This is a genomic window from Janthinobacterium sp. GW822-FHT07H10 (genome assembly GCF_058798675.1).
Map to the genome: position 1 here is coordinate 384668 of NZ_JBXAKS010000001.1, position 115343 is coordinate 500010.

The 115343-nt window shown below is 64.7% G+C and carries 89 protein-coding genes and 2 pseudogenes (1 of these 91 cut by a window edge); 54 read left to right on the forward strand and 37 right to left on the reverse strand.

Annotated elements, in window-relative coordinates; all coding sequences use genetic code 11:
- The 4 genes and pseudogenes from AC1RDJ_RS01785 to AC1RDJ_RS01800 all read right to left on the reverse strand — a co-directional run.
- A pseudogene (locus AC1RDJ_RS01785) lies at nucleotides 1–502 on the reverse strand (hypothetical protein); the annotation flags it as partial.
- On the reverse strand, nucleotides 489–2186 hold the full coding sequence (locus tag AC1RDJ_RS01790; RefSeq protein ID WP_289884766.1) for a GspE/PulE family protein: 1698 nt from the start codon (nucleotides 2184–2186) through the stop codon (nucleotides 489–491). The pseudogene AC1RDJ_RS01785 and the gene AC1RDJ_RS01790, both read right to left, overlap by 14 nt.
- A 24-nt stretch (nucleotides 2187–2210) precedes the next feature.
- Nucleotides 2211–3404 (reverse strand): type II secretion system F family protein, encoded by a 1194-nt coding sequence (locus AC1RDJ_RS01795; RefSeq protein ID WP_071321955.1) that lies wholly within the window; start codon nucleotides 3402–3404, stop codon nucleotides 2211–2213.
- 248 nt (nucleotides 3405–3652) lie between these two features.
- On the reverse strand, nucleotides 3653–6187 hold the full coding sequence (locus tag AC1RDJ_RS01800; protein ID WP_493026334.1) for a M4 family metallopeptidase: 2535 nt from the start codon (nucleotides 6185–6187) through the stop codon (nucleotides 3653–3655).
- A gap of 687 nt (nucleotides 6188–6874) precedes the next feature.
- On the opposite strand from AC1RDJ_RS01800, the gene AC1RDJ_RS01805 reads away from it, so the two are divergent.
- Nucleotides 6875–7510 (forward strand): hypothetical protein, encoded by a 636-nt coding sequence (locus AC1RDJ_RS01805; protein ID WP_232251032.1) that lies wholly within the window; start codon nucleotides 6875–6877, stop codon nucleotides 7508–7510.
- Between the two features lie 52 nt (nucleotides 7511–7562).
- Here the strand turns inward: AC1RDJ_RS01805 and argH are convergent, their stop codons facing one another.
- Nucleotides 7563–8960 (reverse strand): argininosuccinate lyase, encoded by a 1398-nt coding sequence (gene argH / locus AC1RDJ_RS01810; protein WP_071321958.1) that lies wholly within the window; start codon nucleotides 8958–8960, stop codon nucleotides 7563–7565.
- Between the two features lie 265 nt (nucleotides 8961–9225).
- Here argH and AC1RDJ_RS01815 point away from each other — a divergent pair, with 265 nt between their 5' ends.
- Nucleotides 9226–9426 carry a hypothetical protein gene (locus AC1RDJ_RS01815; protein WP_493026335.1) on the forward strand — a complete coding sequence of 67 codons (201 nt, stop codon included), beginning with the start codon at nucleotides 9226–9228 and terminating at the stop codon, nucleotides 9424–9426.
- A 256-nt stretch (nucleotides 9427–9682) separates the two neighbouring features.
- Here AC1RDJ_RS01815 and AC1RDJ_RS01820 read toward each other — a convergent pair whose 3' ends face one another.
- Genes AC1RDJ_RS01820 through AC1RDJ_RS01830 form a run of 3 tightly spaced genes read right to left on the reverse strand, consistent with a single transcriptional unit; the run spans nucleotide 9683 to nucleotide 12902 of the window.
- Nucleotides 9683–11230 carry a M56 family metallopeptidase gene (locus AC1RDJ_RS01820; protein ID WP_493026336.1) on the reverse strand — a complete coding sequence of 516 codons (1548 nt, stop codon included), beginning with the start codon at nucleotides 11228–11230 and terminating at the stop codon, nucleotides 9683–9685.
- Entirely contained in the window at nucleotides 11230–11646 is a 417-nt protein-coding gene (locus AC1RDJ_RS01825) for a BlaI/MecI/CopY family transcriptional regulator (protein ID WP_289884770.1), read from the reverse strand. Before AC1RDJ_RS01825 ends, AC1RDJ_RS01820 begins: the two co-directional genes overlap by 1 nt.
- The gene (locus AC1RDJ_RS01830) at nucleotides 11643–12902 is read right to left on the reverse strand and encodes an alpha/beta fold hydrolase (RefSeq protein WP_493026337.1); all 1260 of its coding nucleotides are present in this window, start codon (nucleotides 12900–12902) and stop codon (nucleotides 11643–11645) included. Before AC1RDJ_RS01830 ends, AC1RDJ_RS01825 begins: the two co-directional genes overlap by 4 nt.
- Nucleotides 12903–13157: 255 nt before the next feature.
- On the opposite strand from AC1RDJ_RS01830, the gene AC1RDJ_RS01835 reads away from it, so the two are divergent.
- Nucleotides 13158–13358, forward strand: coding sequence for a hypothetical protein (locus AC1RDJ_RS01835; protein ID WP_071321962.1), 201 nt, complete (start codon nucleotides 13158–13160; stop codon nucleotides 13356–13358).
- A 170-nt stretch (nucleotides 13359–13528) separates the two neighbouring features.
- Complete coding sequence (locus AC1RDJ_RS01840) at nucleotides 13529–13954, forward strand: GNAT family N-acetyltransferase (protein ID WP_071321963.1); 426 nt, start codon at nucleotides 13529–13531, stop codon at nucleotides 13952–13954.
- Between the two features lie 45 nt (nucleotides 13955–13999).
- Here AC1RDJ_RS01840 and AC1RDJ_RS01845 read toward each other — a convergent pair whose 3' ends face one another.
- Both AC1RDJ_RS01845 and AC1RDJ_RS01850 read right to left on the reverse strand, forming a co-directional pair.
- Nucleotides 14000–15391 (reverse strand): YfcC family protein, encoded by a 1392-nt coding sequence (locus tag AC1RDJ_RS01845; protein WP_493026338.1) that lies wholly within the window; start codon nucleotides 15389–15391, stop codon nucleotides 14000–14002.
- A 14-nt stretch (nucleotides 15392–15405) separates the two neighbouring features.
- Nucleotides 15406–16542 carry a succinylglutamate desuccinylase/aspartoacylase family protein gene (locus tag AC1RDJ_RS01850; protein ID WP_493026339.1) on the reverse strand — a complete coding sequence of 379 codons (1137 nt, stop codon included), beginning with the start codon at nucleotides 16540–16542 and terminating at the stop codon, nucleotides 15406–15408.
- Between the two features lie 235 nt (nucleotides 16543–16777).
- Between AC1RDJ_RS01850 and AC1RDJ_RS01855 the strand changes: the two genes are divergently transcribed.
- From AC1RDJ_RS01855 to AC1RDJ_RS01865, 3 genes are all read left to right on the forward strand, one after another.
- Entirely contained in the window at nucleotides 16778–17788 is a 1011-nt protein-coding gene (locus tag AC1RDJ_RS01855) for a MurR/RpiR family transcriptional regulator (RefSeq protein ID WP_493026340.1), read from the forward strand.
- A gap of 38 nt (nucleotides 17789–17826) precedes the next feature.
- The gene (locus AC1RDJ_RS01860) at nucleotides 17827–20622 is read left to right on the forward strand and encodes a TonB-dependent receptor (protein ID WP_493026341.1); all 2796 of its coding nucleotides are present in this window, start codon (nucleotides 17827–17829) and stop codon (nucleotides 20620–20622) included.
- Between the two features lie 154 nt (nucleotides 20623–20776).
- Nucleotides 20777–22030, forward strand: coding sequence for a cyanophycinase (locus tag AC1RDJ_RS01865; protein WP_071321967.1), 1254 nt, complete (start codon nucleotides 20777–20779; stop codon nucleotides 22028–22030).
- On the opposite strand, the gene AC1RDJ_RS01870 is transcribed toward AC1RDJ_RS01865, so the two are convergent.
- Nucleotides 22021–23235 (reverse strand): DUF418 domain-containing protein, encoded by a 1215-nt coding sequence (locus AC1RDJ_RS01870; protein ID WP_493026342.1) that lies wholly within the window; start codon nucleotides 23233–23235, stop codon nucleotides 22021–22023. The genes AC1RDJ_RS01865 and AC1RDJ_RS01870 overlap by 10 nt on opposite strands.
- An 8-nt stretch (nucleotides 23236–23243) precedes the next feature.
- Nucleotides 23244–23846, reverse strand: a complete 603-nt coding sequence (locus AC1RDJ_RS01875; protein WP_493026343.1) for a TetR/AcrR family transcriptional regulator — start codon at nucleotides 23844–23846, stop codon at nucleotides 23244–23246.
- 215 nt (nucleotides 23847–24061) lie between these two features.
- On the opposite strand from AC1RDJ_RS01875, the gene AC1RDJ_RS01880 reads away from it, so the two are divergent.
- The 13 genes from AC1RDJ_RS01880 (at nucleotide 24062) to AC1RDJ_RS01940 (ending at nucleotide 42523) form a co-directional block, all read left to right on the forward strand.
- A complete protein-coding gene (locus AC1RDJ_RS01880; protein ID WP_493026344.1) occupies nucleotides 24062–25498 on the forward strand; it encodes an IgA Peptidase M64 in 1437 nt (478 codons plus the stop codon).
- Nucleotides 25499–26121: 623 nt separating this feature from the next.
- Nucleotides 26122–26907 (forward strand): enoyl-ACP reductase FabI, encoded by a 786-nt coding sequence (gene fabI / locus AC1RDJ_RS01885; protein ID WP_493026559.1) that lies wholly within the window; start codon nucleotides 26122–26124, stop codon nucleotides 26905–26907.
- A gap of 10 nt (nucleotides 26908–26917) precedes the next feature.
- On the forward strand, nucleotides 26918–28351 hold the full coding sequence (locus AC1RDJ_RS01890) for an efflux transporter outer membrane subunit (protein WP_493026345.1): 1434 nt from the start codon (nucleotides 26918–26920) through the stop codon (nucleotides 28349–28351).
- Between the two features lie 17 nt (nucleotides 28352–28368).
- Nucleotides 28369–29442, forward strand: coding sequence for an HlyD family secretion protein (locus AC1RDJ_RS01895; protein WP_071321970.1), 1074 nt, complete (start codon nucleotides 28369–28371; stop codon nucleotides 29440–29442).
- 2 nt (nucleotides 29443–29444) lie between these two features.
- Nucleotides 29445–32189 (forward strand): ribosome-associated ATPase/putative transporter RbbA, encoded by a 2745-nt coding sequence (gene rbbA, locus AC1RDJ_RS01900; protein WP_493026346.1) that lies wholly within the window; start codon nucleotides 29445–29447, stop codon nucleotides 32187–32189.
- A gap of 1 nt (nucleotide 32190) precedes the next feature.
- Complete coding sequence (locus AC1RDJ_RS01905) at nucleotides 32191–33315, forward strand: ABC transporter permease (RefSeq protein WP_493026347.1); 1125 nt, start codon at nucleotides 32191–32193, stop codon at nucleotides 33313–33315.
- Between the two features lie 47 nt (nucleotides 33316–33362).
- Nucleotides 33363–35657, forward strand: coding sequence for a DUF3141 domain-containing protein (locus AC1RDJ_RS01910; protein ID WP_493026348.1), 2295 nt, complete (start codon nucleotides 33363–33365; stop codon nucleotides 35655–35657).
- Nucleotides 35658–35666: 9 nt separating this feature from the next.
- Nucleotides 35667–37082 carry a bifunctional enoyl-CoA hydratase/phosphate acetyltransferase gene (locus AC1RDJ_RS01915; RefSeq protein ID WP_493026349.1) on the forward strand — a complete coding sequence of 472 codons (1416 nt, stop codon included), beginning with the start codon at nucleotides 35667–35669 and terminating at the stop codon, nucleotides 37080–37082.
- Nucleotides 37079–38296 carry an acetate/propionate family kinase gene (locus tag AC1RDJ_RS01920; RefSeq protein ID WP_493026350.1) on the forward strand — a complete coding sequence of 406 codons (1218 nt, stop codon included), beginning with the start codon at nucleotides 37079–37081 and terminating at the stop codon, nucleotides 38294–38296. Before AC1RDJ_RS01915 ends, AC1RDJ_RS01920 begins: the two co-directional genes overlap by 4 nt.
- 220 nt (nucleotides 38297–38516) lie before the next feature.
- Nucleotides 38517–38993, forward strand: coding sequence for a hypothetical protein (locus tag AC1RDJ_RS01925; protein WP_289884785.1), 477 nt, complete (start codon nucleotides 38517–38519; stop codon nucleotides 38991–38993).
- A 154-nt stretch (nucleotides 38994–39147) separates the two neighbouring features.
- Nucleotides 39148–41484, forward strand: coding sequence for a DUF8189 domain-containing protein (locus AC1RDJ_RS01930; protein WP_493026351.1), 2337 nt, complete (start codon nucleotides 39148–39150; stop codon nucleotides 41482–41484).
- 57 nt (nucleotides 41485–41541) lie between these two features.
- Entirely contained in the window at nucleotides 41542–41883 is a 342-nt protein-coding gene (locus AC1RDJ_RS01935; protein WP_493026352.1) for a hypothetical protein, read from the forward strand.
- A 259-nt stretch (nucleotides 41884–42142) separates the two neighbouring features.
- Complete coding sequence (locus AC1RDJ_RS01940; RefSeq protein ID WP_289884788.1) at nucleotides 42143–42523, forward strand: hypothetical protein; 381 nt, start codon at nucleotides 42143–42145, stop codon at nucleotides 42521–42523.
- A gap of 348 nt (nucleotides 42524–42871) precedes the next feature.
- Here AC1RDJ_RS01940 and parC read toward each other — a convergent pair whose 3' ends face one another.
- Genes parC through AC1RDJ_RS01960 form a run of 4 tightly spaced genes read right to left on the reverse strand, consistent with a single transcriptional unit; the run spans nucleotide 42872 to nucleotide 50833 of the window.
- On the reverse strand, nucleotides 42872–45226 hold the full coding sequence (parC, locus tag AC1RDJ_RS01945) for a DNA topoisomerase IV subunit A (RefSeq protein ID WP_071321977.1): 2355 nt from the start codon (nucleotides 45224–45226) through the stop codon (nucleotides 42872–42874).
- A 48-nt stretch (nucleotides 45227–45274) separates the two neighbouring features.
- On the reverse strand, nucleotides 45275–47113 hold the full coding sequence (locus tag AC1RDJ_RS01950) for a hypothetical protein (RefSeq protein WP_493026353.1): 1839 nt from the start codon (nucleotides 47111–47113) through the stop codon (nucleotides 45275–45277).
- Nucleotides 47114–47125: 12 nt separating this feature from the next.
- On the reverse strand, nucleotides 47126–48835 hold the full coding sequence (locus AC1RDJ_RS01955; RefSeq protein WP_071321979.1) for a molecular chaperone HscC: 1710 nt from the start codon (nucleotides 48833–48835) through the stop codon (nucleotides 47126–47128).
- Nucleotides 48836–50833, reverse strand: a complete 1998-nt coding sequence (locus AC1RDJ_RS01960) for a DNA topoisomerase IV subunit B (protein ID WP_071321980.1) — start codon at nucleotides 50831–50833, stop codon at nucleotides 48836–48838.
- A gap of 463 nt (nucleotides 50834–51296) precedes the next feature.
- Between AC1RDJ_RS01960 and kdpF the strand changes: the two genes are divergently transcribed.
- From kdpF to AC1RDJ_RS01995, 7 genes are all read left to right on the forward strand, one after another.
- Nucleotides 51297–51386, forward strand: coding sequence for a K(+)-transporting ATPase subunit F (gene kdpF / locus AC1RDJ_RS01965; protein WP_071321981.1), 90 nt, complete (start codon nucleotides 51297–51299; stop codon nucleotides 51384–51386).
- The gene (gene kdpA, locus AC1RDJ_RS01970; protein WP_493026354.1) at nucleotides 51386–53191 is read left to right on the forward strand and encodes a potassium-transporting ATPase subunit KdpA; all 1806 of its coding nucleotides are present in this window, start codon (nucleotides 51386–51388) and stop codon (nucleotides 53189–53191) included. Before kdpF ends, kdpA begins: the two co-directional genes overlap by 1 nt.
- Nucleotides 53192–53200: 9 nt before the next feature.
- Nucleotides 53201–55291 carry a potassium-transporting ATPase subunit KdpB gene (kdpB, locus tag AC1RDJ_RS01975; RefSeq protein WP_071321983.1) on the forward strand — a complete coding sequence of 697 codons (2091 nt, stop codon included), beginning with the start codon at nucleotides 53201–53203 and terminating at the stop codon, nucleotides 55289–55291.
- A gap of 10 nt (nucleotides 55292–55301) precedes the next feature.
- Nucleotides 55302–55877 carry a potassium-transporting ATPase subunit KdpC gene (kdpC, locus tag AC1RDJ_RS01980; protein ID WP_493026355.1) on the forward strand — a complete coding sequence of 192 codons (576 nt, stop codon included), beginning with the start codon at nucleotides 55302–55304 and terminating at the stop codon, nucleotides 55875–55877.
- A gap of 142 nt (nucleotides 55878–56019) precedes the next feature.
- A complete protein-coding gene (locus AC1RDJ_RS01985) occupies nucleotides 56020–58767 on the forward strand; it encodes a DUF4118 domain-containing protein (protein ID WP_493026356.1) in 2748 nt (915 codons plus the stop codon).
- A complete protein-coding gene (gene kdpE, locus AC1RDJ_RS01990) occupies nucleotides 58764–59462 on the forward strand; it encodes a two-component system response regulator KdpE (RefSeq protein ID WP_071321986.1) in 699 nt (232 codons plus the stop codon). The genes AC1RDJ_RS01985 and kdpE overlap by 4 nt, the downstream gene beginning before the upstream one ends.
- Nucleotides 59463–59602: 140 nt before the next feature.
- Nucleotides 59603–60352: a TorF family putative porin gene (locus AC1RDJ_RS01995; protein WP_493026357.1), complete on the forward strand. Its 750-nt coding sequence runs from the start codon at nucleotides 59603–59605 to the stop codon at nucleotides 60350–60352.
- 84 nt (nucleotides 60353–60436) lie between these two features.
- On the opposite strand, the gene AC1RDJ_RS02000 is transcribed toward AC1RDJ_RS01995, so the two are convergent.
- Genes AC1RDJ_RS02000 through AC1RDJ_RS02010 form a run of 3 tightly spaced genes read right to left on the reverse strand, consistent with a single transcriptional unit; the run spans nucleotide 60437 to nucleotide 62278 of the window.
- Nucleotides 60437–60988: a division plane positioning ATPase MipZ gene (locus AC1RDJ_RS02000; RefSeq protein WP_493026358.1), complete on the reverse strand. Its 552-nt coding sequence runs from the start codon at nucleotides 60986–60988 to the stop codon at nucleotides 60437–60439.
- Nucleotides 60966–61997, reverse strand: a complete 1032-nt coding sequence (gene dapA, locus AC1RDJ_RS02005) for a 4-hydroxy-tetrahydrodipicolinate synthase (RefSeq protein ID WP_493026359.1) — start codon at nucleotides 61995–61997, stop codon at nucleotides 60966–60968. Before dapA ends, AC1RDJ_RS02000 begins: the two co-directional genes overlap by 23 nt.
- Nucleotides 61994–62278: a hypothetical protein gene (locus AC1RDJ_RS02010; protein ID WP_232251033.1), complete on the reverse strand. Its 285-nt coding sequence runs from the start codon at nucleotides 62276–62278 to the stop codon at nucleotides 61994–61996. The genes dapA and AC1RDJ_RS02010 overlap by 4 nt, the downstream gene beginning before the upstream one ends.
- Before the next feature lie 242 nt (nucleotides 62279–62520).
- On the opposite strand from AC1RDJ_RS02010, the gene AC1RDJ_RS02015 reads away from it, so the two are divergent.
- Together AC1RDJ_RS02015 and AC1RDJ_RS02020 are read left to right on the forward strand one after the other, a co-directional pair.
- Nucleotides 62521–63513, forward strand: a complete 993-nt coding sequence (locus tag AC1RDJ_RS02015) for a gamma-glutamyl-gamma-aminobutyrate hydrolase family protein (protein WP_071321990.1) — start codon at nucleotides 62521–62523, stop codon at nucleotides 63511–63513.
- Entirely contained in the window at nucleotides 63510–64589 is a 1080-nt protein-coding gene (locus AC1RDJ_RS02020; protein ID WP_493026360.1) for an alginate lyase family protein, read from the forward strand. Before AC1RDJ_RS02015 ends, AC1RDJ_RS02020 begins: the two co-directional genes overlap by 4 nt.
- Nucleotides 64590–64602: 13 nt before the next feature.
- On the opposite strand, the gene AC1RDJ_RS02025 is transcribed toward AC1RDJ_RS02020, so the two are convergent.
- The 8 genes and pseudogenes from AC1RDJ_RS02025 to AC1RDJ_RS02060 form a co-directional block, all read right to left on the reverse strand.
- The gene (locus tag AC1RDJ_RS02025) at nucleotides 64603–67074 is read right to left on the reverse strand and encodes a TonB-dependent siderophore receptor (protein ID WP_493026361.1); all 2472 of its coding nucleotides are present in this window, start codon (nucleotides 67072–67074) and stop codon (nucleotides 64603–64605) included.
- A gap of 95 nt (nucleotides 67075–67169) precedes the next feature.
- Entirely contained in the window at nucleotides 67170–67949 is a 780-nt protein-coding gene (locus AC1RDJ_RS02030) for a FecR family protein (RefSeq protein ID WP_493026560.1), read from the reverse strand.
- 54 nt (nucleotides 67950–68003) lie between these two features.
- Nucleotides 68004–68486 (reverse strand): annotated as a pseudogene (locus AC1RDJ_RS02035) (sigma-70 family RNA polymerase sigma factor); the annotation flags it as partial.
- Between the two features lie 301 nt (nucleotides 68487–68787).
- On the reverse strand, nucleotides 68788–69918 hold the full coding sequence (locus AC1RDJ_RS02040) for a YbdK family carboxylate-amine ligase (protein ID WP_493026362.1): 1131 nt from the start codon (nucleotides 69916–69918) through the stop codon (nucleotides 68788–68790).
- Nucleotides 69919–71106 (reverse strand): cation:proton antiporter, encoded by a 1188-nt coding sequence (locus tag AC1RDJ_RS02045; RefSeq protein ID WP_071326208.1) that lies wholly within the window; start codon nucleotides 71104–71106, stop codon nucleotides 69919–69921. It abuts the gene before it with no gap.
- Between the two features lie 308 nt (nucleotides 71107–71414).
- On the reverse strand, nucleotides 71415–72584 hold the full coding sequence (locus AC1RDJ_RS02050) for a vWA domain-containing protein (protein WP_493026363.1): 1170 nt from the start codon (nucleotides 72582–72584) through the stop codon (nucleotides 71415–71417).
- A complete protein-coding gene (locus tag AC1RDJ_RS02055; protein ID WP_071321992.1) occupies nucleotides 72578–73231 on the reverse strand; it encodes a GNAT family N-acetyltransferase in 654 nt (217 codons plus the stop codon). The genes AC1RDJ_RS02050 and AC1RDJ_RS02055 overlap by 7 nt, the downstream gene beginning before the upstream one ends.
- Before the next feature lie 9 nt (nucleotides 73232–73240).
- The gene (locus AC1RDJ_RS02060; protein WP_071321993.1) at nucleotides 73241–74110 is read right to left on the reverse strand and encodes an AAA family ATPase; all 870 of its coding nucleotides are present in this window, start codon (nucleotides 74108–74110) and stop codon (nucleotides 73241–73243) included.
- A gap of 233 nt (nucleotides 74111–74343) precedes the next feature.
- Here AC1RDJ_RS02060 and AC1RDJ_RS02065 point away from each other — a divergent pair, with 233 nt between their 5' ends.
- Both AC1RDJ_RS02065 and AC1RDJ_RS02070 read left to right on the forward strand, forming a co-directional pair.
- Complete coding sequence (locus AC1RDJ_RS02065; RefSeq protein WP_071321994.1) at nucleotides 74344–74673, forward strand: c-type cytochrome; 330 nt, start codon at nucleotides 74344–74346, stop codon at nucleotides 74671–74673.
- 11 nt (nucleotides 74674–74684) lie between these two features.
- Nucleotides 74685–75026 (forward strand): c-type cytochrome, encoded by a 342-nt coding sequence (locus tag AC1RDJ_RS02070; protein ID WP_071321995.1) that lies wholly within the window; start codon nucleotides 74685–74687, stop codon nucleotides 75024–75026.
- Nucleotides 75027–75040: 14 nt separating this feature from the next.
- Here AC1RDJ_RS02070 and norR read toward each other — a convergent pair whose 3' ends face one another.
- On the reverse strand, nucleotides 75041–76591 hold the full coding sequence (norR, locus tag AC1RDJ_RS02075; protein WP_493026561.1) for a nitric oxide reductase transcriptional regulator NorR: 1551 nt from the start codon (nucleotides 76589–76591) through the stop codon (nucleotides 75041–75043).
- Nucleotides 76592–76741: 150 nt separating this feature from the next.
- Here norR and nirK point away from each other — a divergent pair, with 150 nt between their 5' ends.
- Genes nirK through AC1RDJ_RS02090 form a run of 3 tightly spaced genes read left to right on the forward strand, consistent with a single transcriptional unit; the run spans nucleotide 76742 to nucleotide 81234 of the window.
- Nucleotides 76742–78223, forward strand: a complete 1482-nt coding sequence (nirK, locus tag AC1RDJ_RS02080) for a copper-containing nitrite reductase (RefSeq protein WP_493026364.1) — start codon at nucleotides 76742–76744, stop codon at nucleotides 78221–78223.
- Nucleotides 78224–78249: 26 nt separating this feature from the next.
- Nucleotides 78250–78927, forward strand: a complete 678-nt coding sequence (gene ytfE / locus AC1RDJ_RS02085; protein ID WP_493026365.1) for an iron-sulfur cluster repair protein YtfE — start codon at nucleotides 78250–78252, stop codon at nucleotides 78925–78927.
- A gap of 15 nt (nucleotides 78928–78942) precedes the next feature.
- Nucleotides 78943–81234 carry a nitric-oxide reductase large subunit gene (locus AC1RDJ_RS02090; RefSeq protein ID WP_493026366.1) on the forward strand — a complete coding sequence of 764 codons (2292 nt, stop codon included), beginning with the start codon at nucleotides 78943–78945 and terminating at the stop codon, nucleotides 81232–81234.
- A gap of 6 nt (nucleotides 81235–81240) precedes the next feature.
- On the opposite strand, the gene AC1RDJ_RS02095 is transcribed toward AC1RDJ_RS02090, so the two are convergent.
- The gene (locus AC1RDJ_RS02095; RefSeq protein ID WP_071321999.1) at nucleotides 81241–81663 is read right to left on the reverse strand and encodes a DUF1841 family protein; all 423 of its coding nucleotides are present in this window, start codon (nucleotides 81661–81663) and stop codon (nucleotides 81241–81243) included.
- Between the two features lie 107 nt (nucleotides 81664–81770).
- On the opposite strand from AC1RDJ_RS02095, the gene AC1RDJ_RS02100 reads away from it, so the two are divergent.
- Together AC1RDJ_RS02100 and mqo are read left to right on the forward strand one after the other, a co-directional pair.
- Entirely contained in the window at nucleotides 81771–82352 is a 582-nt protein-coding gene (locus AC1RDJ_RS02100) for a malonic semialdehyde reductase (protein ID WP_289884809.1), read from the forward strand.
- Nucleotides 82353–82801: 449 nt separating this feature from the next.
- Nucleotides 82802–84394, forward strand: a complete 1593-nt coding sequence (gene mqo, locus AC1RDJ_RS02105; RefSeq protein ID WP_232251034.1) for a malate dehydrogenase (quinone) — start codon at nucleotides 82802–82804, stop codon at nucleotides 84392–84394.
- A gap of 102 nt (nucleotides 84395–84496) precedes the next feature.
- On the opposite strand, the gene AC1RDJ_RS02110 is transcribed toward mqo, so the two are convergent.
- Nucleotides 84497–85129 (reverse strand): RNA pyrophosphohydrolase, encoded by a 633-nt coding sequence (locus AC1RDJ_RS02110; RefSeq protein WP_071322002.1) that lies wholly within the window; start codon nucleotides 85127–85129, stop codon nucleotides 84497–84499.
- A 204-nt stretch (nucleotides 85130–85333) separates the two neighbouring features.
- Between AC1RDJ_RS02110 and AC1RDJ_RS02115 the strand changes: the two genes are divergently transcribed.
- Nucleotides 85334–87073 carry a proline--tRNA ligase gene (locus AC1RDJ_RS02115; RefSeq protein ID WP_071322003.1) on the forward strand — a complete coding sequence of 580 codons (1740 nt, stop codon included), beginning with the start codon at nucleotides 85334–85336 and terminating at the stop codon, nucleotides 87071–87073.
- A gap of 20 nt (nucleotides 87074–87093) precedes the next feature.
- Entirely contained in the window at nucleotides 87094–87696 is a 603-nt protein-coding gene (locus AC1RDJ_RS02120) for a lytic transglycosylase domain-containing protein (protein ID WP_232251035.1), read from the forward strand.
- An 80-nt stretch (nucleotides 87697–87776) separates the two neighbouring features.
- Here AC1RDJ_RS02120 and AC1RDJ_RS02125 read toward each other — a convergent pair whose 3' ends face one another.
- Both AC1RDJ_RS02125 and ffh read right to left on the reverse strand, forming a co-directional pair.
- Nucleotides 87777–88172 carry an SWIB/MDM2 domain-containing protein gene (locus AC1RDJ_RS02125; RefSeq protein WP_071653383.1) on the reverse strand — a complete coding sequence of 132 codons (396 nt, stop codon included), beginning with the start codon at nucleotides 88170–88172 and terminating at the stop codon, nucleotides 87777–87779.
- Between the two features lie 430 nt (nucleotides 88173–88602).
- Nucleotides 88603–89970 carry a signal recognition particle protein gene (ffh, locus tag AC1RDJ_RS02130; RefSeq protein WP_034746567.1) on the reverse strand — a complete coding sequence of 456 codons (1368 nt, stop codon included), beginning with the start codon at nucleotides 89968–89970 and terminating at the stop codon, nucleotides 88603–88605.
- Nucleotides 89971–90209: 239 nt separating this feature from the next.
- Between ffh and AC1RDJ_RS02135 the strand changes: the two genes are divergently transcribed.
- The 15 genes from AC1RDJ_RS02135 to AC1RDJ_RS02205 all read left to right on the forward strand — a co-directional run bounded on the left by AC1RDJ_RS02135 (nucleotide 90210) and on the right by AC1RDJ_RS02205 (nucleotide 108727).
- Entirely contained in the window at nucleotides 90210–90719 is a 510-nt protein-coding gene (locus AC1RDJ_RS02135; protein WP_071322005.1) for a sigma-70 family RNA polymerase sigma factor, read from the forward strand.
- On the forward strand, nucleotides 90716–91720 hold the full coding sequence (locus AC1RDJ_RS02140) for a FecR domain-containing protein (protein ID WP_493026367.1): 1005 nt from the start codon (nucleotides 90716–90718) through the stop codon (nucleotides 91718–91720). The genes AC1RDJ_RS02135 and AC1RDJ_RS02140 overlap by 4 nt, the downstream gene beginning before the upstream one ends.
- 112 nt (nucleotides 91721–91832) lie before the next feature.
- The gene (locus tag AC1RDJ_RS02145; protein ID WP_493026368.1) at nucleotides 91833–94019 is read left to right on the forward strand and encodes a TonB-dependent siderophore receptor; all 2187 of its coding nucleotides are present in this window, start codon (nucleotides 91833–91835) and stop codon (nucleotides 94017–94019) included.
- Between the two features lie 116 nt (nucleotides 94020–94135).
- Nucleotides 94136–94417 carry a hypothetical protein gene (locus tag AC1RDJ_RS02150; RefSeq protein WP_083411604.1) on the forward strand — a complete coding sequence of 94 codons (282 nt, stop codon included), beginning with the start codon at nucleotides 94136–94138 and terminating at the stop codon, nucleotides 94415–94417.
- Nucleotides 94414–96117 carry a PepSY-associated TM helix domain-containing protein gene (locus AC1RDJ_RS02155; protein ID WP_493026369.1) on the forward strand — a complete coding sequence of 568 codons (1704 nt, stop codon included), beginning with the start codon at nucleotides 94414–94416 and terminating at the stop codon, nucleotides 96115–96117. Before AC1RDJ_RS02150 ends, AC1RDJ_RS02155 begins: the two co-directional genes overlap by 4 nt.
- Entirely contained in the window at nucleotides 96114–96455 is a 342-nt protein-coding gene (locus AC1RDJ_RS02160) for a DUF3325 domain-containing protein (RefSeq protein ID WP_493026370.1), read from the forward strand. Before AC1RDJ_RS02155 ends, AC1RDJ_RS02160 begins: the two co-directional genes overlap by 4 nt.
- 91 nt (nucleotides 96456–96546) lie before the next feature.
- Entirely contained in the window at nucleotides 96547–97734 is a 1188-nt protein-coding gene (locus tag AC1RDJ_RS02165; protein ID WP_071322009.1) for an efflux RND transporter periplasmic adaptor subunit, read from the forward strand.
- A 5-nt stretch (nucleotides 97735–97739) separates the two neighbouring features.
- Nucleotides 97740–99734 (forward strand): MacB family efflux pump subunit, encoded by a 1995-nt coding sequence (locus AC1RDJ_RS02170; RefSeq protein ID WP_071322010.1) that lies wholly within the window; start codon nucleotides 97740–97742, stop codon nucleotides 99732–99734.
- A gap of 147 nt (nucleotides 99735–99881) precedes the next feature.
- A complete protein-coding gene (locus tag AC1RDJ_RS02175; protein WP_071322011.1) occupies nucleotides 99882–100871 on the forward strand; it encodes an ABC transporter substrate-binding protein in 990 nt (329 codons plus the stop codon).
- 280 nt (nucleotides 100872–101151) lie between these two features.
- Complete coding sequence (locus tag AC1RDJ_RS02180) at nucleotides 101152–101955, forward strand: cytochrome C assembly family protein (RefSeq protein ID WP_071322012.1); 804 nt, start codon at nucleotides 101152–101154, stop codon at nucleotides 101953–101955.
- A complete protein-coding gene (locus AC1RDJ_RS02185; protein WP_071322013.1) occupies nucleotides 101952–102212 on the forward strand; it encodes a PP0621 family protein in 261 nt (86 codons plus the stop codon). Before AC1RDJ_RS02180 ends, AC1RDJ_RS02185 begins: the two co-directional genes overlap by 4 nt.
- Nucleotides 102213–102340: 128 nt before the next feature.
- Entirely contained in the window at nucleotides 102341–103441 is a 1101-nt protein-coding gene (locus AC1RDJ_RS02190) for a sigma 54-interacting transcriptional regulator (protein ID WP_493026371.1), read from the forward strand.
- On the forward strand, nucleotides 103419–104030 hold the full coding sequence (gene ampD / locus AC1RDJ_RS02195) for a 1,6-anhydro-N-acetylmuramyl-L-alanine amidase AmpD (protein WP_071322015.1): 612 nt from the start codon (nucleotides 103419–103421) through the stop codon (nucleotides 104028–104030). Before AC1RDJ_RS02190 ends, ampD begins: the two co-directional genes overlap by 23 nt.
- A gap of 394 nt (nucleotides 104031–104424) precedes the next feature.
- Complete coding sequence (locus tag AC1RDJ_RS02200; protein ID WP_493026372.1) at nucleotides 104425–107376, forward strand: ribonucleoside-diphosphate reductase subunit alpha; 2952 nt, start codon at nucleotides 104425–104427, stop codon at nucleotides 107374–107376.
- 199 nt (nucleotides 107377–107575) lie between these two features.
- A complete protein-coding gene (locus AC1RDJ_RS02205; RefSeq protein ID WP_071322017.1) occupies nucleotides 107576–108727 on the forward strand; it encodes a ribonucleotide-diphosphate reductase subunit beta in 1152 nt (383 codons plus the stop codon).
- A 938-nt stretch (nucleotides 108728–109665) separates the two neighbouring features.
- On the opposite strand, the gene AC1RDJ_RS02210 is transcribed toward AC1RDJ_RS02205, so the two are convergent.
- The gene (locus tag AC1RDJ_RS02210) at nucleotides 109666–110631 is read right to left on the reverse strand and encodes a hypothetical protein (protein ID WP_493026373.1); all 966 of its coding nucleotides are present in this window, start codon (nucleotides 110629–110631) and stop codon (nucleotides 109666–109668) included.
- Nucleotides 110632–110884: 253 nt separating this feature from the next.
- On the opposite strand from AC1RDJ_RS02210, the gene AC1RDJ_RS02215 reads away from it, so the two are divergent.
- Nucleotides 110885–111418, forward strand: coding sequence for a YggT family protein (locus AC1RDJ_RS02215; RefSeq protein ID WP_232251036.1), 534 nt, complete (start codon nucleotides 110885–110887; stop codon nucleotides 111416–111418).
- Nucleotides 111419–111533: 115 nt separating this feature from the next.
- Here the strand turns inward: AC1RDJ_RS02215 and AC1RDJ_RS02220 are convergent, their stop codons facing one another.
- The 4 genes in view from AC1RDJ_RS02220 to accC are tightly spaced (at most 12 nt apart) and all read right to left on the reverse strand, a layout consistent with a single transcriptional unit that may run on beyond the window.
- Nucleotides 111534–112472 carry a carbohydrate kinase family protein gene (locus AC1RDJ_RS02220; protein WP_071322020.1) on the reverse strand — a complete coding sequence of 313 codons (939 nt, stop codon included), beginning with the start codon at nucleotides 112470–112472 and terminating at the stop codon, nucleotides 111534–111536.
- Between the two features lie 12 nt (nucleotides 112473–112484).
- Nucleotides 112485–113783, reverse strand: coding sequence for a DUF3426 domain-containing protein (locus tag AC1RDJ_RS02225; RefSeq protein ID WP_493026374.1), 1299 nt, complete (start codon nucleotides 113781–113783; stop codon nucleotides 112485–112487).
- Between the two features lie 8 nt (nucleotides 113784–113791).
- Complete coding sequence (gene prmA, locus AC1RDJ_RS02230) at nucleotides 113792–114736, reverse strand: 50S ribosomal protein L11 methyltransferase (protein WP_493026375.1); 945 nt, start codon at nucleotides 114734–114736, stop codon at nucleotides 113792–113794.
- On the reverse strand, nucleotides 114733–115343 hold the final stretch of the coding sequence (gene accC, locus AC1RDJ_RS02235) for an acetyl-CoA carboxylase biotin carboxylase subunit (protein ID WP_071322023.1). 805 nt of this gene lie beyond the right edge of the window; the window shows 611 of its 1416 coding nt (coding positions 806–1416); its start codon lies off the right edge, out of view; it ends in the stop codon at nucleotides 114733–114735. Before accC ends, prmA begins: the two co-directional genes overlap by 4 nt.

The window sequence follows — 115343 nt, forward strand, 5'->3', positions numbered from 1 at the left end:
TGCCGCTGGCGGTGCTGCGCCAGGCCGGCCCCACGATCGGTTCGATGGACAGGCAGCGCCGGCCATGCGCGCCGGCCGCGTCCTGCACGCCCTGCAGCAGCGCGGCGTCGATGCCGCAGGCCAGGCGCGGCTTGCCGTAAGGCGCATCGTCGGCCGCCAGGCGCCAGGTGCGCGCGCCGTCGCCATACACGGCGCCGAACTGGCTGTGCAGGAAACGCTGCGCGCTGGCCTGGGCCAGCAGGGCGCCGCTCCACGGCACCACCTGCATGGCGCACCAGCGGCTGGCCAGGCTGACGGCCAGCGGCAATTTTGCCTGGTCCTGTTCCAGCCAGCGGTTCAGGGCCGCCAGCGCCACTTCCCAGCTGGCGTCCGGGTTCACGATCGGCAGCTGGAAGGCGCTGTCCGGCAGCGGGCGGCCGGCCCGCCGCAGCACGCCATGCAGCCCGTGCGGCGCCAGGTGCAGACATACCGTGGCCCGGGTAACGCGTTCAATAAGTGACACGATTGAGCTCCGTCAGAGTGGTTTCGCCGCGCCGTACCAGGTCCATGCCCGCCTCGCGCGCCAGGCGGAAGCCGTTGCGCGCCGCCTCTTCCTTCATCTGGCTCAGAGGCGCGCGGGTGCAGATCATTTCGCGCATGGCGTCGCTGAGCATCAGCACTTCGGCGACGGCCTTGCGGCCCTTGTAGCCGGTGCCGCGGCAGTGGCCGCAGCCCTTGCCGGCCATGAACTGCCAGTCCTGCACGCGCTGGGCATCGAGGCCGCTGGCCTGCAGCAGGGACGTGTCGGCCAGCGTTTCCGCTGTCGCATCGACGGCGCAATGGGCGCAATTGAGGCGCAGCAGGCGCTGCGCCACGATGCCGTTCAGGGCCGCGGCAAAGCTGTAGGCGTCGACTCCCATGTGCAGGAAGCGGCCCACCACGTCGAACACGTTATTCGCGTGCACGGTGGTAAACACCAAGTGGCCCGTGAGCGCCGCCTGCACGGCGATCTGCGCCGTCTCGTCGTCGCGGATCTCGCCGATCATGATCTTGTCGGGGTCGTGGCGCAGGATGGAGCGCAGGCCGCGCGCGAACGTCAGTCCCTTCTTTTCGTTGACGGGGATCTGCAGCACGCGCGGCAGCCGGTACTCGACGGGGTCTTCGATGGTGACGATCTTGTCGCGCCCCGTATTGATTTCCGTGATGGCCGCATACAGGGTGGTGGTCTTGCCGGAACCGGTGGGGCCCGTCACCAGCAGCATGCCGTGCGGCTTGGCGGCCAGGCGGCGGATCTGCTCGATGGCGTCCTCGTTCAGGCCCAGGCTTTCCAGGCGCAGCGCCTGCGCCGCCTCCGTCAGCGCGCGCCGGTCGAGCAGGCGCAGCACGGCGTCCTCGCCAAAGATGTTGGGCATGATGGAGACGCGGAAATCGATCTCCGCCCCTTTCACGCGCACCTTGAAGCGGCCATCCTGCGGGATGCGCCGCTCGGCGATGTCGAGGTCCGCCATCACCTTGATGCGCGAGATGATCTGCTCGGCCATTGCCAGTCCCTGCACCTGGCCCGCCTGCACCAGCACGCCGTCGACGCGGTACTTGATGACCAGGCTGGCCACGTCGCACTCGAGGTGGATGTCGCTGGCCTGGAATTTCAGGGCGTCGTAGATGGTGGAGTTCACCAGTTTCACCACCGGGCTGCTGTCTTCGCTGATGCGGATCAGCGAGATGTCCTCGATGCTCTGGTCGAGGCCCGGCACGTCGTCCCCATGCTGCATTTCCTGCATCGCCTGCTGCACGCTTTCCTGCTGCTGCAGGTAGGCGGCCAGGTCGTCCGGGTGGGCCAGCGCCACCGTGAAGGGCGTGCGCAGGGCAAAGTCGGCCCATTGCAGCAGGTCGTCGGCGAAAGGATTGCCGATGACGAGCACGGGCGATGCGCCGGCGGCGGGCGGCTGCATCAGCACGCAGTCGTGCTGGGCGCAATCCGTGTAGGGCAGCAGCGCGAAGGCGGGCAGGCCAGCCTGCAGCTCGGCCATCGTCCAGGCCGGGTAGCGGAACAGGGCGGCCAGCTGGCGCAGGAAGACTTCGGGCGGCAGGGCCGCCGTTTCTTGCAGCACGGCCATTTGCGGGCGGCCCTGCGCCAGCGCGCTGGCGTGGGCCTGGCGCAGCATGGCCGCATCGAGCACGCTGCGTTCTTCGTCGCGCGCGTTCATGGCAAGCTCCTCATGGTAGACCCGTCACGATAAGCTCCCGGCCAGTTCAAAGATCGGCATGTACATCAGCACCACCACGCCGCCGATCACCACGCCGATGATGGTCATCAGCAGGGGTTCGAGCAGGCGCGAGGCCCAGTCCACCCAGCGGGCGAATTCCTCGTCGTGGAACTTGGCCGAGCGTTCCAGCATGTCGCCCAGGCGGCCCGTGTTTTCGCCCACCTTCAGCAGCGATTGCGCCACCGGCGTGGCCATGCTGGCCTCTTCCAGCGCGGTGGAAAACGGCATGCCTTCCTGCACCGCGCGGCGCGCCTGCGCCAGCTGCTCCTGCTGTGCCGGCAGCAGCATGGGCGCGACCATGGCCAGGGCCTTGTGCAGCGGGATGCCGGCGTGCAGCAGCAGGCTCAGGGCGCGGTAGAAGCGGGCCAGGCGAAATTCGGCGGCCTTGTCCGCCAGCACGGGCAGGCGCAAGAGGCGCAGCACCAGCGCCATGCGCATGGCGCGGTTGGCCACGCCGAACACCACGGCCGCCACGCTGGCGGCGAGCGCCGTGGCGCACAGCAGCGGATGGGCCGCCAGCGTCTGGCCAAAGCCCAGCAGCATCTGCGACATCCAGGGAATCTCGCGGCCCGAGCTTTCATACACGACGCTGAATTTCGGCACCACGTAGCCGAGCAGGAACAGCGTCACCAGGCCGCCGACGACGAGCAGCATGCATGGGTAGATGGCGGCCGAAATGAGCTTCTTGCGGATGGCGTCGAATTGCAGCTGATAGCCGACGAAGCGCGCCAGCGCTTCCGGCAGGTTGCCCGAGCGCTCGGCCGCGTGCACGGTGGCGATGTAAATGTCGGGGAAGATGTCGGGGAAGTCGGCCAGGGTGTCGGAAAAGCTCTTGCCCTGCTGCAGGGTGAGCACGATGGCGCCCAGGGTGGCCCTGGCGGCCGTGCGCGTTTCCTTGTTGTGCAGGGTGGCCATGGCTTCACCCAGGTTCAGGCCCGCTTCGAGCAGGGCCAGCAGCTCCTGGCTGAATTGCAGCAGGGGCAGGCCCTGCTTCCCAGGGCGGACCACGGCGCCTGCGTCTTGCGCGGCGCCGTCGTCCACGGCCAGCACGCGCCAGCCGCCGCGCACGGCCGCGCGGATCGCCTCGGCTTCGCTGGGCGCGTCGATGGCCAGCGCCTGGCTGCCGGCAGGGCCTTGCACCTGGAGGTGGAACTGCATGAGCGGGTCAGGCGAGCATGGCGTTGGACGCGAAAAGGGACAGGCTGGCGGGTGGCAAGGCGCGTGTGATCAAAGTAGGCATCGGTCAGGAACAATCAAAAAGAGTTCAATTCGTCGCGGGTACCGGCAGCAGGCAAGATGCAATTCGCTGCCTCAGGGTAGACTGGAATTGCAAGAAAATCAATCGTGTTCTGCGAATGGTGCGGGCAGGCAGTCCTTCTCGACTGCCTGCCCGCACGCTTAGCCGCTTACTGGGTAACCAGGCTGACCTTGTCGATCACGAACGAGGTTTGCAGCGATGCATCCTCGGTCGCGGCAAACGAGATCTGCACGGTCTGGCCTTTGTAGGCGATCAGGTCGAAGGTGCGGATCTGGTAGCCGGCCGCCTTGTTCACGTTCGAGTACGAGGCCAGGGTGCCCAGCACCGTGCCGGCGCTGTTTTTCACGGTCACCACCAGCTTGTCGTACACGGTATTGCCCGTTTCGGCCGTGTCGATATGCAGCGCGAAGGTCAGGCTGGCCGAGGTGGCTGTGGCAGGAATGGCCACGCTTTGCGTCAGCGATTCGCTGGCCGTCGCGCCATTGCCGCCGAGCCAGGCGTACTTCGTGCCTTCATACGCGGTTTGACCCGTGAAGGTGCCGATGGCGCCCGTGGTGCCGCTCCATCCCGTGGCGCCGGACTCGAAGCCGCCGTTCGTCACGCGCTCGGTGGCGCTGCTCGTGCCGACGGTGAGGGTGGCGTTGTTCGACGTTGCCGTCACGGCAGGCGAGGACGAATCCGTCACCGTGGCCTTGAAGACGGCGCCGTTGTCGGCCGCCACGGTCGTGAAGCTGTAGGCTGGCGACGTGGCGCCGCTGATCACGGCGCCGTTGCGGTACCACTTGTAGGTGTACGGCGCCGTGCCGCCACCCGCACCGACGGCAAACGAAGCGGTGGCGCCCGGCGCGACCGTGATGCTGGCCGGCTGGCTGGTGATGGTCACCGCGCCGCCCGTCGTCGATTCATCGACGTCGGCGCCCACGTTGATGGCTGCGTACGCGCGCTTGACGGCCGTCGCCTCGGCGCTGCCCACGCCATACAGTTCCTCGGCTGCCAGCAGCACCTTGTTGCGCGCGTCGGCATAGTTGGTCGACGAGGTGAACTTGGTGGTCGCGGCCTTGAACCAGATGCGGTAGGCCTTGTCGCTGCCGATACCGGTCATGGCCAGCGGGCTCTTGTTCAGGTAGGAGCTGTAGTAGTCGCTGCTGGCGGTGGAGTTCGAGCCTTGCGACAGGAAGTAGAACATGCGGTTGTTCGGGCCGCTGCTGTAGTGGACGTCCAGGTTCTTGATGGTGCTGCTCCACGCATTCGGGCTGCTGCCATCCTTGCTCGGCTTGTACAGCCAACGCAGCGGCTGGCCATTCTTGGCGATCTCCTTGCCCGTCATCCAATCGTTGCCCGTGTTGGGGATGGTGGTGCCCGTGCCGCCGGCGCGCGCATACGCTTCCACCATTTCACCGGCGATGTCCGAGCTCGATTCGTTCAAGCCGCCCGACTCCTGCGAGTAGATCAGGCCCGAGGTGGCGTCCGTGATGCCGTGGCCCATTTCATGGCCGATCACGTCGATGGAACCGAGGTTGTTGAACGAGCTGCCGCCGTCGCCGATGTACATGCACTTGCAGCTGCTGTCGTAGTAGGCGTTGTCGTAGGCCGTGTTGACGTGGGCGGCGATGTGGGTGGCCGTGTTGTTGCCGTCCAGGCTGGACCAGCCCAGCACATTCTTGTGCGTGTCGTAGGTGTTCATCAGGCCCCACATGGCGTTCACTGCCGCCGTCTGGCCGTTGGCGTTGGTGGTGCTGCCGCCATTGATGTATTGCTGGCCGTCGCCCCAGGTATTGCTGGTGCTGCTGTACACGCTGCCCGAAGTGGTGCCGTGGTTGGCGTTGGTGATGGCCATGCCGCCGAAGCTGCCGCCGGTGCCGCGGCTGGGGTCCTTCATGGTGTAGGTGCTGCCGGTGAGCGTGGTATTGAGCGGCACCTGGCCGTTGTACTGGCTGTTGCCGATGCCGGCCACGGTTTTCAGGGCTTTCCACTGGCGCAGGATGCGGCCATCCTTGGCGCTGACGATGGTGTCGTAGTACACCGGCTTGCTGCCGCTGATCATGCGGGTTTGCACCAGGTAGGCCAGCTCGTAGTGGTCGACCACGTCCTGCACGTCGAGGGCATTGAGCGAGGCTTCCGATTTGTTTTCGGCGCCTGCCACGCGCACCGTTTTCATGACGGGGTAGATCAGCAGCTGTGCATGCGGTGGCACATGGTCGACGGCCGGCACGCCGATGCTTTTCACTGCGGCGGCGATGGCCGTTGCGGCGCTGACGGCGGGCGTGGTGTCGATGTCGGCGGTGGCGCTGCGGGTGACGGAATTGACGCCGCCGCTACCGAGGCCGGAGGCGCGGTCCGAGACCGATTCGCTGACGATGTCGCCGGCGTTATTGCTGACCACCACCGTTTCCGAACCAAACACGGGCAAGCCCTTGTAGGTGTGCTGCACGCGGCTGACGCGCGTGCCGCTGACGCCCGGATGCTGGGCGCCAACGACAAAGCCATGCTCGGTATTGAGGCCGCGGCTGCGCGCCTGTGCCGCCAGTTTGTTGACCAGGCTGGCCGTCTCTTGTGGCGACGCCAGGCTGACAGGGGCGGCCATCAGGGTCGGTGGCAGCGGGGTGGCGGCATGTGCCGTCGTGGTGGCCATCAGCGGCAGGGCGGCGATGGATGCGGCAACTATCGTCAAACGTAAATTCATTTCTGCTCCATGGTATCGGTTAGGAAAATAGTGAATGAGCTGGCCGCGATTGTCTGATGGCCACCCCGGCGTGCCGGACGACGGGCGGGTAGCCTGCCGCTTTTTTCATGGCGTTACCGCCGGGTAGGGCGACACTAAACTTGTCGATATCGCCATGTCAAAATTTTCAAGAAATGGGTCAAGCGGGCTTTTTTTGTTAAGAATTGAACATTTATCGGCGCGCTACTATAGGAAAGTTTGATCTGCCGCAAGCTGTAACTTTTGTTTTGGACTAGTCCCTCAAATGGCGCGTTCTGTTGGCAAAACACTGTTGCATTTTTTAAATGTTGCGATCTACACTAGGTATTCGCGCTGTCCGCTGTCGGGGCAAGGCGTAGATAAAAAAAGCGCACGCGGCAATGACCGCGTTCACATGGCGCAACGGGAAAAAATCGGGAGTTTCACATGACGTCAGTTCTGCCTTCTGCTAGCGGTTTCAGCCATTTCCCCTCTGGAGCGGCGTTGATGCTGCATCCGCCTTCCTAGCCGCCGCCCGCCTCTTTCCCGCAAGGGTACTCAGCGAAACCGGCCACGCCTCCAGGCGCGGCCGCTGGTGCAGTGCAGCCTTTTTTTCAGGAAGGGTTGCCGGCTCCTGGTGCGTGCACCGGAATGCCCGGCACATGAACTATGCTTTCGATAGCGACTAAAGTGGAACAGATCGTGATGGAGTCGGCGTTTCTCAGCGAGGGCCTGGGCCGCGGCTTGCTCAACCTCTCGGAGCTGGCGCGCCAGCTGCAGCCGCAATTGCAGACCGACTTGTGGAAACCGGTAGGCCAGGCCGCCGTGGTGATGGCGCTGCGCCGCCTGGCCGAACGCATGCCGCAGCAGAAAAGCGGCGAGATCGTGCTGGCGCACCGCGCGGGCGAACTGTCCACGCGCAGCGAATTGATGATTTTTACCTACCGTTACTCCGACCAGACGTATGACTGCCAGCGCCAGTTGCTGGCGCTGGCAGCGCCGCAGCGCGGCACCTTCATTACCGTGACGCGCGGCGTCAACGAGGTGATGGTGATCTGCAGCCGCTCGCTGCATGCGCTGGTGGACGAGGTCTTTGGCGGCGAGCAGGAACTGGCGCGCCTCGAGCGCGTGACGGCCGTGACCCTGCATCTGGCCCCCGAGACCTGCTATACGCCAGGCGTGTATCACGCCATCCTCAAGCGCCTGGCCTGGGAGCGCATCAACCTGATCAACATCATTTGCACCTACACCGAGCTGACCTTGCTGCTCGAAGCATCGCAGACGGGCGCCGCCTTCTCCGTCCTGTCGAAAATCGTCGCCCAATAAAAAACGCCCCGCTGCATCGCTGCTGCGGGGCGCTTGCCGGGGAAATCCCCGCTTATTTTTCCAGCTGCGTGCGCACGCGGGCGATCGCGGCGCGCACCTGGCGCGGCGCGGTGCCGCCCACGTGGTCGCGCGCGGCGACGGAGCCTTCCAGGGTCAGCACCTCGAACACGTCTTCGCCGGTCAGCGGAGAAAACGCGCGCAGCTGCTCCAGCGACAGGTCGGCCAGGTCGCAGCCCGCATCGACGCAGGCGCGCACGGCCAGGGCCACCGCTTCATGGGCATCGCGGAAAGGCAAGCCCTTCTTGACCAGGTAGTCGGCCAGGTCGGTCGCCGTGGCGTAGCCTTGCAGGGCGGCCGCGCGCATGGCTTCCGGCTTGACCGTGATGCCGCCGGCCATGTCGGCAAAGATGCGCAGGGTGTCGATGACGGTGTCGACGGTGTCGAACAGCGGTTCCTTGTCTTCCTGGTTGTCCTTGTTATAGGCCAGCGGCTGGCCTTTCATCAGGGTCAGCAGGCCGATCAGGTGGCCGTAGACGCGGCCGGTCTTGCCGCGCGCCAGTTCCGGCACGTCCGGGTTTTTCTTTTGCGGCATGATCGACGAGCCGGTGCAGAAGCGGTCGGCGATGTCGATGAAGCCGATGCGCGGGCTCATCCAGATCACCAGTTCCTCGGCCATGCGCGACACGTGCATCATCAGCACGGCGGAGGCGGCGCAGAATTCGATGGCGAAGTCGCGGTCCGAGACGGCGTCGAGCGAGTTGTGGCAGACGTCGTCAAAGCCCAGCGTCTTGGCCACGCGCAGGCGGTCGATGGGGAAGGTGGTGCCGGCCAGTGCGGCGGCGCCCAGCGGCAGGCGGTTGACGCGCTTGCGGGTGTCGGCCATGCGCTCGGCATCGCGGCCGAACATTTCAACATAGGCCAGCATGTGGTGGCCGAAGGTGATCGGCTGCGCCACCTGCATGTGGGTAAAGCCCGGCATGATGGTGTCGGCATGCTGCTCGGCCAGGTCCGTCAGCGCGCCGCGCAGGGTGGCCAGCAGGGCGGTGATGTCGTCGATGGCGGAACGCACGTACAGGCGGATGTCGGTGGCCACCTGGTCGTTGCGCGAACGGCCCGTGTGCAGGCGCTTGCCCGCATCGCCTACCAGCTCGGTCAGGCGTTTTTCGATATTCAGGTGGACATCTTCCAGGTCCAGCAGCCATTCGAACTGGCCGGCGGCGATTTCCTGCGAAATTTGCGCCATGCCGCGCTGGATTTCAGCGTAGTCGGCCGGGCTGATGATGGCTTGCGCATGCAGCATTTCCGCATGGGCCAGCGAACCTTCGATATCGAACAGCGCCAGGCGCTTGTCAAAAAATACAGAAGCGGTATAGCGCTTGACGAGGTCCGAGACCGGTTCGGAAAACCGGGCCGACCAGGCTTCGCCCTTTTTGGAGAATTGATCAGTCATGAAAGAAGTCCTTTAGTGTAGGGCGATTATAAACAAGGTTGGCCTGCGGTAGGGCTTTTAGGGCCTTTCCCAGCGCGGAAATGGCCTGGAATGGGGCTTGCAAGCCTCAAACGGCGCGCCGGATGCCCGCCATGCGTTCCATCCGGCCTTTTTGTATTCTGTCCCGCAAATTGTGCGTTTGGTCGCAATCCGATGGCGGTTCAGGGACGACAAGCCTACAGTTCAATCATCGCAGGACCCAACCACCGACCCAAAGGAAAACATCATGAACATCGCTAAAAACATGGAAGCCATCTTCGTTGCCATCATCGCCATCGCTGCCGCCACCAGCCTGGCCACCGCCTCGGTGCCGAAGTTCCGCGCCGCGCCAGCACCGCTCGTGGCCAGCGCCGACGCCGCTGCCACCATGTACACCGTCCATGTCAGCGCCAAGCGTTTGAGCGCCGCAGAAAAAGCCGCACTGTAAGCACGGCGATGCCATGCCGGCAGTACGGAAAAGGGCAGTAGCAGCAGTCAATCGTCATACCCCAACATGGGCAAGCGGAACGGGCGGCGCCCCCGGTTCTCTCCAGCCCTGGTGACGGCAGCAATACACAGTAACAGCAGACAGCAGTCACAGTCAGTCACAACGGCGGAACGCAAGCTTCCAGCCAGCCTATTCTTACCAGCTATTCTCATCATGAGCCACCGGCGGCGCGCCGACGGCAGTGGACCGCTACGCCCTAGCGCATTTCGCCCAGGGCCCAGCGCACTTCGCCAGCCACGTCGGGATCCGGATCGTTCAGCTGCCGTTGCAGCATGGGGATGCTCGCGGCAACCTGCAGGTCGCCCAGCGCATGCGCCACGCGGCGGCGGACCACGGCATCCTGGTCGCCGAGCATGGCGATCAGGGGCGACAGCCAGCGCGTCTCCCGCATATCGCCCAGCGCACCGGCCGCCTCGGCGCGCACCGACGCCTCCGGATCTGCCAGCAGTGCCGCCACCGCGGGCGCCGTTTCGGGAAAGCGCATCTCGCCCAGGCCCCACACGGCAAGCCGTCGCACCACGGGGCACGGATCGCGCAAGGCCAGCAGCAGGGGTGGTATCGCGGCGCGCTGGCGGAACGATGGACCATCGGCCGCATGGCGCAGCGCGTAGTCGCCGGCGCGCATCGCGGTGGCCAGCTGGGTGAAGTTGGAATTGTCCAGGGCTTGCAGCAAGGCGATCGGCTCCTGGTTCCTGGCGCTGGAGGCGGGCAGCAGGCTGTCCGGCCACAGCACATGTTCGCCGCGCAGCTGGAGGCTGGCGACCAGGCACACGAACGCCAGGGTGGCCAGCGTTCCGCTCCACCATTGGCGCCCCGTGACGCGGCCGCGCGGGCGATGCGCTTCCAGCAGCGCCGCGATGCGGGCGCCCAGCATGGCGCCGCTGCTGGCGATGCGGTTGGCCAGGCGCCGTGCCGGCATGGCGACGGTTCCCGAAGCGAAGGCCTGGTGCGAGACCGTGAGCAGGGTGTGGGCGTAGTGCGACGGCGTGGCGCCGGTTGCCAGCACGGCGTCGTCGGCTGCGCATTCCGTATCGTGTTCGAGCATGCGCAGCAGCGGATACATCAGCGGCTGCCACCAGTACAGGGCGAGCAGCACGCGCGCCAGCAGCAGCATGGGCCAGTCATGTGCGCGGAGATGCGCGAGTTCGTGGGCCAGCACCGCCTGCGGCGCGGCGCTGGTGGCGCTGTGCCGGTCCAGCACGATTACGGGATGCCGCCAGCCCCAGCTGTATGGCGAGGACGCCGTATCCGACAGCAGCAGGCGCGCGGGGCGACGCAGCCGCAGCGACAGATGCAGGCTGTGCAAGGCCGCTTCCCAGGCCGGCGCTTCGAACCGCTGCGCGGCAGCGGCGGCCTGGCGCAAGCGCCGCAGGTTCAGCGCGAGGCGCAGCAGATGGCACAGCACGCCCAAGGCGTACACGGCCAGCAGCCAGCGTCCCAGCCGGGCGGCACGGTCGGGCATGGACACGGCATCCTCGATGGCGGGCAGTGCGGCGGTCGTCACGCTGGCCGGGATCGCGAGCGGCGGATCGAGCAGGGCCGACACGGCCAGCGGCATGCGCAGCGGCAGTTGCGGCAGCAACAGCCAGAACAGCGGCAGCAACAGCAGCGCCACCAGGCCGCAGCGCGCGGCAAATACGCGGCGCGCCGCCGAGGCGCGATACAGCAGCCGCAGCGCCAGCAGCAACAGCACGACCGTCACGCTATGCTTCAGCAGAAGCTGCGCGAGGTCGGTTCCCGCCATCAGCGGCCTTCCTTGCGTGCCTTCGCGATCATCGCCTCGAGGTCATCGAGCTCTTTCGAACTCAGTTCGCCCGACATGCCGAGCAAGGCCGTTGCGGCGCTGGCCTTGGAATTGTTGAAGAAGGTGCCGACCAGTTTTTTCAGCGCGGACTCGCGCACCTTGGCCTGCGGCGCCACGGCGCTGTACAGATAGCGCTGGCCGTCGACGCGATGCTGGAGTATGCCCTTGGTTTCCAGTCGCGCCAGCATGGCGCGCACCGCCGAATTGCTCAGGTCGGGTTTCAGTTCTTCCTGGAGCTGCGCGGCGGTAGCTTCCTGCAGCCGGTAGACGCACTCGACGACCTGTCGTTCGCGCGGCGCCAGGTCTTCCAGCCCGCGCATCTCGGTAGCCGCAGTGGCTGGCGCATTTTTTTTCATGGTTGTTTCAATGCCTGTTCTGCTTGCGAAAGATGCTGCCGGTAGCCGGCCATCGCCTGTGCGCGCGCGCCGTTGGCCTGCCCCAGTGCGAGCGCCCGTGCGAACTGGCGCCTCGCTGCCTCGGCAAGGCCGCCTGCCAGCAAGGCTTCGCCATGGCTGTCGGCGGCATTGTCGGACTGTGCGTATGTCTGGCTATTGTACGCCAGCACCAGCGTCGCCAAAGGCAGCCGCTTCGCCTTGAGCAGCAGGTCGAAACCGAGCGCATTGATGTCGGCTTCGCTCAATGTGCTGTTGCCGAGCGCTGCCGCGACCCGGCGCGCGGCAGCGTCCTGCTGGTGCTGTTCCAGCAGGGCCGCGCTCTGTTCCAGCTCACCCATCAGTGTTTGCTTTGCCTTCGCCCTGGCCTCGCGCGCCGCGTTTTGCGTGACCAGGGTCAGTACCTGGCCGATGGCGGCGACGACCAGTTCGGGTTCCTGCATCTGGATGCCGTGGCCGCTGTTCGGCGTGAAGACATGCGCGCCGCTTGAAAACTGGCTGAGGAAGGCAGCGTGTCGCTCGCGCTTGATCTTGACGACGCCGGGCGTCTCCTGGAAGAAGTCCGAGCCGGCGCGCGCCTGCACGGAGGTGAGCAGTACCGTCGGCACGTCGGGCAGCGCGGGCATGGCCGGCAGCGTGCCCGCATCGAGCAGCTTCTGGATTGTCTGCAGCTCGCCCTGCCATTTCGGCGGGATGCTCGACGCGAGCAGGCGCCGGTCTTGCTGCAGGCGTACTGGGTCGATGCCTTTGAGTACGCCCTCGAGGCCTTCATCCGCCGGGTCGACGAAGACCAGGCCGGCAACCCGCTGCGGATGGGTGGCCGCGAAGTAGCGGATCAGGAAGGCGCCGTACGAGTGGCCCACGAGGATCAGCGGCCCGTCCACCTTGCGCTGGCTCAGCACTTCAGCCAGTTCGGCCGCGCTCTGTTCCATGCCGAGCGGCTGTGCGCGCGCCGGCGACTTGCCATAGCCTGCGCGCGAGTAGACCAGCACCGCCGCCTTCTTCGCGATGTCCGGCACTACCTTGCGCCACACCGACTGGTCGCTGGCGAAGCCCGCCTCGAAGACGACGGTATAGGGGCCTTCGCCCGCCTGCGCCACCTGCAACTGGTGCTGGCCCACGTTGACCATGCCGTCAAAATCGGCGGCCGCTGCCGTTGCCGTGAAGGCTGCCGCGGACAGCAGGCCGGCCAGTTTCCACTTCCATGCGCACGAAAACATATTGTTCCTTGTCGAGTGTGTTTGCTACAAATGTAGCATGCCACATTTGTAGCACCCCAGCAAGGAATACAGGGTGCGCCATGGGCTACGCGACTGGGCTGGCTGCGTTGCAGGGTGCTGCAACGCTTCATCGCAGCTGTTGGTATTCTGTCCCGCGAATTGCGCGGTTTGTCGCAATCCGGTGGCGATGCAGCGGGTGTTGGCCTAAAGTTCCATCATCGCAGGACACAAACCACTGACCCAAAGGAGCACATCATGAACATCGCTAAAAACATGGAAGCCATCTTCGTTGCCATCGTCGCCATCGCCGCCGCTACCAGCCTGGCCACCGCCGCCGTGCCGAAGTTCCGCGCCGCGCCAGCACCGCTCGTGGCCAGCGCCGACGCCGCTGCCACCATGTACACCGTCCATGTCAGCGCCAAGCGTTTGAGCGCCGCAGAAAAAGCCGCACTGTAAGCACGGCGATGCCATGCCGGCAGTACGGAAAAGGGCGGTAGCAGCAGTCAATCGTCATACCCCAACATGGGCAAGCGGAACGGGCGGCGCCCCCGGTTCTTTCCAGCCCTGGTGACAGCAGCCGCAAAAAGGCCGATGATCGTGTTTTCAACGACAGCAGGGCCAGCGCAATGTCACATCTGAAAATCAGCACCGACAAGGCGGAACTCGACGTTCCGGCCATCCACCATTTTCTCAGCACCCAATCGACATGGGCCATCGGCATCCCGCTGGCTACCGTGCAGCGCGCGATCGACCATTCGCTGTGTTTTGGCGGCACGCTCGACGGCCGCCAGGTGGCGTTTGCCCGCGTGGTCAGCGACTATGCCACGTTTGCCTATCTGGTCGACGTGTATGTACTCGACGACTGTCGTGGCCGCGGCTACAGCAAGCGCTTGATGGAAGCCGTCATGGCGCATCCCGACTTGCAGGGCTTGCGCCGTTTCATGCTGGCCACCGGCACCGCGCATACGCTGTACGCGCGCCATGGCTTCACGGCGCCGCTGCGCCCGGAAACGCTGATGGAGCGCTATGTGCCGGACATCTACCAGCGCTGACTGCCCGTATTGAAGGGCGGGCGCAAGTCGCCGTGGCTGGGGTGTTTACTGCCAGTGCATCAGGCACGGCGGAATCAGCAGCAGCAGGGCCAACACCAGATAGATCAGCTGCAGCGGTATCATCCACTTGGCCCACGTAATCCAGGGGATGCGCGCCAGCGCCAGCACGCCGACGGTGATGCCGGAGGTGGGTATCATCGGCGTGGTGAATTCGCCGAACTGGAACGCCAGGATGGCCGTCTGGCGCGTCACGCCGACCAGGTCGGCCAGCGGCGCCATGATCGGCATGGTCAGCGCGGCCTGGCCGCTGCCCGAATGGATGAAGAAATTGATCACCGACTGCATGAAGAACATTTTCTGCGCGGCGAAGACGGGGCTCGACGAAGCCACCAGCGGCGTGAGCGCATGCAGCATGGTGTCGATGATCTGTGCGTCGCGCGCCAGGATCATGGTGCCGCGCGCCAGCGCGATGACCAGCGCCACGCTCACCATGTCGCGCGCGCCCTGCACGAAAGACGCCACCAGGCTGTCCATGTCGAGCCGGCCGACCAGGCCGACGACGATGGCCATGCCGAGGAACAGGGCGGCGATTTCATCGATGAACCAGTCGTACTTGACGACGCCGACGACCATCGTCAGCAGGGTCGCCATGAAGATCCACAGCACGGCGCGGTGCGTGCGCGTCATGCCGGCAAAGGTGGAAAAGTCCAGCGTATGCTCGCCGCGCTTTTCAATGTCGAGCAGGTAGGTAGGGCTTTTTTCCGGATGGCGCTTGATGCGCGCCGCGTACCACATCAGGAAGACGATGCTGACAAACGTGGCGATGGCCCACACGATCAGGCGGTAGCCGATGCCGGAAAAGATCGGCACGCCGGCGATGCCCTGCGCGATGCCGACATTGAACGGGTTCAGGAAGGCGGCCGAAAAGCCCACTTGCGAACCGATGAAGGGAATCGACACGCCGACGATGGAGTCGTAGCCCAGGGCCAGTGCCAGCGGCACGAAGATCAGGATGAAGGGAATGGCTTCCTCGTTCATGCCGAAGGTGGCGCCGCCGAGGGAAAACATGGTGAAGAAGACGGGAATGAGGGCGGCGCGCACGAAGCGCGAACTGGTGTGCGCCTTGGCGATGGACTTGATCAGCGAATCGAAGGCCTCCGTTTTTTGCAGCACCGAGAAGGCGCCGCCGACGATCAGCACGAATCCGATGATCAGGCCGGCGTCGACGAAGCCCTTGATGGGCGCCATCATCAGGGCGGCAAAGCCCTGCGGCTTGTTGTCGACATAGTGGAAGGTGCCGGGAACGATCAGCTGCTTGCCGTTGACCAGCTGGGTGTCGAATTTCCCGCCCGGTACCAGCCAGGTCGCCAGCGCGATCATGGCCAGGATGCCGCATAGCAGGACAAAGGTATTGGGCAGCTTGAAGTATTTTCTCATGCGGGTTTTCTTTATTATTGGCTGAGCAGGCTGCCGCCGCGGAAGGCGACGGCGCCGGCGACCTTGCCGACATTCATGCCACGCAAGACGTGGCGGTGGGCGCTGCGCGCGAAGAAGACACCGGCGACCGTGCAGCGCAAGGTCGTCGTTTCACCGCTGACGGGATCGATCAGGTCGGCCAGCGCATCGCCGGCGGCCAGCACGTCGCCCATCTCGCGCAGATACACCAGCACGCCGTGATGCGGCGCGAGGATCGGTTCCACGCCGGCCAGCGGCGTCGGCTGGCATTGCGGCGCGGGCAGGTCGTCGCCGGCGCCAGCGATGTCCAGCACACCCTCGATGGCGAGGAAGCGCAGCAGGGCTTGCGCATCGCGCTCGGCCAGGGCATAGCTCACTTCCACTTCGCCGCGCAGTTCGACGGTGGTCGACAGGCAGGCGGCGGGAATCGGATAGCGGCCGCCGAAGTGCGCGTCGAGGTCCCACCACAGGCGGCTGCACGCTTCGTCGAACGGCTCTTCGCCGGCCGCCAGTTCCAGCAGCACGGCACGCGCGCCCAATAGCGCCGACAGGGGCGCGAGTTGCGCCGCCAGCGGCGTGCCCGTATACAGGTGCAGCGCGGCCTCGTTGTCGCAGTGCAGGTCGAGCACGATGTCGGCATCGATGGCCATGCCCAGCAGCGTTTTTTTCAGCACGCCCGCATCCGTGCCAGGCTGCCAGGCGGCGACGGCGACGCGCGCATGCTGGCGTATCAGGGCCACATTGGCATCGGCATCGGGCCCCAGCAGGCCATCGAGCGTGGTTTTCAGCTCATCGGCCACGTGGCGGTAGGCGCGGTTGAAGTTGATGCCGGTGGTCAGGTCGAAGCGGCCGAACGGCGCGCCATGGATGGCTTGCGCCAGGCCGATCGGGTTAGCGGCCGGCACCAGGATCACTTCGCCATGGATCTTGCCGGCCGCTTCCAGCGCCAGCAGTTCGCGGCGCAAGAATTGCGCCACCAGCATGCCCGGCACCTCGTCCGCGTGCAGCGCCGCCTGGATATACACCTTCTTGCCGCTGCGGCTGCCGGCGGCCGGACTGCCGAAGTGAAAGCTGCTCAACTGGCAGGCAACGCTGGCGTGCGGCGTGGAGATCGGATGCTGGTGTACTTGCATGATGATTTCGCCCCAAAACGGGGCGCGGTTGATGGATTTCGGTCGATTATGTAGCATTATTTTCACGAAGTAAATCAATGAAAATCCTTTTACAAAAATTTGTTGAGTTTTCTTTTTGATATGCGTAAAGTGGTTTCAAACGGCGCATCCTGCGCCGCTTTGCCACGCTTTCTCCGTCCATGCGCAGCATGCAGGCTGCCATTGCAGCGCGTAAAAACAACAGGCCGCCAGTGATATGAAACCATCCGCCAGTCCTGCCCGCAACAGCACGCCACGCGCGGCACCGGCCGCCGCCATGTCGTCGCCCGATGCCGCGTTTGCGCAGTCGCCGCTGGGACAGGCCCTGATGCATGTGCTGGCCAGCGGCTCGGTCTCGCAGCGGCAGATCGCCGACTACCTGCTGCGCAACCAGATGCGCGTCACCGCGCTGGGCATTGAGGAGCTGGCCGACAGCTGCCAGGTGTCGACGGCCACCATCAGCCGCTTCGCGCGCGATATCGGCCAGAAGAATTATTCGGCCATGCGCGGCGCCATGGCAGAAACCCTGCAGGCATTGCTGCAACCGGTCGACAAGCTGCGCCATACGATAGAACGGCGCGCGCGCGCCACCTCGCCCGTCACGCAAAGCCTCGAGTATGCGGCCGCGAATATCGCCGCCACCTCGGGCAGCCTGTCGCTGCCGGACATGCACGCCGTGGTGCGCCGCCTAACGCGTGCCAAGGTGGTGTACGTGATGGGCTTTGGCCTGTCGGCCAACCTGGCCGGCATGCTGGTGCAGCATTTGCAGCCGTTCTGCGCGCATGTGGTGGAAGTGGTGGGCATCGGCGGCTCGGAAGTGGCGGCCGGCCACCTGGTCAACCTGACGGCGAGCGACGTGCTGGTGGTCATTTCCTTTCCCCGCTATACGCTCGACTGTATCGGCCTGGCCAGCTTCGCGCGCGACCGCGGCGCGCGCATCGTGGCGCTGACCGACTCGCCCGCGTCGCCCTTGGCAGAACTGGCCGACCATGTGTTGTACGCGCAAAGCACGCATCCCGTGCTGCCCAGCAGCGCCAGCACGGCACTGGCCATGATCGAGGCGCTGGTCGTGGCGCTGATGGTGTCGAACAAGGACAACGTTGAAAAAGCAGCGCGCCTGAGCGAGGTGATCGCCGCCTACCTGTATGGCGGCGAGCATGGCGCGCAAGGCCCCCGGAAAACAGCAGTCAAGCAGCGCAAGGCAGTACCCAAAAAGCAGTCACTATAAAAATCAGGGTTAAACCATCTGGGAGAGTTGAAATGCACATGGAAAAACAACCGGGCAGGCAGGTGCTGCCACGCGAGTCGGTACTGGCGCACGCCGTGCGCCTGGCATTGGGCGCCTTGAGCGTGTCGGCGGCGCTGGGCATGCTGGGCGGCGGCGCGCTGGCGCAGGAACAGGCGGCACCGGCCGAGGCCGCCATGCCCGTGCCGAAGCTGCAGCGCGTGGAGATTACCGGCTCGGCCATCAAGCGGCTGGAATCCGAAACGGCCCTGCCGGTGCAGATCATCACGCGCGCGGAGATCGAAAAAGCGGGCGTGACGACGGCGGCCGAACTGATGGCGCGCGTCTCGGCCAACGTGGGCGGCTTGACGGATGGCGCCAGCATCAATGTGGGCGGCGACCAGCGCGGCTTCAACAGCGCCAACCTGCGCGGCGTGGGCACCTCGTCGACGCTGGTGCTGCTCAACGGCCGGCGCATGGCCAATTTCGCCTCGCCCGGCGACGATGCCGGCGTGGACCTGAACAATATTCCCGCCGCCGCGCTGCAGCGCGTGGAGGTGCTGCTCGACGGCGCCTCGGCCCTGTATGGCACGGACGCCATCGGCGGCGTGATCAACTTCATCACGCGCAAGGATTACCAGGGCGTGGAGCTGAACGCCTACGCCAGCGGCACCGACGAAGGTGGCGCCGGCAAGCGCACGGCCAGCATCACGGCCGGCACGGGCGACCTGGCCACCGATGGCTACAATATCTTTGCCGTCGTCGATCTGCAGCAGACGGACCGCCTGCGCTCCTCGCAGCGCAAGTTCATTCCGAACCTGCAGATTCCGCAGCGCCTCGGGCATTTGCTGTCGAGCTTTACCAGCCCGGCGAATATCCGCCTGTCGAGCGCCCAGCGCACGCATCTGCAGGACAACGGCTTCCTGCTCAATGGCCAGCCCATCACCAACCGCCAGATCAATTTCGCCATCCCGGACTGCGCGCCGCCGGCCAATCTGTACCTGCCGAAAGGCACGGGCGGCGTGGATGGCTGCACCTATGACTACATGGGCGATACGGAGCTGTATCCGAAGACGGACAAGCAGAACCTGCTCACGCGCGGCGTGCTGAAACTGAATAACGATCACCAGCTGTACGCGGAGGTCGCATTGAGCCGTTCGCGCAGCTATTACGTGGGCTCGTCGGCGCGCGTGATCGGCTACCTCGATTACAGCAAGGTGCCGCAGCTGGCCAATGCCGGCTTCGATACGGCCGTCGATGAAGATGGCGAGCCGGTGGGGCGCGAGCTGGAACTGCGCATGCGCCTGAACGAGGCCGGCATGCGCACCAGCCAGCTGACCAGCGAAAGCCAGCGCTACGTGGTGGGCGCGACCGGCACCGTGGGCGGCTGGGACTATGACGTGGGTTTCAACCACAGCGTCAACATCGTCAAGGACCGGGATACGCATGGCTACGTCCTGTATGACCAGCTGCTCGCGGGGATCGCCGATGGCCGCATCAATCCCTTCGGGCCATCGGGCGCGGAAGGCAAGGCGCTGCTCGACAGCATCCAGGTCAACGACGAGGTGCGCCATGCGCGCGGCAGCATGGACGCGCTCGATTTCAAGGCTTCGCGTGCGCTGATGGCCATGGGCGGCGGCGACATGGCGCTGGCCGTGGGCGGCGAAGTGCGACGCGAACGCACGCAGTTCCGTCCATCGGCGCTGCTGATGAGCAACAACATCAACAACGATGATGCGCCCGAGGGCGGCAAGGTCACGAGCGACAGCCGCAATGTACAGGCCGTTTACGGCGAGCTGCTGCTGCCGTTCAGCAAGCAGTGGCAGGCGCAGTTGTCGGGCCGCTACGATCACTATGAGCAGGTGGGCGGCGCTTTGAGTCCGAAGATCGGCCTGACCTACATGCCCAGCAAGCAGGTGCTGATGCGCGCCTCGGCCGGCAAGGGCTTCCGCGCGCCGTCGATGTCGGACTTGCACCGCCCCACCGTGTACAGCAGCACGGCGACCCTGCCTGATCCCGTGTACTGCGCCGCCGAGAACAACGACTATTCCGTCTGCGCCGACAACTGGGATACGCGCCGCTACAGCAACGACAAGCTGAAACCGGAGCGCAGCCGCCAGTTCTCGGCCGGCCTGGTGCTCGAGCCCAGCGAGCACTGGACCTTCAGCTTTGATTACTGGAACATCAAGCGCACGGACCTGATCAGCGAAATCGGCGACGATATCATCCTGGCCAATCTGTCCAAGTACGGCGACCTGGTACACCGCGATGAAGACGGCTTGATCGACTACATCGAACTGCGCAAGGAAAACCGCGGCGCGCAAAAAGCCGCGGGCATCGACATCACTGCCGACCTGCATGGCGTGAAAACGGCATGGGGGCGCTTCGGCGGCCACCTGAGCGGCACCTATGTGCTCGATTCGAAAATCCAGACCAGCCCTGGCGACGTGTTCATCAGCAACCTGAATAAATTTGTCACGGACGGCGTGGTGCAGCGCTGGCGCCATACGATCACGCTGGACTGGGATAGCGGCCCGTACTCGGCCAGCCTGTCGAACACGTATTCGAGCGGCTACGATGACCAGAATTCGGCCATCAATATCGACGACGGCAGCGTGGTCAAGTCGAACCGGGTGAAGGCGTACACGCTGTGGGACATGTCGGGCGCCTATGCGGTCAGCAAGCAGTTCAAGCTGCGCGCGGGCATACAGAATATGTTCAATACCAGTCCGCCATACTCGAACCAGGCGTATTTTTTCCTTTCCGGCTATGACCCCAGCTATTCGGACCCGCGCGGGCGGCGCTTCTATGCCAGCGCCAATTACACCTTCAAATAAGACTGGAAAGCAGGAGATGCCGCAATACCGCTGTCACACGCAGCGGGTAGTATCGTAGTTCGATGGAGTTCGGTAGCAAGCAGCAGAATCGGCAGCAATGGCGCGTGTTTGTATCGGCAAGTGCGCGCCACTTTTCTCGCATTCGAAAGGCACCATGAAATCATCCGCAAGCCTGTATCAAAAACTGTCTGCCGCGCTGCTGTTCGCGCTGGCGTTTTGCAGCATCCATGCCATGGCGGCGCCGGCCGGCAGTGCCATCGGCAGCGCGCCGCAAGGCACCCTCGTCATCATCGGCGGCGGCCTGCGGGCCGATAATGCCGAAGTCTGGCAGCGCATCGTCAAGCTGTCGGGCGGACCCGGCGCGCGCATCGCCGTGCTGGCCTCGGCCGCGATGAACCCGGAAAAATCGGGCGAAAGCATCATCAAGAAACTCAATCAATACGGCGCCGATGCTTTTTTCGTGCCGCTGGCCGTCAAGCTGCCCAATAGCGATTACCGCAAGGCGGCCGAAGACCCGTCCATCGTCACGCAGATCAAGTCGGCCAGCGGCATCTATTTCGCTGGCGGCGACCAGGGCCGCATCACGCAAGCGTTGCTGCGCCAGGACGGCAGCCGCACGGCCGCGCTGGAAGCCATCTGGTCGGTGTACCGCAACGGCGGCGTGATCGCCGGTTCCAGCGCCGGCGCCGCCATCATGAGCACCACCATGTTCTACGATGCCAAGCCGGTGCTCGACATGCTCAAGATGGGCGTCACGGACGGCCGCGAAATCGCGCCTGGCCTGGGCTTCATCGGCAGCGACGTGTTCGTCGACCAGCATTTGCTGGTGCGCGGCCGTTTCGCGCGCATGATTCCCGTGATGCTGAAAAAAGGCTATCACCTGGGCCTGGGCATCGACGAAAACAGCGCCATGGTGGTCGACGCCATGCGCGATGTGGAAGTCATCGGCTACAGCGGCGCCCTGCTGATCGACCTGTCGGGCGCCATCAGCGACCGCGGCGTGAAAAATTTCAACATCAGCAATGCCGCCATCAGCTACCTGGACCGGGGCGACAAATTCAACCTCGTCACGCGCGTGTTTACGCCGTCGCCGGACAAGGCCGATAATAAGCTCGATCCGAACCAGCCCGACATGCGCGAACCCGTGTTTACCAACGATATCCTCGGCAATAACGCCGTGCTCGACCTGATGGGCAACCTCATCGACAACGCCCAGCAGGAGGCCATCGGCATCGCCTTCGGCAACCCGCGCGACCCGTATCCGGACCTGGGCTTCGAATTCAGGTTCAGCAAGACCGTCAACAGCGTCGGCTACAGCTCGACCGAGGCGGAAGCGTATTCGGTGCTGAAGCTGCGCCTCGACATCCGCCCCATCCAGCTGCGCCAGCCACTGTACCGCTACAAATAAGCGGCACCGGCGCGCCGCCAGCGCGGCCATGCCGCGATCGTCAGTGCCCGCAGCAGCCACTCGACGGGACCATACGCATGGCCGCGCAGCCACCAGCGGCTCAGTGGCAGCTGCGCGCAGAAGATGGCGGCGGCCAGCGCCAGTGCCCCCAGCGGCGAGACGCTGCCCATCAGGCGCGCGCCATAGGCGAGGAACAGCCAGGCGCAGATGGCCGATTGCAGCAGGTAGTTCGACAATGCCATGCGGCCCGTATCGGCCAGCAGGGAAAACAGCGTGCCATCGCGCAGCCGGTCGAACAGGGCCAGCGCCAGGGCCACGTAGGCCCCGGTCAGCAGCGGCGCGCTCGCCACGCCCACGGCCAGTCCCGCCAGCTGCCACGCCTGGTCGCCCGCATACACGGACGTCCACGCATAGCAGGCCGCTCCGGGCAGGCCCGCCAGCGCGCCGGCCCACAGCAGGCGGCGGCGCAGCGGCAGGTAGGCGGCCGCATGCAGCAGCATCTCGCGCTTGCCGGCAGCCAGGCCGCACAGGAACATGGCCAGCGCGCACGGTGCCTGCAGCAACAGCAGGACGACCCAGATCTCGCCCAGTTCGCGCACGTGCTGGGCGATGACGGTGGCCGGCGTGTCGCGGTAGGCGGCCAGCGCGGCCGCCGCCTTGCGCGCCATCGCCACGGCATGCTCCACGGTGTCGCCCGGTGGCTGCAGGCCTTGCAGCCAGGCCATCGCGGCCCACAAGCCGGCGCAGCCGATGACGAGGAAGGCGGCCATGATCAGGGCCGGCCGCTCGCCGCAACGGTGCAGGGCCAGCAGCAGCATGCCCAGCACGGCATAGGTGGTCAGTATGTCGCCATGAAACAGGAAGACGGCATGCAGGGCGCCGAGCAGCCACAGGCCCGCCTGGCGGCGCAGCATGCGCGGCGCGAACGGGGCGCCGGCGCGCGCGGCCGCCTGCATCTGCAGGGTGAAGCTGTAGCCGAAGAGGAAGGAAAACAGCAGGTAGAACTTGGTCTCGAACAGCAGCGCGACGAGGAAGTGCGTGGCGCGGTCGACCGCGCCGGCAAAGGCGGGGTCGGTCAGGCCCAGGCCGAACCAGGGCGTGGCGAAGGCGCCGATATTGACGACCAAGATGCCGAACAGGGCGCAGCCGCGCAGGGCGTCGACATCGGCGATGCGCGCGGGGGCCGTGGTCGGTGCGCCAGGCATGGCGGTGCTCATGCCAGGGAAGGGCGCAGGAAGCGCGCCAGCAGCAGGTGCAGGCCGGCGCGCTGCGCCAGCGGTGCGTAATGGGGATCGACGGCGACGCGGTTGAAGATGCCATCGATCAGCGCGGCGATCCAGCCGGCCGTCTGCGCCGGGTCGAGTTCGGCGTCGACCCGGCCTTGCGCGGCCGCGCTTTCCAGCAGCGCCTGCACGCCGGCGCGCAGCACGGCATCGTTGCGCGCCACCCTGGCGGCGATATCGGCGTCGCGCATCGCTTCGGCCGAAATGTCCAGCGCCAGTCCCGCAAATGCCGCGTCGGCGGCCAGCGCCAGCACCAGGTCCATGAAGCCGAGCAGGGCGCCATACGCATCGGCGTCGCCTTGCGCGCCGGCGAAATACGCGGCCGTTTCGCTGCCTTCCTGGTCGACGATGGCGGCGATGATGGCTTGCTTGGTGGGGAAATAATGAAACAGGTTGCCGGGGCTCATGCCGGCCTGCGCGCAGATGGCGGCCGTGCTGGTCTGGTGAAAGCCCTTGCGGGCGAAGCAGTGGCGCGCGGCCGCGAGGATGGCGTCGCGGCGGGCCGCGTGTTTGTCGGGATCGATGGTGCGCATGGTGGCTGGCTATCCTTTTAATTAATCGACTAGTCAGTCTAATATAATGGAGGCCGGTCGCAAGGTCAAGCGGATACGCATGAATGGAGGCTTTGCAGGCCCTGATCCTGTCGCTACAATGTGCCGCAGCGGATTTTCCCGAGCCTTCCGGCATGGCCGCCGTATATTTGGAAAATCGATCCCTTCACCTGTTTTTCTACCGTTTTAGGAATGACATGCAGCAGACCCCGATTCGATCCTTGCTGTGCGCGCTGGCGCTGGCTGCCGGCATGGTCCCTGCCGCGCACGCCGACTTTGCCACGCTGCCGGCCACCATGCGCCTCGACTACCAGCACAGCGGCAATGCGCTGGGCGAACATTATGCGGTCGAGCGCGTGCTGATCGAGCCCTTGCCTTGGGCGGGCAACCTGGCGCGCCCCATCGACGACAGCAACCGTGGCAACAACCTGCTCGAAGTGGTCGATATCAAGTCCGGCAAGGTGCTGTATTCGCGCGGCTTTTCCACCATCTTTGGCGAGTGGGCCAGCACCGACGAGGCGAAGACCACCACGCGCGCCTTCCAGGAATCGGTGCGCTTCCCGCAGCCCGAGCAGCCCGTGCGCGTGCGCATCCTCAAGCGCGACGAGCGCGGCCTGTTTTCCATCGTGTGGAGCACCGATGTCGACCCGGCGGCGCAGGACGTGATCCGCAAGCAGCCGCCGGCGCCGGCCAAGCCGATCCCGATCCGCATCAGCGGCCCGTCGTCGGGCAAGGTCGACCTGCTGATCATGGGCGATGGCTACACGGCCGCCGAGATGGACAAGTTCGAGGCGACGGCGCGCAAGCTGGCCGACCACCTGTTCACGGTGTCGCCGTTCCGCGAGCGGGCCAATGACTTCAACGTGTGGGCCATGGCCGCGCCGACGCAGGAGTCGGGCGTGTCGCGTCCATCGACGGGCGTGCACCACGCCTCGCCGCTGGGCACGCGCTACGATATCTTCGGCAGCGAGCGCTATGTGCTGACCACCGACAACCGCGCCTTGCGCGACCTGGCGCAATACGCGCCGTATGAATTCATCGAAATCCTCGTCAACAACGACACGTATGGCGGCGGCGGCATCTTCGGCCAGTTCAGCACGGCGGCGGCCAATAGCGACTGGGCCAACTATCTGTTCGTGCATGAATTCGGCCACCATTTCGCCGGCCTGGCCGACGAGTACTACACCTCGCCCGTGGCGTATCAGTCGAACGGCGAGCGCCAGGAACCGTGGGAGCCGAACGCCACGGCGCTGCGCGATCCGGCCAGGCTGAAATGGAAAAACCACGTGAAGGCCGGCACGCCGCTGCCGACGCCGTGGCCGAAGGAAGCGTACGACAGCCATGCGCGCGAGTACCAGAAGCAGCGCGCGGCCCTGCGCGCGGCCAACCGCCCGGAAAGCGAAATGAGCGACTTGTTCAAGGCCGACCTGGCGTACACACAGCAGCTGTTCTCGAAGGCGCCGCAGCGCCATGCCGTGGGTGCGTTCGAAGGGGCGAATTACGAATCGTCCGGTTATTACCGCCCGGAGATGCAGTGCATTATGTTCGACCGCAGCGAGACATTCTGTTCCGTATGCCAGGATGGCATCAGCACCATCATCGACCTGTATTCGCGTCCGGCCGCTACACGGTAGCCTGGCAATAAATTAATAATATCAATGCAGTAATCAATGGGGTGCCATGTTGCGTCGCAATAGCATGGCTCCCCATTTGGCTTTTCCTGCAGCATTCCCTCTCTGCAATACCTTTCCTCCACGTATTTCTCCACTAATACCAATTTGAGTTCCGGCAGTAACTTTCATTCTCGCCACTCCAACATAGTTATCAAATAAATACCGCGATTCGATTGCTTACAATTTGTTTCATTTAAATACTATTGATGTAGAATTTGATGTACATCAATGTTGCATCGCCGCAATCGCACTTATAGTTGACCTTGCTCAAAGCCTTATGCATGCGCCCCGGCTCCATCGCAAATCGCGCGTCTAAATGCTGTAGAGTAATTTTCGCCCCGTACCAGTCCACTTCGCATGGCCTGGTGCCGGCCTCGAATTTCAGTGACGGAAGCCAGATACATGAAGATGCAGATCCCCGCGCCTGACGCGTGCAGCACCCTCCATCCCCACACTCCCATCGTGCTGCCGCATGCGCGTGCCGGCGGCGTTACCCTCGCTGCCTGCGCCGCATCGTTCTGCGCGGGCGCCGTGCAGTGCGTGAACGCCGCCACGCCGTGGCCGGCATTGCGTCCGTCCAAGCCATGACGGCCGCCTCGTTGCCGTCCCCGCCATTGCAGGGCAAGCGGGGGCTGGTGGTGGGTATCGCCAATACGCACAGCATCGCCTGGGGCTGCGCCAGCGCCCTGCGCGCGGCCGGCGCCGAACTGGCCGTGACCTGGCTCAATGAGAAGGCGCGCCCGCATGTGGAACCGCTGGCCGTGCAGCTGCAGGCGGCCATCATGGCGCCGCTCGACGTGTCCGTGCCGGGCCAGCTGGAAGCCGTGTTTGCGCAGATCGAACGGCAGTGGGGGCGGATCGATTTCGTCGTCCATTCCATCGCCTACGCGCCGAAGCAGGATTTGCACGGCAGGGTCACGGACAGTTCGGCCGCCGGTTTCGCGCAGGCGATGGATATCTCCTGCCACTCCTTCATGCGCATGGCCAGGCTGGCCGAGCCGCTGATGCCTGCGGGCGGCAGCCTGATGACCATGAGCTACCTGGGCGCCGAGGAAGTCATCGCCGACTACGGCCTGATGGGCCCCGTGAAGGCGGCGCTGGAGTCGTCCGTGCGCTACCTGGCGGCGGAACTGGGTCCGGCCGGCATCCGCGTCAACGCCATTTCGCCGGGTCCCCTGGAGACGCGGGCCGCTTCCGGCATCGCCCATTTCGACCGCCTGATGGCCGACGCCATCGAACGCTCGCCGCTGCGGCGCCTGGCCACCATCGAGGACGTGGGCGCGCTGTGCGCCTTTCTCGCCGGCGACGGCGCGCGCGCCATCACGGGCGGCACCTTGTATGTCGACGGCGGCTACAACATTCTGAATTGACTGGAAGAAGATGATCATGCCTGTTTCCGTTCTCCCCGCGCGCGCCAGGCTGGCCGCTGCACTGGCCACCACGCTGGTCCTGGCCGGCTGCGCCTCGCTGGCGCCGCCGTACGCGCCGCCGCCGCTGCCCGTGGCGGCGCAGTATCCGGAAAACGATGGCGCCGGCGCGCACGCGCCCGACATCGCCTGGCAAGCCTATTTTGCCGACCCGCGCCTGCAGGCGATGATTGCGCAGGCGCTGGCGAATAACCGCGACATCCGCATCGCCGCGCTGCGCGTGGACGAGGCGCGCGCAGCCTATGGCATCCAGCGCGCCGAACAGTTTCCCACCGTGGCGCTGGGCGCTTCCGGCAGCCGCTCTCGCGTGCCGGACGACCTGAGCCTGACGGGCCGCGCCATGACGAGTGCGCAGTACCAGGCGGGCTTGAACGTGAGCGCCTGGGAGCTCGATTTCTGGGGCCGCGTGCGCAGCCTGAAGGACAGCGCGCTGCAAACCCTGCTGGCCAGCGACGAGGCGCGCCGCGCCGTCGGCGTGGCCCTGGTGGCGCAGGTGGCGAACGGCTACCTGGCACTGCGCGAGTTCGATGAACGGGTGGCGCTGGCGCGCGCCACCGTCGACAGCCGCGCCGAATCGCTGCGCATTTTCACGCGCCGCTTCGAGGTGGGGTCGATTTCCAAGCTGGACCTGACGCAGGTGGAAACCCTGCTCAGCCAGGCCCTCTCGCTGTCGGCCCAGCTGGAGCAGGCGCGCGCCGTGCAGGCGCACGCGCTGGCGCAACTGGTGGGCGGACCCGTCGACCTGACGCCGGACACGCGCCGCTTCGACGACGCCAGCGTGCTGCAGCCGCTGCATGCGGGCCTGCCATCGGCCTTGCTGGTGCAGCGCCCCGACCTGGTGGCGGCCGAACACCAGCTGCGCGCCGCGCAGGCGAATATCGGCGCCGCGCGCGCCGCCTTCTTCCCGACGATTTCGCTGACGGCGGCCTACGGCACGGCCAGCGCGGAATTGAGCGGCCTGTTCGACTCGGGCAGCGGCGCCTGGAATGTCGCGCCGCGCCTGGTGCTGCCAATCTTCGACGCGGGGCGCCTGCGCGCCAATATGGACCTGGCCGAAGTGCGCCGCGACGTGGCCGTGGCCAATTATGAAAAGAGCGTGCAGGGCGCCTTCCGCGAAGTGGCAGACGCCCTGTCGAACCGGCGCTGGCTGGCGCTGCAGGTCGATATCGGCAAGACCACGCTGGCCGCGCAGAGCGAACGCGCGCGCCTGGCCAAGCTGCGCTATGACAATGGCGCCGCGCCCTACCTGGAAGTACTCGATGCGCAGCGCGACTTGCTGACGGTCGAGCAGCAACTGGTGCAGACGCGCCGCGCGCTGCTGGCCAGCCAGGTCAGCCTGTATGCCGCCCTGGGCGGCGGCGCGCCCGCCGCCACGTTCACCAATTAAAAGCGATTGCCGATACCATGACTCCACAACTGAAGAAGAAACTCGTTCCCGCGGCGCTCGTCGTGGCCGTCCTCGTGCTGGGCTATGTGGCCTGGCAAAAAATGCGTCCTGCGGGGCCTGGCGAAGGTTTCGTCAGCGGCAATGGCCGCATCGAAGCGACCGAGATCGACGTCGCCACCAAGCTGGCGGGCCGGGTCAAGGAGATCCTCGTGCGCGAGGGCGACTTCGTCAAGGCGGGCCAGCCGCTGGCCAGCATGCAGGTCGATTCGCTGTCGGCCCAGCGCGACGAGGCGCGCGCGCGCCAGCAGCAGGCATCCGACGCCGTGGTCGGCGCGCAGGCGCAGGTGGCCGTGCGCGAAAGCGACAAGGCGGCCGCGCTGGCCATGGTGGCGCAGCGCGAAAGCGAACTCGATGCGGCCAAGCGCCGCCTGGCCCGTTCCGAAACCTTGTCGAAGGAGGGCGCTTCCTCGGTGCAGGAACTCGACGACGACCGCGCCCGCGTGCGCAGCGTGGCGGCGGCCCTGAACGCGGCCAGGGCGCAAGTGACGGCGGCGCAGGCGGCCATCGACGCGGCCAAGGCGCAGGTGGTCGGTTCCCGCTCCGCCGTCGTGGCAGCCGAGGCGACCACGGCGCGCATCGATTCCGACCTGGCCGACGGCCAGCTGACGGCGCCGCGCGACGGCCGCGTGCAATACCTGGTGGCGCAGCAGGGCGAGGTGCTGGCCGGCGGCGGCAAGGTGCTCAACCTGGTCGACCTGTCGGACGTCTACATGACGTTCTTCCTGCCCGAGACGGCCGCCGGCAAGGTGGCCCTGGGCGGCGAAGTGCGCATCATCCTCGATGCGGCGCCCAATTACGTGATTCCGGCGACGATTTCGTTTGTCGCCGCCAGCGCGCAGTTCACGCCGAAGACGGTGGAAACGGCCAGCGAGCGGCAGAAGCTGATGTTCCGCGTGAAGGCGCAGATCAGCCGCGAGCTGCTGCAAAAGCACCTGGCCCTGGTCAAGGTGGGCTTGCCCGGCGTGGCCTGGGTGCGCCTCGACGCGCAGCAGGCCTGGCCCGCTGAACTGACGGCCAAGGTCCCGCAGTGACCATGGACGTGAACCCATTTGTCGTCAGCATCAAGGGCGTCAGCCAGCATTACGGCAAGACGGTGGCGCTCGACGCCATCGACCTGGACGTGCCGGCCGGCCGCATGGTGGGCCTGATCGGTCCCGATGGCGTAGGCAAGTCGAGCCTGCTGTCGCTGGTAGCCGGCGCGCGCGCCGTGCAGCAGGGCAGCGTGATGGCGCTGGGCGGCGACATGCGCGATGCGCGCCACCGCGACGACGTCTGCCCGCGCATCGCCTACATGCCGCAGGGCCTGGGCAAGAATCTGTATCCGACCCTGTCGGTCGAGGAAAACCTGCAGTTTTTCGCGCGCCTGTTCGGCCACGACGCGGCCGAGCGCCGCCGCCGCATCGACCAGCTGACCCGCAGCACGGGCTTGCAGCCCTTCCTGGCGCGCCCGGCGGGCAAGCTGTCGGGCGGCATGAAGCAGAAGCTGGGCCTGTGCTGCGCGCTGATCCACGATCCCGACCTCCTGATTCTCGATGAGCCGACCACCGGCGTCGATCCGCTGGCGCGCGCCCAGTTCTGGGACCTGATCGCGGGCATCCGCGTGCAACGCCCGCAGATGAGCGTGATGGTGGCCACCGCCTACATGGACGAAGCGCAGCGCTTCGACTGGCTGGTGGCCATGGATGACGGCAAGGTGCTCGACACGGGCACGCCGGCCGAGCTGCTGGCGCGCACGCACAGCGACAACCTGGAAGCGGCCTTCATCAAGCTGCTGCCCGAGGCCAAGCGCGCCGGCCACCAGCCCGTGGTCATCACGCCGCTGGACGCTGCCAGCGCGCAGGATGTCGCCATCGAGGCAAAAGACCTGACCATGCGCTTCGGCGATTTCACGGCCGTCGACCATGTGAATTTCCGCATCGGCCGCGGCGAGATTTTCGGTTTCCTCGGTTCGAACGGCTGCGGCAAGTCGACCACCATGAAGATGCTCACTGGCCTGCTGCCGGCCACGGAAGGCCAGGCCTGGCTGTTCGGCAACGAGGTCGATTCCAGCGATATCGACACGCGCCGCAGGGTCGGCTACATGTCGCAGGCGTTCTCGCTGTACAGCGAGCTGACGGTGCGCCAGAACCTGGTGCTGCACGCGCGCCTGTTCCACGTGCCGGAGAAAGACATCCCGGCGCGCATCGACGAGATGGCGCAGCGCTTCGACTTGCGCGAGGTGATGGACGGCTTGCCCGACAGCCTGCCGCTGGGCATACGCCAGCGCCTGTCGCTGGCCGTGGCCATGGTGCACAAGCCGGAAATGCTGATCCTCGACGAGCCCACGTCCGGCGTCGACCCCATCGCGCGCGACAATTTCTGGCGCCTGATGATCGAGCTGGCGCGGCGCGACCACGTCACCATTTTCATTTCCACCCACTTCATGAACGAGGCCGAGCGCTGCGACCGCATTTCGCTGATGCATGCCGGTAAGGTGCTGGTCAGCGACGCGCCGGCCGAACTGGTGCGCAAGAAGGGCGCGCCGTCGCTGGAAGCGGCCTTCATCGCCTACCTGGAAGAAGCGGGCGGCGGCACGGCGCCGGCGGCAAAGGAGAGCGAGGCGCCTGCGCAGGACGCGGCAGTGCAGGCACCGGCGCCGCAGCACCGGCGCAGCCGCTTCAGCCTGGGACGCATGCTCAGCTACATGTGGCGCGAAACGCTGGAATTGCGCCGCGATCCCGTGCGCCTGACGCTGGCGCTGGGCGGCTCGGTGCTGCTGCTGTTCGTCATCGGCTTCGGCATCAGCCTGGACGTCGAAGACCTCAGCTACGCGGTGCTCGACCACGACCAGACGACGCTGAGCCAGAATTACACGAACAACCTGGCCGGCTCGCGCTACTTCATCGAGCGCCCGCCGCTGCGCGACTATGCCGATATCGACAAGCGCATGCGCAGCGGCGAACTGTCGCTGGCCATCGAGATCCCGCCCGGCTTCGCGCGCGACGTGCAGCGCGGCGCGCCGGCCCAGGTGGGCGCGTGGATCGACGGCGCCATGCCGATGCGCGCCGAAACCGTGCAAGGCTACGTGCAGGGCATGCACCAGCTGTGGCTGGCCGACCAGGCGCTGCACCGCTATGGCGTCAAGGTGAGCAATCCGGTCGCCATCGAGACGCGCTTCCGCTACAACCCGGACGTGAAAAGCCTGCCCGCGATGGTGCCGGCCGTGATTCCCTTGCTGCTGCTGATGCTGCCGGCCATGCTGGCGGCGCTGTCCGTCGTGCGCGAGAAGGAACTCGGCTCCATCATCAACCTGTACGTGACGCCCGTCACGCGCCTGGAATTCTTGCTTGGCAAGCAGGTGCCGTACGTGGTGCTGGCCATGTTCAACTTCGTCCTCATGGCCCTGCTGGCGGTCACCGCCTTCGGCGTGCCGATCAAGGGCAGCCTGCCGACCCTGATCGGCGCCACCTTCATCTTCAATATCTGCGCCACCGGCATCGGCCTGTTCGCCTCGACGTTTACGCGCAGCCAGATCGCCGCCCTGTTCGTGACCATGATCGGCACCATGATCCCGGCCATCCAGTTTTCCGGCCTGCTCAATCCCGTCTCGTCGATGGAAGGCGTGGGCAAGGCGATCGGCCTGATGTACCCGGCCACGCACATGCTCAACATCAGCCGCGGCGTGTTCAACAAGGCGCTGGGCTTCGGCGACCTGCACGCCTCGTTCTGGCCCCTGCTCGTCGCCATTCCCGTGATCCTCGGCGTGACGGTGGCGCTGCTGAAGAAACAGGAGAGCTGATTTGCGACACCTTGAAAATATCTACCGCCTGGGCGTGAAGGAAATCTGGAGCCTGATCCGCGACCCGATGATGCTGATCCTGATCCTCTACACGTTTACCCTGGCGATCTACGTGGCCGCCACGGCCAAGCCGGAAACCCTGCACATGGCCTCGATCGCCATCGTCGACGAGGATGGCTCGCCCCTGTCCGGACGCATCGCCTCGGCCTTCTTCCCGCCGCAGTTCACGCCGCCGGCCATGATCAACCAGAGCCAGGTCGATGCGGGGCTGGACGCGGGCCAGTACACATTCGTGCTGACGATCCCGCCCAAGCTGCAGGCGGACGTGCTGGGCGGGCGCCAGGCGGAGCTGCAGCTGAACGTGGACGCCACGCGCATGAGCCAGGCCTTCAGCGGCAGCGGCTATATCCAGCAGATCGTCGCCGGCGAAGTGGCCGAATTCGCCAAGCGCTATCGCGGCGCGACGGTCCCGCCGGTGGAACTGGTGATGCGCGCGCGCTTCAACCCATCGTTGAGCCAGGCCTGGTTCGGTTCGCTGATGGAAATCATCAACCAGGTGACGATGCTGTCGATCATCCTGACGGGTGCGGCCCTGATCCGCGAACGCGAACACGGCACCATCGAGCATTTGCTGGTGATGCCGGTGACGCCGGCCGAAATCATGCTGGGCAAGGTCTGGTCGATGGGCCTCGTGGTGCTGCTGGCCGCCGCCCTGTCGCTGAACCTGGTGGTGCGCGGCATGTTGCACGTGCCCATTGAAGGCTCGATCGCGCTGTTCCTGTGCGGCGCCGCCCTGCACCTGTTCGCCACCACCTCGATGGGGATTTTCCTTGCCACCGTGGCGCGCAGCATGCCGCAGTTCGGCATGCTGCTGATCCTCGTGCTGCTGCCGCTGCAGATGCTCTCGGGCGGCAGCACGCCGCGCGAAAGCATGCCCGAGCTGGTGCAGAACATCATGCTGATCGCGCCCACCACGCACTTCGTCGAATTGAGCCAGGCGATCCTGTACCGGGGGGCCGGCATCGACGTGGTATGGAAACCGTTCCTGGCCCTGCTGGCGATCGGCACGGCCCTGTTTACCTTCGCGCTGGCGCGTTTTCGCAAGACCATCAGCCAGATGGCGTAGGTTCCGCGCCGGAATGTTCCGGCACTCACTGCATGAAAAGGATAGTCATGAAGATCGAATCTGCTCCATTTTTCTCCACCGGCGGCCTGCCCTCGCTGGGCATGCTGGGCGACTATGCGCGCGACTCGTGGCAGCGCATCGTGCTGTACGCGGACGTGATGCGCCGGCGCGGCAACCAGTACCAGGAGCATCTGGCCGAGAAAGTGCCGAACGTGCTCGATTTTCCGGCCGAAGTGGTGATGTCTGGCCTGGAACTGGCGCGTCCCGTCAATTACGGCCTGGCGCGCATCCTCGTCGCCGATGCGCCGGAACCCGATCCCACGAAACGCCCGTTCGTCGTCGTCGATCCGCGCGCCGGGCATGGCCCCGGCATCGGCGGCTTCAAGGCCGAAAGCGAGATCGGCGTGGCCCTGCGCGCCGGCCATCCCTGCTATTTCATCGGCTTCCTGCCCGATCCCGTGCCGGGCCAGACGGTGGAAGACGTGATGCACGCGGAAGCGCAATTCCTCGAAAAGGTCATCGCCCTGCATCCGCACAGCGAGGGCAAGCCTGTCGTCATCGGCAATTGCCAGGCGGGCTGGCAAATCCTCATGACGGCGGCCATGCGCCCGGACCTGTTCGGCCCCATCATCGTGGCCGGCGCGCCCGTGTCGTACTGGGCCGGCTGGCATGGCCGCAACCCGATGCGCTATGCGGGCGGGCTGATGGGCGGCAGCTGGGCCACGGCACTGGCCGGCGACCTCGGTAACGGCCGTTTCGACGGCGCCAGCCTGGTGCAGAATTTCGAGAACCTGAACCCGGCCAATACCCTGTGGAGCAAGCAGTACAACTTGTACGCGAACATCGACACGGAAGCGCCCCGTTACCTGGAATTTGAAAAATACTGGGGCGGCCATGTCTTCCTGAACGACGTCGAGATGCAGTACATCGTCGACAATCTGTTCATCGGCAACCGCCTGGCGACGGCCGAACTGATCACGTCCGACGGCGTGCGCCTGGACTTGCGCAATATCCGTTCGCCCATCGTCGTGTTTTGCTCGAACGGCGACAACATCACGCCGCCGCCGCAGGCGCTGGGCTGGATCACGGACCTGTACCGCGACGACAAGGACGTGCTGATGCACGACCAGACCATCGTGTATGCCGTGCATGACAGCATCGGCCACCTGGGCATCTTCGTGTCGGCCAAGGTGGGGCGCAAGGAGCACCAGAAGTTCGCCAGCAATATCGACCTGATCAACCTCCTGCCGGCCGGCATCTACCAGGCCCTGATCGTCGACAAGACGCCCGACACGCCGAACGCGGATCTGGCCAGCGGCGATTACGTGCTGCAGGTCGAGCGCCGCAGCATCGAGGACGTGCGCGCCATCGTGCAGCCGGACGTGGAAAACGACCGCAAGTTTGCCGCCGCCGCGCGCGTGTCCGAAGTCAACCTGGCCTTGTACCGCACCTTTGCGCAGCCGTGGGTGCGCGCCATGGTGACGCCGCAGACGGCGCGCTTCCTGCAACTCACGCATCCGCTGCGCGTGTCGTACGAGCGCTGGACGGACCACAATCCGCTGGCCGCGCTGGTGGCCAGGGAGGCGGAAAAAGTGCGCGCGAACCGCCAGCCGGTGGCGCCCGACAATCCGCTGCTGGCCATGCAGGAGGCCTTCTCCGGCGCCGTCACGGCGGGCTTGAACAGCTGGCGCGACTGGCGCGACACGCTGCAGGAAACCACCTTCGACCTGGTTTACGGTTCGCCCCTCGTGCAGGCGCTGACGGGACAAGCCATCGGCGATGCCACGCCGCCACGCCCGCATCCTGGCATCTCTCCCGAGCATTGCGAGTACGTGCGCTGCGAAACGCGCAAGATGGACGAGGACATGCAGCAGGGCGCACTGGTGGAGGCGGCCGTGCGCTCGCTGTTCTATATCTACCGCTTCCGCATGATCGCCGACGAGCGCCGCGTCAACCTGGCCCTGAAACTGGTCAAGCCGCAGTACACGCAGGGCGTCAGCATGGAAGAATTCCGCCACATCGTGCGCCAGCAGGCGCGCCTGATGCTGCATGATTTCGACGCCGCCGTCGCCGCCTTGCCGGTGCTGTTGTCGCGTGCCGAACCGGATGCCATCCGCGCGCTGGCCGAATGGCTGCAGCAAGTGCTGCTGGTGCCGGACGCGCCGACGCCGGACGAGGAGGCGAGCCTGCAGCAGATGCTGGCCGTCTTCGACCGCGCCGCACGGGCGCAGGAAACGGTGCAAGAACAGGCGCAGCCGGCGGCCGTGCGAGAATCGCAGCCTGTCCCTGCATCCACGACGAAGCCCAAAGCCAAACCTGCCAAGAACATTACCCCAGCCTAGAAGGCCAAGATGACCACCACCAAAACTGACGACTTGAATATCGTGCGCAACCGCACCTTCGAGCAGATCGCCATCGGCGACACTGCCAGCATCACGCGCACCCTGAGCATGGACGACATCGCCCTGTTCGCGGTGATGTCGGGCGACGACAATCCGCAGCACCTGGACGCCGAATTTGCCGCCTCCAGCCGCTACCAGGGCGTGATCGCGCATGGCATGTGGGGCGCGGCGTTGATTTCGGCCGTGCTGGGCACGCGCCTGCCCGGAGCCGGCACCGTCTACACGGGCCAGACCCTGCGTTTCCTGCAGCCCGTGCGCGTCGGCGATACGCTCGATATCAGCGTCACCGTCACGGCGCTGGAACCGCGCAACCGCCACGTGACCCTGGCCTGCCGCTGCGTCAACCAGCATGGCGCCGTGGTGCTCGATGGCGAAGCGCAGGTGGTCGCGCCGGCCGAACAGATCGAACGGGCGCGCGCCACCCTGCCCGAAGTGCGCCTGCATAACGGCGACGGCACGCGGCGCCTGCTGGAACATGCGCGCACCCTGGGACCGATCAAGGTGGCCGTGATCCACCCTTGCGATGAATTGAGCCTGTCGGGCGCGCTCGACGCGCATGCGGCCGGCCTGATCACGCCCGTGCTGGTGGCGCCGCGCGCGCGCCTGGAAGCCGTGGCGGCACAGGCGGGCCTGAGCCTGGAAGGCATCGCCATCGAAGACGTCGAGCATAGCCATGCGGCTGCCGCGCGCGGCGCCGAACTGGCGGGCAAGGGCGAGGTGGAAGCGCTGATGAAGGGCAGCCTGCACACGGACGAACTGATGTCGGCCGTGCTGTCGGCCAGCGCCGGCCTGGGCACCAAGCGCCGCATCAGCCATTGCTTCCTGATGCAGACGCCGGCCTATCCGCGCCCCTTCATCATCACGGACGCCGCCATCAATATCGCGCCCAACCTGGCGATGAAGGCCGACATCGTGCGCAACGCCATCGACCTGGCGCACGTGATCGGCGTGGCCGAACCGCGCGTGGCCATCCTGGCCGCCGTGGAAACGGTGAATCCGGACATGCCGGCGACCTTGGATGCGGCGGCCCTGTGCAAGATGGCCGACCGCGGGCAGATCACCGGCGCCATCCTCGACGGTCCGCTGGCCTTCGACAACGCCGTCTCGATCGCCGCCGCCACCGTCAAGGGCATCGTTTCCGAGGTGGCGGGCCGCGCCGACATCCTGCTGGTGCCCGACCTCGAGAGCGGCAACATGCTGGCCAAGCAGCTCGAATACATGGGCGACGCGGACAGCGCCGGCATCGTGCTGGGCGCGAAGATTCCCGTCATCCTCACCAGCCGCGCCGACTCGCGCGCCAGCCGCATCGCCTCGTGCGCCATCGCCGTGATGCTGGCCAACCACTACCGGAGCACGCCGCCATGAACACCCCTGTCCAACATGCCGACGGCGCCCTGATCCTGGTGCTCAATTGCGGCTCGTCGAGCATCAAGTTCGCCCTGTTCCAGCAGGCGGACGGCGTGCTGCCGCAGCAGGCTGAATGGAGCGGCAAGGTCGAAGGCATCGGCCGCGAAAGCGCCACCTACCGTGCCGGGGGCCTGCCGGCCGAGTCCCTGCAGCTCGACCCGCAGCAGCCGCACCATGCGGCGCTGGCGCACATCCGCGAAAAAGTCGTCGAGCGCCTGGCCGGGCGTCCGCTGCACGCCGTGGCGCACCGCGTGGTGCATGGCGGCAGCAAGTATTTCGCCCCCGTGCGCATCGATTTCAAGGTGCTGGCGGACCTGAAAAGCTTTGTGCCGCTGGCGCCCTTGCACCAGCCGTTCGCGCTGGAGGCGATCGAGGTGCTGCTCGAGTCGCGTCCCGACATCGCGCAGGTGGCGTGCTTCGACACGGCCTTCCACCACACGGTGCCGCAGGTCGAGCAGATGCTGGCCCTGCCGTACGATGCGTGGGAGCGGGGCTTGCGCCGCTATGGCTTCCACGGCCTGTCGTATGAATACCAGTCGCTGGTGCTGGAGCAGCGTTTCGGTGCTGTCGCGCGGGGCAAGGTCATCGTCGCGCACCTGGGCAGCGGCGCCAGCCTGTGCGCCATGGAGAACTTGCACAGCGTGGCCACCACCATGGGCTTTTCCGCGCTCGATGGTTTGATGATGGGCACGCGCTGCGGCTCGCTCGATCCGGGCGCCGTCATCTACCTGATGGAAATCGAAAAGCTGTCGCTGGAAAAAGTGGCGCATGTGCTGTACCACGAGTCGGGCTTGCTGGGCGTCTCCGGCGTGTCGGCCGACCCGCCCGTGCTGCTGGCGCAGCAGGACCGGCAGGATGCAACGGGCGAGCGCATCCGTGCCGCGCTGGCTTTATATATCCGCCGCATCATGCGCGAGATCGGCGCCCTGACGGCCGTGCTGGGCGGGCTGGACATGCTGGTGTTTACGGCCGGTATCGGCGAGCACAGCGCGGAACTGCGCCAGCGCATCTGCGCCGAGCTGGGGTTTATCGGCCCCGTGCTCGACAGCGGGGCAAATGCGCGCAATGCCAGCCGCATTTCCAGCGAGGACAGCCGCATCGTCGTGGGCGTGGAGCCGGCCAACGAGGAGTGGGTGGCGGCCCGCCATGCGGCGCTGGCCGTCGGCGCGTGAGTGCCTGAGACGCGTGCCCGCGCTCCGCGCAATGGGAAATTTGCCGAATTGCACATATTTCCCATTGAGTGCGATAGCGCACAGTCTGGTTTCGACTTTGTCTTTACTATGAAGTCATGCCATCGAGCTGCTGACAACAACAGCGCGATGCCTGGCAAATTTGGAACATTTTGCCCGCCTTTAGTAAAAATAAATCGAATCCATATTGAAAGGTCACATCATGAACAAATTACTCGCCGCCCTGATCGCTACCCTGTTTGCCACCGCCGCCATCGCTCAGACGGCGCCGGCTACCGAAGCCGTCGTGAAAGCCCAGGCTTCCGCGCAAAAAGACGTCAACAAGGCTGCCGCTTCGGAAGCCAAGGTCGATGCCAAGGCTGACGCCAATGTCGCCAAGGCAGAAATGAAGGCCGACGAAAAGAAAGCCGACGCCCATCACAAGGCCAATAAAACCAAGGCCAAGGCCCACGACAAAGTGGTGCATGCCGACCCGGAAGACAAGCTGAAAGCGGAAGCCAAGGCCGACAAGGCGGCCGCCAAGGCCGATGCAAAAGCGGGTAAGGCTGCCGTGAAAGCCGATGCTAAAGTTGCCAAGGAAAAAGTGGAAGCGAACGCCGACAAGGCTGTCGCCGCCACCAAGACGGAAGAAGCCAAGGCCAAGGCCGACGCTGAAGTCAAGGCCGCCGCCGCCAAGTAATTCCCCATGCAGGTTTTCCTGTAGCAAAAAAGACAGCCCCGGCTGTCTTTTTTTTCGCCTGCCTTTTCCCTGGCGTTGCCATCCTTGACGTGCCTCAAATGCCCGCCCTGTCGCCGTGCCATAGTGAATTGGCAGACAGACCAAGGGAGACATCATGACTACCGCCAAAACGAAAAGAACACCGGCGACCGGTTCCGCTGACGGCATGCCGGCCATGCAGTCCATGCCGGTCGAGGGCGACATGCAGGCCGCCGATGCCGGCGCGGACAGCGGCGATCGCATGCCCGGGCCGCGCCTGGGCGTGTCGTATGCCGACCAGGCGGTCATCCATGCCGCGGCGGCAGCGGATGCGGCAAGCATGCCCGCCGGCGGCATGCAGCAGGCATCGCAGGGCATGGCCGGCGCCAGCTGCATGCATGTGGGCGATGGCGACGGCATGGGCGGTGACCGCGACGGGGCCGGTGGTGGCGCGGGCGGCGGCATGGGGGGCGACGGCGGCGGCGCTGGCGATAGCCAGGGCGGCGGCACGCCGCAGGTGCGCACCTGCGCCACGATGGACGTGCATCGTCGCCTGCTGAGCGAAGATCCCGCCTATGCGCGCGTGCGCGACGATATCGAGAACCTGGCCGGCTTGTACGAAGGCGACCGCAGCATCGCCGCGCGCGCCGGCGTGACGCAGATACCGGTGGTGGTGCACGTGGTGTGGAACACGGCCGCGCAGAATATCTCGGACGCGCAGATTGCCAGCCAGATCGATGTGCTCAACCGCGATTACCGGCGCACGAACAGCGATGTGGGCAGCACTCCGGCGCCATTCCTGCCGCTGACGGCCGACGCGCGCGTGGAATTCGCGCTGGCCACGCGCGATCCGAATGGGGCGGCCACCAGCGGCATCGAGCGGCGCCAGACGACAGTGACGTCCTTCGGCGCCGACGACGCCGTCAAGTCGCAGGCGACGGGCGGCATGAATGCCTGGCCGTCCGATACCTACCTCAATATCTGGGTCTGCCAGCTTGGCGGTGGCTTGCTCGGCTACGCGCAGTTTCCCGGCGGCCCGGCCGCCACCGACGGCGTGGTGGTCTTGCAATCGGCGTTCGGCACCGTCGGCACGGCGGCGCCGCCGTTCCACCTGGGCCGCACGGCCACGCACGAGGTGGGGCATTGGCTGAACCTGAACCATATCTGGGGCGACGACGGCACGGGGTGCTCGGGTACCGACAACGTGGCCGACACGCCCAACCAGGGTGGACCGAATACGGGCCAGCCTTCGTTCCCCCATGTTTCCTGCAGCAATGGGCCGAATGGCGACATGTTCATGAATTACATGGATTATGTCGACGACCCGGCCATGTTCATGTTTACCACGGGCCAGGTGGCGCGCATGCAGGCCTGCCTCGATGGCCCGCGCGCCAGCATCGGCACGGGCGCGGGCGGCGGCGCCACGCCGCGCCAGAGTTCCTCTCCCGTCGTGGCCTGGGGCGCGAACCGCCTCGACGTCTTCGTGCTGGGCACCGACCGCGCGCTATACCACAAGGCCTGGAATGGGGCGGCGTGGGCGCCCTCCGTGAGCGGTTACGAGGGGCAGGGCGGCATTTGCACCAGTGCGCCGCAGGTGGTGTCATGGGCGCCGAACCGGCTCGACGTTTTTGTCACGGGCACCGACAGCGGCCTGTTCCACAAGTGGTGGAATGGCTCGGCATGGGGACCGTCGCTGACGGGCTACGAGGCGATGGGCGGCCTGTGCGTGGGCGATCCGCGCGCCGTGGCCTGGGGCCCGAACCGTCTCGACGTGTTTGTCGTCGGCACGGACCGGGGCCTGTATCACAAATGGTGGAATGGCGCCGCCTGGGGACCGTCGCTGACGGGCTACGAAGCCATGGGCGGCATCTGCCTGGGCCAGCCCGAAGCCGTGGCCTGGGGCCCGAACCGCCTGGACGTGTTCGTCATCGGCACGGACCGCGCCCTGTACCATAAGTGGTGGAACGGCACGGCCTGGGGACCGTCGCTGACCGGCTATGAACGGCTGGGCGGCATCTGCATGTCGTCGCCGAAGGCGGTGGCGTGGGGACCGAACCGCCTCGATGTGTTTGTCACCGGCACCGATGGCGCGTTGTACCATAAGTGGTGGGATGGCACGCAATGGGGGCCATCCATCGATGGCTTCGAACGCCTGGGCGGCATCTGCGTGGGCGAAGTAGAAGCCGTGTCGTGGGCGGCCAACCGCCTGGACCTGTTCGTCATCGGCACGGACAGCGCGCTGTACCACAAGGCGTGGAACGGCAGTGCCTGGAGCCCATCGCTGACGGGCTTTGAAAGCTTGGGCGGCGTGTGCACGTCGCGTCCACGCGCCACGGCCTGGGCGGCCAACCGCCTCGACGTGTTTGTCACGGGCACCAATGGCGCCCTGTTCCACAAGGCCTGGAACGGTTCGGCCTGGTCACCGTCCGTGAGCGGCTATGAAAGCCTGGGCGGCGTGGTATCGTGCTTCTGACGGCGTCCTATGGGCGTCTGGACAGCGATGGTTCGGAAAGGGGGCGGCATGCATGGTATGACGATGGCATTGCCCAGCGGTAGCTGGACGCATTCGTTCGAGGAAGATGCGGGCGGCATCGAAGTGTACCGGCCCACGGCCACGTTCGCGTTTCCGCCCAGCCGCAAGGGGCGCAAGGTGCTCGAATTCGGCACCGGCGGAAAAACGGGGGAAGAAGGCGCCGCCACCCTGACCGCCATGCCGCCCGGCCCCGATGACCGTCCGCGCGCCGGCGCGGCCGATCGGCTCGTTCCCTTGGGCATGGGCCGCTATGGCGTGGGCGGCACGGCGGCGGCGGCGCAAGAGGTGCTGGAAATCATCGAGGCCACGCCGGACATCCTTAAACTGGCGCGGCGCTGACGAGGAAGAGGGAAAGCAGCTGCTTGCGCGGCCGCCGGCATTGTTCCCTCACCTTGAATGAATATCGCCCACCTGGCCATCTGCCAGATAAATCACGTTGACTGCCTATTTAAATCGGATAACTGTTGCTGGTCTGGTGTCTAGAGGAAAATTCTCGTATGGACGGCGCTTGCATAAAACGCTAGACTAAATTTTCTCATACGCAACATTCGATATGCCGATTGTTTGTGGAAAAATGTGAGTGTTTCCCCTATAAATAATGACGATATCTTTTAGTGTTTTAAAAGCGAAAAGCCTGTTGGTTTCCGCTGTGCTCATTAGTTGCTGCCTTCCGGCACAGGCGACTGAAATTCATGTTGAAAATGTCACGATCAGCAAGATACGCGGTATCGGAGACTTTTCTACTCCCGTGTTTGCCAATGCCATTGAAATCTGGTTCGCGGCCCCGGTTAATCTGCCTGCGGGCATGGGATGCCCGGCGCTGGCCTATCGCGTGGCGGTGGATGCCAAGCATAAACATTTGATTGCCGCCGTTTATCTCGCATTTTCCATGGGGAAGAAAATCAATATCAACTTTGACGACCGGCTGCCGATACGCGGCGATATGTGCGAAGCGTCTTATGTGGATGTTGTGAATTAAGTCATTTTCCAAGACGAGATGGCGATGGCTTGCCCCGTTTTTTCAGATGAAGAAAACGGGTGAAACGGAGATTGTTTTCGGATGAAGGGCGATAGCTGCCCGGCGATGGCTGGCAGTCTGTATTCCAGCCGCATTCATGCTCGATGCCACAGCAAGGCTGGCAGCTCTTGCACGAGCTGCAGAGGCAATTTTGACTTGCTCTGAAGAAAAGTTTATGCCGGCGTGATGGCCAGAATCAGCGGCACCGGCCTGCCACCCTGCGCTGGCCGCTTCTCGCAGCATCTAGTTTTTTAGTCTGCGGGAAAGACGGTCCGGCCGACGTATCGACCGAACCGTATCAACCCTGCATCAGCCGATGGCCGTCATCGAAACGGGCTTCAGCTTGGCCGCCAGCGCCTTGCCTTTCCTGGCGCGCTTGCCGAAGTGCTCGGCCAGGGCCGTGGCGCCCAGCGACGCATCCTGCGGTTTCGATGCGCGGCCGATGCCGGAGACGACGACGCCGCGTTGCGTGATCGGCTGCACGGCCAGCAGCTTGTCCTTGCCTTCCAGGTCGATCAGCTTGACGCCCGTGCCGCCCTTGGACAGGGTTTTCATTTCATCGAGGCCGAACACGAGCAGGCGCGCGCCTTCCGTCAGGCAGGCCACGGCGCTGGCCGCGTCAGGGATGATCTTTGGCTCGAGTGGCACGTCGCCGTCGTCCAGCGTGATGAAGGCCTTGCCGCCTTTCAAGCGGCTGGCCATGTCGCCCGCCTTGGCGATGAAGCCGTAGCCGGCGCTCGACGCCAGCAGCAGGCTGGTGGCGCCATTGCCCGCGAAGTAGTGGAGGATGCGCACGGCGTTGCCCGGTGTACCGCCGCTCAGGTCGCACAAGGTCGTGATCGGCACGCCGTCGCCACGTGCGTTGGGCAGCGCGGAAACGGGCACGGAATAAATCCTGCCGTTGTTGCCAAAGCCGAGCAAGGTGTCGACCGTGCGGCACTCGAAGGCGCCATGCAGGGTATCGCCCGCCTTGAACGTGAACTGGGCCGCATCGTGGCCGATGCCGGTACGCGCGCGCACCCAGCCTTTTTCCGAGATGATGACGGTGACCGGTTCATCGACCACCTTCTGCTCGGCCACGGCTTTTTGCGCTTCCTCGATCAGGGTGCGGCGCGCATCGCCGAACTGCTTGGCGTCCGCCTCGATTTCGCGGATGATGGCGCGTTTCATCGAACCCGGGTTGTCGAGCAGGTCCTGCAGCGACTTTTCTTCCTTGCGCAGCTCGGCCAGTTCCTGCTGGATCTTGAGCGTTTCCAGGCGCGCCAGCTGGCGCAAGCGGATTTCCAGGATATCGTCGGCCTGGCGCTCGGACAGATTGAACGCGTCGATCAGGGCCGCCTTCGGTTCATCCGAATTGCGGATGATCTGGATCACCTTGTCGATATTGAGCAGGATCGCTTCGCGCCCTTCCAGGATATGGATGCGGTCCTTGACCTTGCCCAGTTTGTAGCCGGTACGGCGGGTCACGGTCTCGAAACGGAAGTCGATCCACTCGCGCAGGATGTCGCCCAGGCCCTTCTGGCGCGGACGGCCATCGCCGCCTATCATCACCAGGTTGATCGAGGTCGACGATTCCAGCGACGTGTGCGCCAGCAGCATCAGCATGAATTCCGTCTGGTCCTGGTTTTTCGATTTCGGCTCGAACACGAGGCGCACGGGCGCGGCACGGCCCGATTCGTCGCGGATGGTGTCGAGCGAATTGAGGATCAGCGCCTTCAGGGCCACCTGCTCCGGCGACAGCGCCTTCTTGCCCAGCTTGATCTTCGGATTCGTCAGCTCCTCGATTTCTTCCAGCACCTTTTGCGACGAGGTACCCGGCGGCAGTTCCGTCACGACGGCTTGCCACTGGCCGCGCGCCAGTTCCTCGATCTTCCAGCGTGCGCGCACCTTCATGCTGCCACGGCCGCTCGCATACATGTCCTGGATCTGCGATGGCGGCGTGATGATCTGGCCGCCGCCGGGGAAGTCGGGGCCGGGGATGATGGCCATCAGTTCGGCGTGCGTGATCTTTGGATCGCGGATCATGGCGACAGCCGCTTTCGCCACTTCCGCCAGGTTGTGCGACGGGATTTCCGTCGCCAGGCCCACGGCGATGCCGGAGGCGCCGTTCAGCAGCACCATCGGCAGGCGCGCCGGCAGCAGCTTCGGTTCTTCCGTCGAGCCGTCGTAATTGGGCTGGAAGTCCACCGTGCCCATGCCGATTTCATCCATCAGCAGCTTGGCGATCGGCGTCAGACGCGCTTCCGTGTAGCGCATCGCCGCCGCGCCGTCGCCGTCGCGCGAACCGAAGTTGCCCTGGCCATCGATCAGCGGGTAGCGCAGCGAGAAGTCCTGCGCCATGCGCACCAGCGCGTCATACACGGACTGGTCGCCGTGCGGATGCAGCTTGCCCAGCACGTCGCCGACCACGGCCGCCGATTTGCGCGGCTTCGCCGTGGAATTCAAGCCCAGCTCATTCATCGCATACAGGATGCGGCGCTGCACGGGCTTCTGGCCATCGCAGACGTCGGGCAGGGCGCGGCCCTTGACCACCGAGATGGCGTAATCGAGATAGGCGCGCTCGGCAAACGTGGACAGGGTCAGCGCTTCACCGTCGAATACCGGTTCATCCGGCTCGATCGGCTCAGGCTGGGCATCGTCAAATAAATTGGTTTGTGTGGACATGGCGCTTGTTTCAGTATTAAGTGGTTGCGGTTGAATTCGTGGAGCCGATTATGACAGCCCGGATTTGGAAAAGGACTTGCCGTACGTCAGATACATGTAGCGCAAGGTCAGATACAGCACGGCCATGGCCAGTTCGACGCTGTGATGCATCATCGGCATGGCGCGGATAGCGGGGGCCTGGCCGGCCAGCAGAAAGCTGCCGATGGACGGCACCAGGACCAGCGGCCACATCGTCTTCCAGCGGAAATCGCTGGGAGAAAACAGCAAGCCGGCGCAGGACCAGGCAAACAGCATGGCGCCGGCGAGGACGGCCGGCAGCTGCTGCGCATACAGCAGCGACAGCAAGCCCGCACAGCCGATCAGCCATGCCGCGCGCAGGCGGGGCAGCAGCGCCTCGGGGAAGCGGCAATCGCCATACAGGCCGGTGGCGCTGCGCAGGGCCAGCGCCGCCAGGCAAAACATCAGCGGCATGGCCTCGCCGATGGCGAGCGCCGCCTGGCCTTTGCCGCTCATGAACATGGCGGCGAACAGCGACAGGCCCAGGGCCAGGAGCAGCAGCATGCCATGCAGCAGTTGGCGATTCAGCGCATACGCGAGCAAGGCCGACGCGCACAAGCCGGCCGAAGTGACGAGGCGCATGGACTCGCTGCGTTCGGGCAGGAACAGCAGCAGCGCCAGCGCGAGGTAGGGCACGATCCAGCCCAGTTGCCGCAGGCCGGGCCGCTCCCACAGCGCGGGCAGGCGTTCCTGCAATGCTTCCTGCAGCGCTTCCAGGCGCGCGAACAGCGGCGCCGGCCAGCGCAAGGCATGCATGGCCAGCAGGGCAAAGGCCAGCGCCTGGAAACCCAGCAGGCTGGCATAGCCAGCCGTGTCGCCGAGCTTGAAGCCGGCCGCATCGAGCACGCCGGCCAGCATGAAGTGCAGCACGAAACCGAGGCCGCACGATGCCAGCGCCGTCTGCTTGAAGTAGCGTTTGGCATGGACGACGTGTTCCCATTGCTCGAACAGATCCGTATCGAGCTTGTAGGCCAGCATTTCGGCATGCTGCCAGCGTATCGTCTGCAGCAGCTCGCGCAGCTGCAGCGTGAATTTTTGATCGAACAGCTGGCGCGCGTAGGCGCTCGGCGGCTGTTGCGACATGATGCAGTCCAGGCCCGGGTAACTGTCGCGGTTGTCGCTGAAATGGGCGAACGAGCGGTCGGCCCGGTAGCGCTGCACGGCGCTGCGTACCAGGTCCGCATGGCTGCGCGCCAGGTAGGAAAAATCGTGCTCCCAGCCCAGCTGCTCGAACAGGGCCTGGCGCAGCGCCAGCTCATAGCCGGCGCTGGCGCAGTAGCGCAGCGCGCACAGGTCGAATTCCTCGCGCACGTCGAGGTTCAGCAATTCCCCGCGCTCGAGGAAGCCTGGCAGCAGGGCGGCCCCGTTGCGCTGCCTTGCCTGTTCCAGGAATGCCTGCCACAGGCTGGCGCCTTCCTGCACAGGGTCGATGGCGACCACGCCCCACAATTCGGCTGGCGGTGCCTGTTCCTGGGCGATGACGCCCCACAGTTCCGCAGGCGCGTCCCGAGTGTCTCGGGTATCGTCGTCGATGACGCCCCATAATTCGGCGGCTTCCACGTGCGGCGTCCCGGTCTCTGCGATACTTGCGGCTACCGGGGCCGGATGCGCTTCAGCCGTTTCCTCAGCCTGCTCCTGCAATTCGGCGGCAAACAGCTGCGCATGGCGCAGCGCGTATGCATAGGCGTCGCGCAGTTCCTGGAAGGCGGCCGCATCATCCTCGGGACGCGTCACCTTCAGGCGCTTCGCATACGCGCGCTTGATGGCGCGCTCGTCGCCCGTCGGTGCCGTGTCCAGGATCTCCCACAGGCCGCGTTCTGCGTTGTGCATGCCGCCGTCCATCTACAGGAAGCTCTCGCTCTCGACCTGGCGCAGCACTTCGTCGAGCGCCTGGCGCGCCTTGCGGATGGTGTTCGGGTCCTGCGTCTCCAGCGCGGCCTGGAAGTTGGCCGTATGCGCGGCCAGGTACTGGCGCACGTCGCCCAGCGACTGTTCATACAGGCGGTCGGCGCGCGTGACCAGGGTGCGGTTCTCCAGCTGTTCGCGCGGGTGGATCTTCAGGTCGGCCAGTTCAAGGAAGCGCCGCTCGATCTGTTCCGGCGTCATCACGCCCGCATTGTCGCTGATGACCATCTTGTGCTTTTCCTGTGTGGCCAGCACCGTCACTTCCGCTTCCAGCACGCCGCTGACGTCATAGGTGAAGCGCACGTCGATGCCGACCTCGCCGGCCTTCTTGGCGGGAATCGGGAAGCTGATCTTGCCGAGGAAGACGTTGTCGGCTACCAGGCGCGACTCGCCCTGGAAAATCGCGACGTTGATTTCCTTCTGGTTGTCGTGGATGGTGGTGATGTTTTCCGTGCGCGAGACGGGTACCACGGAGTTGCGTTCGATGATGGGCAGGTAATGGCCGCCCTCATACTGGTTCGCGCCGACCTGGCGCGAAATCGAAATGCCCAGCGAGTACGGCGCCACGTCGGTCATGACCACTTCATCGAGGGCCGCATCGCGCATTTTCAGACCCGCCTGCACGGCGGCGCCCAGCGCCACCGCTTCATCCGGATCCAGGTGGATGGCGGGAAAGCGGCCGAACATGCGCGAGACGAGCTTGCGTACCAGCGGCATGCGCGTGGCGCCGCCGGCCAGCACCACTTCATTCAATTCGGCGGCGCGGATGGTGGCGTCGCGCAGTGCCCGTTCCACGGGCAGGCGCAAGCGGGCCAGAAGGGGTTCGCACAGCTGCGCCAGCTTGTCTTCGTTGATCTCCCAGCTATATTCCCTGTCCTGGTAGCGCGTGACCATGCGCACGGAGGGCTGCTCCGACAACAGGCGCTTGACGCGCTCCGCCTCGTCGCGCAGCAACTGCTGCTGGCGCGGGTCGAGCAGGCGGCTGCCGACGGCGTCGCGCAAGCCGCTGCCCTCCAAAAAGGCGTCGACCAGCACGCTGACGAAGTCTTCGCCGCCGAGGAAATTGTCGCCGGCCGAGGCGCGCACTTCCATCACGCCTTCAAACAGTTCCAGGATCGACACGTCGAAGGTGCCGCCGCCCAGGTCGAAGACGAGGAATTTGCTTTCCTGTTCCTTGTCGCGGATGCCGTAGGCCAGCGCGGCGGCCGTCGGTTCATTCAGCAGCCGCTCCACGCGCAGGCCTGCCAGCTGGCCGGCGATGCGCGTGGCCTTGCGCTGCGCATCGCTGAAATACGCGGGCACGGTGATGATGGCTTCCTCGACCTTGTGGCCGAGGAATGCCTCGGCATCTTCCTTCAGCGCGCGCAGCACCATCGACGACAGCTCTTCCGGACGGAAGTGCTGCGTGCCGAGGGTGATCTTTTTTTCGCTGCCCATGTAGCGCTTGAAGACGGCCGCCGTCAGCTGCGGGTGCGTCTGCAGGCGCTCGCGCGCGGCGCGCCCCACCAGCACGGTGCCATCGTCGTCGATGCTGACGCACGACGGCGTCAGGTGGTCGCCCAGCGCATTCGGAATGATGGATGCCTTGCCGTCGCGCCAGATGGCGACCAGGCTGTTGGTGGTGCCGAGGTCGATACCGATGATCATTTAGATATCCGCCTCCGCCTCATTGCCGTGTTCCTCGATCCAGGCGCGGCGGCCTGCCGCCTCGCCTTTGCCCATCAGCATGTTGAAGCGGGCGGCCGAGGCCATGTGGTCGATTTCGCCCAGGGTCACGGGCAGCAGGCGGCGCGTGTCCGGGTTCATCGTCGTTTCCCACAGCTGCTCGGCGTTCATCTCGCCCAGGCCCTTGAAGCGCGAGATCGACCAGGCGCCCTGTTTCACGCCTTCCTTGCGCAGCTTGTCCTCGATGGCGAGCAGTTCGCCATCGTCGAGCGCGTAGATTTTCTGGATCGGCTTCTTGCCGCGCGCGGGTGCGTCCACGCGGTACAGCGGCGGACGGGCGATGCAGATATGGCCCTTGTTGATCAGGGCGGGGAAGTGCTTGAAGAACAGGGTCAGCAGCAATACCTGGATGTGCGAGCCGTCCACGTCCGCGTCGGAGAGGATGCAGATCTTGCCGTAGCGCAGACCGGACAGGTCCGGGGAATCGCCCACGGTGTGCGGGTCGACGCCGATGGCGACTGCGATGTCGTGGATCTCGTTGTTGGCGAACAGGCGGTCGCGGTCCGTCTCCCACGAGTTCAGCACCTTGCCGCGCAGGGGCAGGATGGCCTGGAATTCCTTGTCGCGGCCCATCTTGGCCGAACCGCCCGCCGAGTCGCCCTCGACGAGGAACAGTTCATTGCGCGTGATGTCCGACGATTCGCAGTCGGTCAGCTTGCCCGGCAATACGGCCACGCCCGAGGATTTTTTCTTTTCCACTTTTTGCAGCGAGCGCTGGCGCGACTGCGCCTGCTTGATCACCAATTCCGCCAGCTTCTTGCCGTAGTCGACGTGCTGGTTCAGCCACAGTTCCAGCGGCGGCTTGGTGAAGGTCGAGACGAGGCGCACGGCGTCGCGCGAGTTCAGGCGTTCCTTGATCTGGCCCTGGAATTGCGGGTCCAGCACCTTCGCCGACAGCACGAAGGAAGCGCGCGCGAATACGTCTTCGGGCAGCAGCTTCACGCCTTTCGGCAGCAGCGAATGCATCTCGACGAAGTTCTTCACGGCGCCGAACAGGCCGTCGCGCAAGCCCGATTCGTGCGTGCCGCCATTCGAGGTGGGAATCAGGTTGACATACGACTCGCGCACGATGGCACCTTCTTCCGTCCACGCCACGACCCAGGCCGCGCCTTCGCCTTCGGCAAAGCCTTCCGAGTCCGGACCCGCGTATTGCGCGCCCTCGAACAGGGGTATCAGGGTTTCGCCATTCGACACCTGCGCCAGCGATTCGGTCAGGTAGCCGCGCAAGCCTTCCGCGTACAGCCAGGTTTGCGTGTCGCCAGTCTTGGCGTTGGTCAGCGTGACCGTCACGCCCGGCAGCAGCACGGCTTTCGAGCGCAGCAGGCGTTGCAGCTCGGTTTGCGAGATGTTGGGCGAGTCAAAATACTTTGCATCGGGCCAGGCCGTCACGCGCGTGCCCGACTTCTTGCCGTCGCGCGGGGCGGGACGCGAATTCAATGGCTCGATCACGTCGCCGTTGGCAAACACCATGTGATGCAGGCCGTTGCCGTCGCTTTCCTTGCGCCAGACGGTGATTTCCAGGCGCGTCGACAGCGCATTGGTGACGGATACGCCGACGCCGTGCAGGCCGCCCGAAAACGCGTAGGCGCCGCCCGAGCCCTTGTCGAACTTGCCGCCCGCGTGCAGCCGCGTAAACACGATTTCCACCGTCGGCACGCCTTCTTCCGGATGCAGGCCGACGGGAATGCCGCGGCCATTGTCTTCGACGGTGATGCTGCCATCGGTGTTTTGCGTGACGGCGATATGCGTGCAGTGACCGCCCAGCGCCTCGTCGGAGGCATTGTCGATCACTTCCTGAATGATGTGCAGCGGATTTTCAGTGCGGGTGTACATCCCCGGGCGCTGCTTGACGGGTTCCAGTCCTTTCAGGACACGGATGGATGATTCGCTGTAGTCGGATGCTGGTTTTTTAGTGGCCATACGTGTTCAAGCTAAGTAAAGACATTGGTTGGAACGCCAGGCCGGGGCACTGCGCGGCGCAGTGACAGCGGCGGCGATAACTGTATGAATATACAGTATATCCCGTCCAGCGTCACTGGGGGAGGGCAGTGCGGCAGGCTAGGCGTCCTTGTGCGGACGCTCGCGCATTCTATCTTGATCGGCGAGCAATAGCGCTACTCCAAGGCAACAAGAGTGCGCCACAGCCGTGGTTTTGCGCCAATTGTGGCGGATTTTATGCGGTAAAGCCCCCGTTTTTACATCTTGTTTACAGCTGCCCGCCCAGTCTTTACGAATTTTTTAGACCCATTTGGCTAATCTGCTCACTATCAAAACAAACCTGAATGAGGGTGGGAATGGATATCGTGTATCTCGGCTTGATTGCCGTGTTTTTCGTCGTGGTGGCCGGCTTTGCCGTCGCCTGCGACAAATTAGGGAGCGTGAAATGAACGCGTTCTATGTGCTGGGCGCCTTCGTGTCGGCCGGCTTGCTCGTGTACCTGCTGGTGGCGCTGCTGAAGGCGGAGGAACTGTGATGACGACCCAATCAACACTATTACTGCTCGCTTTCCTCGTCGTGCTGCTGGCGGCCGCCTATCCGCTGGGATCGTACATGGCCAGGGTGGCCGGCGACGCGCCGCTGCGCGGCCTGGGCTGGCTGCAAAAGCTGGAAAACCTGCTATACCGCTGGTCCGGCCTGCCCGCCGACAAGGCCATGGGCTGGAAAAGCTATGCCATCGCCCTGATCGTTTTCAATACCGTGGGCGCCGTGTTTGTGTATGGCCTGCAGCGCCTGCAGGGCTTTTTACCGCTGAATCCCCAGGGACTGGGCGCCGTCAGCCCGGATTCCTCGTTCAATACCACCGTCAGCTTTGTCGCCAATACCAACTGGCAGGGCTACGGCGGCGAACAGACCATGAGCTACCTGACCCAGATGCTGGGCCTGGCCTGCCAGAACTTCTTCTCGGCCGCCACGGGCATCGCCGTGATCTTTGCGCTGGTGCGTGGCTTCGCCTCGCGCTCGGGCAAGTCGATCGGCAATTTCTGGGTCGACCTGGTGCGCTCGACCCTGTACATCCTGCTGCCGCTCTCCTTGGCCCTGTCCGTCGTCTTCATGGGCGAAGGCATGATCCAGAATTTTTCCCCGTACAAGGAAGTGACCCTGCTCGACCAGGTGGCGTATGAGACGCCGAAAATGGCGGCCGACGGCCAGCCCGTGCTGGATGCGGCCGGCAAGCCCGTGATGGAAGCGCAAGTGGCAAAAACGCAGACGATCGCCATGGGCCCCGTCGCGTCGCAAGAGTCGATCAAGCTGCTGGGCACGAATGGCGGCGGCTTCTTCAATGCCAATTCCTCGCATCCGTATGAAAACCCCACCGTGCTGTCGAACTTCCTGCAGATGCTGGCCATCTTCCTGATTCCCGCCGGCCTGTGCTTCACCTTTGGCCGCATGGTGGGCGACATGCGCCAGGGCTGGGCCGTACTGGCCGCCATGACCGTCATCTTCGTCGTCATGACGGCCGGCGTGATGAGCGCCGAGCAGCAAGCCAATCCCGCCCTGCAGGCGCTGGGCGTGGACCAGCAGGCCAGCAGCCTGCAATCGGGTGGCAATATGGAAGGCAAGGAAACGCGCTTCGGCATCAGTTCCTCGACCCTGTTCGCGGCGGTGACGACGGCGGCATCGTGCGGCGCCGTCAACTCCATGCACGACTCCTACATGCCCCTGGGCGGCATGGTGCCGCTGCTGCTGATGCAGTTCGGCGAAGTGGTGTTCGGCGGCGTGGGCACGGGCCTGTACGGCATGCTGATGTTCGCCATCCTGGCCGTCTTCATCGCCGGCCTGATGATAGGCCGCACGCCGGAATACCTGGGCAAGAAAATCCAGGCGTATGAAATGAAGATGGTGTCGCTGGCCATCCTGGTGACGCCGGCCCTGGTGCTGACGGGAACGGCGATCGCCGTGATGGTGGAGCCGGGCATGGTGGGCGTGGCCAATCCGGGCGCGCATGGATTTTCCGAAATCCTGTACGCCTTCACCTCGGCCGCCAACAACAACGGCAGCGCGTTTGCCGGCCTGTCCGCCAACACGCCGTTCTATAACGTGATGCTGGCGATCGCCATGTGGTTCGGCCGCTTCGCCGTGATCGTGCCCGTGCTGGCGGTGGCCGGTTCACTGGCCGGCAAGCAGCGCCTGTCGGCCAATGCCGGCACCATGCCCACGCACGGCCCCATGTTCATCGGCCTGCTGATCGGCGTCGTCGTGCTGGTCGGCGTGCTCAATTATGTTCCCGCGCTGGCCCTGGGCCCCGTCGTCGAACACCTGCAACTATTCATCAAATAAGAGGCTACCATGTCACGCACAAGCCTGACTTTGTTCGATTCCGCACTGATCGGCCCCGCCGTCGTCGATGCGTTCAAAAAACTCGACCCCCGCACGCAGTGGCGCAGCCCCGTGATGTTCGTCGTCTATGTCGGCAGCATCATCACGACCCTGCTGGCCATCCAGGCCCTGAATGGCCAGGGTGAAGCGCCGTTCGGCTTCATCGTCGCCGTCGCCGTGTGGCTGTGGTTTACCGTACTGTTCGCAAACTTCGCCGAAGCGCTGGCCGAAGGCCGCAGCAAGGCCCAGGCGGCCTCGCTGCGCGCCCTGAAGCAGACGGTGATGGCGAAAAAGATGCAGACGCCAAAATATGGCACCTCCTGGCTGCCGACGCCCGCCACCGACCTGCGCAAGGGCATGACGGTGCTGGTCGAGGCGGGCGACGTGATCCCCGCCGACGGCGAAGTGACGGCCGGCGTGGCCTCCGTCGACGAGAGCGCCATCACGGGCGAATCGGCGCCCGTCATCCGCGAATCGGGCGGCGATTTTTCCGCCGTCACGGGCGGCACCCGCGTGCTGTCGGACTGGCTGCTGGTGCGCGTCTCCGTCAATCCCGGCGAAGCGTTCATCGACCGCATGATCGCCATGGTGGAAGGCGCCAAGCGCCAGAAGACGCCGAACGAGATCGCCCTGACGATCCTGCTCGTCGCCCTGTCCATCGTCTTCCTGATCGTCACCGTGACCCTGCTGCCGTATTCGCTGTTTTCCGTGGCGGCGGCCGGCAGCCAAGGCGTGACAAGTTCGCCCGTCACCATCACCGTGCTGATCGCGCTGCTGGTGTGTTTGATCCCGACCACCATCGGCGGCCTGCTGTCGGCCATCGGCGTGGCCGGCATGAGCCGCATGATGCAGGCCAATGTGATCGCCACCTCGGGCCGCGCCGTGGAAGCGGCTGGCGACGTCGACGTGCTGCTGCTCGATAAAACCGGCACCATCACCCTGGGCAACCGCCAGGCGTCGAACTTCGTGCCGGCGCCCGGCGTGACGGAGCAGCAGCTGGCCGACGCGGCGCAGCTGGCCTCCTTGGCCGATGAAACGCCGGAAGGGCGCAGCATCGTCGTGCTGGCCAAGCAGAAGTTCAATATCCGCGAACGCGAGATGGCCAGCCTGCACGCCACCTTCGTGCCGTTCACGGCGCAGACGCGCATGAGCGGCGTGGATATCGCGGGCGAGCAGCAGGTGCGCCAGCTGCGCAAGGGCGCGGCCGACTCCATGAAAAAATATGTGGAAGCGCTGGGCCAGCCGTATCCGGAAGAGGTGGCGCGCGCCGTCGACGATATCGCCCGCCGCGGCAGCACGCCGCTGGTGGTGGTCGACGATGGCCGCGTCATGGGCGCCGTGGAGCTGAAGGATATCGTCAAGGGCGGCATCAAGGAACGCTTCGCGGAACTGCGCCGCATGGGCATCAAGACCGTCATGATCACGGGCGATAACAAGTTGACGGCCGCCGCGATTGCCGCCGAGGCGGGCGTGGACGACTTCCTGGCGGAAGCGACGCCGGAAGACAAGCTGAAACTCATCCGCAGCTACCAGGCCGAAGGCCGCCTGGTGGCGATGACGGGCGACGGCACCAACGACGCGCCCGCGCTGGCCCAGGCCGACGTGGCCGTGGCCATGAATTCGGGCACGCAGGCGGCAAAGGAAGCGGGCAACATGGTCGACCTCGACTCGAACCCTACCAAGCTGCTGGAGATCGTCGAAATCGGCAAGCAGATGCTGATGACGCGCGGTTCGCTGACGACGTTCTCGATCTCGAACGACATCGCCAAGTATTTCGCCATCATCCCGGCCGCCTTCGTGGGCACGTATCCGCAGCTGAAGGCGCTCGACATCATGCACCTGGCCAGCCCCGCATCGGCCATCATGTCGGCCGTGATCTTCAATGCGCTGATCATCGTCGTGCTGATCCCGCTGGCGCTGAAAGGCGTGCAATACCGCGCCATCGGCGCGGCCAGCCTGTTGCGCCGCAACCTGCTGATCTACGGCCTGGGTGGCATCATCCTGCCCTTCATCGGGATCAAGCTGATCGACATGCTGCTGTCCGCACTCAACCTCGTCTAAAGGAACCATCATGAGCACTATCGTACGTCCCGCCCTGGTCCTGTTTGCCGCGCTGACCGTGATCTGCGGCGTGGTCTATCCGTTTGCCACGGCCGGCATCGGGCAACTGGCTTTCAATGAGGAAGCCAATGGCAGCATCGTCGAGCGGGCTGGCAAACCGGTCGGCTCCAGCCTGATCGGCCAGTCGTTCACCTCGCCCAAGTACTTCTGGGGCCGTCCATCGGCCACCGCGCCGATGGCGAATAACGGCGCCGGTTCGGGCGGCTCGAACCAGGGACCGAGCAATCCGGCACTGGTCGACGCCGTCAAGGCGCGCATCGCCGCCCTGCAGGCAGCCGATCCCGGCAACCGCAACCCGATCCCCGTCGACCTGGTGACGGCGTCGAGCAGCGGCCTGGATCCGGAAATCAGCCTGGCGGGCGCCGTGTACCAGGCGCCGCGCGTGGCCCGCGTGCGTGGCGTGCCGCTGGCGCAGGTGGAAAATGCCATCGCCAAGGTGCAGAAAACCGCGTATATCGGCTTTTTTGGCGAACCGCGGGTGAATGTGCTGGAACTGAATCTGGCATTGGATGCCATGGCAAAGTAAGCTGGCAATGGTGCGTAGGTCGGCGTAGGTCGGCTTGGCGCAGCGTAAGCCGACATTACCCACGGCGCAGCCAACAATGCCGTCGGATTACGCGCTAGCGCTAATCCGACCTACAGATGCTCCAAGAAGACTAAAATACAATATGCTCCCCAACGACAGCCAACGCCCCGACCCTGATGCCCTGCTGGCGCAAGTGCAGGCGCAGGAAAAGAAAGCCGCGCGCGGCAGGCTGCGCATCTATTTTGGCGCCTCCGCCGGCGTCGGCAAGACCTATGCGATGCTGGCCGCCGCCCGCAAATTGCTGGCCGATGGTCAGGATCTGCTGGTCGGCGTGGTGGAGACGCATGGGCGCCAGGATACGGCCGCCCTGCTGGACGGACTGCCGCTGCTGCCCCGGAAGGCCGTCGAATACCGCGGCAAGACCCTGTTCGAGTTCGACCTGGACGAGGCCCTGCGACGTGCGCCACCGCTGATCCTGATGGACGAACTGGCCCATTCGAACGTGGCCGGTTCGCGCCATCCGAAGCGCTGGCAGGATGTCGAGGAATTGCTGGCGGCCGGCATCGACGTGCTCTCCACCGTCAACGTGCAGCACCTGGAAAGCCTGAACGATGTGGTGGGCGGGATCACCGGCGTGCGCGTGGCCGAGACCCTGCCCGACACGGTGTTCGACCGCGCCGACGAGGTGGTGCTGGTCGATATCCCCGCCGATGAACTGCTGCGCCGCCTGAAACTGGGCAAGGTGTATCAGCCGCAGCAGGCGGAGCGGGCGTCGCAGCATTTTTTCCGCAAGGGTAATTTGATCGCCTTGCGCGAACTGGCCTTGCGCCGCACGGCCGACCGCGTGCAGGACGACGTGCAAGCCTACCGCGTCGAGAAGTCGATCAATCCCGTCTGGAAGACGGGCGCCGCGCTGCTGGCTTGCGTGGGGCCGCGCGCGGGCGGCGAACATGTCATCCGCAGCACGGCGCGCCTGGCCAGCCAGCTCAATGCGGAATGGCATGCGCTGTATGTGGAAACGCCGCGCCTGCAGCGCCTGCCGGCGCGCCAGCGCGAACGCATCCTGAAAACGCTGAAGCTGGCGCAGGACCTGGGCGCGCGCACGGCCGTCAACCCCTCCGGCGACATCGCCGCCGCCATCGTCGACTATGCGCGCGGCGCGAATATCTCGAAAGTCATCGTCGGGCGCGGGCAGGGCAGGGGCGGCTGGCTGGCGCGGCTGTGGAGTGCGTCGCCGGCGGCGCGCATGGCCAGCCTGGCGCCCGATATCGACCTGATCGAGGTGGGCTTGCCGCCAGCTGACGCCCCGCCCCGGCCTGTCGCGGGCGTGGACACGGAAACGCCGCGCCGCCCCATGCGCCACTGGCGCTACATCCTGGCGGCGGGCGCCAGCATGGCCACGGCCCTCGTTTCGGTGCCGTTGCAGCCTTACCTGGACCTGGCCAATATCGCCATGCTGTCGCTGCTCACGGTGGTGCTGGTGGCCGTGCGCCTGGGGCGCGGACCGGCGGCGCTGGCCAGCCTGGTGGGCGTGGCCTGCTTCGACTTCGTCTTCGTGCCGCCGCGTTTCTCGTTTGCCGTGGGCGATTTTCAGTACATCATCACCTTTGGCGTGATGCTGGCCGTGGGCCTGATCACGGGCCACCTGACGGCCGGCCTGCGTTTCCAGGCACGGGTCGCTTCGCACCGCGAAGCGCGGGCGCGGGCCCTGTACGAGTTTTCGCGCGAGTTATCCAGCGTGCTGCAGACGGAGCAGATTTTCGAGATCACGAAAAGCGCCATCGAGCGGGCGTTCCGCGCGCGCGCGACCCTGCTGCTGCCCGATGACGAGGGACGCCTGCAATCGCCAAATGGCGTGGAGCCGCTGGACATGGGCATCGCGCAGTGGGCCTTCGACCATGCCCAGGCGGCCGGCACGGGCACCGATACCCTGCCGGGATCGAGCATTTTTTATCTGCCGCTGATCGCGCCGATGCGCACGCGCGGCTTGCTGGCGCTGCTGCCGCTGGAGGCGCCGCGTCACGGGCGCTGGCTGCTGGTGCCCGAGCAGCGCCAGCACCTGGACACCTTTGCCGCGCTGGCGGCCATCGCCCTCGAACGCGTGCACTATATCGACGTGGCGCAGGGGGCGCTGGTGCAGATGGAGTCAGAACGCTTGCGCAATTCGCTGCTGGCGGCCCTGTCGCACGACCTGCGCACGCCGTTGACGTCGCTGGTGGGGCTGGCCGAATCGCTGGCCCTGTCGAAACCGGCGCTGTCCAGCGCGCAGCTGGACATGGCGCGCGCGCTGCAGTCCGAGACAGTGCGCATGAGCGCGCTGGTGGCGAACCTGCTGGACATGGCGCGCATCGAAAGCGGCCAGGTGCGCCTGAACCTGCAATGGCAGGCGCTGGAAGAGGTGGTCGGCAGCGCGCTGCGCGCCAGCGGCCCGCAATTGCAGGCCCACCGCGTGCAGACGCAGCTGGCGCCGGACTTGCCGCTGGTGCGCTACGACGCCGTGCTGATCGAGCGCGTGCTGTGCAACCTGCTGGAAAACGCGACCAAGTACACGCCGCCGGGAAGCAGCATCGTCATCGTTGGCCGGGTACATGGGCAGTTCCTGCAGGTGACGGTGGCCGACGATGGCCCGGGCTTGCCGCCCGGGCGCGAAGAAGCCATCTTCGAAAAATTCACGCGCGGCGAGCGCGAGTCGAACAAGCCGGGCGTGGGACTGGGGCTGGCCATCTGCCGCGCCATCGTCGAAGCGCACGGCGGCACCATCCACGCGCAGCCAGCCGCGTCGGCACAGGGCGCGGCCATGGTCTTTACCTTGCCGCTGGGCACGCCGCCGGCGCCGCCCGCGCCGGAGCCGGACGATGCAAACGATTTTGAAACAGGACAACCATCATGAACGAACCTTCCGCCACCGCCTTGCTGGTCGAGGATGAACCGCAAATCCGCCGTTTCGTGCGCTCCGCGCTTGAGGACGAGGGCTGGCAGATTTTCGAGTCGGCCACCATGCAGCGGGGTCTGATCGACGCGGGCACGCGCCGCCCCGACCTGATCGTGCTGGACCTGGGTCTGCCCGACGGCGACGGCATCGACTTCATCGCCGACATCCGCAAATGGTCGGCCGTGCCCATCATCGTGCTGTCGGCGCGGGTCGACGAGCAGGACAAGATACGCGCGCTCGATGCGGGCGCTGACGATTACCTGACCAAGCCGTTCGGCGTGGGCGAGCTGCTGGCGCGCGTGCGCGCCACCTTGCGCCGCCAGCGCCAGCCTGCCGCCAGCGATGACGGCGTGGTGCAGTTCGGCGACGTGCGCGTCGACCTGAAGGACCGCCTGGTGACGCGCAACAAGCAGCTGGTGCACATGACGCCGACGGAATTCCGTTTGCTGTCCGTCCTGGTGAAAAACGCGGGCAGGGTCGTCACCAATCCGCAACTGCTGCGCGAAGTGTGGGGGCCGTCGAACAGTGAAAACGGCCACTACCTGCGCATCTACATGGGGCATTTGCGGCAGAAGCTGGAAGCCGACCCGGCCCAGCCGCAGTACCTGCTGACGGAAACGGCCGTCGGCTACCGCTTGCTGCTGCCTCTCTAAACCGCTTAAACCGCTTTTCATCCCCTGTCTGAAAACAGGCGCCGCGCGCGCCAGGGGGACGCTTTACCCGAATTTTTGCAGCGGCGGGCCAGCTGCGCCATGTTGGCAAAGGCCCATACCACCCATGAAGAAGAAAAACCATGAATAAAATGTTACTTGCACTCGCCGTCGCCACCGCCTTTACCGGCAGCCTGGCCCACGCCGACGAGGCCAAGCCGGACAACGAGCTGAGTTTCAACGTGGCCGGCGTGTCTGACTACCGCTACCGCGGCATTTCGCAGACGCGCTTGAAGCCCGCGCTGCAGGGCGGCTTTGATTACGTCAACAATCCCACCGGCCTGTATGCGGGTGCGTGGGCCTCGACCATCAAGTGGACCAAGGACGCGGGCGGCAGCGGCGACGTGGAAGTGGACCTGTATGCGGGCAAGCGCGGGCAGTTGAACGCCGATATCGGCTACGACGTGGGCGTGCTCGCATATGTGTACGCGGACAATGGCTTGAAGCACGTCGCCGGCCTGGCCAACGCGGATACGCAGGAAGTCTACGGCCAGCTGTCGTATGGCCCGGCCTACATCAAGTACTCGCATGCCGTCTCCAACCTGTTCGGCATCGTCAACAGCAAGAACAGCGGCTACCTCGATATCGGCGCGAATATCGACCTGACGAATGGCTGGACCGGCAACCTGCATGCGGGCCATCAGAAGGTCAACAACAATGATGCATCGAGCTACACGGACTGGAAAGTGGGCGTGACGCGCGACTTCGGTTTTGTTTCGGGCGCGCTGGCCGTGATCGGCACGAATGCCGGCAAGGCCGCCTATGCCTCGCCGGTCAACGGCAAGTTCATGGGCAAGACGGCGCTGCTGCTGACGGTAAGCAAGACGTTTTAATTGAAGGGAGGAGAGGCGGCGGCGCCGCCTTTCGCGTGCTGAAAATGGGGCCGGACCCGGCGGGTCTGGCCCCAGCCGTCGTTGCTATGCCGCGCGGTGGCTGCAGTCGAACACGGCGCAATACAGCTGTCCCAGGCCGACCACGCGGGCTGCCGGAATCCGCGCGGCCAGGGTGTGGGCGGCCGACGCTTGCGTGTCCGTTGCCAGCAAGACGCATAGCCCGGGATTGAAGCTGCGCGCATGCGCGATGCGGCGCGTCAGGCCTGCCTGCGCGGCGGCGTCGACGCCGCCGTCCAGCGGCACCACCAGCACGCGCGCAGCGATCAGGGCCGAGCGGCTGCCCATGGAATCGCGGCCTTCGCTGTCGATGACGATGTCGTGGTAGCAGGTCACCAGGTGCTCGAGTTCCGGCTGCAGGCCCTTGGCGCTGATGGCGCGCGCCATCAGGCGCGGCCGCGTCACGCTGTTTTGCGTGACGCCGTCGTGCATGATCCTGGCCTGCGCCAGGGCTCCCTGGCGCGGATCGGCATCGAGCAGCAATACCTTGCGTCCGGCCAGCGCGCGCGAGGCAGCCAGGCGTCCGGCGACGATGGATTTTTCCATCCCGCCGCGTTCATCCGTGATGGCGATGATCATCGTGGCGTACCGCGGGCATGATGTTGGCAGGGTAGACCAGCTGCAGCAGGCAGCTTTCGCGCGCGGCCTGCCTTTCATCGGCCGTCCATGCGGGCAGCTCCATCAGCTGCTCCAGCGCATCGGCCAGCGCGGCCTGGCCGGCCTGGGACATGGGTGTCATCGGCAAGCGCAGCTCGTCGCGCACCTTGCCCTGCATGGCCAGCGCCGCCTTCACGGGGCCGGGGTTGGGTTCGGAAAACAGCAGGCGGATGACGGGCAGCATGGCCTTGAACAGGGCGCCTGCCGCGCCGTGGCGGCCCTGCTTGACGAGGTGGAACAGCTGCGCATACAGGTCGGGACGTACCTGGGCGGCGGCCGACATGGCGCCGTGGCCGCCCATGGACAGGCTGGCCAGCAGCAGCGCATCGTCGCCGCACAGCACGTCCAGGCGCGTGTCGAGCAGCAATTCGCCGAGCTGCTGCAGCGTGCCGCCCGCTTCCTTGATGGCGACGAAATGGGAGTCGCGCGCCAGCAGGGCAGCCGTCTGCGGCGCGATATTCACGCCCGTGCGGGCCGGCACGTTGTACAGCACGATGGACTGGTCGGTGGCGGCGGCGATGGCCTGGAAGTGGCGCACGATGCCGTCCTGCGACGGGCGCACATAGGCGGGGGCGGAGATCAGCAGGCCGGCCAGCGGATGGTCGTTATAGCGCTGCACGCTGGCGATGACGCCGTGCGTGTCGCTGCCGCCCACGCCCATCACGACGGGAAAGCGCGGACCGACGGCTTCGAGCACGCTATCTAGCAGCATGGTCTGTTCGGCGGCGCTCAGCATGGCCGCCTCGCCCGTGGTGCCGCACGCGACCAGACCGTCGATGCCGCTGGCGGCCAGCTCGCTGGCCAGCTGCTGCGCGGCGTCGACGTCGATCTGGCCATCGCGGAACGGCGTGACCATCGGCACCCAGATGCCCTGGAAGTGCGCGGTGATGCGGGAGGTGGACATCGCCTGCTCGCAGGCATACTGGTTCATAGCGATTTCCCCTGGCTGATGCGGCCAAATTCCGCCGCCGGCAGCAGGCGCATGACGGCATCCATCGTCAGGCGCAGGGCCGGTTCCGTCACGCACAGCCAGACTTTCATGCGCTCGGCATGGTCGACCGCTTCGACGCGCATGAACGAGAGCATGCCGCCGCAGGTCTTGACGACCAGCTGGCGCAGCTCGGCCAGGCAGGATTTGTCGACCGTGATGTGCATGAGGAAGGTGGGCAGGCGGGGATGGCGGTGGGGCAGCGCTTGATGCGCTGGAGGCATAGAGTGGCGTGAATGGGGATCCATGGCGGCTTTGCAGCGGTGGTTGAGGTACGTTCAAGATTAGCAGCGGGGCCGTAAAGATTCTCTAAAAAGCGGGGCCGCCGGCGTAAACGCGGCGTATGCGTTGGGTGCGCTCCTGTTGCGCGGATGCGCCGCACGTATGCTTTTGTTACAAAATTGAATCGTGCTTTCGGAGGCGGGGGGTTATATTGAAACCGTCCCCGCTTTGAGTCAGCCTTGCCATGTCAGACGAAAAAGATCCCCAGCAGCCCCCTTCCACCGATCCTGCGCCGCCATCCCGGCCCGACCGGGTTGGCCGGGCGTCCGATGACGAGCACCGCGCACGCGACGCCGCGCCGCGCTACCTGAAGGACAATGACACGCCGCTGGCGCTGGCCTGGCGGGTGATCTCGTCGCGCTACCGTTCCATGCGCGACAAGGCGAGCCGCGATTTCATGCGGCGCACCTTGCGCATCGGCATCTCGGCGCGCATCTTCCATCCCGAGCCCGGTGCCACGGGCCTGCGCAGCAAGAACCTGCAATACCTGGAAGAGTCGATCGCGCAGTGGGTCATGTCGCGCGATGTGCTGGTGTTCATGATTCCCACGGTCAATACCAGCGGCCTGCTCCACCCGAGCAACATCACCTTGCGCCACTATGCGCGCCACCTGGACGGCCTGGTGCTGCAGGGCGGCGCCGACGTCTCGCCGCAGACCTATTCGGAGACGGCCACGCGGCCCGAATGGAGCGGCGACCGCGCGCGCGACCTGTACGAGCTGGAGCTGCTGCACGAATTCGTCGACGCGGGCAAGCCCGTGCTGGGCATTTGCCGTGGTTGTCAATTGATTAATGTCGGTTTCGGCGGCACGCTGTACCAGGACATTGCCTCGGACGTGGAAGGCGCCACCTCGCACGTCAACGACCTGTATGACCGCCACCGCCACAGCATCGTCTTCCCGAAAGGTTCGTCGCTGGCCGGCCTGTTCCCGAAGACGGGCGAGGCACTGGTCAACTCCATCCACCACCAGTCGGTCAAGGACCTGGGACGCGACATCACGGTGGAAGCGTATTCGCAGGGAGACAATATCGTCGAGGCCATCCGCTACCAGCGGGCGCGCTTCGTCATGGGTCTGCAGTGGCACCCGGAATTCCATTCGGCGGGCGGCGTCGAGCTGCTCGACTGCACGCCCATCCTCGACAACTTCCTGCGCGCGGCGCGGGAAACGCGGTTTTGACGCCCATCCTGATGCGCCGCCGCGCCGTGCTGGCCGGCTTGCTGGCGCTGCCCCTGGCGCAGCTGCGCGCGGAGCCGCGCCCGCACGAGGCAGCGCTGCCGTTTGCCCTGACGTCGGCCGAGCGCGCCCGCACGCTGACGGTGCGCGTGGCCCCTGCCGTTGCCGAACAGGTGCTCAAGGCGGCGCGCAAGGATGCGGCGCGGCCCGTGCATTTGATGGCGCAAGTGCGCACGGGCGGCTTGCTGAAGGGCGAGGGCGGGCGCGAACACAGCCAGCAGGCGCAGGAAGACTGGCGCCAGGCGCGCCTGCAGGCGCTGGCCTGGCGGCTGTCGGGCGACATGGCGCATTTCGAGAGCGCGCGCCGGCTGGTGCTGGCCTGGAGCAGTGGCTATCAGCCGTCGTTCAGTCCCGTCGACGAGACGGAGCTGGCCAGCCTCCTGATGGGCTTTGATTTGCTGCAGGAGCGACTGAATGGCGTCGAGCGCGAGCAGGTGCAGGCATTTTGCCGCACCCTGGCGCACGGGTACTTGAGCGATCCGATCAAGGTGGGCGGGCCGTCGACGGCGCGCAACAACTGGCATAGCCACCGCATCAAGATCGGCACGGCCGCCGCTTATCTCACGGGCGAGGCGCTGCTGATCGCGCGCGCGAAAGAGCGCTTCCTGGCCCACGTGCCGCGCAATATCGGCGCTGGCGGCGTGCCGTTCGACTTCGAACAGCGCGACGCCCTGCATTACACCACCTACAGCCTGGAACCGCTGCTGGCGACGGCGCTGATGGCGCAAGCCCATGGCGACGACTGGTATGGCGCGCCGCCGGCGCGGCGCCTGGCCGAGGCGCTGGCCTGGCTGGCACCGTATGCGCAGGGAAAAAAGACGCACGAGGAATTCGCGAAAAGCGCCGTGCCCTTCGACCGCAAGCGCGTGGCGGCCGGCGAAAAGGGCTTCACGGGGAACTGGGAACCCAAGGGCGCCGCCAATGTGTACCTGCTGGCGGCGCGCTTCGATCCCGCTTATCTGCCGCTGGCGCTGGAATTGCGCCCGCCGGCATGGGCGCTGGCGTTGTACGGCACTTAGTTGGAACTTCGCGTTAAAACTTCGTGCGCACGGTGAACATCACGCTGCGCGGTTCGCCATAAAAGCCCGTCTGGAACAGGCCCAAACCCGTCATGTATTTCTTGTCCAGCAGGTTGTTCACGTTGAGGCTGGCCGTGACGTTCTTGCTGATTTCATAGCGGGCCAGCAGGTTGACCAGTGCGTAGCTGCCCTGCTTGATGCGCGAATAATCGTTGATGGCGGGATTCCAGATATTGCCGTAGTAGCTGCTTTGCCAGTTGATGCCGCCGCCGACGGTCAGCTTGTCCAGGCTTGCCGGCAGGCGCCACGTGCCCTGCACGCGCACCAGGTGGGCCGGCTGCGTGGTTTGCAGCATGGTGGAAAACACGTCCTTGCCCTCCGCGTCGCGCACATGCGCATAGGTATAGCCGGCGCTCAGCTTCACATCCCTGGCCACTTCGCCCGTCACTTCCATTTCCACGCCGCGGCTGGTGACGCCGTCGATGGCTCGATACGCTTCTTCGCCGTTGACTTCGCCCACAGAGCTGGCCACGTTGCTTTGGCGGATCTGGAACAGGGACGCGCTGGCATTGACCTTGCCGTCAAGGTACTCCGCCTTCACGCCCGCTTCGAAACCCTTGCCGCGCACGGGGGCGAGGAAGTTGCGGTTGACGTCGCGGTTGCTCTGCGGCGCGAAGATGCTGGTGTAGCTGCCGAACACGGAATATGTCTTGTCGAGGTCATACACGATGCCCGCATACGGCGTGATGACCTTGTTTTCCTCGATGCGCGACTGGATGCGCGCCGTGCCGCTGTCGAAGAAAGTACGGTCCTGTTCCTGCCTGTAGTCGCTGACGCGCGCGCCGACGATGACGGACAGCGCGTCGACAGGATGCAGGCGCACGGCGCCATACAGGCCGCTCTGGCGCGTGCTGTCGTTGTCGTTGCCCAGGCGCTTGAAGGCCGGTTCCGCGTACTGGCCGCGCCAGTCGAAATAGCTGCCTTCGACTGGTGGATAGATGGATTCGTAGACGGGGCCATCCTGCTTCGCCGTCGATGAAGAATAGCCGACCATGGCTTCGTGCCGGCGGCCGAAGGCCGTGAACGGGCCGCTGGCGTCGACGTTGACGGTGGTCTGACGGCGGTCGCCCTTGTATTTCCCCATGAAGAAATAGGCGCCTTCGCCCGTGGCGGGGTCGGGATTGCCGCCGCTGGCCGAGCCGAGCACGCTGTCATGCTTGCTGCGCAGCTGGTTGGCGCTCAATTTCACCTTCCACTCGTTGGCGAAGCTATGCTCCAGCGACGTAAACAACGTGGTGTTCTGCATGTCGCGGCGGCTCCAGTCCGTGGCCGGGTTCCACGCGGTGGGGAAATCCGTGCGCGAGCCATCCGAGAACAGCACGGGAAAACCGGTCCAGGTCGAGCCGCGCGGCTTGTAATCCTGGTGCGTGAAACTGGCCGTCAGCAGGGTGACAGGCGTCAGGTCCGCCTCGATGATGCCGTAGGCGACCGATTTTTGCTGTTTATAGCGGTCCAGGTAGGAGTGCTTGTCCTGGTAGGCGCCCACCAGCCGGCCGCGCACCGTGCGGCTGTCGTTCAGGGGGCCGGAGACATCGACTTCGCCGCGGTAGTTGTCCCACGAGCCGGCGCCCAGGGTGGCCGAGCCCTCGAAGCTGGCGGTGGGGCGCTTGCGCACCATGTTGACGGTGGCGGACGGGTCGCCCGAGCCGCTCATCAGGCCCGTCGCGCCTTTCAGCACTTCGATGCGGTCGTAGATGGCCATGTCGCTGTTCGTCGTGCCCCAGTCGTACACGCCGTCATAGATGGCCGATACGCCGTCGTACTGGAAATTGGTGACGGCGAAGCCGCGCGCCTGGAAGCTCCAGCGGTCGCTGTCATAGTTCTGCACGCTCACGCCATTGACGTTCTTCATGACGTCGGAGACGGCGTTGCTGTTCTGGTCATCCATCTGCTGGCGCGTGACGATGGTCAGCGATTGCGGCGTTTCGCGCTGCGTCAGGACCAGGCCCGTGGCGCCGCTGGCGGGGCCGCCCGTATAGCTGCCCGTGCCGGCCGTCACGGCGCTGCGTTCGGCCGCTGCCACCACGGTGACGCCGCTCATGACGGCCACGCCGCGGCTATCCGCCGAAGGGGCGCCGGCGCTGGCGGGGATTTTCTGCAACAGGTAGCCGCCATTCGCCTGCGGCACGGCTTGCAGGCCGCTGCCGGCCAGCAGCGCGCGGAAACCGTCCTGCAGGCTGTAGCGGCCTTGCAGGCCGGCGCTGCGCAAGCCTTGCGTGGCCTCGCTGGAGAACGACAGCAGGATGGCGCTGTCGCTGCCGAAGCGCGTCAAGACATCGCCCAGCGAGCCTGCGGGAATGCTGTAGCTGCGCACTTGCTGCGTTTGCGCCTGGGCTGACGCCGGCAGGGCCAGGGCCATGCCGATCTGCGACAGGGCGCAGGCCAGTACGGTGCGGGTAAGGAGGGAACGCGAAGCGTGATGCATGTGAAAAAACCTTTCGTGGATGCGCAAGATGGGGACTGCCTATCTTCCAAGTCACGCGACTACGGCGAAACAGCTCAATTTCAAGAGAATATTTTTTAGCGTGCCGCCAGTTCGATGCGCACGACCTGATGTCCCCAGAAGCGCGTGACGGTATTGCGGCGCAACTGCAGGCTGGCGCAGACGGCGTCGAGGATGGCGTCCGTGTCGGCCAGCGGGTAGGAGCCGGAGACGCGCAAGCTGGCGATGCCGGGCGCACAGCTCAGCGGCTGCTCGCAGTAGCGCGTCAGCTCGGCGAGGAAATCGGCCAGGCGCATGTCGCGCGCCACCAGCATGCCACCGAGCCAGGCCCCGCCATAGGGAGCCAGCGCCTGGCGGTGGTATCCCGCGCTGTCGAAGTGGGCGCCCTCGCCGGGACGCAGCACCAGGCGCTGGCCGCCATCGTCGGCCAGCACGGCGACGGCCCCTTCGAGCACGCCGGCGCTGGCGTAGGCATCGTGCAGGCGCACCGTGAAACGCGTGCCCAGCGCCTGCAGGCCGCCATGCGGTGTGCTGACGAAGAACGGCCGTTGTGCCGCGTCCTTGCCGGTGGCGATGAAGATCTCGCCGGCCAGCAGCACGATGCGCCGCTGTTCGCCGCTGTAATCGATGTTGACGGCGCTGCTGGTGTTGAGGGTGAGCTGGGTGCCATCGCTCAGGGTCACGACGCGGCGCCGGTTGACGCCCGTGCGGTAGTCGGCCGTCCAGCCGCGCCATGGCGCATGGCGTTCGAATGCGTACAGCGAAGCGCCGCAGGCCAGCAGCAGGGCCAGGGTCTTGACGGCGTGGCGGCGCGGCGCATTCGCCTGCACGCAGGCGCGCAGCAGGGTCGCCTGCATGGCCGGCGGCAGATGCTCGTGCTGCAGTTGCAGCTGCTGCCACGCGTGCGTGGCGCTGCCGGCGCGCTGTAGGTGGCGTTTCACCGTGGCCAGCGAGATGCCGAGCTGGCGCGCGATGTCTTCCTGCGGCAGGTCGTCGAGCTGGCGCAGCAGGAAAGCGCGCTTGACGGGCGCCGGCAAGCCGTCGAGCATGCGGTCAAGTTCGAATACGGTGGCCAGCAGCAGTGCCCGTTCTTCGGGCGACGGTGCATGCAAAGGCGGCAGCTGTGCCAGCACGTCGAGGTAGGCCAGTTCCAGTTTCTGGCGCCGGTAGTGGTTGAATAGCACGCGCTGGGCAACGGTGGCGAGAAAGGCACGCGGCTCGCGCGCGGCGACGGCGTCCTCCCGGTCGAGCAGGCGCATGAAGGTGTCATGCGCCACGTCGGCCGCGCAGGCGGTGCTGCCCAGCTTCTTGCGCAGCCATCCCTGCAGCCAGCCGTGGTGGTCGGCGTACAGTGTCGCGATGTCCTGGCGTTGTAGCGGCTCTGCCAGCGGCATCGCGTTCCCCTTGCATGGCCGGCCCGGCTGGATCGGTGGATTAAACAATAATAAGAATCATTCTCACTTATTGTAACAAGCGGGGCCGGCTGCTGTAAATGACGGGGAGGCGAGGTGTGGTTTTTTGGCTTTGCGTGGTTGGGCGGGAAGTCAAAATGCCTGGCAACACCGTCGCGCGCGGAAGGGGGCGGGCAGGTCGGATGAGTCCGCAGTACGTCATCCGACAACATTGTTGGCGACGCCAGTCGGATTGCGCGGCGGGCCGCCGCTAATCCGAGCTACGTTTCCATGCTGACCGGCGTCAGTAGTTCATCGGCTCGCCGCGAAAACATCTGATGGCCGAATCGACCATGCCCTCGGCGCTGCCCTGCAGGCTGTGCTGCTTGCGCAGGTATTGCGCATCGCTCCACTGCTTGGCCACGTCCGACAGGTGTTTCAGGGCCTGCGTGCTGCCCAGCGCCTCGGCGTGCGGTTCCATCTTGCGCAGGGTGGTCATGATGTCCTCGCGCAGCGACATCGTCTCGTAGGTTTTCGGATGCGTGATGGCGCCGTCGAGGCCGAAGCGGCAGGCCTGGAAGCGGTTGTAGTTATACACGAGGTAATCGTCTTCCACCGGCGGCGTCTCGCGGCGTTCGAGCAGGTAGCGGCACAGCGCCTGCAGGTAGGCGGCCAGCGCGGCGGCCCGCTCCACCGTCAGCGGCGTGTCGCACACGCGCAGCTCGATGGTGCCGAATTCCGGCTTGGGGCGGATATCCCAGTAAAAGTCCTTCATGCTCTTGATGATGCCCGTGTTCTCCATCTTGGCGAAATACTCGTTGGAGAACTGGTCCCAGCTCAGGGTGAATGGCGCGCGTCCGCTCATGGGGAAGGCGAACACGGAGTTCAGGCGTGCCGAATCGAACAGCGTGTCGCGTCCCTGCACGTAGGGCGAGGAGGCCGACAGGGCGATGAAGTGGGGGATGTAGCGGTTCAGCGAGTGCAGCAAAAACATGGCGTCGTCGCCCGAGGCGCAGCCGATATGCACGTGCTGGCCGAAGATGGTGAACTGCTTGGCCAGGTAGCCGTACAGTTCCGAAATTTCCTGGAAGCGCGGCTTGGAAAAGATCTTTTGCGACGACCATTGCTGGAACGGGTGCGTGCCGCCGCCCGCGATGCCGATATTGAGCTTGTCTCCGGCCGTGATCAGCGTGTCGCGGATTTCCTGCAGCTGCTCCAGAAGGGGGCCATGATGCGTGTGCACGCTCGAGTTGATCTCGATCATGCTCTCGGTGATTTCCGGCGTGACGTTGCCGGGAAACGGTTTTTTATTCAGCAGGTGCAGCAGGTCGGGGCTGGCGGCCGTCAGGTCGTAGTCCGACAGGTTCACCAGCTGCAGTTCGAGTTCGACGCCGAAAGTCAGCGCGGCCGATTGGCCAAAGGGTTCCAGCGGCATTTAGCGCTCCTTGATTTCGTGGGTTTCTTTTGCCAGCATCAGCACGCGCTGCACGAGTACGGGGCCGACCAGTTCCAGGCCCAGGGTGACGGCGGCCAGGGCATTCAATTCGTCGCCGAAGTTCACGCCGTGCTGGCGCGCGTGTTCGAGCAGCAGGATGATGAAGACGGAGACGGGCGTCAGCGCCACGCCTGTCAGGATGCCCTTGCGCCAGGAAATGCCGCTGACATGCGAGAACGCGGCCACGCCGACGACTTTCGTCAGCAGGCGGCCGCCGACGACGGCCAGGGCCAGGCCGGCGCCGGCCGTCACGCTGCCCCATTCCAGGGTCGAGGCGGCATACACGAACAGCAGCACCGTCAGCAGTTCGCCCAGCGCGCCGAAATTGCGCTGCGCCTGGCTGAAGGCGACGCGGCGGTGGCGCGCCACCAGTCCGAAGGTCAGGGTGGCCAGCAGCGGCGACAGGCTGGTGGTGTAGGTCAGGGCGACGAGCAGCATGACGGACAGGGCGAAAGCCACCGTGGCGTCCTGCGCCATGTTGCCCAGGCGGCGCAGCATGGCGGGCACGATGATGCCGAAGACGGTGCCGGCGGCCACGGAGGCGGCCAGCACGGCGGCGCTGCTGCTGGTCGCCTCGATCAGGTCGGTGGAGCTCTGGAACATCCAGAAACCGATGATGATGTTGAAGGTGAAGACGGCCAGCACGCAGTTGAGCGCCGTCAGGTGGACGATGCGCTCGGTGACCTGGCCCGAGCTGCGCTCCTCGTTGATGACGCGCATGATGGTGGCCGGCGAGGTGGACATGGCCAGCGACGCCAGCAGCAGCGCCGTCATCGATGTGGTGCCGAACTCGATGCCGATGAAGTACACGACGGCAAAGGTCAGCAGGGACTCGACGAGGCCCGTGACGGCGATCCACGGGTTGTTTTTCAGCCAGCGCAGGTTGATGCGGTAGCCGACTTCGAACAGGATCAGGCCGAAGGCCACGTCGGCCAGCACCAGCATGGGGCCGGCGTCCGTCTGCGGCAGGATGCCGACCTGCGTCTGCGCCAGGATGAAGCCGATCACGCCGTAAAAACTGATGCGCGGCAGGCCCGTCCAGCGGTGGCCGAATTCGCCGACGACCCAGGCCAGGGTAATGGCGAACGGCCAGGACAGGTCGGCGGCGATCGAGATTAGACTTTGCATGCTCATTCCTTTGAAGTGTCGCTGGCACCGGCCGGCAGCATGGAGACTGGCGCGGCAACAGCATGGTGCAGCTTTGGTGCATTGTTTGCGCAGAGCGTTGCGCCGATTCTACCGGAGCAGAAGGCGCGCACGATGTGCGCAATCGAACAGTGCCGTGGTCATGGCGGCCACGCACGGGATGCGGCAGGGGCGGGGCATGGCCATGCCGATGGCGCGCCGCCCGCGGCGGAGAGGCTCCGCACGGTTGTTTCTACCGCAGTGTACGACATGGCGGCGGCATGCCGCCATGGACTTTTTGTTGCACGCTTTTATTTACTGAGCAAGCGCATGCCCCGTTCCAGTCCGTCGATCGATAGCGGGAACATGCGGTTGTTCATCAATTGCCGCATCACGCCGATGGACTGGCGGTACTGCCACAGGCCTTCCGACTCGGGATTGAGCCAGATGAATTTCGGGAAGGCGGCGGTAAAACGCGCCAGCCATGTCGATCCCGCTTCCTCGTTGTTGTATTCGACCGAGCCGCCCGGCTGCAGTATTTCATAGGGGCTCATGGTGGCGTCGCCGACAAAAATCAGCTTGGTGTCGGGCGGGTACTTGCGCAGCACGTCCCAGGTGGGGAAACGCTCGGCGTTGCGGCGCCGGTTGTTCTTCCACAGGTAGTCGTAGACGCAGTTATGGAAGTAAAAGAATTCCATGTTCTTGAATTCCGTCTTCGCCGCCGAGAACAGTTCCTCGGTACGCTCGATATGGTCGTCCATGCTGCCGCCCACGTCGAGCAGCATCAGCACCTTGATGCGGTTCTTGCGCTCGGGCCGCATCCTGATGTCGAGGTAGCCCGCGTTGTTGGCGGTGGCGGCGATGGTGGCGTCGAGCGCCAGCTCGTCCTCCGCGCCTTCGCGCGCGAACTTGCGCAGGCGGCGCAGCGCCACCTTGATGTTGCGCGTGCCCAGCTCGCGCTCGCCGTCGTAATCCTTGTAGCTGCGCGCTTCCCACACCTTCACGGCCGTGCGATTGCCGCCCTTGCCGCCGATGCGGATGCCTTCCGGGTTCGTGCCGCCGTTGCCGAACGGCGAGGTGCCGCCCGTGCCTATCCACTTGCTGCCGCCTTCGTGGCGTTCCTTCTGTTCCTTCAGCAGCTCGTTCAGGCGCTCCATCAGCTTGTCGTAGCCGAATTTTTCCAGCTGCGCCTTCTGCTCTTCGGACAACTCGCGCTGCATGCGTTTCAGCAGCCAGTCGAGCGGAATCGTCGCATTCGTCTCGAAGGCCGCACTGACGCCCTTGAAGTACTGCGCGAACGCGCGGTCGAACTTGTCGAAATGCGCTTCATCCTTGACCAGGGTGAGGCGCGACAGATAGTAGAAATCGTCCATCGAGGCGCCGATGACGTTCTTTTGCAGCGCCTCGAGCAGCGTCAGGAATTCCTTGATGGAGACGGGAATCTTTGCATCCTTGAGGGTGAAGAAGAAATCGATCAGCATGGCGCGCTTTCGCCATCCGCGCCGCCGTCGGCCCTGGGCAGCGCCGCGATGGGACGCTGCGCCAGCTTGTAGCGCAGGTGGGCGGCGATTTCCGGCCACTCGCCGCGCGCGATGCTGTACATGACCGTGTCGCGCACGGTGCCGTCGCGGCGCAGCGCATGGTGGCGCAGCACGCCATCCTTTTTCGCGCCCAGGCGTTCGATGGCCGTCTGCGAGGCGTGGTTGAAGTTGTCGGTGCGCAGTCCCACCAGCGCGCAATCGAGAGTCTCGAAGGCGTGCGCCAGCAACAGCAGCTTGCAGGTGGTATTGACGTGGCTGCGCTGGCAGCGCTTCGCATACCAGGTGTAGCCGATTTCCAGGCGGCCGATGGCGGGTACCACGTCGTGGTAGCTGGTGGTGCCGATCACGTCGCCGCTGGCGACGTCGATGACGGCAAAGGCGAAGCGCGCAGGGCGCATCTCGATGGCCTTGAAGATGTACTGGTCGACCTGGTCCGGTTCCGGCACGGACGTCACGCGCAGGTTCCATAATTCGCCATCCATGGCCGCGGCGCGCAGGCCGGGCGCGTGATGGGGCGCCAGCGCCTCGAGGCGGATGCCGTGCAGCTCCAGCGGAACGAAGACGTTTTCCGTGCTGATGTCTTTCACCTGCGCTCCTTAGCGGTTGGTGCGCGACATGAACATCAGGCGCTCGAACAGGTGCACATCCTGTTCGTTTTTCAGCAGCGCCCCGTGCAGGGGCGGCACGACGGCCTTGTTGTCCTTGCTGCGCAATGCTTCGGCGGGGATGTCCTCGGCCAGCAGCAGCTTGAGCCAGTCGAGGAATTCCGACGTCGACGGTTTTTTCTTCAGGCCCGGCACGTCGCGCACTTCATAGAAGGTTTGCAGCGCCTGCGCCAGCAATTCCTGTTTCAGGTGGGGATAGTGGACGGCGACGATCTGCTCCATCGTGTCCTTGTCCGGGAATTTGATGTAGTGGAAGAAGCAGCGGCGCAAGAAGGCGTCCGGCAATTCCTTCTCGTTGTTCGAGGTGATGATGACGAGCGGGCGATGGCGCGCCGTGACCATTTCGCGCGTTTCGTAGACATAGAATTCCATGCGGTCGAGTTCGCGCAGCAGATCGTTCGGGAATTCGATGTCGGCCTTGTCGATCTCGTCGATCAGCAGCACCACCGGTTCGGGCGCCGTGAACGCCTGCCACAGCACGCCCTTGACGATGTAGTTCTGGATGTCGCGCACGCGCTCGTCGCCGAGCTGCGAATCGCGCAGGCGCGAGACGGCGTCGTACTCGTACAGGCCCTGCTGCGCCTTGGTGGTCGATTTGATATGCCATTGCATCAGCGGCATGTTCAGCGCCGCCGCCACTTCCTCGGCCAGCATGGTCTTGCCCGTGCCGGGCTCGCCCTTGATCAGCAGTGGCCGCTGCAAGGTCAGTGCCGCATTCACGGCCAGTTTCAGGTCGGCGGTGGCGACATAGCTGTCGGAACCTTCGAAGCGGTGGCCTTGCTGTGGGTGCTGTGCTTGCATGAGCGGTCTGCCAAAGTATTGAAAGGGTGAGTATAAACAGAACTGGGGCGTACTGCCACGCAGGCGGCCTGTGCCCGCCCGCATACACTGGTCTTTTTGTAGGTGGACTTGCAAGAACATCTTGGTTAGAATCGGCAAGTAGCAGCTTAATTGTCAACCTTAATTGTCAATACATAAGATCAATAAAAACCAGCTCTGGCGTTTCTCCGATTACCTTTGTTCACTTTGCCACTATGAAAAAAATATTTGCACTTCTCGTGCTTGCCGGCATCGCAAATGCCGTCACAGCGGCTGACATTGTAGGAAACGCCAAGGCAGCCACTGCCAAGGTGGAAATGTGTATCGGTTGCCACGGCATTCCCGGTTACAAGGCAACTTTCCCTGAAGTGTTCCAGGTGCCGATGATCGGCGGCCAGTCGGCAAAATACATCGAAAATGCGCTGCAAGCGTACAAGAAGGGCGATCGCAAGCACCCCAGCATGAAGGGCATCGCCAGCAGCCTGTCGGACCAGGATATCGCCGACGTCGCCGCCTACTATGCGCAACAAGCCAAGCCGAACTGAGGACCAGCCAGATGAAAACATTATTCGCCGCCCTCGTTTGCGCCACCGTCTCGTTTTCCGCCGTTGCCGCCGGCAATATCAACACGGGCAAGGTCCTGGCGGAGAAATACAGCTGCGCCACCTGCCACGGCAAGGATTATGGCTCGCCCATCGACCCGTCGTATCCGAAACTGGCGGGCCAGCACAGGGATTACCTGGAACACGCGATGACGGCGTACAAGCGGGGCGACAAGGCCAACGGCCGCAACAACGCCATCATGACGGGCCAGGTCAAGCCGCTGAGCAACCAGGATATCAAGGACCTGGCCGCCTACTTCCACAGCCTGCCCGGCACCCTGGTGACGCACCGCTGAGCGGTGTCGCCGGCTCAGGCTTTCAGCCCGACCCGGCGCGCCAGCTTGTGCAGATTGCTGGCGTCCAGCCCCAGCTGGCGCGCCGCGGCGGCCCAGTTGTCCTGATGCAGGGCCAGCGCCTGGCGGATGGCCTGGCGCTGGCTCGCTTCCACGATTTGATGCATGCTGAGCAAAGGCGCTGCTGCCGTCGCGCACGCTGCCGGCGCAGGGGCCGGCGCACCCGCCGGCGCCTCCAGCGCATCGAGATCGAGCATATCCGTTTCCAGGGTGACGATGTCCTTGCGGTCCGCGCCGCGGATCACGGCTTTCAGCGCGGCACGGCTGATCACATGTTCAAGTTCGCGCACATTGCCGGGCCAGCGGTAGTGGCGTAGCGCCTCTTCCGCTGCCGACGACAGGCGCAGGCTGCGCAGGCCCAAGCGTGCACGGTTGAGTTCCAGGAAACCGCCCGCCAGCAGCAGCACGTCATTGCCTCGCTCGCGCAGCGGCGGAATCGGCACGGGATACACGGATAAACGGTGGTACAGGTCGGCCCGGAACGTGCCGTCGCGCACATGCTCGCGCAGGCTGCGGTTGGTGGCGGCGATCACGCGCACGTTGACCCGGCGCGGCCGGTCCGCGCCTAGGCGCTGGATTTCCCCATTTTGCAAGGTGCGCAGCAGTTTGGCCTGGATGGGCAGCGGCAATTCCCCCACTTCATCGAGGAACAGGGTGCCCCCTTCGGCCGCTTCGAAACGGCCGGGCCGGTCGCTGACGGCGCCGGAAAACGCGCCGCGCACATGGCCGAACAGTTCGCTCTCGGCCAGGGACTCGGGCAAGGCCGCGCAATTGACATGGATCAAGGGCTTGCCGGCGCGGCGCGACAGCCGGTGCAGCCGGTGCGCGCACAGTTCCTTGCCCACTCCCGTTTCCCCCAGCAGCAGCACGGGCAGTTCCGAATCGGCCACCACCTGCAGTTCGTGCAGCAATTGCGTGATGGCGCCGCTCTGGCCGACGAAATCGTGTTCCTCGCGCGGCGCCTGCGCATTGGCCTGCATGGCGCCGCCCGACAGGCGCAGGCCGCGTATTTCGGCCTCCAGGCGGGTGACGCGCACGGCTGCCTCGATGGCGCACGCCAGTTCGCCCAGCTCGCGCTGCGCGCGGACATCGAAGGCCCCCACCTGCAGGGCGTCGAGCGTGATCACGCCCCAGCGTTCGCCTTCCAGGTCGAGCGCCATGCCCATGCAGTCGTGCACGGGCAGCGGCTCGCCGGCCCGCTCGGCGATCAGGCCGTCGTACGGATCGGGCAGGGCACTGTCGTGATGGAAGCACAGCACGCCGCGCCGCTGCAGGATGGCGGCCAGGCGCGGATGGTCCGTGACGGCGAAACGGCGTCCCAGCGCATCGCTGGCCAGGCCGGCCATGGCCACGGGCCGCAGGTGCTCGCCGTCCAGTTTGAGCAAGGCCACGGCCTCGCAGCCGAAGTGCGCGCGCAGGCTGCCCACCAGCCGTTGCAGGCGCACGGCCACGGGCAGGTCGGCGACCAGGTCGGTGAGTAGCAGAAGGTGAATGGCGGAGGTGGTCATCATGACCATGGAGGGTACAACGGACCCTGCCCAGGCAGGGTCATCACGACCCTGCAATTTTCAAATCGTTGATTTAAAACAAGTTTTTCCTGGCACACGGTTTGCCTAGGTAAGAGTGCCGAACCGGCAGACAAGACCAAGGAAAGCTTGATGAAAACCACTCCCTCCCTCGGCGCCATCGCCGCCGCCATCTGTGTCCTGGCACTGCCCCCGTCCGTACAGGCGCAGGCCAGCCTGCCTGCCAGCGCCGCCGCCACTGCCGCCAAACCCGCCGCCGCGACGTTCAAGCGCTATGAACTGCAGACCAATATCGTCGATGGCAAGATGGTGTTCATCGACGCCAAGGGCCAGGTCAATCCCGTGCTGGCGGCAAACGTGGGCGACACGGTCGAACTCGTGCTGAAAAGCGGCGAGGGCGCCGAACATGATTTGCTGATACCCGAGCTGAACGTGGCGTCCGCCAAATTCAGCGCCAATACGGGCAAGACCAGCGTGCGCTTCAAGGTCACGCGCGCCGGCACGTTTACGTATTACTGCTCGATTCCCGGCCACCGGCAGATCGGCATGGAAGGCAAGCTGGAAGTGAACGGCGCCTCGCTGGCAGAAGCCGGAGCACCGAAGGCGGCTGGCGCGGGCGCCGCCAGCGAATCGGGCCAGGCCGCCGCGCTGGCCCTGTACACGCCGGCGCCATCGCCGATGCGCGGGCCCGATCCATCCGCCGTCAGCGTGGCGGCCAACCCCGCTTCGGTGCCCGCCGCCATCGGCGCGCGCGCGCCGCAAACCCTGAAATACCGCATGGAGACGGTGGAACTGCCGGGCAAGCTCGATGACGGCACCAGCTTTACCTACTGGACCTTCAACCGCCAGGTGCCGGGTCCCATGCTGCGCGCGAAGGTGGGTGACACGGTGGAGTTGACCCTGTTCAATGCGAAAGACAGCAAGATGATCCACTCGATCGACCTGCATGCGGTGACGGGCGGCCATGGCGGCGGCCAGCACACGCAGGTGGCGCCGGGGCAGGAAAAAACCGTCACCTTCAAGGCGCTCAATCCCGGCCTGTATGTGTACCACTGCGCCACGCCGCTGGTGCCGCAGCATATCGCGGCAGGCATGTACGGCATGATCCTCGTCGAACCGGAAGGCGGGCTGTCGAAGGTGGACCGCGAGTATTACGTGATGCAGGGCGAGATGTACACGGGCCGTCCGCACGGCGCGCCCGTGCACCAGGAACCGAACCTGGAAAAGATGGCCAACGAGCTGCCCGACTACTACGTCTTCAACGGAGAAGTGGGCGCCCTGAGCAAGACGCACAAATTGCAGGCGACAGTCGGCGAGACGGTGCGCATCTACTTCGGCGTCGGTGGCCCGAACAAGATTTCTTCGTTCCACATCATCGGCGAAATCTTCGACAAGGTGTACAGCGAAGGCTCGATCAGCAGCCCGAAACACGACGTGCAAACCACCTTGGTGGCCCCCGGCGGCGCGACCATCGTCGAACTCAAGGTGCAGCACCCGGGCAGCTACCTGCTGGTCGACCATGCCCTGTCGCGCGCCGGCAAGGGCGCCGTCGGCGTGCTGGAAGTCACGGGCGAGCCCGTGCCCGGCGTCTACCACGCGGGCGCCCGTCAATAAACCCTATTCATCCTCAAGGAACCGTTATGGACATGATCGAGTTATCCCTGGGCCAGCTGGCCCGCCGCATCCCTGGCGCCACGCGCCTGTTCGATGCGCACCGCCTGGACTTTTGCTGCGGCGGCAACAAGACCCTGCGCGCGGCGGCCGAGGCGGCCGGCGTGGACGTCACCCCCATCGTCGAGGAGCTGCGGCTGCTGCAAGGGCGGACGGACGCCAGCGGCGAGCGTGACTGGCAGGAGGCTACGGCCACGGAGCTGGTGCAGCACATCCTGGCGCGCTACCACGCCGTGCACCGCGAGCAGCTGCCCGAACTGATACGCCTGGCGCGCAAGGTCGAGCAGGTGCATGGCGAGCGCGCCGACTGTCCGCATGGGCTGGCGGAACACCTGTCGGCCATGGCGCAGGAGCTGGAAAGCCATATGCGCAAGGAGGAGGACGTGCTGTTCCCCATGATCGTGCGCGGCCAGGGTCCGCGGGCCGGCGCACCGATCAACGTGATGCGCATGGAGCACGACGACCATGGCGTGGCCTTGCGCGCGATGGAGGCGATGACGAACGATATCAGCGCGCCGGCCGGCGCCTGCACCACCTGGCGCGCGCTGTACACGGGGCTGCGCACCTTCCGCGAGGACCTGATGGCGCACATCCATACCGAAAACAACATCCTGTTCGAGCGCTTCGCGCCGGCCGTGGTGCACTGACAAAGGAAAGACCGCATGGGTCCCTATAAAAAACTCTGGTTCACCCTGATCGGCGTGCTGATCGTGACCTTTTCGCTGCTCGGTTATTACGGCGTCGAAGTCTACCGGCAGGCGCCGCCGATTCCCGCGCAAGTGCTGGCGCAGGATGGCCGGCAGCTGTTCGACCGCGAAGGCATCCTCGATGGCCAGACGGCCTGGCAATCCGTGGGTGGCATGCAGCTGGGCTCCATCTGGGGCCACGGCGCCTACCAGGCACCCGACTGGACGGCTGACTGGCTGCACCGCGAACTGACGGCCTGGCTGGAGCTGGCCGCGCAGGAGCAGCACGGCAAGGCTTACGCGCTGCTGGACGGCCCCGCGCAGGCGGCGCTGCGCGAAGCGCTCAAGCTCGAGTACCGCGGCAACCGGGTCGACGATGCGCAGGTGCTGCGCCTGTCGCCGCGCCGCGTACAGGCGCTTGCCCGCACGGCGCACTATTACGACCAGCTGTTTTCCGACGCGCCGGCCCTGCAAGAGAGCCGCGAGCATTTCGCCATGAAGGAAAACACCTTGCCCAGCGCCGAACGGCGCGCGCAGATGACGCAGTTCTTCTTCTGGACGGCCTGGGTCGCCGCCACCGAGCGTCCGGGCCAGAAGGTCACGTACACGAACAACTGGCCGCACGAACCGCTGATCGGCAACCAGCCCAGCGGCGAGAACCTCGTCTGGTCGGTCGCCAGCGTGGTGGTGCTGCTGGCCGGCGTCGGCTTCCTCGTCTGGGGCTGGGCCTTCCTGCGCGACCATGACGAAGCGCTGCCGGCGGCCGGTCCGCGCGATCCGCTGACCACTTTCGCCCTCACGCCTTCGCAGCGGGGACTGGGCAAATACCTGTTCCTCGTCGTCGCCCTGTTCATCTTCCAGGTCTTCATCGGCGGCTTTACCGCGCACTATACGGTGGAAGGGCAGCAATTCTATGGCGTCGACGTGTCGCGCTGGTTCCCGTATGCGCTCACGCGCACCTGGCATATCCAGGCCGCGCTGTTCTGGATCGCCACGGGCTTCCTGGCCGCCGGCCTGTTCCTCGCGCCGCTGATCAATGGCGGCCAGGATCCGAAGTGGCAGCGCCTCGGCGTCGACGTGCTGTTCTGGGCGCTGGTGGTCGTCGTCGTCGGCTCCTTCATCGGCAATTACCTGGCGATTGCGCAAGTGATGCCGCCCGAGTGGAATTTCTGGCTCGGCCACCAGGGCTACGAATACGTGGACCTGGGGCGTTTGTGGCAGATCGGCAAGTACGTGGGCATCCTGCTGTGGCTCGTGCTGATGCTGCGCGGCGTCGTGCCGGCCCTGCGCCAGAAGGGCGGCGACAAGAACCTGCTGGCGCTGCTGACGGCTTCCGTGGGCGCCATCGGCCTGTTTTACGGCGCCGGCCTGTTCTACGGCGAGCGCACGCATTTATCGGTGATGGAGTACTGGCGCTGGTGGGTGGTGCACCTGTGGGTGGAGGGTTTCTTCGAAGTCTTCGCCACCACGGCGCTGGCCTTCATCTTCGCGACCCTGGGCCTGGTGTCGGCGCGCATGGCCACCACGGCCAGCCTGGCGTCGGCGTCGCTGTTCATGCTGGGCGGCATACCGGGCACTTTCCACCACCTGTATTTTGCCGGCACGACCACGCCCGTGATGGCCATCGGCGCCAGCTTCAGCGCGCTGGAAGTGGTGCCGCTGATCGTGCTGGGCCACGAAGCGTGGGAAAACTGGCGGCTGAAGGAACGCGCGCCGTGGATGGAAAACCTGCGCTGGCCGCTGATGTGCTTTGTCGCCGTCGCCTTCTGGAACATGCTGGGCGCGGGGGTGCTGGGCTTCATGATCAACCCGCCCGTGGCGCTGTATTACATCCAGGGCTTGAACACGACTCCCGTGCATGCGCATGCGGCACTGTTTGGCGTGTACGGCTTCCTGGCGCTGGGCTTTACCTTGCTCGTGCTGCGCTATCTGCGGCCGCACTGCCAGTTCAGCCCGGCGCTGATGAAGACGGCGTTCTGGGGCTTGAACGGGGGCCTGGCGCTGATGATCTTTACCAGCTTGTTGCCAATTGGCATTATCCAGTTCCACGCCAGCGTGACGGAAGGCCTCTGGTATGCGCGCAGCGAGGCATTCATGCAGCAGCCGCTGCTGCAGACGCTGCGCTGGGTGCGCACCTTTGGCGACGTGGTCTTCATCGTGGGCGCCATCGCCATGGCATTGCAGGTGGTGCTGGGATTGCTGGGCAAGGCGCCGAAGGCACCCGTACTGCAGCCGCAGGCAGGGGGCGGCGCGGCCGCCATGAAATAGCGTTGCTTAGCGGCGGCGCACGCAGTCGATATAGGCGTCCGTGTCCGGCGGCAAGCCCGAACGCTGCGACGCCCAGATCATCTGGCCCAGGCACTCCATCACTTCGTGCTGGGCTGCATGGGCCGAATCGAGGCGCTGCGTCAGCTGCTGCACGGCCGGGCGGATGCCGCGCGGCTGGTCGACCTGCACCTGTTCCGTGATCGACAGGTGCATGGACAGGTGCAGGAAGGGATTGGCCTGCCCGCCCTCGACGGAATAGTCGCGCGCCAGCGCCGCTTCAACGTCGCTCAGCTCGTTTTCATATTCGGGGTGCTCGAGGATCCAGTCGAGCGCGATCGCTTCCATGGGCGTGAGGATGTCGTGGGCGCGGTGCTTGCGCAGGGTGTCGCAAAAGAAACGGCGCACATCGTCGGAAGAGGGGTTGAACATGGCTGGATAACTGTGGCTAAGGGCAGCCGGCATTGTACCGCGTACGTAAATTGTGTACGCTGTGCCAGCTGTTTTTGCCCTTCCACCGACCACCTGGAGAATGCCCGATGTTGAATGACGCCGCCCTCGATACCCTGTTCTACGCCGCCCGCACGCATAATGGCTGGCAAGACCGTCCCGTCAGCGATGCCCTGCTCAAGCAGCTGTACGATACCTTGAAGTGGGCGCCCACTGCGGCCAATGGCTCGCCGATCCGCGTGGTTTTCGTCAAGTCGCCTGAAGCGAAGGCGACCCTGGTCGAGTGCATGTCGGCCGGCAACGCGGCCAAAGTGGCGCAGGCGCCCGTGACGGCCATCATCGGCATGGACATGGCGTTTTATGAACAGCTGCCCAAGCTGTCGCCCCACGTCGACGCGCGCGCCTGGTTCACGGGCAACCAGGCGCTGTCCGATGCGACGGCGTTCCGCAATTCTTCGCTGCAAGGCGGTTACCTGATCCTGGCCGCGCGCGCCCTGGGCCTCGATTGCGGCCCCATGTCCGGCTTCGACACCGAAAAACTCGACGCCGCCTTCTTCGCCGGCACCACCGTCAAGGCCAATTTCGTCTGCAGCCTCGGCTATGGCGATCCCGACCGCGTGCGTCCCCGCGCGCCGCGCCTGTCCTTCGAGGAAGCGTGCCGCATTGTCTGAATGACTACTTCAGGGTAATTTCCAAGGGCATCGCGGATGCCCTTTTTTACGCCGCGCGACCGCGTTCATGAGCCGATAGTCACCGCAAATTAATACCTAGCAGTAAGTATTATCCACTAGCGCCGCGCCCCGGCAGCGCCAAATAACGGTGATAAAATCGCCGTTCTTGATATTTGCACTGGACACGACGGCGATTGTATTGCCGCTTTTTCAGCCGGCAACGACGGCCGTGCCGTTCCATTGCCCGCACCTTTGCCACCAAATCTTGCTTTGGGACTATCCCGTAGCGCGGCAGCATGCCTGACACCATCGACCTCCGCCTCTCCGGCTGCCTCGGCGTTCCGGATGGCGGGCTGTTTTTCGTTCGATCCTCGATCGATCGCTTGCGGTCGCGCTGGTGCCGCCGCGGTGGCGCACAAGAATCATCCTATTCATGAACGGAGTTACGTATGCGTAAATCGCTATTACTTTTGATGTCGTGCCTGATCCTGGCGGCATGTGACAAGACCCCGCCGGCTTCGTCGGAAAAACCGGTCGACGTGCTGCTGGTCGGCGCCGGCACCATGAGCGCCACCCTGGGCAGCATGCTCAAGGAACTCGACCCGTCGCTGACGATGGAAATGTACGAGCGCCTCGGTTCCGTGGCGGCCGAAAGCTCGGACGCGATGAATAACGCGGGCACGGGCCACTCGGCATTTGCCGAGCTGAACTACACGCCGGAAGCGGCCGACGGCAGCATCGAAACCAAGAAAGCCGTCGATATCAACGAGCAATTCGAGATTTCCAAGCAGTTCTGGGCTTACCAGGTGGAAAAAAAGCACCTGGGCGCGCCGCAGACCTTCATCAACAACGTGCCGCACATGAGCTTTGTGTGGGGCGATGCGAATATCGCCTTCCTGCACAAGCGCTATGAAGCGATGCAAAAGCAAAACCTGTTCAAGGGCATGCTGTACTCGGAAGACCCGGCGCAGATCGCGCAATGGGCGCCGCTGGTCATGCAAGGCCGCGACAAGGGCCAGAAAGTGGCCGCAACGCGCATGGAGATCGGTACCGACGTCAATTTCGGCACCCTCACGCGCGGTCTGGTGAGCTACCTGACGGACAGCCATGGCATGGCACTGCATCTGCGCCATCAGGTGCAGGACATCAAGCGCGGCGCCGACGGCGTGTGGAACGTGACGGTGAAAAACCTGGCCGACGACACGGAAAAGACCGTGCGCGCCAAGTTCGTCTTCATCGGCGCGGGCGGCGGTTCGCTGCCGCTGCTGGAAAAATCGGGCATTCCTGAAGCCAGGGGCTATGGCGGCGTGCCGGTGGGCGGCCAATGGCTGGTCACCACGAATCCGGACCTGGTGGCGGCGCATGCGGCCAAGGTGTATGGCAAGGCGTCCGTCGGTTCGCCGCCGATGTCCGTGCCGCATCTGGACACGCGCATCATCGACGGCAAGAAAGCCTTGCTGTTTGGCCCGTTCGCCACCTTCTCGACCAAGTTCCTGAAAAACGGTTCGTGGATCGACTTGCCCGCCTCTATCGGCAGCGGCAACATCAAGCCCATGCTGCAAGCCGGCTACGACAATATTCCGCTGACCAAATACCTGGTCGAACAAGTGATGAATACGCCGGAAGACCGTTTGAAGACCCTGCGCGAATACTTGCCGAACGCCAAGATGGAAGACTGGACCCTGCAAAACGCGGGCCAGCGCGTGCAGATCGTCAAGGATGATCCGGTTAAAGGCGGCTTGCTGCAGTTCGGCACGGAAGTCGTCGGCGCCGCCGATGGCAGCATCGTTGCCCTGCTGGGCGCCTCGCCTGGCGCCTCCACCGCGCCGCCGATCATGATCAAGGTGCTGCAGACGGCGTTCAAAGCGCGCCTGGCGACGCCGGAATGGCAGGCGAAGATGGTGGAAATGGTGCCGTCGTATGGTCAAAAGCTGAACAACGACCCGGCCCTGGCCAACAAGATCCGCCAGCACAGCAGCGCGATCCTGGGCTTGAAAGCCATCACGCTCGACGTGCCAGCGGCAGCGCCGGCGGCAAACTAAGTGAGCCTGACCGGCAGGGAGGTTTCCTGCCGGAATGAAAAAAAGGGGCAGCCTGGTCAGGCTGCCCCTTTTGCGTGGGAGCGTGCGTTCATGTCTGGCCGGCTACTCCTTGCCCGGCAAAATCAGCTCGGGCGTGCGCCCTTCGGCGGCGGCGCCGTCGCAAGGCTTGGCCAGCGCAGCACCGTCCTGCGCCCGCGGCGCATGCGGCTGGCGCAGGTAGCGCGAGGTATGGCGGTGCGCTTGCTGCGCGTTGCCATGCACGGGCCAGGTCAGGAAGCGGGACAGCTCCTGCAAGGCGCGCTGGTACACATCGCGTTTAAATTCAATCACGACATCGAGCGGGACCCAGTACTCATGCCAGCGCCAGGCGTCGAACTCGGGATGGTCGGTCAGGCGCAGATTGACGTCGTTGTCGCGCGCGCACATTCTCAGCAGAAACCAAATCTGCTTCTGGCCACGGTAGTGGCCGCGAATCTCGCGCTTGATGAAGTGGTCTGGCACTTCATAGCGCAGCCAGTCGCGGGTGCGGCCGACAATTTTGACGTGTTCCTGTCTGAGTCCGATTTCCTCTTCAAGTTCGCGAAACATGGCTTGTTCCGGAGTTTCGCCATATTTGATACCGCCTTGCGGAAACTGCCATGAGTGCTCGCGCACCCGCTTGCCCCACCACACCTCGTTCTGGGCGTTTAGCAGGATGATGCCGACGTTGGGCCGAAACCCTTCACGGTCGAGCATAATGCACCTCAAACTTTCTGCGACAGCGCGTCTTTTTTTACATTTTTGCCCACAACTCCGCAAGCCGGTTGCCTTTTCGGGGTGCGAAAAGAGCCGGAATCGCACCAATTGAGCGCATTTGTGTAAAGTATGGACGCATCAGCCAGCTAATCCTTTAAAATTAGGTTGATTATAACCCTCTCTTTTTAAAAAGAATTCACCGTTATGCGCGCCTCCCGTTTTTTTATTTCCACACTTAAAGATGCACCTTCTGACGCGGAAATCGTCAGCCACCAATTGATGATGCGTGCAGGCATGATCAAACGCCTCGGTTCCGGCATCTACACCTACATGCCGATGGGCTTGCGCGTGATCCGCAAGGTGGAAGCCATCATCCGTGACGAGATGAACAAGGCCGCCGGCATCGAACTGCTGATGCCGCTCGTGCAGCCTGCCGAACTGTGGCAGGAGACGGGCCGCTGGACCAAGATGGGCGATGAACTGATGCGCGTGAAAGACCGCCATGGCCGCGAATATGCGATCCAGCCGACGTCGGAAGAGGTCATCACGGACGTCGTGCGCACGGAAATCAAGTCCTATCGCCAGCTGCCGTTGAATTTTTACCATATCCAGACCAAGTTCCGCGACGAGCGCCGCCCACGCTTCGGCCTGATGCGCGGCCGCGAATTCACCATGAAGGACGCGTACTCGTTCGACCGCGACCTGGCCGGCATGCAAGCGTCGTACAAGGTCATGTTTGATGCCTACACCAGTATCTTCACGCGTTTCGGCCTGCAATTCCGCGCCGTGGCAGCCGACAACGGCGCCATCGGTGGTTCCGGTTCGCATGAATTCCACGTCATCGCCCACACGGGTGAGGACGCGCTCGTGTACTGCCCGACGTCCGACTACGCCGCCAACATGGAAGCGGCCGAAGCGTTGCCGCCGGCTGGCGAGCGCGCCGCCGCTACCCAGGCCTTGACCAAGACGGCCACGCCGGACACCGTCAAGTGCGAAACCGTGGCCACCCTGCTGGGCCTGGATCTGTCGCAGACCGTGAAAACCATCGCCCTGACGGTGGAAACGACGGGCAAGGACGAGAAAGTCACGAAACAGTTCTTCATGCTGCTGCTGCGCGGCGACCATGAGTTGAACGAGATCAAGGTAGGCAAGGTTGCCGGCCTGGCCGGCCACCGTTTCTCGACGGAAGCAGAAATCCTGGAAGTCTACGGCACGATTCCCGGCTACCTGGGCCCGATCGGCACCAAGGCACCGGTCACCGTGGTGGCGGACCGCACGGTCGCCCACATGGGCGATTTCGTCTGCGGCGCGAATGAGGCCGGTTTCCACTACACGGGCGCCAACTGGGGCCGCGACATGGCCGAGCCTGCCATCGTGGCCGATTTGCGCAATGTCGTCGCCGGCGACGCGTCGCCGGACGGCCAGGGCCTGCTGGCCATCGAGCGCGGCATCGAAGTGGGCCACGTGTTCCAGCTGGGTACGGCGTACTCGGAAAGCATGAAAGCCACCTTCCTCGACGAGAACGGCAAACCGGCGCCGCTGCAGATGGGTTGCTACGGCATCGGCGTGACGCGCATCCTGGGCGCCGCCATCGAACAGAACTTCGACGACAAGGGCATCATCTGGCCTGCGTCGATCGCGCCGTTCGAGGTCGTGCTGTGCCCGATGGGCATGGACCGCAGCGAACTGGTCAAGGAAGAGACGGAGAAGCTGTACGCGGCCCTGCAAGGCGCCGGCGTCGATGTCATCGTCGATGACCGCGGCTTGCGCCCAGGCGCCATGTTTGCCGACTGGGAACTGATTGGCGTGCCGCACCGCATCGTCATCGGCGAGCGGGGCTTGAAAGAAGGCAAGCTGGAATACCAGGGCCGCCGCGACGCGGAAGCGACCGGCGTGGCGCCGGACGAGATCGTTGCCTTCATCCAGGGCAAAATGGCGCAGTGAAGCGTCTATCCGTAAGTCAAGTGGCCGGCGCCCTCGCGCTGGCCGCCTGCCTGGCCTGCGCTTTCCCGGCGCAGGCCGGCAACCAGAAGGAAGAGGCGCTGGCCGACTCCGTCCGCCTGGCGCTGTCGCATGCGATCCGCGACGAACGCCCGCCGCAACCCAAATTTTCCACCCCCGCCGAGTTGCAGCGCTACCAGCAATGGCTGGCGCAGATGTCGCAACGCCTGCAGCGCAAGCTGCCGGACGCGCAGTTGCGCACGGAATTCCTGGAAACAGTCTGGTATGAAGCGCGCCGCGCCGGCCTGGAACCGGCCCTGGTGCTGGGCCTGATCCAGGTCGAGTCGGCCTACCGCAAATATGCCGTCTCGCTGGCCGGCGCGCGCGGCTACATGCAGGTGATGCCGTTCTGGACGGGCGTCATCGGCGACAGCGACCGCAGCAAGCTGTTCCACATGCAGACGAATCTGCGCTATGGCTGCGCGATTTTGCGCATGTACCTGGACATGGAAAAGGGCGACCTGTACCTGGCCCTGGGCCGCTACAACGGCAGCCGGGGACGCGCCGAGTACCCGAATGCCGTGCTGGCCGCGTGGAAATTGTGGGAATTCAAGCCTGCCGCCTGAACGCAAGTCAAAAAAAATGCCCCGCTCGCTGATTCAGCGGCGGGGCACTCGCACGGCTGACGCAGCCGGCGCGTATCTGATCATTTCAAATGATCGGAGATCAGTTTCGTCATTTCAAACATGGAGACTTGGGCTTTGCCGCCGAAAACGGCTTTCAGCTTGTCGTCCGCATTGATCATGCGGCGGTTGGCCGGATCTTGCAGATCGAGTTTTTTGATGTAATCCCATACCTTTTTGGTCACTTCCGTGCGCGGCAGTGGTGCTGCGCCAACAACGGCGGCCAGTTCTTTCGATGGCGTCATTGCTTTCATGAATGCTGCGTTTGGCTTGCGTGGTGTTGCCGGTGCTGCCGCTTTCTTCGCCGCTGCTGGTTTAGCTGCTGCCTTGGCTGCGGGTGCTGCTTTCTTGGCGGCTGCAGGCTTGGCTGCTGCTGCTTTGGCTGGCGCTGCTACTGGGGTTTTTTTGGCTGTTGCCATCTTCGAGCCTCCTTAACAAACACATGGGAAATTGCGCAATTAATCGCACGGCTAATATTGGTGTGGATTTACCTAGTATGCAAGTGTTTTTCACGTTTTCACGAGGAAAAAGCAGGGAAATGACGCGCCTGTCGCCCGGGCGCACCGCTTGGGGGCGTGGAACGGCGTTTTTGCCCGTAAATGGCATGGTTGCTGGCTATGCGGGGAGGGGGACTGCGGAGGGAGGGAAGAGTGATGCCGGACACATGAAAATGCAATCCGGCATTATTTAGAACGATGTTTTTAGCCTGTCGCGTTTGCACACGCGGCTTAATGAAGGCCTTCAAAATCACAGCGAGCGGATGGTATTTGTGGCCGAGAAGCGCAACCGTACTGAAGTACGGTGAGCATCGCCGGCCGCAAAGACCACCGCGCAGCGGATTTTGAAGCCTTACCTCATGCCAGGCATCATGCCCTTCATGGAGCGCATCATCTTCATCATGCCGCCGCCCGACAATTTTTTCATCATCGTCTGCATTTGCTCGAATTGCGTCAGCATGCGGTTCACTTCCTGCACCTGCACGCCGGCGCCGGCGGCGATGCGGCGCTTGCGCGTGGCCTTGATCAATTCAGGCTTGGCGCGCTCCTGCGGCGTCATCGAATCGATGATGCCGCACATGCGGCGCACCTGTTTGTCGGCCTGGTCCATGTTCTTGCCGCCGGCCGCCTGCTGGAACTGGGCCGGCAGCTTGTCCATCAGGTTGGCCATGCCGCCCATTTTCTTCATCTGGCCCAGCTGCGCCTTGAAGTCGTTCATGTCGAACTTGCCGCCCACCTTGATCTTTTGCGCCAGGTCCGCCGCCGCCTTGCTGTCGACGCCCTTGCGCGCCTCTTCCACCAGCGCGAGGATGTCGCCCATGCCGAGGATGCGGTTGGCCATGCGGGTCGGGTCGAACGCTTCCAGGCCGTCGAGTTTTTCCGAGACACCGGCAAACTTGATCGGCTTGCCCGTGATGTGGCGCACCGACAGGGCCGCGCCACCGCGCGCATCGCCATCGAGCTTGGTCAGCACGATGCCGGTCAGCGGCAGCGCATCGTTGAAGGCCTTGGCCGTGTTGATGGCGTCCTGGCCCAGCATGGCGTCGACGACAAACAGGGTCTCGATCGGCTTCACGGCGCCGTGGACGGCGGCGATTTCGCGCATCATCTCTTCGTCGATACCGAGACGGCCCGCCGTATCGATGATCAGCACGTCGTGGTAATGCTTTTTCGCCCAGTCCAGCGCGGCCAGCGCGATATCGACCGGCTTGTCCGTGCTGGTCGACGGGAAGAAGTCGGCGCCCACCTGGGCGGTGACCGATTGCAGCTGGGCGATCGCGGCAGGGCGATACACGTCGGCCGAGACGGTCAGCACTTTCTTTTTCTTTTCTTCCTTCAGGTATTTCGCCAGCTTGCCGACGGTGGTGGTCTTGCCCACACCCTGCAGACCGGCCATCAGGATGATGGCGGGCGGCTGCTGGGCAAAGCTGATCTGCGACGCTTCCGGGCCCAGGTCGGCGCCCATCAGGGCTGCCAGCTCGCGCTGTACCACGCCCACGAGGGCCTGGCCTGGCGTCAGCGAGGAAATGACATCCTCGCCCATGGCTTTTTCTTTGACTTTGGCGATGAATTCGCGCACGGCGGGCAGGGCGACGTCGGCTTCGAGCAGCGCCAGGCGCACTTCGCGCAGCATGTCGGCGGTATTCGCTTCGGTCAGGCGCGCCTCGCCGCGCATGGTCTTGACGACTTTGGCAAGCCGTTGGGTGAGATTATCTAGCATGATGAACCTGCAATGAAAAGCTTGGGAGTGGGCGGCGCAAGCCGGACGATGGGCGCCATTTTACCCCATCGCGTGGCCCTGGCGCTCCATTGCTGCACAGCCTGGCGGTTGGCCGGATTTTGAATTAGTTGGTATTTCTGCCAATGCCGCGATTGCATGAAAGCTAAAATCGCGGTTAAAATGAGAATAATTCTTATTTACATTCGAGGGCGCCACGCGCCATACCGGAAAGGGGTGCCATGTCGGCCGCCGATTTTGCCCAGCAACAAGACCTGCACGCGCTCTACAGCAGCCATCACGGCTGGCTGCAGGGCTGGCTGCGGCATAAGCTGGGCAATGCGGGCGAGGCGGCCGACCTGGCGCAAGACACCTTCATCAGCGTGCTTGCCAACGGCATGGCGCCGCAAATCCGCGAGGCGCGCCCTTTTCTCGCCACCATCGCGCGGCGCCTGGTGGCGCACCGCTACCGCCGCCAAGTGCTGGAAGACGCCTACCTGGAGGCGCTGGCCTGCTTGCCGCCCGAGGCGGCGCCCGCGCCGGAAGCGCGCCTGCTGGCGCTCGAAGTCTTGCAGGAAATCGACACGGCCCTCGACGGCTTGCCCGCTCCCGTGCGCACGGCTTTCCTGCTGGCGCAGCTGGAAGGTCTCAGCTATGCCGAGATCGCCGCGCGCCTGAACGTGTCGGCCAGCTCGGTGAAGCAGTACCTGACGCGCGCCAACCGCCAGGTGTTTTTCTCCCTGCCGGCATGAGCGCGGCGGGCGAAGCGGCGGCCCCGGCGGCCATCAGCGAGGACGTGCAGCTGCAGGCGGCCGAATGGCTGACGCTGCTGATGTCGGGCGATGTGGGCGAGGCGGAGCGGGCCGCCTGGCAGCGCTGGCGCCGCGCCGCGCCGGAACATGAACAGGCCTGGCAGCATATCGAGGCCGTCGCGCAGCGCCTGCAAGGCGTGTACCGCGACGGTGCGCAGCGCACGGCGGCCGCGCAGGCGCTGGCCAGCGCCGGCCCGCCCGCCAGCGGCAAGCGGCGCCAGCTGCTCGTCTGGCTGGGCGTGGCGACCGGTGGCGGCTTGCTGGCTGCGCAGACGGGTGCCTGGGATGGCGTGCGCGCCCTGCGCGCCGACTACCGCACGGCCACGGGCGAGCGGCGCGAAGTGGCGCTGGCCGATGGCAGCGTGCTCAGCTTGAATACGGAGTCGGCCGTGAATGTGCGCTTCGACGGCAGCCGCCGCCTGATCGAGCTGCTGGCCGGCGAAATCCTCGTCGTCAGCGGCCGGGGCGCCGGCAGCGACGCGCCGCTGGAAGTGGCCACGCGCGAAGGCCTGGTGCGCGCGCTGGGCACGCGCTTTTCCGTGCGCCAGCAGGATGGCTACAGCACGGTCGATGTCTTTGAAAGCGCCGTCGAGATTCGTCCGCGCGACGGCGACGGCGCACCGTTGCTGCTGGCGGCCGGGCGCGGCGTGACGTTTTCCCGTCACGCACCCGACGCGCCGCATGCCGTCGATGCGTATGCGGACGCCTGGTTGCGCGGGCAGATGATCGTCGATGACGTGACCCTGGGCGATTTCCTGGCCGAGCTGGCCCGCTATCGCCCCGGCGTGATCCATTGCGCGCCGGAAGTCGCCCAGCTGCGCCTGTCGGGCGTGTTCCCGCTGGCCGACACCCAGCGCATCCTGCACATGCTGCCCAACTCGCTGCCGGTGCAGGTGCGCAGCCGCACGGCGTACTGGGTGACGGTCGAACCCGCGCCATAGCCGCGGCATAAAGAATATTTATCGAGCGGACTGCCCGTTTGTCGTTTTCGCGGCACCTACAGAGTAGGGCGCCTATTGTTCACCGTCTCATGACGCCATTTCAGGATTTTTCATGCCGCACGCTTTGCAAATTGCCATTTCGACACCGCGTCTTTCCGCACTGCGCCCGCTGGCGCAAGCGGCAGCGACCCTGTGCCTGGCCGCCAGCCTGCCGGCCTTGGCCCAGCAGGCCGCGCCCGAGCAGACCATGGGCGGCGTGTCGGTGACGGCGGGACGCGATGCGGCGACGGAAGGCAGCGGCTCCTACACGACGGGCGTGAGCAATACGGCAACCAGGCTGAACATGTCGCTGCGCGAGACGCCGCAGTCGGTCAGCGTGCTGACGCGCCAGCAGATCGACGACCTGGGCATCACCACCCTCGATGACGCCGTGCAGTCGATCACGGGACTGGTCATGCAAAAAGGTAACTTCACGGGCGATTCGGGCAGCTTCAGCGCGCGCGGCTTTCCCGTCGAGAACATCCTGTTCGATGGCTTGCCGACCAGCTTGGGCGCGAACGGCACCTTCAATGGCGACAATGACGACCTGGCCATCTACGACCGCATCGAGGTGGTGCGCGGCGCCACGGGCCTGACGACGGGCAGCGGTACGCCCAGCGCCGCCATCAATCTGGTGCGCAAGCGCCCGACGGCCACGCCGCAGGCGTCGTTCTCGGCCAGCGTGGGCAGCTGGAGCAACTACCGGCTGGAAGCCGACGCGGCCAATGCGCTCAACGAAGCGAAGACGCTGCGCGGGCGCGTCGTCGTGACGGTGCAGGACAAGCAGGACTACGTCGACGTGCTGCATGGCCATAATCACCAGCTGTACGGCGTCATCGAGGCCGACCTGCGCCCCGACACCACTTTTACCTTCGGCGCGCACTACCGCAAGACCGATAACGACGGCGTCGTGACGGGCGTGGTGACGGCCGCCGACGGCAGCTTCCTGCAGTTGCCGCGCTCCACCTACCTGGGCACCGACTTCGATGACTGGCGCCAGACGGACAAGACCCTCTTCGCCGAACTGGAACACCGCTTCGGCAACGGCTGGAAGGCCAGGCTGGCGGCCACGCGCAAGACGCCCGAGATCGACACGACGTTTTCCGGCATCAACCGCCGCGGCGATACCCTGCGCTTCAATTCGCAGAGCTACCGCGCCGAGCTGGCCAACACCAGCTACGACGCGTATGCCAGCGGCAGTTACAGCCTGTTCGGCCGCCAGCACGAGCTGACGGTCGGCGCCAGCCACCGCCGTTCGTCAAAAAACAGCTATGGCGGCTGGGCGCCGTACAGCTGGGGTGCGGCGGCGCCCGTGATCGACCCGTTCAACTGGGACACGGGCAGCGTGCCGCGCCCCGTCATCAACTACGCGCAATGGCGCACGGCCAGCATCACCGAGCAAAGCGGCGTGTATGCCGGCACGCGCATGCGCCTGGCCGATCCGCTGTCGCTGGTGCTGGGCGGTCGCCTGAGCTGGTACAAGGACGACGCCGGCTACTCGGTGGCGCGCGAATTCACGCCGTACGCCGGTGTCGTGTATGACCTCGACAAGCAGCACTCCGTGTACGCCAGCTGGACCGAGATCTTCCAGCCGCAGGCGTCCACGGACGCCAACGCGCAGCCATTGAAGCCGATCAGCGGCACCAACTACGAAGCCGGCGTGAAGGGCGAATACTTCGGCGGCGCCCTCAATGCCAGCGCGGCCGTGTTCCAGATCCGCCAGCAGAATCGCGGCGTGGACGACCTCAATGGTCCCAATCCCTGCCCCGGCAGCACCTGGGGCTATTGCCAGCGCGCGTCGGGCGAGGTGCGCAGCGAAGGCGTGGAACTGGACGTGGCGGGCGCGCTGACGCCCGACTGGCAGCTGTCGGCCGGCTATACCTATGTGAAGGCGCAATTTACGCGCGACAGCGATCCGGCCAATATCGGCAAGGATTTCAACAGCCGCTATCCGCGCCAGCAGCTCAAGCTGGCCACCAGCTACCGCCTGTCCGGCGCGGCGCAGGGCTGGCGCGTCGGCGCCTCCGTGTACGGGCAGGGCGCGACGGAATCGAGCGACGGCAGCTATCACCTGCGCCAGGGCCGCTACGCGATCCTGGGCCTGAACGCGGCCTGGCAGGTCGACAGCCGCGCCGAGCTGCGCCTGAACGTCAACAACGCGCTCGACAAGCATTATTACCAGAGCATTTATTCCGATGTCTTCGGCAACCTGCCCGGCGCGCCGCGCAACGTGATGCTGACGCTCAATTACAAGCTGTAACTTAATAACTTTGAATGACCTATCTTGATGAAGGATGCATGGCTTATGGATGTGCAGTTGAATGTGGCCCGCGCCCGCGATGGCGTGAACCAGCGTATGCTACAAGGAGCGCCGCGATGATGAAATCGGCCAACATGATGTTGTTTTCGCGCGTGCTGGCCGCCATTTTCGGCGGCTACGCGCTCACGTCCGGCGTGGCCGTGCTGCTGTCGGCCGTGCTGCCGCTGTCGCGCGCCGAAGCCGTGCTGACGGCCACCCTGAGCGCTTTTATCGTGTACACCGGCGCCGTGATCTGGGTCTTTGCCGTGCAGGACCTGCGCCGCGCCTGGATCGGCATGCTGCTGCCGGCCATCCTGTGCGGCGGCATCGGCATGCTGTTGTCGCGGGGTGCCGCATGAACGCCGTCAAGGTGGACAAGGTGGCGAAGACGCCACAGCAGGGCGGCTTGCGCCAGGCCATGGCCTGGCTGCATACGTGGAGCGGCCTGTGGATTTCCTGGCTGCTGTTCGCCATCTTCATGACCGGTACCCTGGCCGTCTTCGACGACCCGATCGGCCACTGGATGACGCCCGAACACGCGCTGGAAGAGGCGGCGCACGCGAACGATCCGCCGCTGCCGAAGGTCACGGACCGCGGACACCGTCTGGAGCTGGCCCTGGACTTCATGGCGAAAGAGCATCCGAAGGCGGACATGTGGGAAATCTGGCCCGTGCAGCGTCCGGGCCATGGCCTGTCCGCCTACTGGTTCCAGCCCAGCGGCGGCTATGGTTCGGCGGATCTCGATCCGCTGACGGGCGCTGTCGTCGAGCATGCGCGCGAGGCGACCGAGCGCGAAACCATCGGCGGCCACCATTTCGTCGATTTCCACTACGAGCTGCACGCGGGCCGCATCGGTGTCTGGATCGTCGGCATCACCACCATGATCATGCTGGTGGCGCTGGTCAGCGGCGTCATCACGCACAAGCGCATCTTCAAGGATTTCTTCACCTTCCGTCCGGCGAAAGGGCAGCGCTCGTGGCTCGACGCGCACAACGCGGTGGCCGTGCTGACCCTGCCGTTCCAGTTCATGATCGCCTATACGGGCCTGGCCTTCTTCAGCGACGACTATGTGCCTGCCCCCGTGGTGGCCCAATATGGCATGGAAAACGGCAAGCGCGCCTTCCTGGCCGACTGGAACGATGCGGGCAAGCCCGAGCGCACGGGCCAGCCGCTGGCGATTCCCGCGCTGGAGTCGTTCGCGCAGCGCGCCGAGCAGGCCATCGGCCAGGAAATCCGCGCCGTGGTGCTGGACAACCCGAACGACGCCTCCATGCGCGTCTGCATGTACGGCTGGAATGAAGACACGGAACTGCTCACGCGCCTCAGCGCCAACACGGGCAGGGCCTGCTATGCGCTGGCCACGGGCGAGCGGACCGCCTTGCGCCTGCCGGGCAAGTCGGACACGGGCGGCGCAGGCCTGACGCGCACCGTCATGTCGAACCTGCACATGGTCGGCTTCGGCGGCACGCCGATGCGCTGGCTGTACTTCTTCTGCGGCCTGGCCGGCACGGCCATGATGGGCACCGGCGCCATCCTGTTCATGGTCAAGCGCCGCCAGCGCTCCGGCGGCGAATTCGGCGCCTATACGCAGCGCGTGTACCGCGTCATCGAATGCCTGAACGTGGCGGCGATCGCCGGCCTGGCCATTGCCTGCGTGGGCTTCCTGTGGGCCAACCGCCTGATCCCCGTCGGCATCGAGCAGCGCGCCGGCTGGGAAGTGCGCGCCTTCTTCGGCGTGTGGTTCGTGATGCTCGTGCATGCCTGCCTGCGCGCGGAAAAGCGCGCGTGGATCGAACAACTGTGCCTGCTGGCCGCCCTGTGCCTGCTGCTGCCCGTGCTGAATGTGCTCACGACAGGCGACAGCCTGGTGGCGCAGATCGCGCGCGGCGACTGGGAAAGCGCCGGCGTGGAACTGTGCAGCATGGCGTTCGGCCTGCTGGCCGCCTGGGGCGCGTGGAAAGTCCACAAGCGCAAGGAAAAAGCGGCCAGGAAGGCCGCCGGCAAGGAAAGCCAGGCGCCATCGGCCAGCCTGCAAGTCACTACGGAAGGACAGTCATGATCAACACCATACTCTGCGCGCTGGGCCTGTCGTATGCGGGCATGGCCAGCCTCTCGCTGGCGATGGACCGCCATCACGGCCAGGTGTGGGGGCGCGACGCCGCGCCGAATGTGCGGCGTGCGCTGCAACTGGCGGGCGCCATGCTGCTGGCGCTGGCCATCTGGCCCTGCGTGGCTGGCTGGAGCGCCACCGTCGGCGTGGTCGCCTGGCTGGGCTTCCTGTCGGCCGGCGCGCTGCTGGTGGCCCTGCTGCTGCCGTATGCACCCAAAGTACTGTTTCGTAGTTCCCTGCTGGCAGCCGTCGCCGCGCTGGCAGGGCTTGTGACGTTCCTGCAGTAATGTTGACTGCCATTTTCAAGGATAGACTGATGCAATTTTCACGCCTGGCGACACCGTTCGATGTTTTAACTGTATTGAAAGTGGCTTCCTGATGGCGGCCCGCCTGTCTTCCCGCCGCGCGCGCATCCTCGGCGGCGCGGTCTTGCTGGCGCTGTTCGGCGCCGGCGCCCTGTGGGCCACGCGCGGCCCGAAAACCGTGTTCGACACGGCCCCCGTCAAGCGCGGCAACATCGAGGCCAGCGTCACGGCCATCGGTACCCTGCAACCGCAAACCTATGTCGACGTGGGCGCCCAGGTGTCGGGCCAGATCACGCGCCTGCACGTGCAGCCCGGCAGCGCCGTGGAAAAAGGCCAGTTGCTGGCCGAGATCGACCCCAGCGTGCAGCAAGCCACGGTCGACGCGGGCCGCGCCGCCCTGGCGGGATTGCGCGCGCAGCTGGCCGACCAGCAGGCGCAGCACCGCCTGGCGGGCCAGCAGCATGGGCGCCAGAAGCAGATGGCCAAGTTCGATTCCACGCCGCTGGCCGACCTGGAAACGGCCGAAGCCACTCTGGCCTCGGCCGCCGCCAAGATCGATCACCTGAAGGCGCAGATCGACCAGACCCAGGCGAGCCTGAAGGCCGACGAGGCGCGCCTCGGCTATACGCGCATCTACGCGCCGATGGCCGGCAGCGTGGTGGGCCTGGATGCGAAGGAAGGGCAAACCCTGAACGCGACGTACCAGACGCCGAACATCCTGCGCATCGCCGATTTGTCGGCCATGACGGTGTGGACGGAAGTGTCGGAGGCGGACGTGCGCCGCGTGCGTCCGGACATGCCCGTGTATTTCACCACCCTGGGCGGCGACCAGCGGCGCTGGAGCGGCAAGGTGCGGCAGGTGTTGCCGGCGCCGCCGGTGCCCGGTGGCTCTGCCGCCGGCACGGCCCTGGCGCCGTCGACCAGCAAGGTGATTCTGTATACCGTGCTGTTCGACGTGGATAACGCCGATGGCGAATTGATGCCGCAAATGACGGCGCAGGTGGTGTTTGTCACGGCGGCGGCGAAAAATGTGCTGGCCGTGCCCCTGCCGGCCCTGAAACCGTCGACCGAGGAAGGCGCGAAGCCGGGGCAGTTCACGGCCCGCGTGATGGATGCCGAGGGCAAGGTCGATACGCGCGCCGTCACCGTGGGCGTGCGCAACCGCCTCAATGCGGAAGTGCTGCAAGGCTTGCGCGAAGGCGAATTGCTGGTGACGGGCGAGCAGCCGGCCGGCAGCGGCGCCAGCAGGTTCCAGCTATGAGTGCGATGAGCGAGGCCGCGTCGCTGGGGCAACCGGGACAGCCGGCGCCGTCGGCGCCGTTGATTGAACTGCAAGGCATCCGCAAGCGCTATGGCGGACATGACGGCGCGCCGGCCGTGGAAGTGCTGCGCGGCGTCACGCTGTCGATCGGCGCCGGCGAATTCGTCGCCATCGTCGGGGCGTCCGGTTCCGGCAAGTCGACCCTGATGCACCTGCTGGGCTGTCTCGACCGGCCCAGCGACGGCAGCTACCGCTTTGCCGGCCAGGACGTGGCCAGCCTGAATCCCGATGAACTGGCGTGGCTGCGGCGCGAAGCGTTCGGCTTCGTCTTCCAGGGCTACCATTTGATCGCCACCGAATCGGCGCGCGAGAACGTGGAAGTGCCGGCCCTGTACGCGGGCATGCCGGCGGCCGCCCGCCATGCCCGCTCCGAGGCGCTGCTCAAGCGCCTGGGGCTGGGCGAGCGGCTCGACCACCGGCCGAACCAGTTGTCGGGCGGGCAGCAGCAGCGCGTGTCGATTGCGCGCGCGCTGATGAATGGCGGGCGCATCATCCTCGCCGATGAGCCGACGGGGGCGCTGGACAGCACCAGCGGCGCCGAAGTCATGGCCCTGCTGGGCGAACTGGCCGACGCCGGCCACACCATCATCCTGATCACGCATGACCGCAAGGTGGCGGCCCAGGCGCGCCGCGTGATCGAGATCAGCGACGGCGAGATCGTCGAAGATTCGGGCGCCATCGCCATTCCCGCCACGGCGACGGCCCTGCCGCCGCTGGACATGTCGCGCGCCGCGCACGATACGGGCGCCTCGCTGGGCACGGAACTGCTCGACGCGGCGCGCGCCGCCTGGCGCGTGATGTGGATCAACCGCTTCCGCACGGGCCTGACCCTGCTCGGCATCATCATCGGCGTCGCTTCCGTGATCGTCATGCTGGCCATCGGCCTGGGCACGCGCCAGCAAGTGATGGCGCAGCTGGGCGCCTTCGGCTCGAACCTCTTATATATGTCGTCGATCGGCGAAAGCTCGCGCATCCCCGGGCGCAGCATCACGCTGGCCGACCTCGAGGCGCTCGAGGAAGTGCCCGGCATTTCCCACGTGCTGCCGAATGTCACCGGCAACAAGGTGATCCGCCATGGCAACCTCGACGTGCAGACGTATGTGCGCGGCACGGGCGCGGCGCTGCCGCAGATCCAGACCTGGCCGCTGGCCTATGGCGGCTTCTTCACGCAGCAGGATGAGCGCGAGATGGCCACCGTCGCCGTGCTGGGCTGGCGCCTGGCGCACAAGCTGATGCCCGACATCGCCAATCCCGTCGGACAGAATATCCTGATCGGCAACGTGCCGTTCCAGGTGATCGGCGTGATGAGCGAGAAGGGCGCGCTGACGGGCGACAAGGACGAGGACGACGTGCTGCTGCTGCCGTTTTCCACGGCCGGCATCCGCGTCTTCGGCCAGCGCGAGCCCACGTATATCGTGCTGGCGGCCGACGACGTGAAGCGCATCGCCGAGACGGAAAAAGCCGTCGACGCCGTCATGTTCGAGCGCCACCGCATCCGCGACTACGGCATCAGCAACGCGGCCGCCTCGATCGCCGCCGAGGCGCGCACGCAGGACAACATGACCATGATGCTCAGCCTGATCGCCGCCGTCTCGCTGGTGGTGGGCGGCATCGGCGTCATGAACGTGATGCTGATGACGGTGCGCGAACGCACGCGCGAGATCGGCATCCGCATGGCGACGGGCGCGCGCCGGCGCGACATCCTGCGCCAGTTCCTCACGGAAGCCGTGCTGGTGTCGGTGGTGGGCGGCGTGGCCGGCATCGTCGTCGGCGTGAGCTTTGCCGCCGTGCTGCTGGTGTGGGAAGTGCCGGTGATCTTTTCGCTGAGCGCCATCGGCGGCGCCTTTGCCTGCGCCGTGGTGACGGGGCTGGTATTTGGCTTCATGCCGGCGCGCAAGGCGTCCGGGCTCGATCCTGTCGTGGCGCTGGCCGGACAGTAGCTATTGTGGCAACGCCGGCAGCATGGCTGCCGGCAAAAAGATGTTGCCCTGGCTCTAACACGCGGTACTATCTCCCCATAATAAAAAAGCCGTGTTTCGCGTAGTTTTGCCCTTGCGGGCACACACCAACCACCACAGGAGAACCCGATGCGTAAGAAATTAACCTTGAAGGCCGGTATCACCGCCGCCCTCATGCTGGCTTTCAGCGTGGGCGCGGTCCAGGCCCAGGCGCAGGAAGTCGTGCGTCTTGGTAACTTGAAATTTGCCCATTACGGCGCCGTGTCGTACATCAAGGAAATCGCGCCCAAGTGCGGCATCAAGGTGGAAGAACATATCTTCGCCAAGGGCCTCGACGTGATGCAGGCCATCATCGCGGGCGAGCTGGACGTGGGGGCGACGGCCTCCGAAGCGGCCATTTCCGGCCGCGCGGGCGGCGCGCCCATCTATGTGGTGGCCGGCTTTGCCAAGGGCGGCGCGCGCCTGGTGGGCGGGGCGGGGCAAAAGATCGCCAGCGTCAAGGAATTGAAGGGCAAGCGCGTGGGCGTGACGCGCGGCGGCATCCAGGAAGTGCTGCTGCTGGCCGAACTGGCGCAAGCGGGCCTGACGTATTCCGAAACCAAGGGCAAGGACGTGCAGCTGGTGTTCCTTGCCTACGCGGACTTGAACCAGGCGCTGATGGGCAAGAATATCGATGCCATGATGCAATCGGAACCGCAATCGTCGCAGGCGATCAACAAAGGTTTCGGCACGGAAATCCTGAAACCGTACGACACGCCGATCGGCGAGCCCGTGCGCACCATGGTGATGACGGAAAAGTTTTACAAGGAACGCCGTCCCGTGGCGGAAAAATTCATGCGCTGCTTCGTCGAAGCGACGAAGACCTTTATCGATAACAAGGCGACGGCGGAAAAATACGTGCGCGAAGTGGTGTTCCGTGGCCAGATCACGAAGGATGACTTCGACGATGCGATCAGCAATTCGCCGTATTCCTACGACATCACGCCCGAGCATATCCAGGTGACCACCGATGTGATGGTGAAGACGGGCGTGGGACGCATGGCGAAGCCGCCCGTGGCCAAGGACTGGGTCAAGACGGATTTGCTGGAACAGGCGAAAAAGAGCTTGAACGTCAAGTAAACCGGATACCGGCAGTGCCCGATGGCCCGCTTGAGCGGGCCATCATTTTTTTGCGGCACACTAATATATATAGGCAAGCGGCGAGGCAAGCGGCGAGGCAAGCGGCGAGGCAGGCGGCGGGCGGCGGCGCGAAAGATTGTTGAATTCTTGAGGGTGCGCCACCCCGTCACGCCTCAGGCGCGATATCATGGCAGGCTTGCGGTGTCGGCTGGCGGCGTAGTGCCCATAGCCCATACTGTCGCTTGAATCGCGCTTGCCGGCTATGGTGTAAACTTAAACTATGCAGACTTATTTCTTTCTCATCGCCGCCCTGGGGTATGTGGTGTGCGCGGTGCTTCCCTCCTCCCGGGCCCGGCTGATTGCCGGCCTGACGGGCGTGGCCTGGCTGGCGCACGGCGCCACCCTGTGGTTCGACCTGATGGCGCCAGGCACCTTGCGCTTCGGTTTTTCCGCCATGCTGTCGGCCGCGCTGTGGGTATCGGTGGGCGCCTACTGGATAGAAAACCGCAATTTCAGCCTCGATGGGCTGCGCCGGATGGTCATGCCCAGCGCCGTCATCGCCATCGGCCTGGCATGGGCCTTTCCCGGCAGCCAGGTCAGCATGGAAGGCAAGTCGGCCGTCTTCGGCTGGCATATCGCCGTGGCCGTGCTTGCCTACAGCACCCTGACGATCGCCGCCTTCCACGCCGTGCTGATGGCGTTGCAGGAATCGCGCCTGCATACGCGCAGCGAAAGCCGCGGTTTCATCGGCAGCGCGCTGGACCAGCTGCCGGCCCTGCTGACGATGGAAAAGTTGCTGTTTCGCATGATCGGCCTGGGCTTCATCCTGCTCAGCCTGACCGTGCTGTCGGGCATTGTGTTTTCCGAACAATTGTTTGGCAAGGCATTGAACTGGGATCACAAGTCGGTGTTTACCATGCTGTCGTGGCTGTTATTCGCCGCCTTGCTGGCCGGTCGCCGCTTCCGCGGCTGGCGCGGCAAGACGGCCTTGAGCTTTACACTGGCCGGTTTCGCTACCTTGCTACTGGCCTATGTCGGCAGCCGTTTTGTACTTGAAGTGGTTTTACACCGAGGATTCGCATGACACGTGTTTTATTCTGGCTGGCGCTGGTGTTCCTGGTGCTGTTCGCTATCCGCAGCAAGATCCGCGGCATGCAGCAGCGCGCCCGCGCGCAGCAGCAACAGCCGCCGCATCCGTTTGCACCGCCCGGCCGGCCGCAGGAATTGCCCGATGCCGAGCTGATGCTGTGCTGCGCCCATTGCGGCGTGTACTACCCGGCTTCCGAAAACGTGCAGGCCAAGGGCCACGATTACTGCAGTCACGCGCACGCCACCCTGTAGTGTCGGCCGGCGGGCAGGTAGGCCGCCGCCTTCCGCATTGCTCATCCGTATCGTAACGTCCCCCACCGCCAGTCTGGCGTAGCATCTGCAGGAAGCGACCCGTAGCGCCATCGCAGAAAGGCCAGTCCATGTCCCGCCTCAGCCCGCGTACCGTGGCCGCCATCGGCATGCCGCCGGCACCGCAATTGAGTGGCAACTCGGCCGCCATGCAGGCGCTGCGCGCGCAGATCGGCCGCATCGCCTGCTGCGGCGCGCCGGTGGCCATCCGCGGCGAGTCGGGCAGCGGCAAGGAGTTGGCGGCGCGCGCCATCCATGCGCAGGGCGCGCGCGCCCCTTTTCCGTTTATCGCCGTCAATTGCGGGGCGATTCCCGAAGCGCTGATGGAGGCGGAATTCTTTGGCTGCCGCCAGGGCGCCTATACGGGCGCGCTGCATGAACGGCAGGGCCTGTTCCAGGCCGCGCACGGCGGCAGCCTGCTGCTCGATGAAGTCGACGACCTGCCGCTGGCCATGCAGGTAAAGCTGTTGCGCGCCCTGCAGGAGCGCCGCGTGCGCAAGCTGGGCGGCAGCACCGACGAAGCCGTCGATGTGCGCATCCTGTGCGCCAGCCAGCATGGCCTGGCGCGCGGCGTGGCGGCCGGCACCTTTCGCCGCGATCTGTATTACCGGCTCAATGTGATCGAGCTGGCCGTGCCGCCGTTGCGGGAACGGCTCGGCGATCTGCAGGTATTATGTGAGGCGATACTGGCGCGCCTGGCGCCAAGGCAGGCCGTGCGGCTGGCGCCGCCGGTGCTGGCGGCACTGGGCAATTATGCGTTTCCAGGCAATGTGCGCGAGCTGGAAAACCTGCTGGAACGGGCGCTGGCTTTCGCCGACGGCGGCGTGATCGCGCTCGACGGCCTGGGCTTGCCGCCAGCCGTCCCGCTTCCGGTCCCCGCGCCGATGCGCGCCGCGGCTGGCGCCGCACCGTTGGAAGTGGCGGCGCCCGGACTGGAGCGGCAACTGTCGCTGCCCGGCATGGCGCCGCGCGGCGAGGTGGCCGTCCTGCCATTGGCGGCGTATCTGTGCCGGGCCGAGCGCGACATGATCGTGCTGGCGCTGGAGCGGGAACGCTATCACCGCGGGCGGGCGGCGCGGCAACTGGGGCTCAGCGTGCGCCAGTTGCGTTACAGAATGCAAAAATTGACGATACAGGAGCCCCGGCTTGATGACGGCATGGAAGATAGATGAAGACGGCTGGTGCGATGGCGCCGTGCGCTACGAATCGCCGTACTGGGATGCGCGGCCCGATGGCGCGCAAATCGACTTGCTGGTGATCCATAACATCAGTTTGCCCGGTGGCCACTTTGGCGGGCCGCATGTGTCGGACTTGTTTACCGGCCGGGTAGATTATAATGCCGATCCTTCTTTCGCCGACCTGCGTGGCTTGCAGGTGTCGGCGCACTTTTTTGTGCGGCGCGATGGTGCGCTGTTGCAATATGTTTCGGCTGACCAGCGCGCCTGGCATGCCGGCACGTCCTCGTTCGAGGGACGCCCGCAGTGCAATGGATATTCGATCGGTATCGAAATGGAAGGCTCGGACTGCGTGCCCTTTCAGCCGCGGCAATACCATGTCCTGGCGGCATTGACGGCGGCGCTGGTGGCGCGCTACGGGCTGAGCCAGGTGCGTGGACATGAACATATTGCGCCGGGCAGGAAGACGGATCCGGGGCCATTTTTTGACTGGCATTTTTATCAAGTATGCTGGCTGGAAACCCTGGCGCGGCAAGCTGCGTTAGCGCTTACTTCGCGGGCATTGGGCTTCCCGCCGCTGCCCTGAAAAGTCAACCGAAATCGTATAAGAAAGTACAAAAAATTACGCTGGCGGATGCCGGAAAACTATTGCATCCCATTTCGATGGGCACTACAATTAGTGCAGAACTTGGATTTAAAGACTATATGTAGTGCCATCTCAGACGTTTTCAGAATTATTGTCAAAGCTACCCTGCTTGCCGGTATGGCAACGGGAACTGGCGGTTTATCACCCTTGATCGTGTTTCGCGCCAGCCCGGCAGTACGGTTTGGCAATATGGATTCTGACCCTGTTTGCGCATTATGAATTTATTATTTAGCAACAATATTACCTGAAGAAACCCTGAGCATCGGGCGTTCTATTCAACAACACACGCGGCAGCAAAACTGCAGGCTGACTTTAGCTGACAACGGGAGCTTCAATGCAATCACCTCAAGATATTTCCATCAATCCAACGCCAGCATCGCCAGCGCCCAGCGCGGCCCACAGCGTGGCAAGTACCGGCGCAGCCTTGGGCGACTATCGCATCATCCGCCGCAACGGTGCGGTGGTGGCATTTGAGCCTTCGAAGATCGCCATCGCCATGACCAAGGCGTTTTTGGCCGTTAACGGCGGCCAGGGCGCGGCGTCGGCACGCATCCGCGAACTGGTGGAACAATTGACTGACGGTGTCGTGGCCGCGCTGGTGCGCCGCCATCCGGGCGGCGGCACCTTCCATATCGAAGACGTGCAAGACCAGGTGGAATTGTCGCTGATGCGTTCGGGCGAGCATGATGTGGCGCGTGCCTACGTGCTGTACCGCGCCAAGCACATGGAAGAGCGCCGCCTGCAGAAGGAAGCGCAAGGCGCTTCCGCGCAAGTCACGGCGCCCCAGCTGAACGTCACCGACAACGGCGTGCGCCGCCTGCTGGACATGCAGGAAGTGCGCGACCTGATCAACGCCGCCTGCGCCGGTCTGGAAAAGCACGTCGATGCCGACGCCATCCTGGCCGAGACCGTGAAAAACCTGTACGACGGCGTGCCCGTCGAAGAGCTGCACAAGTCGGCCATCCTGGCGGCGCGCGCGCTGATGGAAAAAGATCCGGCCTACAGCCAGGTCACGGCCCGCATCCTGCTGCACACGGTGCGCAAGGAAGTGTTCGGCAAGGAAGTGCCGCAAGCGGCCGCTGCCGCCGAATACCTGACGTATTTCCCCGCATATATTGCCAAGGGCATCGCCAACGACCTGCTGAATCCGGTACTGGCCAGCTTCGACCTGGAACGCCTGGCGAAAGCCATCGTCGCCGACCGCGACTTGCAATTCGGTTACATCGGCCTGCAAACCCTGTATGACCGCTACTTCCTGCACATCCATGACGTGCGCATCGAAATGCCGCAGGCCTTCTACATGCGCGTGGCCATGGGCCTGTCGCTGAACGAAGCGGACCGCGAAGCGCGCGCCATCGAGTTCTACAAGCTGCTGTCCTCGTTCGACTTCATGAGCTCGACCCCGACCCTGTTCAACTCGGGCACCCTGCGCTCGCAGCTGTCGTCGTGCTACCTGAGCACCGTGTCGGATGACCTCGAAGGCATCTACGACGCCATCAAGGACAACGCGCTGCTGGCCAAGTACGCCGGCGGCCTGGGCAACGACTGGACGCCAGTGCGCGCCCTGGGCGCCCACATCAAGGGCACCAACGGCAAGTCGCAAGGCGTGGTGCCGTTCCTGAAAGTGGTCAACGACACGGCCGTGGCAGTCAACCAGGGCGGCAAGCGCAAGGGCGCCGTCTGCGCCTACCTGGAAACCTGGCACATGGACATCGAGGAATTCCTCGACCTGCGCAAGAACACGGGCGACGACCGCCGCCGCACGCACGACATGAACACGGCGAACTGGATTCCCGACATGTTCATGAAGCGCGTCATGGAAAAAGGCGAGTGGACCCTGTTCTCGCCATCCGAAACGCCGGACTTGCACGACCTGGTCGGCAAGGCCTTTGAAAAGGCGTACCTGGGCTACGAAGCCAAGGCCGCCGCCGGCGAAATGCGTTCGTTCAAGAAGATCGCCGCGCTGGACCTGTGGCGCAAGATGCTGTCGATGCTGTTTGAAACGGGCCACCCATGGATCACCTTCAAGGATCCGTGCAACATCCGCAGCCCGCAGTCGCACGTCGGCGTCGTCCACAGCTCGAACCTGTGCACGGAAATCACGCTGAACACGGGTCCTGACGAAATCGCCGTCTGCAACCTCGGTTCCGTGAACATGCCGGCGCACATGAAAGAAGGCAAGCTCGATCACGTCAAGCTGGCCAAGACCATCCGCACCGCCATGCGCATGCTCGACAACGTCATCGACATCAACTACTACGCCGTCGACAAGGCGCGCAATTCGAACATGCGCCACCGTCCGGTTGGCATGGGCGTGATGGGCTTCCAGGACTGCCTGCACATGATGCGCGTGCCGTTCGCCTCGGATGCCGCCGTGTCGTTTGCCGACACCTCGATGGAAGCCGTCTGCTACTACGCCTACCTGGCGTCGACGGAACTGGCAGAAGAGCGCGGCCGCTATGAATCGTACGCCGGTTCGCTGTGGGACCGCGGCATCCTGCCGCAAGATTCGGTCAAACTGCTGGCCGAAGAGCGCGGCGGCTACCTGGAAGTCGATTCCTCGTCGGCCATGGACTGGACCCCGGTGCGCGAGCGCATCGCCAAGTTCGGCATGCGCAACTCGAATTGCGTGGCGATCGCCCCGACGGCGACGATCTCGAACATCATCGGCGTATCGGCCTGTATCGAGCCGACGTTCCAGAACCTGTACGTGAAATCGAACCTGTCGGGCGAATTCACCGAGATCAACGGCTACCTGGTGCGCGACCTGAAGGCGCGCGACCTGTGGGATGAAGTCATGATCTCGGACCTGAAGTACTTCGACGGCTCGCTGGTGAAGATCGACCGCATCCCGCAAGACCTGCGCGACATCTATGCGACGGCCTTTGAAGTATCGCCAAGCTGGCTGGTGGAAGCGGCTTCGCGTCGCCAGAAGTGGATCGACCAGGCGCAGTCGCTGAACATCTACATGGCGGGTGCTTCCGGCAAGAAGCTGGACGAAACCTACAAGCTGGCATGGCTGCGTGGCCTGAAAACCACTTACTACCTGCGCACCATCGCCGCCACCCACATGGAGAAATCGACCTCCAAGACGGGCGCCCTGAACGCCGTGGCAGTCGACGGCGGCATGTCGGCCAGCGCACAGAGCGCCCAGGCAGCCGTGGTGGCTGCAGCAGCGGTGGCCGTGGCGCCAGTAGTGGCAGCGGCAGCGGACGACGCCGATGGCGAAGCCTGCTACCTGCGTCCAGGCGACGATGGCTTTGAAGAATGCGAAGCCTGCCAGTAAAACCCGGCGCGCAGCCCGCTTTCTGAAGTGCGGCTGCGCCACTTGCCCGGTATCGGGCTTGCGTGCGACGGTTTTTAGTATAAATTTTAGTTGTCAGCCCGGCACGGCCGGGTTGATTCAATGTTGTTAATGTCTGTATTGCCCGGTACAACGGGCCTGTTGCAGACGCCGGTGAACCGGCATGGAAAGGAAGAAGATTATGTCGTTGTCTTGGGATGATGAAACCACGTCGGCAGCTGCGCCGCGTCCGGCGCAGCAAGCGCCACTGGGAAATACCGAATTGAACCTGCCAGCGGGCGCCGAGCCGTCCGAAGCGAACGCCGAGCAAGTGGCGCGCCGCGTGAATGCCGATGACAAGCGTATCATCAACGGCAAGACGGACGTCAACCAGCTGGTGCCGTTCAAGTACAAGTGGGCGTGGGACAAATACCTGGCCGGTTGCGCCAACCACTGGATGCCGCAGGAAGTGAACATGCAGCGCGATATCGAGCTGTGGAAGAACCCGAACGGCCTGACGGACGACGAGCGCCGCCTGGTCAAGCGCAACCTGGGCTTCTTCGTGACCGCCGACTCGCTGGCCGCCAACAACATCGTGCTGGGCACCTACCGCCACATCACGGCGCCGGAATGCCGCCAGTACCTGCTGCGCCAGGCGTTCGAGGAAGCGATCCACACGCACGCCTACCAGTACATCGTCGAATCGCTGGGCCTGGACGAAGGCGAGATCTTCAACGCCTACAACGAAGTCAAGTCGATCCGCGACAAGGATGAATTCCTGATCCCGTTCATCAACACCCTGACCGACCCTGCGTTTGTCACCGGCACGGTGGAAAACGACCAGAAGCTGCTGAAGTCCCTGATCGTCTTCGCCTGCCTGATGGAAGGCCTGTTCTTCTACGTCGGCTTCACGCAGATCCTGGCGCTGGGCCGCCAGAACAAGATGATGGGCGCGGCCGAGCAGTACCAGTACATCCTGCGCGACGAATCGATGCACTGCAACTTCGGCATCGACTTGATCAACACGATCAAGATGGAAAACCCGCAGCTGTGGACGGCCGCCTTCCGCGAAGAGATCAAGGACCTGTTCATGAAGGCCGTGGAACTGGAATATGCGTACGCGGAAGACACCATGCCACGCGGCGTGCTGGGTCTGAACGCGCCGATGTTCAAGGGCTACCTGCGCTTCATCGCCAACCGCCGCGCGCAGCAGATCGGCATCGAGCCGCTGTTCGCGCAAGAGGAAAATCCATTCCCATGGATGAGCGAGATGATCGACATGAAGAAGGAACGCAACTTCTTCGAGACGCGCGTGACCGAGTACCAGACCGGCGGTGCGCTGAACTGGGAATAAGCTTTCGCTCTTCAAAGCCAGAAGCGCCGTCCTCGTGACGGCGCTTTTTTTTCGTGCGCGGCGCTGCAAAATGCCGCCGCCAGAGGACACAAGAAAGCGCCATCGGCACGACATGAAAATGCATGCGGAGCGGGCGCCGCGAAGAGACTGGCGCCGGTTTTTTCGCAGCCCATGCGCGGCCGCATCGCAGGCTGAAAATATCGTTTCCGCATACGCTGGCGGCGGCATTTGGCGCGCGATTGTGCGATAGCACGCGTATCGTGCAAAAAAGCGGGCGAAAACGTGTCGTGCCGGTTGCGCATTGACAAGGTTTTCGTGTACTTTATGAGATTGCAAATGCGAGCGTTAGAATGCGGGGTTTTTTAACCAGCGCGGTAACGAAAAAACCTCGCAAAACAGGGATACAGATTTACACGGATATGCACAAAACCACACCGTTTTCGTCTGCCGCCGTGCCCGAATTTTTTCAGGCATGGCGGTTTTTTATTTGACGCATGGGTGTTGTAGCGAGCGCGATGCGAGGAGCGAAAAAACGCACGGCATCGAAAACGAATGACCGAATTCAGACTTTGCCACCAGCTGCGAGATAAAGCAGGGTGGCACCGACGATGGCTGAAGTGCTGCAAACGTGAGGAGTTGCAGCAGTTCAGCTGGTGCCGAATTCATTAGCGCAAACGACCGTTTGTGCCGATGAATAATTCGCCTGGCCTATCCCTGTGGTGGGTCGGACGGGTTTAAATCTTGTAGCTTAAATTTCTCATCTCAGATGAAGGAGAGACAAATGGCAACAGCCGCTAAGAAATCAGAAGTAAAGAAACCAGCCGCCAAGGCTGCTCCTGCCGCGAAGAAGCCGGCAGCCGCAGCGAAGACGGTTGCCGCTAAACCAGCTGCCAAAGCCGCAGCGAAACCAGCCGCCAAACCAGTCGCCAAAGCCGCAGTCAAGCCTGCGGCAAAAGTGGCTGCCAAGCCGGCAGCAAAGCCAGTAGCGAAAGCCGCCGCGAAACCAGCGGCCAAGGCCGCAGCAAAACCGGCCGCCAAGCCGGCAGCGAAAGCCGCAGCGAAACCTGCCGCGAAGGCAGCAGCCAAGCCAGTAGCGAAAAAAGCCGCCGCCAAACCGGCAGCCAAGCCAGCAGCCAAAGCCGCAGCGAAACCTGCCGCCAAGGCAGCAGCCAAGCCAGCGGTGAAAAAAGCCGCAGCGAAACCTGCGGCCAAGGCAGCAGCCAAACCTGTCGCCAAGGCAGCAGCCAAGCCAGCGGCGAAAAAAGTCGTCGCCAAGGCAGCAGCAAAGCCAGCAGCAAAAGCGGCAGCCAAGCCAGCGGCCAAGGTAGCAGCGAAGCCAGCAGCGAAAGCTGCAGCCAAGCCAGCAGCAAAAGCTGCGGCGAAGCCAGCGGTGAAAAAAGCCGCAGCGAAACCTGCGGCCAAGGCAGCAGCGAAGCCGGCCGCCAAAGCGGTAGCCAAGCCAGCAGCGAAAAAAGTCGTCGCCAAGGCAGCAGCCAAGCCGGCCGCCAAAGCAGCAGCCAAGCCAGCAGCAAAAGCTGCAGCGAAGCCAGCGGCCAAGGTAGCAGCGAAGCCAGCAGCAAAAACCGCAGCGAAGCCAGCAGCAAAAGCTGCAGCCAAGCCAGCGGCCAAGGTAGCAGCGAAGCCAGCAGCAAAAGCTGCAGCCAAGCCAGCCGCCAAAGTTGCCGCGAAGCCAGCGGCCAAGCCGGCAGCCAAGGTAGCCGCAAAACCGGCAGCCAAGCCAGCGGCCAAGGTAGCAGCGAAGCCGGCAGCAAAAGCTGCAGCCAAGCCAGCCGCCAAGCCGGCAGCGAAAGCCGCAGCGAAACCTGCTGCCAAGCCAGCTGCAGCGCCAGTCGTGGCAGCAGCACCGGCCGCAGCAGCGCCGGCAGCGGCAGCTCCAGCGGCACCAGCCGCCGTGGCCGCCAAGCCAGCCGCCAAGAAGGCCGCGCCTAAAAAGGCCGCGCCGAAGAAGGCAGCTCCTGCCGCCAAGCCATCGGCACCTATCGCACCTGTAGCAAAAACCGTGTTGGCACCGGCTGCAGCCTGGCCATTCCCAACCAGCACCCGCCCATCGTAATTTCCACGATACGGATGCCTGGATGAGGCAACACGCCGCTGTGTGACTCAATCACACAGCGGTTTTTTTTTGGAGAATTTGTCGTGCTGATCGTTATCCTTACATTGATCGTTGATACCATTGCCACTCTGCTGGGCGGGGTCTTGCTGCTGCGCTTCTGGATGCAGGCGGTACGCGTGCGGCCGCCGTCGTCCGTGGCGCAATTCACCTTTCAATTGTCCGACTGGCTGGTGCGTCCCCTGCGTCGCGTGGTGCCGGGCGTGGGCGGATATGACTGGGCCAGCCTGATCGGCGCCTTCCTGATTGTGTTGCTGGCCAGTACGGTCCTGTTTATTTCAGGTTACCCGGTCGAAGCGGTGCTGCTCAAATCGCTGCAACGCTTCCTGCAATGGATACTCTACGGTTTCATGGCCTTGCTGATCATCGAAGCCATCTTCAGCTGGGTCAACCCGCATGCGCCGCTGGCGCCCTTCGTACGGGCCCTGAACGAGCCGCTGCTGCGTCCGATCCGCAAGGTGGTGCCACTGGTCGGCAGCCTGGACCTGTCGCTGCTGGTGGCCCTGATCCTGCTGCAGATCGCGCAAGTGCTGGTGGGGATGATTTTTGTGGTGCGATGACGGTGAGGTGGTGGCGTAGGCCGGGTTAGCGTAGCGTAACCCGACATCACCACTTGTCATGCTAACGATGTTGTCGGATTACGCGCGGTTTTACCGCGCTAATCCGACCTACAGATTAATAGCGGTAGCCGAACGCCGCCTCGAACTGGTCGGCGATGCTGGCTGGCGTAAACACGTGGTTTTGCGCGCCCTGGGTGGCGATCTTGATGGCGCCCAGAAGGCTGGCCAGGCGGCCGCTGGTTTCCCAGCCCAGGTCGTTGGTGATGCCGAACAGCAAGCCGGCGCGGTAGGCATCGCCGCAGCCTGTGGGATCCAGCACTTCCTTGGCGGCAACGACAGGGATGTCGATGCGCTTGCCGTCCGTATAGATTTCCGAACCCTTTTCGCCGCGCGTGACGATCAGCGCTTCCAGGCGGCTGGCGATCTCCGGCAGGGTCAAACCTGTGCGTTCCATCAACATTTCCATTTCATAGTCGTTGGCCGACACGTACGTGGCTTTGTTGATGAAGTCGATCAACTGCTCGCCGTTAAAACGCGGCAACTGTTGACCTGGATCAAACATGAAAGGGATGCCCAGCTCGGCCAGGTCGGCGGCGTGCTTGAGCATGCCAAGGTCGCCGTCCGGCGAAATGATGGCGACCTTGGCCGGGCCCGCATTGGCGATCGGGTTTTCATGCGCGAACGACATGGCGCCCGGATGGAAGGCGTTGATCTGGTTATTGTCGGCATCGGCCGTGACGAAGCACTGCGCGTTGTAGCTGTCAGCCTTGATCAGGATGTTGGCGGTGGAAATGCCCAGCTTTTGCAGGCGTTCCAGGTAGGCGGCGCTGTCCTGGCCCATGACGCCGACGATGCGCGGCTCGCCGCCCAGCATTTTCAGGCTGTAGGCGATATTGCCCGAGCAGCCGCCAAACTCGGTGCGCATGGTGGGCACGAGGAAGGACACGTTTACCTTGTGCAGCTGGTCGGCCAGCAGCGATTCGCCGAAGCGGCCGGGGAATTGCATGATGGTGTCGGTGGCAAGCGAGCCGCAGATCAACGATGTTTTAGTCATGATAGTGTGCTGTTAAGGGTAAAAGATGGCGATATGGTAGCCAGACGCCGTGAGCTGGTCTAATGCGAAATACACTTTGATGGTTTGTTCCGAGCGCGGCGCCAGGCCCTTGGCCACGTCGATATTCGCCGGCAGGTAGTCGCGCGGCGCGATGACGCGGCGCAACACGGGCTTGTCGTTGGCGTCATTGAGGGTCAGTTCGATGCTGGGCCACGCCTGCACGCTGCGGCTGTGGTTGCGCAGCAGGGAAACATAGGAAAAGGTCTGTTCCTTCAGGGTCTGCAGCTCGCCCTGTTCGATGGCCAGCGCCTCGATCTGCGCCGGCAAGTCCACCTGGCAGCCGCTCAGCGAGCAGAGCGCGGCCAGGGTTGGCTTCCACTGCGGAAATTGTGCCGCCAGCGGATTGCGGAATGTGGTCATCACTTGCAGCACCAATATGAGCAGCAGCGCCAGCGAGCCGAGGGCCATGGCCACGCGCAAGGCCTTGCCGCTTTGTTCGCGGCGCCGGCCCTGGATGACAAAGGCCGGCTCGTCGTCCGGCGGCGCTGGCGCAGCCTCGGTTTCTTCTTCTTCTGCCTCGGCGGTGCCGGCGTGCTCTGGCGCCGGCACTTCGTCGGGCGGCGGCGTGAACGGCTGTGCGGCCAGCGTGGGCTCCTGGCGCGTGCCGGCGGGAGCGGCGGGCGGCAGCGTTGCTGCCTGGGGCGGCACGGCGGCCGGCATGGGCTTGTCGAGGCTGATTTTTTCCACGTCCGGCCCACTGGCGGGCGCACTGCCGTCGAGGTTCGGTTCGCGGCGGCTGTCGCGCAAATACGTGGCAAAGGCGGGCGCCTCATCGACCTGGCGGCGCTTGAACGGCGCCATCGGCCGGGGCAAGGGCGGTTCGGGCAGCTCTGCCGGTGCTGCTACAGCGATGTCGGCAGGCGCGGCGGCAGGCACGTCGGCCGGCAGGTCGACGTCGAGGTCCAGCTCGATATGCTCGGTATCGTCTTCGTCATCCTTGAGCTGTGCCGTTTCCGGCAGGATGCCGAACGGGTCGAACGAGGTGTCGAAATCGAGGGAATAGATGGGTTCGTCGTCCGTGGCGGACGGCAGGCTGTCTGCCAGCGGGTCAGCGCCGGACAGCGGCGGAGCGGCAGTGGCGGGATGTGATGTTAAAAACGGCGATGCCGCGGCCGGATCGACCAGCGCGGCATTGCCGTCAAAGACTTCCCTGCACGTGCCACAGCGCACGATGCCCCCACGTAACTTCAACTGGTCAGCAGCGACCCGAAATATCGTGTTGCAATGGGGGCATTTGGTGGCGAGGGCCATTGCTGTGCTTATGCACCTTCCGCGCGGGGCGCAGGGGCTTGTGTTGCACCCAGGCGGCCATGCAGCGCCACCCAGCCGTCTTGCTCGGCCCACACGCCCAGCTCGATGAACGGAGCGTAGGCAGCGGCTACTTCTTCCGCCTGGCGTGCCAGCACGCCGGACAGGATCAGGGCGCCGCCGTCGGCGACGCGGCCCGACAGCATCGGCGCCATCAGCTTCAATGGGCTCGACAGGATATTCGCGACAACGATGTCAAACTTGGCCGTGGCGTGTGCCGAGGTGGCAAACGTGTCTGGTAAGAAATATTCGATCTCGCACTGGTTGCGTTCGGCATTGTCGCGCGCCGATTCGATCGCCTGCGGGTCGATATCGACACCGACCACCGTTTGCGCGCCCAGTTTCTTGGCCACCATGGCCAGGATGCCGGAGCCGCAACCATAGTCGAGCACGGTCTTGCCGGGCGCGGGGTGCGCTTCCAGCCATTCCATGCACAGACGCGTGGTCGGATGGCTGCCCGTGCCGAAGGCCAGGCCCGGATCCAGTTCCAGGATCAGGCCGTCAGGATCCGGTGCCTCGTGCCAGCTGGGCACGACCCAGATGTTCTTGCCGATGTGAATCGGCGCGAACTGCGACTGGGTCAAGCGCACCCAGTCCTGCTCTTCCACGGGGCGCACGGTAAAGGCGGGCACGTCCGCCATGCCGACCGCCTGGGCGGCAGTGGCCACGATGGCGGCCTGGTCGGCGTCGACGTCCGTCAGCGCCACCACGCGGCTGCGTTCCCACGCCGCTTCCTTCGGTTCCATGCCGGGTTCGCCAAACAAAGGCTGTTCGGCATCCGTGCCTTCGTCGGCGTCTTCCACCGACACCGACAACGCGCCCGCTTCCATCAACGCGTCGGACATGGCTTCGGCGTTGTCGCGGGCGATTTCGATGACGATTTCAGTCCAGCTCATGCGTCCGCCTTGATTTCGGATTTCTTGGCGATGCTGGGGCTGCCGCCATGCAGGTTCTTGCCCAGGTCCGGCATGTCGGCCAGCTTCTGTTCCAGATAGTGAATGTTGGTGCCGCCTTCGATGAAGCGGGCGTCGATCATCAGCTCGCGATGCAGGGCGATGTTCGTATTGATGCCTTCGACCACCATTTCGGACAGGGCGATCTGCATGCGGCGAATCGCTTGCTCGCGCGTAGCGCCGTAAGCGATCACTTTGCCGATCATCGAGTCGTAGTGCGGCGGCACGTAATAGCCGGCGTAGGCGTGCGAATCGACGCGGATGCCGGGACCGCCCGGTGCATGCCACGAGACGATCTTGCCTGGCGATGGCGTGAACTTGAACGGATCTTCCGCATTGATGCGGCACTCGATGGCGTGGCCCGACAGCATGACGTCGCGCTGGCGGAAACGCAGTTTTTCGCCGGCGGCGATGCGGATCTGTTCTTGCACGATGTCGATGCCGGTGATCATTTCGGTGACCGGATGTTCGACTTGCACGCGGGTATTCATTTCAATGAAATAGAACTCGCCGTTTTCGTACAGGAACTCAAACGTGCCGGCGCCGCGGT

Coding starts and splice junctions, on each gene's coding strand:
- AC1RDJ_RS01880 (WP_493026344.1), top strand. CDS start 24,062: ATGCAGCAGACCCCGATTCGATCCTTGCTGTGCGCGCTGGCGCTGGCT.
- AC1RDJ_RS02140 (WP_493026367.1), top strand. CDS start 90,716: ATGAGCGCGGCGGGCGAAGCGGCGGCCCCGGCGGCCATCAGCGAGGAC.
- AC1RDJ_RS02015 (WP_071321990.1), top strand. CDS start 62,521: ATGTCAGACGAAAAAGATCCCCAGCAGCCCCCTTCCACCGATCCTGCG.
- fabI (WP_493026559.1), top strand. CDS start 26,122: ATGACGGCCGCCTCGTTGCCGTCCCCGCCATTGCAGGGCAAGCGGGGG.
- AC1RDJ_RS01875 (WP_493026343.1), bottom strand. CDS start 23,846: ATGCGCACCATCGATCCCGACAAACACGCGGCCCGCCGCGACGCCATC.
- AC1RDJ_RS01840 (WP_071321963.1), top strand. CDS start 13,529: ATGTCACATCTGAAAATCAGCACCGACAAGGCGGAACTCGACGTTCCG.
- ampD (WP_071322015.1), top strand. CDS start 103,419: ATGACGGCATGGAAGATAGATGAAGACGGCTGGTGCGATGGCGCCGTG.
- AC1RDJ_RS02185 (WP_071322013.1), top strand. CDS start 101,952: ATGACACGTGTTTTATTCTGGCTGGCGCTGGTGTTCCTGGTGCTGTTC.
- AC1RDJ_RS01865 (WP_071321967.1), top strand. CDS start 20,777: ATGAAATCATCCGCAAGCCTGTATCAAAAACTGTCTGCCGCGCTGCTG.
- argH (WP_071321958.1), bottom strand. CDS start 8,960: ATGACTGATCAATTCTCCAAAAAGGGCGAAGCCTGGTCGGCCCGGTTT.
- AC1RDJ_RS02180 (WP_071322012.1), top strand. CDS start 101,152: ATGCAGACTTATTTCTTTCTCATCGCCGCCCTGGGGTATGTGGTGTGC.
- kdpB (WP_071321983.1), top strand. CDS start 53,201: ATGTCACGCACAAGCCTGACTTTGTTCGATTCCGCACTGATCGGCCCC.
- AC1RDJ_RS02000 (WP_493026358.1), bottom strand. CDS start 60,988: ATGATCATCGCCATCACGGATGAACGCGGCGGGATGGAAAAATCCATC.
- nirK (WP_493026364.1), top strand. CDS start 76,742: ATGAAAACCACTCCCTCCCTCGGCGCCATCGCCGCCGCCATCTGTGTC.
- AC1RDJ_RS02100 (WP_289884809.1), top strand. CDS start 81,771: ATGTTGAATGACGCCGCCCTCGATACCCTGTTCTACGCCGCCCGCACG.
- AC1RDJ_RS02065 (WP_071321994.1), top strand. CDS start 74,344: ATGAAAAAAATATTTGCACTTCTCGTGCTTGCCGGCATCGCAAATGCC.
- dapA (WP_493026359.1), bottom strand. CDS start 61,997: ATGAACCAGTATGCCTGCGAGCAGGCGATGTCCACCTCCCGCATCACC.
- AC1RDJ_RS01895 (WP_071321970.1), top strand. CDS start 28,369: ATGACTCCACAACTGAAGAAGAAACTCGTTCCCGCGGCGCTCGTCGTG.
- AC1RDJ_RS01795 (WP_071321955.1), bottom strand. CDS start 3,404: ATGCAGTTCCACCTCCAGGTGCAAGGCCCTGCCGGCAGCCAGGCGCTG.
- AC1RDJ_RS02115 (WP_071322003.1), top strand. CDS start 85,334: ATGCGCGCCTCCCGTTTTTTTATTTCCACACTTAAAGATGCACCTTCT.
- prmA (WP_493026375.1), bottom strand. CDS start 114,736: ATGAGCTGGACTGAAATCGTCATCGAAATCGCCCGCGACAACGCCGAA.
- ffh (WP_034746567.1), bottom strand. CDS start 89,970: ATGCTAGATAATCTCACCCAACGGCTTGCCAAAGTCGTCAAGACCATG.
- AC1RDJ_RS01845 (WP_493026338.1), bottom strand. CDS start 15,391: ATGAGAAAATACTTCAAGCTGCCCAATACCTTTGTCCTGCTATGCGGC.
- AC1RDJ_RS01870 (WP_493026342.1), bottom strand. CDS start 23,235: ATGCCTGGCGCACCGACCACGGCCCCCGCGCGCATCGCCGATGTCGAC.
- AC1RDJ_RS01925 (WP_289884785.1), top strand. CDS start 38,517: ATGAACAAATTACTCGCCGCCCTGATCGCTACCCTGTTTGCCACCGCC.
- AC1RDJ_RS01985 (WP_493026356.1), top strand. CDS start 56,020: ATGCTCCCCAACGACAGCCAACGCCCCGACCCTGATGCCCTGCTGGCG.
- AC1RDJ_RS01955 (WP_071321979.1), bottom strand. CDS start 48,835: ATGATCATCGGTATCGACCTCGGCACCACCAACAGCCTGGTCGCCATC.
- AC1RDJ_RS02095 (WP_071321999.1), bottom strand. CDS start 81,663: ATGTTCAACCCCTCTTCCGACGATGTGCGCCGTTTCTTTTGCGACACC.
- rbbA (WP_493026346.1), top strand. CDS start 29,445: ATGGACGTGAACCCATTTGTCGTCAGCATCAAGGGCGTCAGCCAGCAT.
- AC1RDJ_RS01830 (WP_493026337.1), bottom strand. CDS start 12,902: ATGTTTTCGTGCGCATGGAAGTGGAAACTGGCCGGCCTGCTGTCCGCG.
- AC1RDJ_RS01950 (WP_493026353.1), bottom strand. CDS start 47,113: ATGCACAACGCAGAACGCGGCCTGTGGGAGATCCTGGACACGGCACCG.
- AC1RDJ_RS01940 (WP_289884788.1), top strand. CDS start 42,143: ATGACGATATCTTTTAGTGTTTTAAAAGCGAAAAGCCTGTTGGTTTCC.
- AC1RDJ_RS02225 (WP_493026374.1), bottom strand. CDS start 113,783: ATGGCCCTCGCCACCAAATGCCCCCATTGCAACACGATATTTCGGGTC.
- kdpC (WP_493026355.1), top strand. CDS start 55,302: ATGAGCACTATCGTACGTCCCGCCCTGGTCCTGTTTGCCGCGCTGACC.
- AC1RDJ_RS02125 (WP_071653383.1), bottom strand. CDS start 88,172: ATGGCAACAGCCAAAAAAACCCCAGTAGCAGCGCCAGCCAAAGCAGCA.
- AC1RDJ_RS01815 (WP_493026335.1), top strand. CDS start 9,226: ATGAACATCGCTAAAAACATGGAAGCCATCTTCGTTGCCATCATCGCC.
- AC1RDJ_RS02160 (WP_493026370.1), top strand. CDS start 96,114: ATGATCAACACCATACTCTGCGCGCTGGGCCTGTCGTATGCGGGCATG.
- AC1RDJ_RS02025 (WP_493026361.1), bottom strand. CDS start 67,074: ATGCATCACGCTTCGCGTTCCCTCCTTACCCGCACCGTACTGGCCTGC.
- kdpF (WP_071321981.1), top strand. CDS start 51,297: ATGAACGCGTTCTATGTGCTGGGCGCCTTCGTGTCGGCCGGCTTGCTC.
- AC1RDJ_RS02220 (WP_071322020.1), bottom strand. CDS start 112,472: ATGACTAAAACATCGTTGATCTGCGGCTCGCTTGCCACCGACACCATC.
- AC1RDJ_RS02060 (WP_071321993.1), bottom strand. CDS start 74,110: ATGCAAGCACAGCACCCACAGCAAGGCCACCGCTTCGAAGGTTCCGAC.
- AC1RDJ_RS01915 (WP_493026349.1), top strand. CDS start 35,667: ATGACCACCACCAAAACTGACGACTTGAATATCGTGCGCAACCGCACC.
- AC1RDJ_RS01820 (WP_493026336.1), bottom strand. CDS start 11,230: ATGGCGGGAACCGACCTCGCGCAGCTTCTGCTGAAGCATAGCGTGACG.
- AC1RDJ_RS02155 (WP_493026369.1), top strand. CDS start 94,414: ATGAACGCCGTCAAGGTGGACAAGGTGGCGAAGACGCCACAGCAGGGC.
- AC1RDJ_RS01855 (WP_493026340.1), top strand. CDS start 16,778: ATGAAACCATCCGCCAGTCCTGCCCGCAACAGCACGCCACGCGCGGCA.
- AC1RDJ_RS01800 (WP_493026334.1), bottom strand. CDS start 6,187: ATGAATTTACGTTTGACGATAGTTGCCGCATCCATCGCCGCCCTGCCG.
- AC1RDJ_RS02145 (WP_493026368.1), top strand. CDS start 91,833: ATGCCGCACGCTTTGCAAATTGCCATTTCGACACCGCGTCTTTCCGCA.
- AC1RDJ_RS01960 (WP_071321980.1), bottom strand. CDS start 50,833: ATGGCCACTAAAAAACCAGCATCCGACTACAGCGAATCATCCATCCGT.
- AC1RDJ_RS01860 (WP_493026341.1), top strand. CDS start 17,827: ATGGAAAAACAACCGGGCAGGCAGGTGCTGCCACGCGAGTCGGTACTG.
- AC1RDJ_RS02070 (WP_071321995.1), top strand. CDS start 74,685: ATGAAAACATTATTCGCCGCCCTCGTTTGCGCCACCGTCTCGTTTTCC.
- AC1RDJ_RS01910 (WP_493026348.1), top strand. CDS start 33,363: ATGAAGATCGAATCTGCTCCATTTTTCTCCACCGGCGGCCTGCCCTCG.
- AC1RDJ_RS02090 (WP_493026366.1), top strand. CDS start 78,943: ATGGGTCCCTATAAAAAACTCTGGTTCACCCTGATCGGCGTGCTGATC.
- AC1RDJ_RS01825 (WP_289884770.1), bottom strand. CDS start 11,646: ATGAAAAAAAATGCGCCAGCCACTGCGGCTACCGAGATGCGCGGGCTG.
- kdpA (WP_493026354.1), top strand. CDS start 51,386: ATGACGACCCAATCAACACTATTACTGCTCGCTTTCCTCGTCGTGCTG.
- AC1RDJ_RS02030 (WP_493026560.1), bottom strand. CDS start 67,949: ATGCAGGCGACCCTGCTGCGCGCCTGCGTGCAGGCGAATGCGCCGCGC.
- AC1RDJ_RS02050 (WP_493026363.1), bottom strand. CDS start 72,584: ATGCTGATCGATTTCTTCTTCACCCTCAAGGATGCAAAGATTCCCGTC.
- AC1RDJ_RS02190 (WP_493026371.1), top strand. CDS start 102,341: ATGTCCCGCCTCAGCCCGCGTACCGTGGCCGCCATCGGCATGCCGCCG.
- AC1RDJ_RS02040 (WP_493026362.1), bottom strand. CDS start 69,918: ATGCCGCTGGAACCCTTTGGCCAATCGGCCGCGCTGACTTTCGGCGTC.
- AC1RDJ_RS01890 (WP_493026345.1), top strand. CDS start 26,918: ATGATCATGCCTGTTTCCGTTCTCCCCGCGCGCGCCAGGCTGGCCGCT.
- AC1RDJ_RS02045 (WP_071326208.1), bottom strand. CDS start 71,106: ATGCAAAGTCTAATCTCGATCGCCGCCGACCTGTCCTGGCCGTTCGCC.
- AC1RDJ_RS02170 (WP_071322010.1), top strand. CDS start 97,740: ATGAGCGAGGCCGCGTCGCTGGGGCAACCGGGACAGCCGGCGCCGTCG.
- AC1RDJ_RS02150 (WP_083411604.1), top strand. CDS start 94,136: ATGATGAAATCGGCCAACATGATGTTGTTTTCGCGCGTGCTGGCCGCC.
- AC1RDJ_RS01850 (WP_493026339.1), bottom strand. CDS start 16,542: ATGCAAGTACACCAGCATCCGATCTCCACGCCGCACGCCAGCGTTGCC.
- AC1RDJ_RS01835 (WP_071321962.1), top strand. CDS start 13,158: ATGAACATCGCTAAAAACATGGAAGCCATCTTCGTTGCCATCGTCGCC.
- AC1RDJ_RS02110 (WP_071322002.1), bottom strand. CDS start 85,129: ATGCTCGACCGTGAAGGGTTTCGGCCCAACGTCGGCATCATCCTGCTA.
- AC1RDJ_RS02135 (WP_071322005.1), top strand. CDS start 90,210: ATGTCGGCCGCCGATTTTGCCCAGCAACAAGACCTGCACGCGCTCTAC.
- AC1RDJ_RS02175 (WP_071322011.1), top strand. CDS start 99,882: ATGCGTAAGAAATTAACCTTGAAGGCCGGTATCACCGCCGCCCTCATG.
- parC (WP_071321977.1), bottom strand. CDS start 45,226: ATGTCCACACAAACCAATTTATTTGACGATGCCCAGCCTGAGCCGATC.
- AC1RDJ_RS01935 (WP_493026352.1), top strand. CDS start 41,542: ATGACGATGGCATTGCCCAGCGGTAGCTGGACGCATTCGTTCGAGGAA.
- norR (WP_493026561.1), bottom strand. CDS start 76,591: ATGACCACCTCCGCCATTCACCTTCTGCTACTCACCGACCTGGTCGCC.
- mqo (WP_232251034.1), top strand. CDS start 82,802: ATGCGTAAATCGCTATTACTTTTGATGTCGTGCCTGATCCTGGCGGCA.
- ytfE (WP_493026365.1), top strand. CDS start 78,250: ATGGACATGATCGAGTTATCCCTGGGCCAGCTGGCCCGCCGCATCCCT.
- AC1RDJ_RS02165 (WP_071322009.1), top strand. CDS start 96,547: ATGGCGGCCCGCCTGTCTTCCCGCCGCGCGCGCATCCTCGGCGGCGCG.
- AC1RDJ_RS02010 (WP_232251033.1), bottom strand. CDS start 62,278: ATGCCTCCAGCGCATCAAGCGCTGCCCCACCGCCATCCCCGCCTGCCC.
- AC1RDJ_RS01995 (WP_493026357.1), top strand. CDS start 59,603: ATGAATAAAATGTTACTTGCACTCGCCGTCGCCACCGCCTTTACCGGC.
- AC1RDJ_RS02200 (WP_493026372.1), top strand. CDS start 104,425: ATGCAATCACCTCAAGATATTTCCATCAATCCAACGCCAGCATCGCCA.
- AC1RDJ_RS02205 (WP_071322017.1), top strand. CDS start 107,576: ATGTCGTTGTCTTGGGATGATGAAACCACGTCGGCAGCTGCGCCGCGT.
- AC1RDJ_RS01930 (WP_493026351.1), top strand. CDS start 39,148: ATGACTACCGCCAAAACGAAAAGAACACCGGCGACCGGTTCCGCTGAC.
- AC1RDJ_RS01790 (WP_289884766.1), bottom strand. CDS start 2,186: ATGAACGCGCGCGACGAAGAACGCAGCGTGCTCGATGCGGCCATGCTG.
- AC1RDJ_RS01920 (WP_493026350.1), top strand. CDS start 37,079: ATGAACACCCCTGTCCAACATGCCGACGGCGCCCTGATCCTGGTGCTC.
- kdpE (WP_071321986.1), top strand. CDS start 58,764: ATGAACGAACCTTCCGCCACCGCCTTGCTGGTCGAGGATGAACCGCAA.